Genomic DNA, 115,343 nt, shown 5'->3' on the forward strand with positions numbered 1-115,343 from the left:
CCCGGCGGCGCCCTCGTAGATGGTGACGAAGACCAGGACGCGGCGGAAGTCGCGGGTGTGGTCGAGGTTGACCGTGAGGTTCTCGCCGCCCTCGACGGCACCGGTCCGGTCGTCGCCGTCCAGGTGGATCCACGGGGGCCGGCGCAGGTCGCCGAAGGCGTTGCCGAGCGCCTGGACGACACCCTTGGTGCCGTCGGCCATCTCGTAGAGGGCGCCGAGGTCGAGGTCGAGCGGGGGCCGCGGGACGGCGTTGCGGGCGAACCAGCCGCGCGGCGGTGGCGGTGCCTGCCAGTTCAGGTTGACGTGCAGGGTTCCGGTGGTGGCGCCCTGCTTGGCCAGGGAGACGGAGGGCGCCGCCTTGGTGAGCGTGACGGCGGACGGGCGGGCGGGGGCCGAGGGCGGTGCCGGCCGGGCCGGTGGGGGTGCGGCGGTGGCGGACGGCGCGGGGAGCAGACCGGGCGCCAGCCCGTGGGCGGCGGCCAGGGCTCCGGCGCCGCCCGCGTACCCCTGGCCGACGGCACGGAACTTCCAGCCGCCCTGCCGCCGGTACAGCTCCCCCGCGACGAAGGCGGTCTCCGTGGTGGTGTCCCGGCTCTCGTAGCGGGCCAGTTCGCGGTGGCCGGCGGCATCGGTCACGGTGACGTCGAGGCCGGGGACCGCGCCGAAGGTGCCGCTGCCGGCCAGGGCGACGAGGACGACGCGTTCGACGTGGGCGGGGACGGCGGGCAGGTCGACGTGGACGGACTCGGTGGTCCGGTCACCGCCGGCGCCCCGCCCCTCGTGGCGGACCGCGCCGCCACCGGGGGCCGGCCGGCCGCCGCCGACCACGCCGCCGGGCGCGACCCGGCCGTCCGCCGTCATCAGCAGCGCCGCGGTCCACGCGTCGGGCACCCCGGGGCCGTGCCGCCAGTGCAGGGCCAGACGCACCGGCGTCCGGGGGACCGGGATGTTGGCCCCCTTGGACATCGTCACCGTCATACGGCCCCCTCGCTCCGGCACGCCCCGCGGCGCACGGTCACGCCCACCGTAGGCCCGTCCGGGGCGAGTTGTCCCGATGTCGTCCGGGAGCGAAGAGGACGGAACGCCTCCGGGGCGCCGGAAGGAACCCCTCCGCGGAAAGATCACTGGCAGACGGCGCGCCACCCCGCCCCGGGGGCAGCCCTCCCACCGCAACGAAACCCGGGAGTTGGCACGATTTCTCCGGGTTCACCCCCATCGGTGAGGCCGCGTCGCCCCCGCACCGGAAAACAACCCTCTTACCGGTCTCCCCAATGACCGCGTCGTGGGCTTAACTTAGGTGCCATGACCACCCCCCGCGCCAGCTACGGCAGCGGCTACTATTCCGCGCCATCCTTCCCGGACACCCCGATCTACGACTCGCTCGTGGCGGAGCGGGGCACACCGCAGATCGCCCCGATCCGGGTCCCCTCGATGTACGACTCGAGTTCCGCGCTCCCCGCGCTGCCCTCGGCGCTGCCCGCACTCCCGGCCGCGCCGTCACCGCAGCCTCCCGCGTACGGGTACCCGCATCAGGCGCAGGTTCCGGCACCCGCCTTCCAGCAGGCACCGGCGCCCTACATCCCGCAGCAGCAGACGGCCCCGCGCGGCTACGCGCCCGCACAGCCGTACGCCCAGCCGCAACCGCCCCAGCAGCCGCGCCCCGCGCCGGCGGGGTACGAGGCGATGCGCCCCGCCGCTCCCCGGCCGAACCCGGCCCCGCCGCAGCAGCAGCCGTACGAGGACCCGTACAACCGGCCCTACCGGGGGTACTGACGGAGGTACCGGCCGGCGCTTCGCCGGAACGAGGGGAAGCGGGTGGAGTCGGGGCTCCGGCTCGGCGGGCCGGTGGCAGGATGGCCCCATGCCGAACGCCGAGCTGACCTCGATCCACCTCTACCCCCTGAAGGGGGCCCGCGGCCTCGCCCTGCCGGAGGCCGCGGTCGAGCCCTGGGGGCTGGCCGGCGACCGGCGCTGGATGCTGGTCGACGCGGAGGACCGGTTCATCACCCAGCGCTCTTTCCCCACCCTGGCGCTGGTCTCCGCCACGCCGCTGCCCGGCGGGGGCCTGGCGCTGGCCGTGCCCGGGCAGGACCCGTGGACGGTGCCGGCACCCGGGCCCGGCGCGCCGTCCGCCACGGTGGAGATCTGGAAGGACAAGGTCAGCGCGGTGTCCGGCGACGCCACGGCGAGTGCCCGGCTGAGCGCCTTCCTCGGTGTGGCGGTCCGGCTCGTCCACCTCGCCGACCCCGCCCGGGACCGCCTCGTGGACCAGAGGTTCGCGGACCCCGGCGAGACCGTCAGCCTCGCCGACGGCTACCCCCTGCTGGTGACCACCACCGACTCGCTCGACGCGCTCAACGCACTGATCGCCGAAGGCGACCACGCCGCCGAGGGCCCGCTGCCCATGGAGCGGTTCCGTCCCAGCGTCGTCGTCTCCGGAACCGGCGCCTGGGACGAGGACGGCTGGGCACGCGTCGCCGTCGGCGAGGTCACCTTCAAGGTCGCCAAGATGTGCGGGCGTTGCGTGGTGACCACCACCGACCAGCGCACGGCGGAGCGGGGCAAGGAGCCGCTGCGCACCCTGTCCCGGCACCGCCGTTTCGGTTCCCAGCTGGTCTTCGGGCAGAATCTGATCCCCGAATCGACCGGCACGGTACGCGCGGGCGACCCGTTCACCGTCCTCGCGCGACGGCCCGTGGAAGAGGGAACCCTGCCGCCCGAGCGCGTGTGACGCCCGGCGCGGAGTGATCCGGCGCTCCTCGGGCAGCCGTTCCCGCGTGGCGGGCCGCACGGCCGGACGTGACCGAGAGGGGGTGCGATGCGGACGATCACCGGACTGTGGCGCTGGCGCCGCAATCCGCTCCACCGCCGGACGGACCGCGTCGAGGCATGGTTCGCCGTGCTGTGCGGCGTGCTCCTGCTGGCCGGTGGCCCCTGGGTGGCACTGACCGCCGGCTCGGCCACCGAACGCTCCCTGCTGGCCACGGCCGCCGCCGAGCGAAGCCAGCGCGAGCAGACGGTCGCCACGGTCCGCCGGCCTCTCGGGCAGCCCGCCCACGACGCCGACCCGGAGACGGCGCAGGCCCCCCACACCCGGACCAGGGTGCTGGCCCGCTGGACCGCCCCCGACGGCACGGTCCGCACCGGCGGAATCGTCGCGCCGCCCGGTTCGGACGCCCCCGGCGACCGGTTCCGGATCTGGACGGACCTGCGCGGGGCTCCCGCCCAGCCGCCGATGCCGCCGATGATGGCGCGGACCCACGCCTGGCTCGCCGCGATCGGCGCGACCACCGCGTGGGGCGTCCTCGTCGAGGGCGTGCGCCGGGCGGTGCGATGGCGCATCATCCGCTTCCGGTACGCGTGTTGGGACCGGGAGTGGGAGCGGGTCGGGCCCGACTGGGGCAGAACCGGCACCGGAAGCTGACCATCGCGCTCCCACACACCGGACCGGTCAACTCCCCTGTCCCGCGCGCGCTACGGTGGACCGGCCGGGCTGCTCCGGCGACAGTCCGCAGGACCCGCGTACACGAGGTGGGGGCACAACAACACCATGGCACAGGGCACGGTCCAGGTGACGCACACCGGTACTTCGCGGTGGCGGCGCCGCACAGGCGAGTACGCCTCCCTCACCGCCGCCCTCCAGGCCGCGGCCGACGGTGACATCCTGACCGTCGCCCCGGGCACGTACCGGGAGAACCTCGTGGTGGACCGCGCGGTGACGCTGCTCGGGCAGGAGGGGGCGGCCGGTTCGGTACGGATCGCCCCGCCTGAGGGGGTGCCGCTGGCGGTGCGGGCCTCGGCGCAGGTCCAGGGCCTGCACATCGAGGGGCAGGACGCGGCCGTGCCGGCCGTCCTGGTCGAGGACGGCACACCGGAACTGACCGGCCTGCGGATCGTCACCCGCTCCGCCGCCGGGATCGAGGTCCGCACGGGCGGGCGGCCCACCGTCCGCGGCTGCACCGTCGACAACCCGGCCGGTGTGGGCATCGCCGTGGTCGACGGCGGGGGCGGCATCTTCGAGGAGTGCGAGGTGATCGCGGCGGGCCAGTCCGGGGTCGCGGTGCGCGGCGGCGGGCGGCCCCGGCTGGACCGCTGCCGGGTGCACCACGCGGCGGGCGCGGGCCTGTCGGTCACCGGCGACCACTCCAGCCTGGAGGCGCTCGGCTGCGAGATCTACGAGATCAACGGCTCCGGCGTGCAGATAGCCTCGCGGGCGGCGGCCGTCCTGACCGACTGCGCCGTCCACCGGGTCACGGGCAACGGCGTCACCCTGGACACCGACGCCGTGCTGACCCTGGCCGACTGCCGCGTCCACGACGTACCGGAGAACGCGGTGGACCTGCGGTCGCGCTCGGTGCTGACGCTGACCCGCTCGGAGGTGGCCCGGTTCGGGCGCAACGGCCTGTCGGTGTGGGACCCGGGCACGCGGGTGGACGCCCACCGCTGCGAGATCCACGACGGCACCGGCGACTACCCGGCCGTCTGGGTCAGCGACGGCGCCACCGCCGTGCTGGACGCCTGCCGGGTGCACGACGTGCCGGACGCGCTCTGTGTGCTGGACCGGGGTTCGCGTGCCGACGTGGTCGACAGCGACCTGGCCCAGGTACGCAACATCGCCGTCTCGGTGAGCGGCGGCGCCACCGCCGAACTCGACGACTGCCGGATCAGCGGCGCCGGCCGGGGCGCCTGGTTCCGCGACCACGGCAGCGGCGGCACCCTCGCCAACTGCGCCATCGACGCCGTCCAGACCGGCGTCATCGTGACCAAGGGCGCCGACCCGTTGATCGAACGGACCACCGTCACCTCCCCCACCGAGGCCGGCTTCTACGTCTCGGCGGGCGGCCGGGGCACCTTCCAGGGCTGCCGGGTGACGGGCAGTGAGGGGTACGGCTTCCACATCATCGACGGCTGCCGCAGCACCCTGCGCAAGTGCCGCACCGAGCGGTGTGCCCGGGGCGGCTTCGAGTTCGCCCAGGGCGGCGCCGACGGCGAGGGGGCCGTGGTGGAGGAGTGCTCCAGCGACGAGAGCACCCGGCTGGGCTCCCCCGCGGCCGCCGCTCCCCCGGTGCCCGCCACGCAGACGGTGGGTCTGCTCGGTGGCGTCCCGTCGCCGCGCGCCACCGCCGCCACCGCCCCGGGCACCCCCGAGGCCCTGGCGGAACCGGCGCCCGAGACCCGCCCGGCCGACACCGTCCTCGCCGACCTCGACGCGCTGGTGGGCCTCGCCAGCGTGAAGCGGGAGGTGCGCGCGCTCACCGACATGATCGAGGTCGGCAGACGCCGCCAGGAGGCCGGCCTCAAGGCCGCCTCGGTCCGCCGCCACCTGGTCTTCACCGGCTCCCCCGGCACCGGCAAGACCACCGTCGCCCGGCTCTACGGGGAGATCCTCGCCGCCCTCGGCGTACTGGAGCGGGGCCACCTGGTGGAGGTCTCCCGGGTCGACCTGGTCGGCGAGCACATCGGCTCGACCGCCATCCGCACCCAGGAGGCCTTCGACCGGGCGCGCGGTGGCGTGCTGTTCATCGACGAGGCGTACGCGCTCTCGCCGGAGGACTCCGGCCGGGACTTCGGGCGGGAGGCGATCGACACCCTGGTGAAGCTGATGGAGGACCACCGGGAGGCTGTCGTGGTGATCGTCGCCGGCTACACCACCGAGATGGAGCGGTTCCTCTCCGTCAACCCCGGTGTCGCCTCACGGTTCTCACGGACCATCACCTTCTCCGACTACGACCCGGAGGAGCTGCTGCGCATCGTGGAGCAGCAGGCCGACGAGCACGAGTACCGGCTGGGCCCGGGCACCGGCGAAGCGCTGCTGAAGCACTTCACGGCGGTGCCGAAGGGGCCGGCCTTCGGCAACGGCCGGACCGCCCGGCAGACCTTCGAGGCGATGGTCGAACGGCACGCCGGGCGGGTCGCCCAGCTCGCCGCGCCGAACACCGACGAGCTGACCCTGCTCTACCCGGAGGACCTGCCCGAACTGCCCTGAGCGGGACGCCCGTCGGCGCCGGGGAGCTGCTTGGGCAGCGAGGCGGGCTTCTCCAGCCGGGCCAGCAGGCGGGCCCGCTCCTCGGCGAAGGCGGGGTCGGCCTGGTAGTCGGAGTGGCCGAGGATCGGTGCGGGGAGCGGATGGGCGGCGGTCCGGCCGTGGGCGAGCGGGTCGGCCAGCGGGGCGCGGTCCACCTCCGGCCGTCCCTCGGTGCTGACCCGGACGGGTCCGCCGATGGGGTCGGTGTGCCGCCACAGGTTGCGCCAGCAGTCGACCTCGCCGTGCAGCGTGGTGAGCGCGACGGGGCCGAAGTGGGCGGGGAACCAGCGGCCGTAGAGCCTCTCCAGCGGTGAGCCGTAGGTGAGCAGGGCGACCCGGCGGCGGGCGGAGGGGCGAAGCTGCCAGGCGGCCGCGGCGGCCAGCACGCTGCCCTGGGAGTGGCCGGAGAGGACGACCCGGCCGCCGGTCTCCCGGGTCCAGGAGGCGATCCGCCAGGTGAGGTCGGGGACGGAGCGCTCCGCGTAGCAGGGCGGGGCGAAGGGGTGGGCGGCGCGCGGCCAGAACGTACCGACGTCCCAGAGGATTCCTATGGTGCGGCGGGCGGCCGGGTCGCGGTAGGCGCGGCGCCCCCAGGTGACGAAGAGCAGGAAGCCGAAGCCGATCAGCCAGGAGCCGAGGGCCTGCGCGGTGGCGGCGGCGCCGCTGACGACGGCGGGCAGCTCGCGTGCGGCCTCACCGGGGACACGCCCGGTGGTCCAGGCGCCCACCAGCGCGCCCGCGCCGAGCAGCAGGGTGACCGAGGAGACGACGCCGACGACGACCGGTGCCCGGTCGGTGAGGGCGGCGAGGGCGCGGGCCGAGGCGATCCGTGCGGTGCGGGTGGCGTCGAGGGGCTCGCCCGGGTAGTCGGCGGCGACCCGTGCCTCCTCGCGGCGGGCCCGGCGGTGGGTGCGGACGGCGTACCAGACGAGCACGGCGAGGAGGATGACCAGGAGCGGCGGGAGGACGGACGCCTGCCAGGTGAGCAGGACGGGCGGGCCGGGGATCGGGCCGCCGGGCGCGCCGGGGGTGGAACCGTTGTCGAGCCAGTCGGCGAGGCGCTGGGCGACGCCGCCGGTCATCACGCCACCGAGGGCGCAGGCGAGCATGGCGACGGCGGGGCCGCCGAGCCCCCGGAGGACGGTGCGGCGCTCGGGGGTGGTGGCGTGCAGGCGGCGGGCGGTGGCGGCGAGGACGACGACGAGGGCGCCTTGGGCGAGGACGAGCGTGCCGAAGGTCTCGTCGCCGGGGAGCCGTCCGGCCGACTGCCAGCCGGGCCGGGACCAGCCGGCGTAGCCGAGGCTGAGCAGGCTGAGGGTGAGGGCGGTCAGGGGCAGGGCGCGGACGAGGCGGTCGAGGTGCTCGTCGAGGCGGCTCTCGGCCCGGCCGCGCCGGGAGACCACCCAGACCACGGCGACGGCGGTGACCAGCAGGGCGGCCTGGAGGGCGGAGCCGAGGGCACCGAGCAGCGACGAGCCGCCGGGCAGCCGGTCGTGGCCGGCGGCGGGTCCGGCGACGGCGGCACCGACGGTGAGCAGCCCGGCCGAGGTGTGAGCGGCCCGCAGCCGGGCTCCGAGGCGACGGCCGTACCAGAAGCCGGGGCGGCCGAGGGCGGCGTGCGGAGCCCTCTCCTCGGCCTCCTGCTCGGCCCGGTCGACGGCCGGCAGCGGCTGCTGGGACTCGTAACTGCGCCAGGTGCGGTGGGAGAGGTACCAGAGCAGCGCGGTGAGGGCGCCGGGGACGAGGGCGGCCAGGGCGAGGCGGCGGCCGGGCTGCGACCACCAGCCGCCGTGGCCCTGGGCGTCGGCGGCGAGGAAGCCGAGCCAGGCCCGTCCGCCGGAGCAGCTCTCGGTGCCGGCGCACTGCCAGGCGACGAGGTCGAGGGCGACCTCGCAGGCGGCGGCGGTGAGCAGCACGGTGAGGCTGAGGGCGACGAGGCGGACCAGCAGTCCGTAGAGGCGGACGGCGGTGCGGCGGCCGGTGGTGGAGGGGCGCATCCAGTGGGCGAGGTTGACCACCATGAAGGGCAGCAGGAGCAGCCAGAGGGCACGGCTGCCGTTGCCGCTGGTGAGGTTGGACCAGACGTACGCCTCGGGGACGGGCTTGCCCCGGTAGTCCTCGGGGCGCTGCTCGGCGTCGGCGTCCTGGGCGCGGCGGTGGACGGCGGCGGTCTGGTCGCCGCTGACGCGGACGGTGCACGGGTCGTCGAGCATCTCGGCGGGGGTACTGCCGCCGACGCCGTGGACGAGGAGTTCCAGCGCGGTGTCCTCGGCGATCCCGCCGCCGGGCGGGGGCCCTCCCGGGGCGAGGGGCAGGGCGCCGGGCGCGCCCGGCTGCGGTTCGGCCTGGTCCTGGTGCACTGTGCCCCCGTGAGTCCTGGCGCCGGTGGCCGCGGCGGACGGCCCAGGTCAGGGCAGTCGGAGCCGGGAGTGCGGCAGGTGGTCGCACCGGCGCGGAAGAAGGATCTCCCCGCCGGGCCGTCCTTACACCTCCCGTCACCGAATCTCCTTGTCATGTTCCAGCGGGTGGCGGGGGCGCGCCCGGGGGCCGGAGGGGGTTTCCGGGGCACGTGGGAGGATGAGCGCGCTTGAGGGCGGGCCGTACGGGACAGCGGGCCGCCGGACCGGGAGGACGGAGCGTCACGTGGGCGAGCAGCAGAGTCTCCTCGCGGAGCAGCGCCGGGCGGTGATCGCCGACGAGGTGCGCAGGCGCGGCGGCGTCCGCGTCAACGAGCTGACGCGCCGGCTGGGCGTCTCCGACATGACGGTCCGTCGGGACCTGGACGTGCTGGCCCGGCAGGGGGTGCTGGAGAAGGTGCACGGCGGCGCGGTGCCGCCCGCGGACGCCAGCGCCCACGAACCGGGGTTCGAGGCGAAGTCGGGGCTGGAGCCGGACGCCAAGGAGTCCATCGCGCGGGAGGCGGCCGCACTGGTCTCGCCGGGCACCGCCATCGCCCTGTCCGGCGGCACCACGACGTACGCGCTGGCCAAGCGGCTGACAGGAGTGGCGGACCTGACGGTGGTGACCAACTCGGTGCGGGTCGCCGACGTCTTCCACGCGGCGCAGCCGGGGGCGGAGCGGCAGGCCGCGGTGGTGCTGACGGGCGGGGTACGGACGCCGTCGGACTCGCTGGTGGGGCCGGTCGCGGACCAGGCGATCCGTTCGCTCCACGTCGACGTGCTCTTCATCGGCGTGCACGGCATAGCGCCGGAGGCGGGGCTGTCCACGCCGAACCTGGCGGAGGCCGAGACCAACCGCTGCCTGGTCCGCTCGGCCCGCCGGGTGGTGGTCGTCGCCGACCACACCAAGTGGGGCACGGTCGGCCTGAGTTCCTTCGCGACGCTGGACCAGGTCGACACCCTGGTGACCGACGACGGGCTGGACGAGCAGGCCCGCGCCGAGGTGGCGGAGCGGCTGCGGCAGTTGGTGGTGGCCGGTCCGCAGGGCTGAGGCCCGGTGCCGGGCGGGGTCAGCCGGGCCAGCGTCCGGTGGCGAGGAAGGCGTCGAGAGTGCGGGCGTACGGGGTGATGTCCAGGCCCTGCGAGGTCAGCCAGGTGTCGGAGTAGTACTTGTCGAGGTAGCGGTCACCGGGGTCGCAGAGAAGCGTGACGACGCTGCCCGTGCGCCCCTCGGCGCGCATCTCGGCGACGATGCGCAGCGCGCTCCACAGGCCGGTCCCGGTGGAGCCTCCGGCGCGGCGGCCGATGGCCCGCTCCAGCATCCGCACGGTGGCGACGCTGGCGGCGTCGGGGACCTTCGTCATCCGGTCGATGGCACCGGGCAGGAAGCTCGGTTCCATCCGGGGGCGGCCGATGCCCTCGATGCGTGAGCCGCTGTCGCAGTGCACTTCCGGGTCGCCGAGCCGCCAGCCGTCGAAGAAGCAGGAGTTCTCCGGGTCGGCGACGCAGACGCGGGTGTCGTACTGCATGTAGTGGACGTACCGGGCGATGGTCGCGGAGGTGCCGCCGGTCCCCGCGGTGGCGACCACCCAGGCCGGCTCGGGGTGCCGTTCGCGGCGCATCTGCTGGTAGATGCTCTCGGCGATGTTGTTGTTGCCGCGCCAGTCGGTGGCCCGCTCGGCGTAGGTGAACTGGTCCATGTAGTGGCCGCCGGTCTCCGCCGCGAGGCGGGCGGACTCCTCGTACATGGTGCGCGGGTCGTCCACGAAGTGGCACCGGCCGCCGTGGAATTCGATCAGGCGGCACTTCTCCGGGCTGGTGGTGCGCGGCATCACGGCGATGAAGGGCACGCCGATGAGCTGGGCGAAGTACGCCTCGGAGACGGCGGTGGAACCGCTGGACGCCTCGATGACGGGCCGTGACGGGCGGATCCAGCCGTTGCACAGGCCGTACAGGAAGAGGGAGCGGGCCAGCCGGTGCTTGAGCGAGCCGGTGGGGTGGGTCGACTCGTCCTTGAGGTAGAGGTCGACGCCCCATTCCTCGGGGAGCGGGAAGCGCAGCAGGTGCGTGTCGGCGGAGCGGTTGGCGTCGGCCTGGACCTTGCGGACAGCCTCCTTCAGCCACTGTCGGTAACCGGGATCGCTCCGGTCGACGTCGGCGGTGGGCAGGGGTCGGGCAGGGGCCGGATCGTGCTGGGGGGTGGTCACCGCGGACTCCTCACGCTCGGGGTCCGGCCGTGGAATCCGGCGGACGCCTCGATCATAGACACCAGTCTCACCCTTCTCACCTGCATAAACGTCCCTTTGAGGCGCTCAAAGGGACTCCTGGAGCGGGTGTTTCGCGCGGCGGTGGGGGCGCATGCCTCGCTCGGGGGCGCGCCCCCGTGCTGCCCCCGTGAGAGGTGGTACGCCGCCCCCTGGTTGGGCAGACTGCACTCGGCGGGACAGGGAGTTCCGTCCGGCGCGGTCCCGATGTCCGCGCCGCCGGGGGGCACTGTCGTGGGGCTCCGGGAGTCGGAGGGGTGTGACGTCATGGGCAAGTCGGAGTTCTCGGCCACGGGGGTGGGCATCATGCGGCGGCTGCGTTCCCTGACGCGGGCCGGCCAGGTACGGGTCGTGGACGGCAGGCTCGCGCTGCTCACCAGTTGCGGGCGGGTCATCGACAGCGCTCCGGCCCGTGAAGTGCGCGTGGAGCGACCCTGGTTCGGTTCCGACGACCAGGCCGTCATCGCCTTCAACGACACCCGGTACCGGCTCCGTCTGGGCGGTCCCGCCGCGGCGGCCACGGCGCCTCACGTGTCGCCGGTGCGCAGACTCCGCGAGGCCGTCGGTCAGGCCCAGGCGGTGGGCTGAGCGGGACGCCGGCCGGCCGGCGGCGCGTCCACCGGCGCGGCGGGGACACCGGGCGCCACCGCTGTCCGGGGCCTTGCGAGTTGCAGGCCCGGAACCCCTGCGTCACTCTGGTCACACATCACCCTGGGTTTACCGGCGATCACGCTGAGAACCAGCCCGCCGGCCCCCTGAGCAGGCAGCGGCCGGGTGCGGTCGCCGCCGACATCCGAACGCCGTCTTTGCCGGACTCAATTCGGGGAGTCGCAACCGTGATCAGCCAGCCGAGCAGACATTGCGCGGTGGAGCTCCATGCCCTGCCGCCACGGATCGGCCAGGTACGCAGAATCGTCTCGGCGCAGCTGCGTCACTGGCGGCTCGATCCCCTCGTCGACCGAGCCGCACTCGGTGTCACCGAGTTGCTCACCAACGTCCACCGGCACGCCGGACCCGACAAGCACTGCACGGTGGAGATCGAGCTGCTGCTCGACCGCCTCACCGTCTCCGTCCGCGACCACGACCCGCGTCTGCCGGTGGTCCGGGACGCCGAGTCGTACGCCACCTGCGGGCGCGGCCTCGCCCTGGTGGCCGCGATCAGCGAATGCTGGGGCGTGCGCCCCTGGGGGGAGAACAGCGGGAAGGTGGTGTGGTTCGCCCTGTCCGCTCCCCGCCCCGACCCGGCCGAGCCGGCCGACGCCGCCCTGTACGGCGGGACGACACCCGGCCCGTTGGCGGCCGCCGTGCTGGACGGCGCGCTCCCCGGCCTGGCAGCAGGCCCCTCGGCTCCCGCCCGGTCGGCCTTCGTCGGCTGACCGGGCGGTGAACGGACGGCTCCGCCGGCCCCTTCCCCGAGGGGCCCGCGGGGCCGTTCCTCCGCACGGGCGGCGCTCAGAGGGCGGCCAGGGCCGCCAGCGGGTCGTCCAGCACCGGCTGCCAGGCCAGCTCGGCGGCGCCGACGAGGCTGTTGTGGTCGAGCGTGCAGGAGAGGATCGGCACGCTGCCGCTGCGCCCCCACAGGCTGCGGTCGGCGACGACGGCCCGCAGCCGCTCGGGGGCGGCCTCCAGGAGCGTGCGGTGCAGCCCGCCGAGGATCACCCGGTCCGGGTTGAGGATGTTGACCAGTCCCGCGAGTCCGGAGCCGAGCCGGTCGACGAGGACGGTGACGGCCTCCCGCACCGCCGGGTCGTCGGGGCGGGCCGCGATCAGGTCCCGCGCCTGCTGGAGCAGGGAGCCCTCGGGGCCGGGCCGGTGTCCGGCGGCGGCGAGGAAGGCCAGGGGATCGGTCTCCACGTCGAGGCAGCCGCGCCCGCCGCAGTGGCAGGGGCGGCCGTCCGGCGCGGCGGTGAGGTGGCCGACCTCCAGGGCCAGCCCGGAACTGCCGCTGTGCAGCCGCCCGTCCAGCACCAGCGCGCCGCCGACGCCCCGGTGCCCGGTGGCGACGCAGAGCAGGTCGCGGGCGCCGCGTCCGGCGCCGTGGCGGTGCTCGGCGAGGGCGGCGAGGTTGACGTCGTTGGCGGCGAAGGCGGGGCCCGGCACTCCGGCGCCGGCCACGCACCGGCGGAAGATCTCGCGGACCGGGGCGCCGGGGGGCCAGGCGAGGTGGAGCGGGTTGAGGGCGGTGCCGTCGGGTTCGGCGACGGCCGAGGGCACCGCCAGCCCGGCGCCCACGCACCGCCGCCCGGTCTCGGCGAGCAGCCCCGCCCCGGCGTCCACCACGGCGCCGATCACCTCGGCCGGGTCGGCGCCGACGGTCTCGCAACCGGGGGTGGTGGCGACGATCTGCCCGCCGAGGCCCACCAGCGCGGCGCGGAACCCGTCGGCGTGCACCTGTGCGGCGAGGACGACCGGCCCTTCCGGGTCCACCGAGAGGCGGTGCGAGGGGCGGCCCTGGGAGCCCTCCGCGGTGGGGCGGGCGTCGACGCGGATGAGGCCGAGCGTGGCGAGTTCGGCGGCGACGACGCCTGCGGTGGCACGGGTGACGCCGAGTTCCGAGGTGAGGACGGCCCGGGTGGGGGCCCGGCCGGTGCGGACGAGTTCCAGGGCGGGGCCGAGCGCGCCGCGCCCTCGTTCGAGCCGCGTCCGTGGGGGTGTGCCGCCGGGCGTGCGGGGCGCGGACTTGCCGTTCATGACGGCGAGTCTCCCACGCGCGGCTCCGGTGCCGCCGTCCGCCGCCGGGGTTTCAGCCAGGCAGCCCGGTGACCCTGAGAGTGAGGTTGAGGCGGCCCGCCGCCGGGCCGACGGAGGGCTCGGCGGTGCCCGGGTACACCTTGGGCACGCCGTGGTACGCGAAGCGGGACGGCCCGCCGAACACCAGCAGGTCGCCCGTCTCCAGCCGGATGTCCTGCCACGGCCGGCCACGGTCGCCGGTGTTGCCGAGCCGGAACAGGCAGGCGTCGCCGACGCTGAGCGAGACGACCGGCGCGCTCGACCTCTCGTCCTTGTCCTGGTGCATCCCCATGGTGGCGCCCGGCCCGTAGAAGTTGATCAGCGCCACGTCCGGCCGGTACGCCTCCCCCGCCGCCTCGTCCTGGTAGGCGTCGGCGACCGCCCGCCGCCCCAGCGCCACCAGCCACTGCGGCAGGGGCGCGACCGGTGCGCCGTTCACGTCACCGGCCGTCCGCGTGTACCGGTACGGGCTCCAGTGCCACCCCAGGCACACGCTCCGCACCGACATCACCCCGCCACCCGGCAGCTCGGTGCGGTGCATCGGCACCGGTCCCCGCGCCCACGCGCGGCACGCCTCGACCAGCGTCCGCTGCCGCTCCTCGGGCAGCCACTCCGGTACGTGTACGGCGCCCGGGGCCGGTGTGGCGCGGGGACGGGGGATGAGCGCGGGCATACCGGAATGCTCGCACGGGCGGACGCCCGGCGGCCGGGGCCCCCGCCTGTCCCACAGGGCCGCCCAGCCTGCCTGGACCGGGTTGTCCCGCCGATTGTGCCGAAGCCCGCGGACCCCGTACGCTCATTTTGTGCCGCTCATAAACAAAACCGGGTCCACCGCCCCGCGCAGCGCCCCCTCCCCCTCCTCCCTGTCGGTCCTCCGCCGCGCCCTCACGGTCTTCTTCGCCCTGGACGGCTTCGTCTTCGCCGGGTGGGTCGTCCGCATCCCCGCCATCAAGGAACAGACCCAGGCGTCCGCGAGCGGCCTCGGGATGGCACTGCTCGGTGTCTCGGCGGGCGCCGTGGTGACGATGACCCTGACCGGGCGGCTCTGCCGGCGTCACGGCAGCGGGCCCGTCACGGTCGCCGGAGCGCTGCTGCTGGCCTTCGGGGTGACACTGCCGCCCCTCACCCACTCCGCGCTCACCCTCGGCCTGGTCCTTCTCGTCTTCGGTGCCGCCTACGGCGGGATCAACGTGGCGATGAACAGCGCCGCCGTCGACGTGGTCGCGGCACTCGGACGCCCCGTCATGCCCACCTTCCACGCCGCCTTCAGCCTCGGCGGGATGGTCGGCGCGGGACTCGGCGGGATCGTGGCCGGGCACCTGTCGCCCACCTGGCACCTGCTGCTGCTCGGCGCCGTCACCCTCCTGGTCACCCTCGCCACCGCGCCGGTGCTGCTCCGGCACCCGGTGCCCGCTCCCGTACGGCCCGAACCTGCCGAGGGGGCCGCCACCGCCCCGCTCGCCGGGCGGGCCCGCGCCCTCGTCGCCGTCTTCGGCCTGATCGCCTTCTGCACCGCCTACGGTGAAGGCGCCCTCGCCGACTGGGGCGCCCTCCACCTTCAGCAGGACCTGGCCGCCCGGCCGGGCACCGCTGCCGCCGGATACGCCGTGTTCGCCCTGGCGATGACGGTGGGCAGGCTCAGCGGGACCGCGCTGCTCGAACGTGCCGGGCGTACCGCCACGCTGGTCGGCGGGGGGATCGTCGCGGCGGCGGGCATGCTCGTCGGAGCCCTCGCGCCCTCGTTGTGGGCCGCGCTCCTCGGCTTCGCCGTGACCGGGCTCGGCCTCGCCAACCTCTTCCCCGTGGCCGTCGAACGGGCCGGGGCACTCACCGGGCCCAGCGGCGTGGCCGCCGCCTCGACCCTGGGGTACGGCGGGATGCTGCTGGGGCCGCCCGCCATCGGCTTCATGGCCGACTGGGTCTCGCTCCCCGCCGCCCTGGTCAGCGTGGCCGTCCTCGCCGGACTGGCCGCGGGGGTCGGATGGGGCACGCGGGGGGCTGCCCGCGCTTGAGCCGGCTCGTCCGGGCCTCACCCGCCCGCCCGGCCCGGGCGGGGCCGGCCACGGCGGGGCCGTCTGCCCGCTTCGCCCGTGCCCGTGCGCCGGGCGGCGGCCGGGCGGTCGTGGTGACCGGGCTTCGTCCCGGCTTGCCGCTGTCGACCGCGCCGGTCACCGGTCGGCCCCGACGCCGGCCGGGGCTCTACAGAGTCGCGGGTTGTTCACCGTCAGGGGCCGAGCGGCGGGCGGAGCGGGGTGCCTCCTCAGCGACTGCCGGGTGCGGGTCAGTCGCACCGAGGCGGCCGTGCACGTCAGTTCGCGGCGGGGGCGCCCCGGCCCGTCCCCGCCGCTTGTCCCGCCGGCGGTCACCCGCCGGCGGGAGGAGAGAAGCGAGGACGTGGTCACTGCGGAGGGGCGGCAGGGGGCAACCCCCCTCCACCGGGGGGGGGCACCCCCCTCCACGCTCCGTCGGTCGGCCGCGGACCGGACCGTGGGGTGGCCGGCAGGGGCAGGACGGGGCCGAGCCGTGTGGACAGCCCGGCCGACGCCGGAGGCCGGTGAAGGGGAGCCCCCTCAGTCACGCCCGGCGAGCACGCGCGCCGCCATCGGGTGATTCCGGATCAACTCGCCCAGGGTCGTGGCCCCACGGGTGACCTTGGCGAAGGCGTTCCAGGCCGGCCGTACCCCGGTCAGCGCGGCGTGCAGCATCCCTGGGCGCCGCGCGAAGAGCTGATGGAGCCGCCGTCCCACGGCCATCTCCACACCGAGTCCCGCCTTGACGGCGAAGGCGTAGTTGAGGGCCTGTCGCCGGGCGTCCACGGCGTCGTGCGCCTCGGCGATCCGCAACGCCCACTCCCCCGCGAGCCTGCCCGAGCGCAGCGCGTAGGAGATCCCCTCGCGGGTCCACGGCTCCAGCAGCCCGGCCGCGTCGCCGCAGACGACGACCCGGCCCCGGGAGAGCGGCGAGTCGTCCGTACGGCAGCGCGTCAGGTGCCCGGAGGACAGGGCGGGTTCGAAGCCGGCCAGGCCGAGCCGGGCGATGAAGTCGGTGAGGTAGCGCTTGGTGGCGGCGCCCTCGCCGCGGGCGGAGATCACCCCGACGGTCAGGGTGTCGCCCTTGGGGAAGACCCAGCCGTAACTGCCGGGCATCGGGCCCCAGTCGATGAGCACCCGCCCCTGCCAGTCCTCGGCCACGGTCTCCGGCACCGGGATCTCCGCCTCCAGCCCGAGGTCGACCTGGTCCAGCTTGACCCCGACATGTGCGCCTATGCGGCTGGCGCTGCCGTCCGCCCCGACCACGGCACGGGCCAGCAGCGTCTCCTCCCCGCGCTCGCCGGAGGGGCCGGTGGTCTGCACGAAGACGGCGACCGTCCGCCGGTCGGGTACGGCGGGCCCGTGCTGCTCCACCCGGAGCACGGTGGCCCCGGTTCGCAGCTCCGCCCCCGCCTTCTGCGCCGCCTCGACCAACCGCTGGTCGAACTCGGGGCGGTTGACGAGGCCGAAGAGCATCTGCCGGGACCGGCGCGTACGGGCGAAGCGGCCGTCGAGCGAGAAGGTCACCGCTCGCACGCGGTCCTGGAGCGGCAGGTCGAAACCGGGCGGCAGATTGTCCCGGGACGGGCCGATGATGCCGCCGCCGCAGGTCTTGTAACGGGGCAGTTCCGCCTTCTCCAGCAGCAGGACGCGACGCCCCGCCACGGCCGCCGCGTAGGCCGCCGACGCTCCGGCGGGGCCTGCCCCGACCACGACGACGTCCCACACCTGCCGGTCGTCACCGGCTGAGTTCTCGCTGCTCACGATGGTTTACCGCTCCCGATCCAGCTTCCTGCCGCGCCTGTCCACGGGCATCCTACGACCGCCTGCGTCCACCGACCGCTGTGGGAGGATCGGCCGTGCATTCGACGCGCGCCCATCCGCGCGCCACTCGTTCAACGTCGCACCCACCAGGAGCGTGCCCATGCCGTCCACTCCGATCGCCGAGTCCGTCGCCGCGCTGATGCCGCGCGCGAAGGAGGAGCTCACCGAGCTCGTGGCCTTCCGTTCGGTCGCGGACGAGGAGCAGTTCCCCCGCGCGGAGTGCGAGGCGGCGGCCGACTGGGTGGCCGACGCGCTGCGCGCCGAGGGCTTCCAGGACGTGGACCTGCTCGACACGCCGGACGGCACCCGGTCGGTCTACGGCTACCTGCCCGGCCCCGAGGGCGCGCGCACCGTCCTGCTCTACGCCCACTACGACGTGCAGCCTCCGCTGGACGAGGCGGCCTGGGCCTCCCCGCCCTTCACGCTGACCGAGCGGGACGGCCGCTGGTACGGGCGGGGCGCCGCCGACTGCAAGGGCGGCTTCCTCATGCATCTGCTGGCGCTGCGGGCGCTGAAGGCCGACGGCGGCGTCCCGGTGCACGTCAAGGTCATCGCCGAGGGCTCCGAGGAGCAGGGCACCGGCGGCCTGGAGCGGTACGCCGAGGCCCACCCCGATCTGCTGCGGGCCGACGCGATCGTCATCGGCGACTGCGGCAACTTCCGCGTCGGCATGCCGACCGTCACCGCCACCCTGCGCGGCATGGCCATGGTGCGGCTGACCGTGGACACGCTGGCCGGGAACCTCCACTCGGGCCAGTTCGGCGGTGCCGCCCCCGACGCGCTCGCCGCCCTGATCCGCGTCCTGGACTCGCTGCGGGCCGAGGACGGTTCCACCGCGGTGGACGGTCTGGCCTCCGACGCCGCCTGGCCCGGCCTCCAGTACCCGGAGGAGGAGTTCCGCAAGGACGCGAAGGTGCTCGACGGCGTCGGGCTGACGGGCGCCGGGACGGTCGCCGACCGGATCTGGGCCCGCCCGTCGGCCACCGTCATCGGCATCGACTGTCCGCCGGTCGTCGGGGCGACGCCGTCCGTGCAGGCGAGCGCTCGGGCACTGATCAGCCTGCGGGTGCCGCCGGGGGTGGACGCGGCCGACGCGGCGGAGCTGCTGACGGCCCATCTGGAGCGCCACGTGCCGTGGGGCGCGCGGGCCCGGGTCGAGCAGATCGGCCAGGGCCAGCCCTTCCGTGCCGACACGAGCAGCCCCGCGTACCGGGCGATGGCCGAGGCGATGGCCGCGGCCTACCCCGGGGAGGAGATGCACGAGGCCGGCCAGGGCGGCTCGATCCCCCTCTGCAACACGCTCGGCTCCCTCTACCCGGAGGCCGAGATCCTGCTCATCGGTCTCTCGGAGCCCGAGGCCCAGATCCACGCGCCGAACGAGTCGGTCGACCCGGTCGAGCTGGAGCGGCTGGCGGTGACGGAGGCGTACTTCCTCCAGAACTACGCACGGACGGCCGCCTCCGGCTGACTCTTCCTCAGCCCGGCGGACCGTGACGAACGGGCGCGTCCAGCGCGTCACCCGGTGGGGCGACCGGTCAGCGCCCGGCAGATACCGGCCGAGGTCGCCGCGCCCGCGCGGGTGTGAGGCGGGGGTCGGGGGTCGCCATGGTCAGGATGTACAGGTACACGGTCCCCGCGCGGGTGTGGGGTGGCCGTCTTCGTGTCACGCACCCGAAGACGGCCACCGGCCCGACGCCTCAAGTCCGCCGGACCGACCGGCGCCCGCCCGGCCGCCCCGGCGGCCCGAGAGCTGCCGGACCACGCGACGTCGGCGCTCCGCGCCCCGGAGCCATATCCGGCCGTCGTGACCGAAGCGGCCAGGGCGGCCCGGCGGAGTCGAGGCGTCGGGCCGAGACGGGCCGGATCGCCACCGGCCGCGCCGGCAGCCGCGGTTCTCGCCGAGGAGACGCCCCACCCCGCCGGAGGGCACGCTCGAGAGCGGCGGAGCCGCCCGCTCCCGGCCGACCACCCCCGCCCCTCTACGATCGTCCCCGTGTGCGCAAACGTGATAGTCGCGGAAGACGACGCGAAGCAGGCCGAGCTGGTACGCCGCTACCTCGAACGTGAAGGGCACGCGGTCACGGTGGTGACCGAAGGTCTCGCCGCGCTGGAGCAGGCCCGGCGCGGCGAGCCGGACCTGCTCGTCCTCGACGTGATGATGCCACGGGCCGACGGCCTCGACGTGCTGCGCGTACTGCGCTCGGAGGGGCGGGAGTTGGCGGTCCTCATGCTGACCGCCCGGTCGACGGAGGACGATCTGCTGCTCGGGCTCGACCTGGGTGCCGACGACTACATGACCAAGCCGTACAGCCCCCGGGAGCTGATGGCCCGGGTGCGCACCCTCCTGCGGCGCACCCGACGGGAGGCACACGGCGGGGAGGACCCGGTGGTGCGGGTCGGGGCCCTCGCCGTCGACCCGCGCCGGCACGAGGTGACGGTGGACGGCGTACGGGTCCCGTGCACCCCGGCCGAGTTCCGGCTCCTGGTGACGATGGCGGCCGAGCCCGAACGCGTCTTCACCCGTGAGCAGCTGCTCGCCGAACTGCACGGCTTCGACCGGTACATCAGCAGCCGGACGGTCGACGTGCACATCATGAATCTCCGCAAGAAGATCGAGCGGTCGCCCCGGCGCCCGGACCGGCTGCTCACCGTCTTCGGCGTCGGCTACAAGCTCGTGGACCCGGCGAAGAAGGCGTCGCGTGCGTCGGCGCGCTGAGTACGCGGGCAGCCGGCTGCCGTTGCACAAGAGTCTGCTCGGGCGGCTGCTGGCCGTGTCGGCGCTGGTGGCGTTCTGTTCGGTCGCCGCGACCGCCTGGCTGGCGGTGCAGACGACGTCCGGGGCGATCGAGCAGGAACAGGGCCGCAACCTTGCCGCCGACACCCGGGTCCTCGACGCGCTCCTCGGTTACGCGGCGGAGCACCCCACCTGGGACGGCGTCGGCAGGACCGTACGGGAGCTGGCGGACACCTCCGACCGCAGGATCACCCTGACGACGCAGGACCGGCGCATCCTCGCCGACTCCGCCGCGCCCTCCCCGTCCCCGCCCGCGCTGCCCTCCGAGGCGTCGGCGGTCGTGGACCCGCTGTCCGTGACCGGCACCGGGTCGGCGACGGTCGGCGCCGCGCCTGTGACGGTCGGCACCCCTGAGGCGACCGGGCCGCCGGCCGGCGGAACGCGGCCGTCCGCCGACGCGGTGCCGCCCGAGGCCGGCGCGGCACCCGACGCGCCCGCGACCGACAGGGCATCACCCGGCCCGCCCGGGACGCCGTCCGGCTCCCTCGTGGTGGCCCGTTCGGAGAACGACCGGATCGATCCCCGGGCAGTCGGCCCGTTCCGGCTCCCGGAGACCGAGCGCACATCGCTCCGGCGCACCGCCGAGGAGGCCGTCCAGTGCCTCGGCCGGTCCGGGATCGCCTCGGACCTGGTCGAGAGCCCCAGCGGGCGCCCCCGGATCCAGGTCGTCGGCAACGACCCCGAACGGGTGCGCGAGAGCCGGTGCCGGACGGACACGCTGAACACGCCCACCAGGACCGAGGTCAAGGCGCTGACCGCGCTCAACGAGCTCGTCAACGCCTGTCTGGACCGGCAGGGACGCGACGCCGTGCAGCTCGACCTCGACCTCTCCTGGGACGCGGGCGACGGTGCGCTCCGCGCTCCGCGGTACGAGCCGGACCGCGAGCCCACGTCCGCCCCCGAGTATCCCGAGGAGCGTGTGGCCACTCCCGTCCCCGCTCCCACCGAGGCGGACCGCGACAGTGAGAACGACCGGGACATCGCCTCGTGCGTCGGCATCGCCCGTCAGGAGCAGCTCAGTTCCCACGTCGCCTCGCCTGCTCTGCTGTTCATCGGTGCCCCGGGGGGCGGCACCGTTCCCGGCTTCGACCTGTCGCCCGCCAACACCGCGAAGATCATCGGAGTCGCCGCGCTCGTCCTCGCGCTCACCGTCGGCGCCTCGGTCCTCGCGGGGGTCAAGCTGGTGCGGCCGCTGCACGCGCTCACCGGTGCCGCCCAGCGCCTGCGGGACGGCCAGGACTCGGCGCCCGTGCTCGTCACCACGGACAACGAGGTGGGCCGGCTGGCCACCGCGTTCAACGACATGGCCGAGCACCGGGCCCGGTCCGAGGAGCAGCGCAAGGTGATGGTCAGCGATGTCGCGCACGAGCTCCGCACCCCCCTGAGCAACATCCGGGGCTGGCTGGAGGGCGCGCAGGACGGTGTCGCGGAACCGGACGCGCTGTTCATCTCCTCACTGCTGGAAGAGGCGGTGCAGTTGCAGCACATCATCGACGACCTCCAGGACCTGGCGGCCGCCGACGCGGGCGCCTTGCGCCTGCACCCCGAACCCACGCGGATCGGTGATCTGCTCGCCCACGTCGCCGCGGCCCACCAGGCGCGGGCCGAGGCGGCGGGGGTCCTGCTGACGGTGGCGACGGACACCCGGGAACCGGTCCCCGAGCTCACCGCCGACCCGGTGCGGCTGCGGCAGGCGATCGGGAATCTGGTCTCCAACGCCCTGCGGCACACCCCGGCGGGCGGGCAGGTGACTCTGCGCGCGTATCCCGCCCCGGCCGGGAAGGACCGGGAGCTGGAGGCCACGAAGGGAGCGTGGGGCGTGGACGAGGTGGTGGTGGAGGTCGTCGACACCGGGAGCGGAATCGCCCCCGGGGATCTTTCCCAGGTCTTCGACCGGTTCTGGCGCGCCGAGAAGTCCCGCAGCCGGCGTACCGGGGGCAGCGGCCTGGGGCTGGCGATCGTCCGCAAGCTCGTCGAGGCGCACGGAGGGTCGGCGGCTGTCACCAGCTCCGTGGGAGAGGGCTCGGTCTTCACCTTGCGGCTCCCGTCGGCGGGACCGGGCACGCCGGACGGCTCCGGGCAGTGCCGCGAGGAGCCCCCGGCGTCCTGACGTGCCGGCGGCGGCCGCCGGCCGGTCCCGGCCAACCCTGATGCGATGCACATGGCCGCCTGACAGGTTCCTCACAACTGCGGTCCAGTCTGTGGCCATGCCCGGCCCCGGCGCGCGTCCGCGCGTCGGCTTCACCCACGCCGGGCTGGAATCGGAGTCCTTCATGTCCCTTCGTCCGACCCTGCGCACCGCGGTCCTGACCGCCACCGCCCTGGGCGCGGTCCTGCTGCCGTCCACCGCGGCCGTCGCCGACAGCGGTGCCTCTCCGGTGCCCACCGTCGACAGTGGTGCCGACACCCCCACCCCCGCGCCCGATTCCCGGCGCGCCGAGCGCGCCGAGCGCGCCGAGTCCCCGGACGCTGAGCCCGTGCCGCGCGGCACGGTGCCGCGTGGCGGCGTGGACGCCGGTGAGCGTCCGGCCGAGTCGGCCGGTGCGACCGCGCTGTACGGCTCGGCGGCCGGCGCGGTCCTGCTGGCGGGCGCGGGCACCCTCGTGGTGCGCCGCAGGTCCGCCGCACAGCGCAACGGCTGATCCCTACCGATGGCGCCGCCCCTCGTGGGGCGGCGCCATCCGCGTCTTCGCCCTCCCCACCCTCGTCCCCTCACAGCCCCGGAGTACCCATGTCCTTCACACCGCACATGCCGCGGCGGATCGCCGTGCTCGCGGCGGCGGCCGGCCTGCTGCTCGCACCGCTCACCGGTTGCGGCACGGACGGCACCCCCGAAGCGTCCGCCGGGGCCCCCTCGCCCACCCGTTCCGCGCGGACGGAGCACGCGCCGGACGCTCCAGCGGCGCCGGCCCCCACCCGCGTCGTGGTGCCCTCGGTCGGCGTCGACAGCACGCTGATGCGGCTGGGCCTCAACCAGGACGGGACGGTGGAGGTCCCGCCCGCCGAGAAGGGGATGACGGCCGGCTGGTACGCGGGCGGGGCCGTCCCCGGCGAGCCGGGCGCGGCCGTGCTCATCGGGCACAACAGCACACGATTCGGCAAGGCCGTCTTCCACGACCTGCACGAGATCACCGAGGGGGCGGACATCACGGTGTCCGACGGGGCGGGCGGGGAAGCGCACTTCACGGTCACCGGGAAGGAGACCGTGCGGAAGGACGGCTTCCCCACCGAGAAGGTCTACGGAGCGACCGGGGAGCGCGTGCTCCGCCTGATCACCTGTGACGGCGACTTCGACGCCGAGGGGCACCCCGTCGACAACCTGATCGTGTACGCGACGCTCCGCTGACCGGCCGGCGGCGGCGAAGCGGGGCGACGGACACCGTCGGTGGAGCGCCAAAGGCGCGGCGTCCGCGCCCGTCGTGTCCTCCGGCTCCGGCACGGCCGAGATCCCGCCGTCGGGTACCGGCCTTCGCCCTCACGCCACCTCGGCGCACCCCCGTCACCGGTCCCGCTCCGCCGGGGTGGCCGTCTCCAGCCTGCTCACCGCGCCCACAACCGGGCTCCCGTCCCTCGAAGAGCGGAGAGGCTGTCGAGGAGGGCCGGGTGGGCCGCCGCGGGGCGAGCGGTGTCACACGCGTCGCCGGCCGGGGCAGTCCCGCCTTGACGCGACCGATGCGCCGTCAGTTCCCCCACCGCAGCGGAATCCCCCGCTCCAGGTAGAGCGGCCCTCCGGAACCCCGAGCCGCCACGGCCCACCGCAACCGCTCGAACCGTACCGGCGGCAGCAGCTCCTCCGCCTCGTCGAGGCCGACGAAGCGGCAGGCTCGCAACTCCGGTCCGGGCAGCAGCATCCCGCCGGCCTCGCGGCTGTCCAGCCGCCCTCCGTCGAAGAGCAGCCGCAGGCCGCCGAAGCCGGGAGGTACGGGTGGTTCCCAGTCCATGACCAACAGGCGCAGCACGCCTCGGTCCAGGTGCAGCCCGGTCTCCTCGGCGACCTCGCGCACTCCGGCGGCGGCGGGCGCCTCCCCCGGCTCGACGATGCCCCCGGGGAACTCCCAGCCGGGCTTGTAGGTCGGGTCGACCAGCAGGACCCGGTCCCGTTCGTCGAAGAGCAGGACCCCCGACGCGACGGTCTCGGCCGTCGGCTCGGGCGTCTGGACGATGTCGCAGGCCCGGGCCCCGCCCTCGTGGAGGAGGTCGGCTATGCGACGCGCGGTCTGCGGCGGCGACAGTTCGCGGGTGTCGAGGACGTACGCGTCCGCCGCGAGCCAGGCGAGGAGTACGGCGCCGTACGCGGCGGCGTCGTGCGGGTGGCGGGAAGCGGTGCGGGCCCCGGCGGGCGGCTCGGCGGCCCGGGCCCGCAGGATCGTTTCCCCAGGGTCGACCAGCACGTGGCTCACCGCGATGCGCCGGGCCGCCAGCGCCCCGAAGATCTCGTCCCGGTACTCCTGGCGCAGCAGACTGCCGGGGACGACCACCTCCGACCCGGTCTCCGCGAACAGCGCGGCGGCCGTGTCGACCACGAGCCGCCGCCACATCGGGAGTTCCTGGAGGTCCGCCACCTCGGCCAGCCGCTTCGGCGGCAGCAGCCGCACGAGTTGTTCCTCGACGGTCTCCGGGTCGAAGAGCACGCTCCGCGGGAGCAGCTCGGTCAGTTCCTTCGCCACGGCGGTCTGGTCCGCCCCGAACGCACCGTTGATCCAGATGATCACGGTCCCCCCTCATCCGTAGACGCCAGTGGCCTGCCCGCCCCACAGTGCCACGGAAACCACTCACCTTCAGAGAGGGCCGCCCGCCGCCGAATGCGCCGGTCGTGCGCCCCAGAGAGCGACTGTGCGCCGGTCTTGTGCGACTGGCGCCCCTACCCTGCCCCGCCCTCACCAGGCGCTGCGCACCCGCGGGGGCGTACGCCCGTTCAGGCGGCTGCGCTGCCGCCTCCGGGCCCCGGCCCCGGCCGTCACCCCCGGAGGACCGCGGCGGCCGCGCCGATGAGTCCGGCGTCCGCCCCGGTCCTCGCGGGGACCACGGTCAGGCCACGTACGAAGGCGAGCGTGGCGTACTCGTCGAGCGCCCGGCGCAACGGGTCGAAGAGCACCTCGCCGGCGGCGGCCACCCCTCCACCGATCACCGCGATCCGGACCTCGGTGAGCGTGGCGGTGGCCGCGATCCCGGCGGCCAGCGCCCGGCCCGCCCTGACGAAGGCCGCGCCGGCCACCGGGTCCCCCGCCCGGGCGGAGGCGGCCACCGCCGCCGCCGAGGTGTCGCCGTCGGGTCCGGGACGCCACCCCCGCGCCAGGGCGCGGGAGGCGATGTGCGGGCCGCTGGCGATGCGTTCGACGCAGCCCCGGCCGCCGCACGGGCACAGCTCGCCGTCGAAGTCGACGCTGATGTGGCCGATGTGGCCGGCGTTCCCGCTGGGCCCGGCGTGCAGGCGGCCACCGAGGACCAGCCCGCCGCCGACACCCGTGGAGACGACCATGCAGAGGGCGTCGTCGTAGCCGCGCGCCGCGCCCTGCCAGTGTTCGGCGGCCGCGACGGCGACGCCGTCGCCGATCAGCCGGACCGGCCGCGCCCCCACCACCTCCCGGACCCGCTCGACGAGCGGGAAGTCACGCCAGCCGGGGATGTTCACCGGACTGACCGTGCCGGCGGAGGCGTCGACCGGTCCGGCGCTGCCGATGCCGAGCGCGCCCACCCGCTCCCACTCGGGCCGGGCGGCGAGTTCCCCGAGCGCGGCGTGGACGGCGCCCACCACCCGTTCACCGTCCTGGCCGGCCGGGGTCGGCCGTCGCGCCCGCAGGACGACACGCCCCTCCCGGTCGACCAGGGCGGCGGCGATCTTGGTCCCGCCGATGTCGAGTGCGGCGGTCAGGTCGGTACGGGTCACGGTCGGAGCTCCTGTGCGGGCACCGGCCGTCGCGGGCGCCTCTGAGTACGTCTCTTGGTCCTGATCCATTGTCTCTCCGGCTTGACAACGTTGTCTACACTCTATGCTCGACGCCACGGCCCCGACAGGCCGGGCCAGACCGGCCGTTCGCGCGACCGGGCCGGGCGTCCGCTCCGCGGCAGGCGGGGCCGGCACACCGGCGGCTGGCCATGCCAGGCACCGGACCCGCGTCCGGACCGAGGACAGGACAGCGCACCGTGGCCCAGACCGCCCACCGCCCCGCACCGCGTTACGGCAACCGCCCGACCATGAAGGACGTGGCCGCCCGGGCGGGGGTGGGGCTGAAGACCGTCTCCCGGGTGGTCAACAGCGAGCCCGGGGTGACGGTCGAGACCGAGCGGCGGGTCCGCGAGGCGATCGACGCGCTCGGCTTCCGGCGCAACGACAGCGCACGGGTGCTGCGCAAGGGCCGCACCGCCAGCGTGGGACTGATCCTGGAGGACCTCGCCGACCCGTTCTACGGGCCCCTCAGTCGCGCCGTGGAGGAGGTCGCCCGCGGCCACGGCGCCCTGCTCATCAACGGCTCCAGCGCCGAGGACCCCGACCGGGAGCGGGAGTTGGCCCTCGCCCTGTGCGCCCGCCGGGTGGACGGCCTGGTGGTCATCCCGGCGGGCGAGGACCACCGCTACCTGGAGCCGGAGATCGCCGCCGGGGTCGCCACGGTCTTCGTCGACCGCCCGGCCGGGGGCATCGAGGCCGACGCCGTCCTCTCCGACAACGCGGGCGGCGCCCGTGAGGGCGTCGCCCACCTCCTCGCGCACGGGCACCGCAGGATCGGTTTCATCGGCGACCTGCCGCACATCCACACCGCCGCCGAGCGCCTGCGCGGCTACCGGCAGGCCATGGCGGAGGCGGGCGCGCCGGTCGACGAGCGCTGGGTGTCGATGGGGCCGACCGGCGCGGAGCGGGTGGCGAGGGAGACCGTGCGGATGCTCTCGGGCCCGGAGCCGGTCACCGCCCTGTTCGCGGGGAACAACCGGGTCACCGTCACCGCGCTGCGGGTGCTGGCCGGCCGGGAGTGGCCCGTGGCCCTGGTCGGCTTCGACGACGTCGAACTGGGCGATCTGCTGCGGCCCGGGGTGACCGTCGTGGCGCAGGACGCCGCACTCATCGGGCGGACCGCGGCCGACCTGCTCTTCGGGCGCCTGGAGGGCCGACCGGCCCGGGCCCGCCGGGTGGAGCTGCCGACCCGTCTGATCGTGCGCGGCTCGGGCGAACTGCCGCCGGCCGGGGAGTAGGACGGCAGACTCCCCGTGGAGCGTGCGCCGGGGACGGCCGCGGCGGCGAGCGCGCAGGCACGCGGGTGGCGCGCCAGGCGGCGGACACCGTGGCCGGCCTCGGGAGCGGCGAGCACCCTGGCCCCCGCGCGCGCTTCCGCCGGGCGGGCGGCGGTGGGGCCGCGCCGCCCGGCGGCCGGTCAGGCCCCCCGCCCGCCGCCCAGTTCGGCGCGGCGGGGACGGGCGTACGTCTCCAGATCGGCGCGGGTGAGGCCGCTCAGGCGGGCGACCTCGCCGTTGTCGAGAGCGCCGCACTCCAGGCCGCGCAGGAGGTGGCCGCTGAGGGCCTTGGCGGTGGCGGGCTCGTCCATGACGTCTCCGCCGGTGCGGTTGGCGTAGGCGGCGAGGCGGGCGGCGGCCCGCTCGAAGCTCTCGCGGTAGAAGGCGAAGACGGCGGCGTAACGGGTCGGGATGTGCGCGGGGTGCATGTCCCAGCCCTGGTAGTAGGCGCGGGACAGGGCGCGGCGGGTCAGACCGTAGTGCAGGCGCCAGGCGTCGTGGACCCGCGCGGTGGGGCCGACGGGCAGCACGTTGGTGGAGCCGTCGCTGACCCGCACGCCGGTGCCGGCGGCGGCGACCTGCATGACGGCCTTCGCGTGGTCGGCGGCCGGGTGGTCACTGGCCTGGTGGGCGGCGGCGACGCCGAGGCAGGCGCTGTAGTCGAAGGTGCCGTAGTGCAGGCCGGTGGCGCGGCCCTGGGCGGCGTCGATCATGCGGGCGACGGTGGCGGTGCCGTCGGGGCCGAGGATGGACTGGCTGGTCTCGATCTGGATCTCGAAGCCCAGGCGTCCCGCGTCCAGCCCGTGGGTCCTCTCGAACGCCTCCAGCAGGCGGGCCATCGCGGTGACCTGGGCGGTGTAGGTGACCTTGGGAAGAGTGAGGACCAGGCCCTCGGGGAGCGGGCCGGAGTCGAGGAGGGTGGTGAGGAAGAGGTCGAGGGTACGGATACCGCGGTCGCGGACGGCCGCTTCCATGCACTTCATCCGGATGCCCATGCAGGGAGCGGCGGTGCCGTCGGCGTAGGCCGCGGCGACGGTGCGGGCGGCGCGGACGGCCGCCTCGTCCTCCTCGGCGTCCGGGCGGGGCCCGTAGCCGTCCTCGAAGTCGACGCGCAGATCCTCGACGGGCTCGCGGGCCAGCTTCGCGCGGACGCGGTCGTGGACGGGGACGGCCAGGTCGTCGGCGAGGCCGAGGACGGCGGCGAAGGAGGCGGCGTCGGGGGCGTGCGTGTCGAGGGCGTCGAGAGCCGCGTCGCCCCAGTCGCGCAGAGTGGTGGGGCCGAAGGCGTCGGCGGGGACGTAGACGGTGTGGACGGGCTGGCGGGTGCCGGGGTCGCCTGGGTAGCGGCGCTCCAGCTCCGCGTCGACCGGGGCCAGCAGGGCCCCGATCTCCTCGGTGACGCCGCTGCTGAAACTGGTGGCCGCCTGCTCGTGCTGACCCATGCCCACACTCTCCTCATTTCCGCTTCTCGGAATCAAAGATCCGCAGTGCGAAGTTATCCGGGCCGTCCGCTCCGGTCAACACCGGTCCGGCGCCGGCCGGCGTCCCGCGGGAGGTACGCCGGAGCCCCCGGCACCGGCCGAGGAGGGCCGGGGGCGGGGGCTCAGGGCGTATCGCGCGGGGTCGTCAGCCCTTGCGGGCCTTGACCTCCTCGGTGAGCTGGGGGACGACCTCGAAGAGGTCGCCGACCACGCCGTAGTCGACCAGCTCGAAGATCGGGGCCTCTTCGTCCTTGTTGACGGCCACGATGGTCTTCGAGGTCTGCATGCCCGCGCGGTGCTGGATCGCGCCGGAGATGCCGTTGGCGATGTACAGCTGCGGCGAGACCGACTTGCCGGTCTGGCCGACCTGGCTGGTGTGCGGGTACCAGCCGGCGTCGACGGCGGCACGCGAGGCGCCGACGGCCGCGCCGAGCGAGTCGGCGAGCGCCTCGATGATCGCGAAGTTCTCCGCGCCGTTGACGCCACGGCCGCCGGAGACGACGATCGCGGCCTCGGTCAGCTCCGGACGGCCGGTCGACTCACGCGGGGTGCGCGAGGTGACCTTGGTGCCGGTGGCCTTCTCCGAGAACGAGACGGAGAGCTCCTCGACCGCGCCGGCGGCCGGAGCGGCCTCGACAGCGGCGGAGTTGGGCTTGACGGTGATGACCGGGGTGCCCTTGGAGACGCGGGACTTGGTCGTGAACGCGGCCGCGAAGACGGACTGCGTGGCCACCGGGCCCTCGTCGCCGGCCTCCAGGTCGACGGCGTCGGTGATGATGCCGGAGCCGATCCGCAGCGCCAGGCGGGCGGCGATCTCCTTGGCCTCGGCCGAGGAGGGCAGCAGCACGGCGGCCGGGGAGACGGCCTCGTACGCGGCCTGGAGCGCGTCCACCTTCGGGACGACCAGGTAGTCGGCGAACTCGGAGGCGTCGGCGGTCAGGACCTTCACGGCGCCGTGCTCGGCGAGCGCGGGGGCGGTGTCGGCGGCGCCGGCACCGAGCGCGACGGCGACGGGCTCGCCGATCCGGCGGGCCAGCGTCAGCAGCTCCAGGGTGGGCTTGCGGACGGCGCCGTCCACGTGGTCGACGTAGACGAGAACTTCAGCCATGGGACTTCAATCTCCTGCTTGCGAAGGGTGAGGGGGCGGTGGGGTGGCCGGTCCCGGCGCTGTCGCGCACGCTGCGGCCGGTGAGGCTGCTGCGCCTCAGACGAACTTCCGCTCCGCGAGGAAGGCCGCGAGCTGCTTGCCGCCCTCGCCCTCGTCCTTGACGATCGTGCCGGCCGTGCGGGCCGGGCGCTCCGTCGCGGAGTCGACCTTGGTCCAGGCGTTCTCCAGGCCGACCTCGTCGGCCTCGATGTCGAGGTCCTCCAGGTCCAGGGACTCCACCGGCTTCTTCTTGGCCGCCATGATGCCCTTGAAGGACGGGTAGCGGGCCTCGCCGGACTGGTCGGTGACCGAGACGACCGCCGGGAGGGCGGCCTCCAGCTGCTCGGTGGCGGTGTCGCCGTCGCGGCGGCCCTTGACGGTGCCGCCCTCGACCGAGACCTCGGACAGGAGGGTGACCTGCGGGACGCCCAGGCGCTCGGCCAGGACGGCCGGGAGGACGCCCATGACGCCGTCGGTGGAGGCCATGCCGCAGATGACCAGATCGTAGCCGGTCTTCTCGATCGCCTTGGCCAGCACCAGCGAGGTGCCCATGACGTCGGTGCCGTGCAGGTCGTCGTCCTCGACGTGGACGGCCTTGTCAGCACCCATGGACAGCGCCTTGCGCAGGGCGTCCTTCGCGTCGTCGGGGCCGACGGTCAGCACGGTGATCTCCGCGTCGTCCGCCTCGTCGGCGATCTGAAGCGCCTGCTCGACGGCGTACTCGTCCAGCTCCGACAGCAGACCGTCGACATCGTCACGGTCCAGGGTCAGGTCATCGGCGAAGTGCCGGTCGCCGGTGGCGTCGGGCACGTACTTCACACAGACAACGATCCTCAAGCTCACGCCGGCTCTCCTACTGCATCGTCATTTCTTGGCTGCGTACTGGAACGCAGCATAGGCGCCTGAAGAGGCGAATCCCGATGGGGGCGGACCGCGCTCCGACCGAAATATTACTCGTCAGTACACCCAGCTCCTGCCCGGTAAGCAAGCGCTTTGCACTGTGATCTGGCCTACCCCGGCCGGGGTCTGCCAACCCGGAACGATTCAGTCCCGCAAGGCGTTGTAACGCCCGTCGTGATGGACCAGCGGGCGGCCCGGTCCCGCCGGGTCACCGGCCACCACCTCGGCCACCACCACCCGATGGTCCCCCGCCGGGACCCGGGCCACCACACGGCACACCAGCCACACGGGTACGGATTCCAGCAGGGGCACCCCTTCGGGCCCCTCCCGCCACCGGGTCGGCGGGGCGAACCGGTCGACTCCGCTCCGGGCGAACGTGTCGGCCAGCTCCCGCTGGTGCTCGCCGAGCAGGTGCACGCCGACATGCTCCGTCTCGGCGATCACCGCCCAGCTGCGGGAGGCCGCGCCGACGCCGAAGGAGACCAGCGGTGGTTCCGCCGAGACCGAGGTGAGCGAGGTGGCGGTGAACCCGGCGAGGCGACCGCCGCGCGCGGTGACGACCGCGACGCCTGCCGGGTGGCGCCGGAAGGCGGCCCGCAGCAGGTCCGGCGATCCGCCGAGCGGGGCGCGGGCCCCCGCGCCCCCGCCCGCCCCGTCGTCCGGATTCCCGGGGCCGGGCACCGCGGGCGCCTCCCGCGTTCGGCACTTCGGCCCGGCGGGCGGAGGAAGTCGGGCGGCGGTGCGGCGTTCGGCGGGCATGGCGTCACCCTGACGAGAGGCGGGGCGGATCGTCAAGCGGGCCGGGCCCGCTCCCCCTCGCCGGGGGCGGCCTCCGCGCCGGCCCCACCGTGCGCCTGAAGCGGCGTCCGGCCGCTCGACACCGCCCCCGGTGAGGCGCGGTGGACCCGCGCCGCGGCCGTTTCACCGCACTCCCGGCCGCCGACTCGGCCTCCGCCGAGATCACAGGGCCCGCGCGAGCCCCGCAAGCACGTCGGCCTTGCGGGGCGCGCCCGCGGCACGAAGGGCGACACGGCCCTCCCGGTCGAGGATCAGCACGGTCGGCGTGCGTGCGACGCCGGCGGCGCGGACCAGGTCGAGGCGGGCCTCGGCGTCGATCTCCACATGGCCGACCCCCGGGACCAGGGCGGCGACATCCGCGAGGACGCGCCGGGTCGCCCGGCAGGGCTGGCAGAAGGCGGTGGAGAACTGCACCAGGGTGGCACGCTCCCCCAGCTCCGCCCCGAGCACCCCGGCGTCGAGGCGGGTGAGCGGCGGGGCCTCGCCACGCGCGCCACCGGCCCCGTCGGCCGGCTCGTCGGCCACGACCGCCTCACCCCTCTCCGGAACCGCCCCGCCAGCCGCAGCCCTCGCACTCATCGCTTCCCTCCTGCCCGTACGGGCCGCCGCCCGCGACGACGGCCCTACCACTCGCGGGGCGCCCACTCGTCCCCCTGAGGCGAACCGGCGGCGGGCACTGCCCATTCCCCGCCCGCACCACGCGCCTCAAGCCGTTCGAGCACGGAAGAACCAGGTCAGACGTGACGAAGCTCTCTCGGCGTACCGGAACCGGGGCTGGTCTCCGGCCCGTTCTTGGGGCACGATCTGCGCAACGCCGAAAACCTACGGCTCCGTAACTTCCGCCGGGAGAGCCCTCCCCGGGCACAGAAGGGTCCCCACTTACATGGCAGAACTCGTCTATCGACCGGTCATCGGTGCCGCGCAAACGATGTTCAAGGCACTCGACCTGAAGATCGAGTGCCGGGGCTCCGAGCACATCCCGCGTGTCGGCGGTGCGGTGCTGGTCAGCAACCACATCAGCTACATGGACTTCATCTTCAACGGGCTGGCCGCGCTGCCGCAGAAGCGTCTGGTGCGGTTCATGGCGAAGGACTCGGTCTTCCGCCACAAGATCTCCGGGCCGCTGATGCGCGGCATGAAGCACATCCCGGTCGACCGCAGGAAGGGCGAGGCGGCCTACGCGCACGCGCTCAACTCCCTGCGCTCCGGCGAGATCATCGGCGTCTTCCCCGAGGCCACCATCTCCCAGTCGTTCACGCTGAAGTCCTTCAAGTCCGGCGCGGCCCGCCTCGCCCAGGAGGCCGGGGTCCCGCTGATCCCGATGGCCCTGTGGGGCACCCAGCGGATATGGACGAAGGGGCACCCGCGCAACTTCCGGCGCAGCCACATCCCGATCACCATCCGCGTGGGCGAGCCGCTGGCGGCCCCGGCGGACCAGTACGCCGGGGCGATCACCCGCCGGCTGCGGGAGCGGATGCAGGAGCTGCTGGAGGCGGCACAGCGCGCCTACCCGGTGCGGCCCAAAGGCCCGGAGGACACCTGGTGGATGCCGGCCCACCTGGGCGGCACGGCGCCGACCCCCGAGGCGGTGCGCGAGGCCGAGCAGAAGGACTGACCGCGCGTCGGGGCTTCCCGGCCGGTGGGCGCCTCCCCCGCGTGGGGAGGCGCCCGTTCGCCGTCCCGGGCCCCTCAGGAGGTGCCGGTCAGGTCGGCGGGAAGCAGTGTGCCCAGCTCCTCGCGGTGGCGGGCGCTCCGCAGGGCGGTGAGCACCCGGGGGTGGGCGGCGGCGTGGACGCCGGGGAGGTCGGCCTCTCCGAGTTCGGGGCGTACGGGCCAGGCCAGATGTTCGGCGGCGAGGGAGAAGCGGGCGGCGCGGCCCGGTTCGCCGCCACGCGGGTCCTGCCGGTGCCAGCCGTCGCCGCCGGGGAGGGCGACGGCGATCAGGCCGTGGACGACGGTGGACGGGTCCTCGTCGGTCCGGCGCAGCCGCTGGTAGCAGAGACCGGCCGGGACGCCGGCGGCCCGCAGCAGGGCGGCGAGCGCGTGCGCCTTGGCGTGGCAGATCCCGGTGGACCGGGTCAGTACGTCGGAGGCGCGCCAGGTGACGCGGGGGTCGCCGACGTCGTCGGAGTGGGGAATCCGGTCGCGTACGTACGTGAAGGCCGCTTCCGCATACTCATGCGAGGGGAGCCGGTCGGCGCCGAGAGTCGCGGCCAGGTCGCGAACGGCGGGGTGATGGTGGTCGACGACTTCATCGGCCCGGAGGTGGTCGGGCGAGGTCCATGGGTGCGCGGTACTGGACGACATGCCGGAGAACATAGGCGAGCGGCCACCCGCATGGCAATGCATTTACGAGTGGCCGCATACCTATGCGAGCTATCGAGGTGCGGGGTCAGCGCCCCATCTCCTCCCGCAGGGCCGCCACGAAGGCGTCCACGTCCGCTTCCTGCGTGTCGAAAGAGCACATCCAGCGGACCTCCCCGGCCGACTCGTCCCAGAAGTAGAACCGGAAGCGCTTCTGGAGGCGTTCGCCGACGTCGTGCGGGAGCCGGGCGAAGACGGCGTTGGCCTGCACGGGGTGCACGATCTCCACGCCGTCGATCGTCTCCACGGCTTCGGCGAGGCGGCGGGCCATGGCGTTGGCGTGCCGGGCGTTGCGCAGCCACAGGTCCTTGGCCAGCATCGCCTCCAACTGCACCGAGACGAACCGCATCTTGGAGGCGAGCTGCATCGACAGCTTCCGCAGGTGCTTCATGTGGCGGGCGGTGTCCGGGTCGAGGACGATCACCGCCTCGCCGAAGAGCATGCCGTTCTTGGTGCCGCCGTACGACAGCACGTCGACGCCGACCGCGTTGGTGAAGGCGCGCATGGGAACGTCGAGGGCGGCCGCTGCGTTGGCTATCCGCGCGCCGTCGAGGTGGACCTTCATCCCGCGCTCGTGGGCGTGGTCGCAGATCGCGCGGATCTCGTCGGGGGTGTAGACGGTGCCCAGTTCCGTGTTCTGCGTGATCGAGACGACCTGCGGCATGGCACGGTGCTCGTCGTCCCAGCCGTAGGCCTCACGGTCGATCAGCTCGGGGGTGAGCTTGCCGTGCGGGGTGGGAACGGTGAGCAGCTTCAGCCCGCCGACCCGCTCGGGCGCCCCGCACTCGTCGACGTTGATGTGGGCGCTCTCGGCGCAGATCACCGCGCCCCAGCGGTCGGTCAGCGCCTGCAGGGCGACGACATTGGCGCCCGTGCCGTTGAAGACCGGGAACGCCTGTGCCGAGCCGCCGAAGTGGCTGCGGACGACGCTCTGCAGATGCTCGGTGTAGTCGTCCTCCCCGTACGCCACCTGGTGCCCGCCGTTGGCCAGGGCGAGGGCCGCCATGACCTCGGGGTGGGCTCCGGCGTAGTTGTCGCTGGCGAATCCGCGGGTCTGCGGATCGTGGCGGCGCCGTGCGTCGGTGCGGGGTGGATTCACGGCTTCTCGGTCAGCCACAGACGGTTTCCGTTCACTTCCCTGGTGGGGCGCCCCCACGTCTCGACGATGGCCTGGGCCAGGTCGGTGACGTCGGTGAAGCCCGCGAACTTCGCGTTGGGCCGCTCGGCGCGCATCGCGTCGTGGACCAACGCCTTGACCACCAGGATCGCAGCCGCCGCGCGGGGGCCCTCGTCGCCCCCGGCCTTGCGGAAGGCGTCACCGAGGGCGAGCGTCCACGCCTCGGCGGCGGCCTTGGCGGCGGCGTACGCGGCGTTGCCCGCGGTGGGCCTGCTGGCTCCCGCGGCGCTGATCAGCAGATAGCGGCCGCGGTCGCTGCGCTCCAGGGCGGGGCGGAAGGCCAGCGAGGTGTTCTGGACGGTGCGGATGAGCAGCTTCTCCAGCAGGTCCCAGTCCTGGAGCGCGGCGTCGGTGAGGTCCTTGCCGCCGCGCCAGCCGCCGACCAGGTGGACCAGGCCGTCGATCCGGCCGAAGTCCTTCTGGACGCGGGCGGCCCAGTCCTGGGTGGCGTGCAGGTCGAGGAGGTCGATGGTCTCGCCGATGACGGTGGCACCGCCGTGGGCGTAGCGGGCGGCGTCCACGGCCTCGGCGAGGCGCTCGACGTCGGCGTCGGCGCCGATCACGGTGGCGCCGGCCTCGGCCAGGCGCAGCAGAGTGGCCCGTCCGGCGGGCCCGGCCGCGCCGGCGACCGCGACGACGGCTCCTTCGAGGGACTGAGGGGGCGCGCTGTGCTGTGTGTCGTTCATGGCCGTCACCTTCCCGCCGGGGCGGGGGCGTCCGCACCGGTCTCACTGGCGGACCCGGCCGTTGCGGGGTCCTGGGCAGTGATCCCCTTCGTGGCGGCGATCACACCCTTGAGTTTCTTCTTGAGGGCCTCGTAGAACATGCTCAGGGGGAACTCGTCGGGCAGCACGTCGTCGACGAGCTTGCGCGGCGGGAGGGTGAGGTCGAGGGCGTCGGGGCCCTTGGCCCAGCGGGAGCCGGGGTGCGGCGCGAGGTAGGTGGAGACCAGGTCGTACGCGGCGAACCAGTGGACGAGCTTGGGGCGGTCGATGCCGTCGCGGTAGAGCTTCTCGATCTCGGCGCAGAGCTGGTTGGTGACCTGCGGGGCCCGCTCCCAGTCGATGCTGAGCTTGTTGTCGGTCCAGCGGACGACATCGTGGCGGTGGAGGTACGCGAAGAGGAGCTGGCCACCGAGACCGTCGTAGTTCCGGTTCCGCTCGCCGGTGACCGGGAAGCGGAACATGCGGTCGAAGAGGACCGTGTACTGCACGTCGCGGCCCTGCGGGAAGCCGTCCGCCTCCAGTCGCACGGCCTCCTTGAAGGCGGTGAGGTCGCAGCGCAGCTCTTCCAGGCCGTACATCCAGAACGGCTGGCGCTGCTTGATCATGAACGGGTCGAACGGGAGGTCGCCGTGGCTGTGGGTGCGGTCGTGGACCATGTCCCACAGGACGAACGCCTGCTGGCTGCGGTCCTGGTCGGCGACGAGCGCGCGGATGTCGTCCGGCAGCTCCAGCCCCAGGATGTCCACGGCGGCCTCGGTGACCTTGCGGAAGCGGGCCGCCTCGCGGTCGCAGAAGATGCCGCCCCAGGTGAACCGCTCGGGGGCCTCGCGGACCGCGACGGTCTCCGGGAAGAGCACGGCCGAGTTGGTGTCGTAGCCGGAGGTGAAGTCCTCGAAGGTGATGCCGCAGAACAGCGGGTTGTCGTAACGGGTGCGCTCGAGGTCGGCGAGCCAGTCGGGCCAGACCATGCGCAGCACGACCGCCTCGAAGTTGCGGTCGGGGTTGCCGTTCTGCGTGTACATCGGGAAGAGGACGAGGTGCTGGAGGCCGTCGCTGCGCCCGGCGGCGGGCTGGAAGGCGAGCAGCGCGTCGAGGAAGTCGGGTACGCCGAAGCCCTCGTCGGCCCAGCGGCGGAGGTCCGCGACGAGGGCGCGGTGGTACGCGGCGTCGTGCGGGAGGAACGGGGCGAGGGCCTCGACGCCGGTGATCACGCGTTCGACCAGGGCGCGGACCGCCTCCGGGGCGGGGGCGCCCTCAGCGGTGAGGTCGACGGAGCCGTCGGCCCGCTGGAGGCGGCGCAGTTCCTCGACGGCCTCCTTGAGCAGCGGCCAGGCGGGGTCGTCCACCACTCGGGGAGTCCGGTCGTCGGAAGTCTGCCCCTCCCGCACGGCGTCCTGCACAAGAATTTCCGTCATGCCTCGTACCTCCCAGGAAGAACTTCACGTGCAGCTCACCGTAGGCGGACGCCTCACGTCAGCACAAGAGATCCCGAAAGAAACTGCGGTCTCACACCTCGTTCGCCGATGTTTTTCCTGCCGCTACCCGGCTGCCGGAAGATACAACCCCTCTTCTTGCCTCTTTCCGCACCGTGAGTCCGCAGACCCCGACGGCCCCGGGAGGTAGCTCCAGCGTGGCCCCGCCGTGGCCCCGGCGCACGTCAGGCGGACGTTCCGGGCCGTGCGGGACCCGTTTCGCGGCCCGCCGCCGACCAGGGCCTTAGGCTTCGTGTCGACGCGGCACGGGACGGACGCACGCGGCCGCGGCACAGCCGTCGACGAAACGAGCGGATCTTGAACTTCCTCACCATCGGCCACCGGGGCGCCATGGGCCACGAACCGGAGAACACCCTGCGGTCCTTCGTCCGGGCGGAGCGGTCCGGCGTCGACCTGATCGAACTCGACCTGCACCTGAGCAAGGACGGCGCCCTGGTCGTCATGCACGACGCGGAGGTCGACCGGACCACCGACGGCCGGGGCCCGATCGCCGAGAAGACCCTCGCCGAACTGCGGGAGCTCGACGCCGGAAAGGGCGAGCGCGTCCCCGTCTTCCAGGAGGTGCTGGAGGCCGTCGGCGCCCCGATCCAGGCCGAGATCAAGGACGTGGCGGCGGCCCGCGCGCTCGCCGAGGTCCTCGCCGAGCGCCGGCTCACCGACCGGGTGGAGGTCATCTCCTTCCACGACGAAGCCCTCGCGGAGACGGCCCGGCTGCTGCCCGGCGTCCGCACCGCCCTCGTGGCCAGCCGCTACGGGACGGACGTCGTGGACCGGGCGCAGGCCGTCGGCGCGACCGCCCTGGTGCTCAACCTGCGGCGCCTGACCCTGGAGATCGCCCAGCGGGCCCACAGGTCCGGGCTGAGGTTCTTCACCTGGACGGTCAACACCGAGGAGCAGCTTCGGCTGGCCCTCGCCTTCGGCGCGGACGGCGTGACCACCGACCTCCCCGAGATCAAGGAGGCCGCCGCCCGGTTGCGCGGGGTCAGCCGATCGGCTTGACCAGCAGTTCGAAGGCCAGGTCGTCGCGGAGTGGCAGGCCGAAGCGCTCGTCGCCGTACGGGAACGGCGTGGTCCGGCCGGTGCGCCGGTAGCCGCGCCGCTCGTACCAGGCGATCAGCTCCTCGCGGGCGGAGATCACCGTCATGTGCATCGCGCGCACGCCCCAGCCCTCGACGGCCAGGCGCTCGGCCTCGGCGAGGACCCGTCGGCCCACTCCCCCGCCCTGGAGACCGGGGCGGACGGCGAACATGCCGAAGTAGGCGTGGTCGCCGCGGTGGGCGAGTTGGCAGCAGGCGACCAGTCCGCCGTCCCGCTCGGCCATCAGCAGGCGGCTGCCCTCGGCCCGGATCACGTCCAGGACGTCCTGCGCGTCGGTCCGCTGCCCCGCGAGCAGGTCGGCCTCGGTGGTCCACCCGCCCCGGCTGGACTCGCCCCGGTACGCCGACTCCACCAGCGCCACCAACTGCTCCACGTCGGCCTCGGTGGCGTCGCGGTACAGCAGCTCCCCGGCTGCGGGGGCGGGCACGGTGTCCATGGAACGGCCTTTCGTCGGCAGGCGGGGGCGCACGCCGGAGGCGGGCACGGCCGAGAGTAACGCGCCCCGGCGGCGGCCCGGCGGACGGTCCGGCACGCGATACGGGCGGGGCACTCGGCGGGTCCGTACGTACCCCACGGCATACGCCCCCTCGGCCACCGGGCACCTTCCGCGGCGTTCCCTCGTCGCCCGTTCCCCCCCCTCGCCGGCGCCTCCGATCACCGGCGGGCCTTTCGGACGACCCCGCGTGGCCCCGGCCGGCCTCCGCGAAGGCCGCGCACGCGTCACGCCCCTAGACTCGCCGCATGGTGCATGTGCTGAGCAGCCGGACCCTGTTGCGCCCCGCCGACCCGGAACGGTCGCGGAGCTTCTACGGCGAGACGCTCGGGCTCGCCGTCCACCGCGAGTTCGGCACCGGTCCCGAGCGGGGCACGGTGTACTTCCTCGGCAACGGCTTCCTGGAGGTCTCCGGCCGCGCCGCGGAGCCGGTCACCCCGGGCCTCGTCCTCTGGCTCCAGGTCGCCGACGTGGCCGCTGCCCACCGGGAGCTGGCGGAGCGCGGGGTGGAGGTCCTGCGGGAGCCGCGCCAGGAGCCCTGGGGGCTGGTCGAGATGTGGATCGCGGACCCGGACGGCATCCGGATCGTGCTGGTGGAGATCCCCGCGGAGCACCCCCTGAGATACCGCCCCGGCATCTGACACGGCCCCGGGGCCGTCAGCCCTTCAGTCCGCCGAGCCGCCCCTCGAGCTGGAGGAGCAGGCCGGAGAGCAGGACGGTGAGTTCCTCGTGGCCGTCCTCGTCGAGCCCGGCGAGGACGGCCTTCTCGTACGCGAGCTGCTCGGGGAGGATGCCGTCGACGAGGTCCTGGCCGGCGTCGGTGAGGCGGACCCGGGCGACGCGGCGGTCGCGGGTGTCGGCTCGGCGCTCGACCAGCCTCCGTTCCTGGAGCTGCTTGATCCGCTTGGTCACGGCGGCGCCGGAGGAGAAGGTCTCGCGGGCCAGCTCACCAGGGGTCAGCTCGCCACCCGTCCGGCGCAACGCGCCGAGCAGGTCGAACTCGGCTCTGGTCAGTCCCGCCCGGCGCAGCGGCGCGTCCTCGGCCTGCTGGAGCAGGGCGGCGCAGCGGTTGACCCGTCCGATGATCTCCATGGGGCCGGTGTCGAGACCGGGATGGACGGACCGCCACTGCCGGATCACCCCGGCGACCGTGTCGCCGTCCCGCCGCCCCTGCTCTGCCGTGCCGGTGTTCATGTGCTCGCACCCTTCGGGACGGGGAGCCCCTGTCGTCGTACTGTCGCCGCGAGCGTACGGTGCGCGGCCTGTTCGGCCAGCAGGACCTCCTGCTGGGGCAGGGCCCGCTGCCACCATTCGCCGGAGGCGGCGTCGACCGTGTGCCGCAGCTCCACCAGGGCTCCGGCGAGGCGGCGCCGGCCGCTCTCCAGGGTGGCCCGGTCGGTGCCCGGGGCGGCCAGGGCGGCATCGGCGGCGGCCTGGGCGCGGGCGGTGTCGGCGAGGGCGTCGCCGACGAGGCCGGTGGCCCGCCGGTTGGTGAGGAGGGCGGCGGCGAGGATGCCGACGGCGGCTCCGACCAGCGTGTCGACGATCCGGTCGACGGCGAGTTCCCCGGTGTTCTGGAAGTGGCCGAACTCGGTGATGAGCAGCGCCATCGGAGTGACGCAGACACTGCCGAGCCAGTAGTTGCGGCCGATGAGCGCCTCGGCCCCGAAGTTGAAGGCCAGGCAGCACAGGACGAGGGCGGCCTGGTTGAGGTGGCTCAGCGGGGCGATGGCCACGAAGAGGGCGACGCCGACGAGGTTGCCGACCACCCGCTGGACGCCCCGGGACCAGGTGAGGGTGATGTTGACCTGGAAGATCGAGGCCGCGGTGACGATCGCCCAGTACGGACGGCCGACGCCGAGGGCGTACGACAGGTATCCGGCGAGGGCGCAGCCGACGGCGGTGCGCAGCACGATGGGCAGCAGCGGCGAACCCGGGCCGAGGCCGCGCAGCAGGCGCCGGGCGGGCGTCTCCCGGTAGGCACGTTCGACGGCGACGCCCGCGATCTCGTCGGCGGTGTCCGCCACGTCGGCCGGACGGGGCACCGGGCCCGCGCCGGTGGTGCGGTCCGCCCAGTCGCGCAGCAGCGCGAAGTCGCTCTCGGCCGGGCGGAACAGGGCGGCCTCGGCGTGCACGAGCAGGTGTTCCAGGTCGCGCCGGACCGGCGTGCGGGTCCCGGCTGCGAGCAGCGACTGCCAGGCCGCGTGGGTGGCTCCGGCCGCCTGGGCGCGGGCGCCGGCGGCGTGCTCCGGGCCCGTCTCGCGGGCCTTCGCGACGTAGGCGGCGGTGGCCCGGAGCGCGCGGCTCACCGCGATCCGCTCGGGGCCGTGCCCGCGGACGAGCGCGGGGGCCATGCAGACGGCCCAGGCGAGGACGGCGCCCCCGGCGGCGAGCGCCACCCGGCCCGGCACCTGGCCGAGGGTGGAAGGCGCGAAGAGGGTCGCGGAGGAGATGAAGGTGAGGATGAGCGGGCCGGGCGGCCCGATCCGCACGGTGTCGCAGACGCCCTTCTGCGCGGCGGCCATCAGCGCGCCGACGGCGACGAGCACGTACGGCGAGTCGGTGAGGGCGGCCACGACCAGGGCGAGCGCGAGCCCGGCGACCATGCCGGCGCAGACGCCCGCGAGGGTCCGTGCCCGGGCGGCGTACGGCAGGTTGTGGCAGTACAGGGCGCACAGCGAGCCCGCCATCGTGAACATCGCGAGGTCGATCCTGCCCAGCAGAAGCAGCGTGATGTTGGGCAGCCCGGCCGCCACGACCACGCTGTACGCCCGCTTGTACCAGATGTCGGCGGGCGCTTTGAGGGCGAGGAGCCCGGCGAGGGGGAGGCGGTGGACGCGCCGTGCGGGGGCGGTGAGGGAGGTGGAGGGTGGTGCGCTGCTCATACGAAGACCTTAACAGGTGTTTTACTCGCGAAACATTTCCCGTTACACCTACCCCGCCGCGCGGCGGGACCCCTGCGGGCAGCCGGGCGCACGCCTGGCTCATCGGGCCATCACATGCGCCCCCCTTCGCACATCCGTGCGCCCGGGTGGGCCGGGTGAGGCCCGGGCATGACCATCGCGACACCGCCCGACGGGGGCGGACCACACCACCGGGGAGGACTTCACCGTGCACGGACCCGTCTCCGCCGCCTGGCTGCTGGTCGCGCTCTGCCTGGCGAGCGGGGCGTACTGCCTCCTGCGCATGCGCGCCCGGGGCCCCGGCGGGCAGGAGGCGGCCGGCGAGGCGCTGATGGGGTTCGGGATGGCGGTGATGGCGGTCCCCGCGGCGTTCGTCACGCTGCCGGGGGCGGTGTGGTTCGCCGGCGCGGCCGCCTTCACGGCCACCGGCGTCCACGCGATCCTGGCCGCCCGTCGCAGCCCGCACCACCTGCACCACCTCGTGGGTTCGGCGGCGATGGTCTACATGTCGCTGGTGATGGCGGCCGCCCCCACCTCCCACCACGCCCACCACACGGCCCCGGGCGGGCTGCCCGTCGTCACCGGCGTCCTCCTCGCCTACTTCGCCGGGTACGCCCTGCTCGCCGGCGTGCGCCTCATACCGGCCCCGGTCGCCGCCTCCGGGGGCCCGAGCTCCGCCGCCGGGCCCCCGGGGTGGGGGGAGCGTGCCGAGCTGGCACTCGTCTGCCGCCTCACGATGGCGATAGCCATGGTCTCGATGCTGCTCGCCATGTGAGCGGTGACCGCCTGCCGCCCCGGTGGGCCCGCAGGCGCCCCACCGGGCCCTCCCGGACCAGCAAACGTGTCATGCGTCACTTGGTGCGACGCGGCGGGGTACCACGGCGGACGCCGCTTCTATGCTGTGGCCATGATGCTCCCCGTCGCGCTGCTGCTGCTGGGTGCCCTGACCGCCGTGCTCGCTCCGCGCCTCATCGCGCGGGCGCAGTGGCGGGAGAGGGAGCCCGTCGTCGCGCTCTGGGTGTGGCAGTGCGTCGTCGCCGGGGTGCTGCTCTGCTGCGTGCTCGCGATGGCGCTCACCGGCGCCGCCGCCTGGCACCTGGTCCGCGGACACGTCTTCGCACCCGCCCCGCACGCCGTCGTCGAGGCGTACGCCCTGGGCGCCTACGGCCCCTGGGCGCCGGCGACCTCGGCCGTCCTGGCACTGGGCGGGGTGTGGACGGTGGTCATGCTGGTCCGGGAGGTCGTCCGGGCACGGGCGCGCCGACGGCAGCGCCGCGCCGAACTGCTGGTCCGCTCCCCCCTCCTGCCGGGCGAGGAGCGTGACCAGGAGCGGCTGGTGGTCCTGGAGGGCGACCGGCCCGACGCCTGGTGGCTCCCCGGCCCCTCCCCTCAGCTCGTGATCACCACGGCGGCGCTGCGCAAGCTCGACGGCCGCCAGCTCGACGCCATCGCGGCCCACGAACAGGGCCACGCGAAGATGCGCCACGACTGGCTGCGGCACATCTCCGCAGCGCTCGCTCAGGGGTTCCCGCAGGTGCCGTTCTTCGCGGCGTTCCGCGACGAGATGCACCGGCTGGTGGAGTTGGCCGCCGACGACATGGCCTCGCGTCGCTTCGGCCGCCTCACCACGGCCCTCGCCCTGGTGGAACTGAACGAGGACCGCGGCGTGTTCGGCCCCGGTCCCGCGCCCGAAGCTCATCTCCCCCAGCGGGTGGACCGGTTGCTGGCACCGCAGGCCCGCCTGGCGCCGATCCACCGGCTGCGGCTGACCGCCGCGGCGGCGGTGGTGCCGGCCGTGCCACTGGTACTCGCCTTCGGCCCCGGCATCCTCGCCCTGGGCTGACATCAGCCTGCTCCCCTTCGTGTGGCGAGCATGTCCGCGCTCGATCGGGTAGGTGACCATCGTGACCATGGCACCCCGCTCGCCGCTCCATGACCCGCCCCGCGCTTCGCCACCCCGTGCCGCCCCGACTTGGGCGGCGGCCCTGGCCGGGCTCTCCGCCCTGTTGCTGACGCTGGTGGCCGTGGTCTGGCCGCCCCTGGCGAACTGGGACGCCTCGGTCGCCGTGGCGGCCCACGAGGCGGCCGTCGGCCACCCCGGAGCGACAAGGGTGAACCGGGTGCTCAGCGACTGGGTGTGGGATCCCTGGACGATGCGGGCCGTCGCCGCCGCCGCCGTGCTGTGGCTCTGGTGGCGCGGAACCACGCGACTGGCGGTGGCGGTCGGCGGGGCCTGCCTGGCCGCGGCTCTGGTGCAGCAACTCCTCAAGGCGGCTGTCGGCCGGGAACGCCCCGAGTGGCCCGACCCGGTCGACTCCGCGCACTTCGCCGCGTACCCCTCGGGCCACGCCATGACCGCCACGGTGACGTGCGGCCTGGTCGTCTGGGTGCTGCATCTGTCGAGGGTGGGGCGCCCCGTCCTGGTCAGCGCGTGGACGGTGGCGGCGGTGTCGGTGGCCGGCGTCGGCGCGACCCGGGTGTGGCTGGGCGTCCACTGGCCCACCGACGTACTGGGAGGCTGGCTGCTGGGCGGCCTGACGGTGGCCCTCGCCGCCCTCGTGTACGACCGGGCGGGGACGGCTGACCGAAGTGTTCGCCCGGCTCCCCCGGGCTCGGCGGGCGGGGCGGGGTCCGGCGCGTAGCGCGGTGGGTCCCCGGCCCCGGCCCACTCCACAGCCCTGTTCCTCGCCCGCACCGGAGGTCGCGGCTGGAGGCGAGGACGCCGTTGCATCCCGGGGGGCGGGCGTCTGCGGGACCCGCTCCTGCGCGGCGGCCGGGCCTGGCGGGAGGCGCCCGGACTACGGCCGTCGCTCCCCCAGGCGCCTGGCGCGTACGGCCCGTCCGGGACGGCAGCGGCGCGGAGGACACCCACGGAGGTCGCAGGCGCTGCCCGCCGAAGGTCCGCCGGGCGGAATACTCTGTCGACATGAGCGAACGAGGAATGCAGGAGCTGGCCCTGCTGCTGCTGACGGCGCTGGCGAATTCCCCTCGCCACGGTTATGCCGTCGCCCAGGAGGTCAGGACCATCACCGACGGCCGGGTGGCACCGCGTACCGGTGCGCTCTACGGGGCGCTGGACAGGCTGCTGGCGGAGGGGTTGATCGAGGTGGAGCGTGAGGAGGTGGTGGGCGGCCGGGCCCGTCGCGTCTTCGCTCTCGCTCCCGCGGGCCGCCAGAGGCTGGAGGCCGAGGCGGAGCGGCTGGCCGCGACCGTCCGGGAGGTCAGGCGGCGTCTGGCCGACGGGGCGGCGGCGCCGGCGTGAGCGATCCCCTGGTCCGTCTGTACCCGGCCGCGTACCGGGCTGCTCACGGGCAGGAGATCATCGACGTCCACCGGGAGATGACGGCGGACCTGTCGCGTCCGGCCCGGCTGCGCGCGGACGCCGACCTGGCCGCGCACGCCCTGCGGGTGCGGCTGCGGCTTGACTCGGCATCGCCCGCAGGGCGTTTCTTCGCCCTGGCCGCTCCGTTCGCACTGGCGGCCGGCGCGGTGGACAGCGGGTTGCAACTGGCACGCTGGTACGCCGGGCTCGTTCTCTCGCCGGCCCCGGTACGGGTACAGCTCTCCGCCATGGACGGCCCGTGGGCCCTGTACATGCTGTTCTCCCTGCTGGTGTGCGTCGGCACGGTCACCGCCTTGACCGGCCGGTGGGGGCCGGGCGTGGGGATGGCCGTGTGCGGGCTGCTGGGGTCGGCCCTGCGGTGGGCCGTCGGCGGCCACCTGTACGACGAAGGGGCCACCGCTCCGCTCGCGGCGCTGCTGACCGTCGCCGTCGTGCTCGCCTGCCCTCCGGACCGGCGCGGTGACAGGCGGCTGTCGGCGGCGGCCGGAGTCATGGCTGCCGTGGCGTGGTTCCCCGTCGTCGCCGTGCGCGCGGGAACGTACACGGGGGCCTTCGGCGTGACCACGGACTACGGCGCCTGGCCGATGCTGGTCCTCGCCTTCACGGGGGCCGCCCTCGCCCTTCGCGCGCGTTCCCCGGGTCTGCGCGAGACGGGCGCGATGGCGGTGGCCTCTCCGCCGCTGGTCGCCCACTCCTACGCGACCGCCTGGGGCGATCTCCGGCCCGTCCTCGGCGCCCTTCTCCTGCTGTCGGTCGTGGCCGCGCTCACCGCGTCCCTCCAGGCGGTGCGCCGCCGGCGCTGACCCGGCCTCCGCTTTCGGCAGGCCAGCCCGCCGACGGCGGCCTGCTGCGCGGGGCCGGCCGTGCGTCCCGCCCGACGGCTTCGCGCCGGCCGCGCACCGCGCTCGGCGCATGTTGCCATAGTCCGGCGAGCTGAATACTCTGTCCGAGGTTCTATCGGGGAGGGCTGTCCGGGCCTGCCGCGCGATCTCGGCGCCCCCGACGGAAGGGGCGCCGCAGGGCGAGGCGCAGGACCCCCCTTCCGGCCCGTTCCGAGCAGAGAAGACCATCAAGTGCCGTTCACCTTGTCCCACCCCGCGGCAGTGCTGCCGCTGCTGCGCCGGCCGTTCGTTCCGGCGTCTCTGGTCGCGGGCGCCATGGCACCCGACGTCCCGTACTTCCTGAACACCCTCGGCGTGTCCGAGACCAGCCCCGAGGACTGGTACGGACCGCTCCTCAACGCCACGGAGACCCACTCGCTCAGCACGGGCCTGCTGGTCAGCCTGCCGCTCGCCGTCGGCCTGGTCGCCGTCTGCCGGATGCTGCGGGCGCCGGTCACAGCACTGCTCCCGCCCCGCCTCCACCTACCCGGACCCGAGCGGACGAGCGGCCTGCCCGCCAAGACCCGCCACACCCTGTGGCTGCTGGTCTCCGCCCTGATCGGTGTCGCCTCACACCTCGCCTGGGACTCCCTCACCCACGCCGACGGCTTCCTGCTCACTCACGTGCAGCCGGCGCGCGCGGGCCTGGGAGGCCTGTCGGCCGACCGGCTGCTCCAGTACGCGAGCACCGCCTTCGGCCTGGCGGCCGTCGGCCGGCACCTCTGGCGGCGCCGCGACCGCCTGCGCCCCCGCGGCGGCACCGACACCGTCGTCCGCCTGCGCCCCGCCACGCGGTGGGGCGTGGTGACTCTGCTGGTCGCGGCACCCGTACTGGGCGGCGCCGTCACCGTGCGCGACGACTTCGACGCCTACCGCTACGTGACCGAAGTGGACCACAGCCGACCGGCCACCGTCGTCAGCCTGGGCGACGGCGCGAGCGAGACCGTCCACCCCTCCAAGACGGTCCGGGCTCCGTGGGGGACCCTCGCCGAAGGCGTGCTGACCGGAGCCGCCAAGAGAGCGGGCGCTTCGTTCGCGGTCGCACTGCTGCTCTACTCCGCGACCTGGCAGATCGGCACCGTCGCGCGCCGGCCGGTGACGGCATCCGGCCGCGCCCCCTCGCCGCGACCGGCTCAGGACGGGAAGTGACGGCGCTCGGCGGACTGTTTCCGCGCTCTCACCGCCGAGACGCGAGCCCCGGCGACGGGCGGTCGCGGTCGCGCCGGGCGACCGCGGCGGCCCCGGGGCGCGCCCACCGCCCCGCGGAGCGGACAGCTCTGCCACCGGCCGGGGCCGCCGTGGGCCAGGCCCACGGGCGGGCCGACAGGCCGGAGCGGCGGGCGGACCCCGGCGCCCTGTGGCACGAGCACGGTGTCCGAAAAGCCGGTCCGAGGCCCTTCGCGCTCGCCCGGGAGCGGCTGGGGGCGGTTCCCGTGACCACCCTCATGGGCGGCGGACGCCGACGGGGGTGCCGCGGCGCTCGACCGCGCGGTGCGCTTCGCAGAGCAGCCGCCCGTGCGCGAACGGCCCGACGGGCGACTGCTCCCCGCACGGGGCGGGGGGAGCGCGCGGCGGCCGTGTGACGGGCGGGGGCCATGCGGCGCGGGGCGGGCGTTCAGGACTGGTAGCCCTCGACCTCGTCGGTGGGGCGGGCCGGGCCTCGTCCGGGTTCCCGCCGAACTCGGCCTTGGCGCGGCGCCGGCGGAGCAGGTCCCCGCACCGGTCGAGTGCGCGTGCTGGAGCGGTGAGGCGGGCCTGCTCGGTCGCGGGGCCGGTCTCACCGGCCTCCAGCGAGGCCCGCGGGCGCTTCTCGGCCTCGACCATCGCGGTGGTGTTGCGCAGGATGTCCTGTTGGTCCATGCTCGGCTGCCTCCTCGCCTCCCCCTGCCGGCCCGGGGAAGGGACCCGGGAGCGCGCGATCGGAGCGCGTCCGGCCGGGAAGACCCTCGTCCCCCGGCACGGCCGGGAGCCGTTCCGGGGGACGAGAACCGGGCAGGTGGCGCGTACCCCGGAAGCGGCCGGGGTGGGCGGGGCTCAGTCGAGGTAGTCCGGCTGCGTCTGGACGTTCAGCTCGTCGAGCCGGACCTTCTTGGCCGGGTCGGTGCGCCGGTCGTCCAGCTTCAGGACGTCGAAGCCCTTCGCCATGTCGTTGGAGTAGATGTAGCCGTTGTAGTAGTACGCCGACCAGGAGCCGCCGGCGATGAGGGTGTCGGCGCTCAGCGGGCCGCGTTCGAAGTAGGCGATCTCGCGGGGCTTGGCCGACTCGGTGAAGTCCCAGACGGACACGCCGCCCTGGTACCACGCCTGGACCATGATGTCGCGGCCCTTGACCGGGATGAGCGAGCCGTTGTGGGCGACGCAGTTCTCGGTGTCGGCCTGATGGCGGTCGATCTTGAAGTAGCCGCGGAAGACCAGCTCGGGCTTCTTGTCCCTGCCCTTGCGGACCAGGTCGTAGATGCCGTCGGCACCCCGCTCGGGGCCGGTCTCCTCGTTGCAGGTGGCCGCGCCACCGCCGCCGAGTTCGTCGGTGAAGACGACCTTGTCCGCCTTCTGGTTGAAGGTCGCGGAGTGCCAGAACGCGAAGTTCTCGTTGTCCTGGACCCGGTCGACGACCTTGGGCTTCTCCGGGTTCTCGATGTCGAGGAGGATGCCGTCGCCCATGCAGGCACCGGCGGCGAGGTTCTTGTGCGGCAGCGCGGTGATGTCGTGGCAGCCGGTGGTCTTGGAGACTCCCGGGTGGGTCGGAGCGCCCGGGTTGCCGCCGCCGTCCGGCCCCTCGCCGGGGAACAGCACGGGGAAGTCGATGACCGCGGCCTTCTGCGGCGCCTTGCGAGGCACCTTGACTATGGAGATGCCGTCATGCGGAGGCCGGCAGTCGGGGAACGCGGCGCTGGGCGAGTACGAGGAGACGTACACGTAGACGTTCTCGCGGTCCGGGACCAGGGTGTGGGTGTGCGAACCGCAGGCGGTCTCGACGGCGGCGACGTACCGCGGCTTGCGCTTGTCACTGATGTCGAAGACCTTCATGCCCTCCCAGGAGGACTTCTCGGTGGCGGGCTGGGTGGTGCTCGCACAGGAGTCGTCGCTGCGGGAGGAGTCGGTGGAGAGGAAGAGCAGGTCGCCGGAGACCGAGACGTCGTTCTGGGAACCGGGGCAGAGGACCTGGGCGACGGTCTTGGGCTTCTTCGGGTTGCTGAGGTCGAAGACGCGGAAGCCGTCGTAGTTTCCCGCGAAGGCGTACTCGCCCTGGAAGGCCAGGTCGGAGTTGGTACCGGGGAGGGCGTCCTTGGGGATGTTGGCGAGGTGCTCGATGTTCTGGGAGTGGACGATCTCGTCCGGGGCGGGGATCTCGCCGGCGGCGATGGCCGCCTCGGTGTCGGCGGCTTCGCTCTTGCTGACGCGCTCCGAGACCTCGGGGGTGTCCCCGGGGCCCGGGACGGCCATGGCGGGCCCCACGGTGAGCAGGGACGCGAGCATGCCAACTGCGGCAGCGGCAACGGTGAGGCGTCTACGCCTCGGCCGGGGGGTGTGGGACAGGGTCACTGCGTCCTCCCTGGTCGCCGTTCGCACGAACGGTTCTGTGGATTCCCGCAGTATCGCTTTCATCATGCACAGATCAACAGGTGGCAACATACTTGTCATCAGACTTTCCGGACCCTCGCCCGTGACGTCGCGTCAGGGCAGTGCCCCGCCCTCGCACTTCAGGAGGCAGTCGTGCCGATACCCCGCCCTCTCGCCCCGCGCCGCCGCGTCCCGCACGCCCTGGCAGCCGTCGCCGCGGCGGCCCTGCTCGCCGGGTGCACCGGCTCGACGGAACCGGCGGCGAAGGCCGCGTCCGGACCGGGCCCGTCGGTGATCGCGCCGGGCCGCCCGGGTGAGGAGGCGGAGACCCTGACGGCCGAGGAGGCGGAGCGCCGCAGGCCGGACGACAGCCCGAACTCGGCCGACTTCGCCTACATCGAGATGATGATCGAGCACCACGGGCAGGCACTGGAGATGGCCCGGCTGGTGCCCGGGCGGGTGCACAGCAAGCGCGTCAGGTCGCTGGCCGACCGCATCGAGGCAGGGCAGAAGCCGGAGATCGGCGCCATGAAGGCGTGGCTGAAGAACAACGGCGGACCGCGCGGCAAGGGCCACGACCACGACGCCATGGCCGGGATGGCGACGCCGCGGCAGCTCGAACGACTGGCGGAGGCGGACGGCGAGGAGTTCGACAGGCTGTTCCTGAAGCTGATGACCACTCACCACGCGGGTGCCGTCTCGATGGCCACCGACGTGCTGGGCGCCGGCAACAACGTCCAGGTCGAGGAGATGGCCGACGATGTGATCGCGACCCAGAGCACCGAGATCGACCGGATGCGCGACATGCTCTGAACCGGAACTCCCCCGCCCGCGCCCCCTCCTCCCTCCCGCACCCGTTCTCGGCACGCCCTCCGTGCCTTCGGGGCGCCGGCCGCCTACCGGGCCCACGAGCGGGACACACAGCGGCTACGGGCCGCGACCCGCAAGACGCGCAGGACACCCGGCGCTCCCCGCCCTGCTCGCCCCACCGCTCACGCCCGGCGCGCCGATGACCGCCCGGCCGCCCGCCCGCTTCGTCGACGAGTCCGCCCCGCTGGGCGCCGTCGCCGGCAGTACGCGCTCGCGGCGTAGGCGGGTTCGGTGGCGGCCCCGCTGAGCACCGCGGGGGCCACGCGCCGGTCCGCCGCGGGCCTCGCCCCGCCTGATCACCACCGGCCCGCCGGTGTGGGGCGTCGCCGCCCTCGTCCGGCGCGTCGGCCTCCGGCGGTCCGGCGTCCGGCCGCCGGTCCCACAGGGCCGCGCCTTCACCGCGGTCGTCCGATGGCGATGACCGGCGCCGGCCGGCGGAGCGCCGCGCGCGGTCCCCGACCTGACCGGGGTGACGATCTCGGCGGCCGTCGGCTGCTGCCGGCGGGTCGCCCACGGTGACGGCCAGCCCCCGGCCACCGGCTCCGGACGGTGCCGCGCGGCGCACCGGCGCCCGGGTGCGTCACGCGTACGCGCTCGGTCCGCCCTTCAGCCCTCCGCCGGGCCGGAGCGGGAAAGCGGCGCCCGGGGCGTCAGCCTCCGTGGGCCTGACGGGCGGCCCCGGCGAGGACGCTGTCGAGCAGGCCGGGGAAGAGCAGGTCGAGGTCGTCCCGGCGCAACGCGTTGAGCTTGGCGGTCCCCCGGTAGGTCTGGCGGATGACCCCGCTCTCCCTGAGGACACGGAAGTGGTGCGTGCTGGTCGACTTGGTCACCGGGAGCTGCAACTGCGTACAGGACTGCTCCGTGCCGCCGGCGTCCAGCGCGCACACCACCCGTAGCCGCATCGGGTCCGCGAGGGCGTGCAGGACCTCCTCCAGGCGGATGCGGTCGCGCGTCGGATGGACGAGGGTGCGGGGGCTCTCGGCGGTGGTCATCTCGGTCGCCCTTCCTGACTGGCACGGTGCGCGGCGGTCCCGGCCTGGCGCCACGGACTCCGCATTGTACGAAGAGAGCCGTAGTTTGACATCCGGCGTACTACGACGACTATCGTACCGCCCGTTCGGCCCCCGTGACGCGACGGAGTACACCATGACCTCCCTGTTCGAACCGCTCACCCTGCGGTCCCTCACCATCCCGAACCGCATCTGGATGGCCCCCATGTGCCAGTACTCGGCCCCGGCGACCGGCCCCACGGCCGGCCGCCCCACCGACTGGCACCTCCAGCACTACGGCGCCCGGGCGGCGGGCGGCGCGGGCCTGATCCTGCTGGAGGCGACCGCCGTGGCACCCGAGGGCCGGATCAGCCCGTGGGATCTCGGCCTGTGGAACGACGGGCAGACGGCGGCGCTGCGCCGGATCACCTCGTTCCTCACCTCCCAGGGGACGGTCCCCGGTATCCAGCTCGCCCATGCCGGGCGCAAGGCCTCCTGCGAGGCGCCCTGGCGCGGCGGCAAGGCCATCTCCGCCGCCGACGGCGGCTGGCAGCCGGTGGGCCCGAGCCCGGTGCCGTTCGACGCGGCCAGCCCCGTCCCGCACGAGCTGACGGTGGACGAGATCCAGGGCGTGGTCCGGCAGTTCGCCGAGGCCGCGCGCCGGTCGCTGGAAGCGGGCTTCGAGGTGGTCGAGGTCCACGGCGCCCACGGCTACCTGATCGGCGAGTTCCTCTCGCCGCACAGCAACCACCGCACCGATGCCTACGGCGGGTCGTTCGAGAACCGCGTGCGGTTCGCCCTCGAGGTCGTCGACGCCGTGCGCGCGGTGTGGCCCGAGGAGAAGCCGCTCCTCTTCCGCGTCTCCGCCACCGACTGGCTGGACGAGGGCGGCTGGACCGCCGACGACACCGTACGCCTGGCCCCGCTCCTCCAGGAGCGCGGCGTCGACCTGCTGGACGCCTCCACCGGAGGCAACGCGGCCGGGGTGTCCATCCCGGTCGGCCCCGGCTACCAGGTCCCCTTCGCCGCCCGCGTGCGCAACGAGACCGGGCTGCCCTCGGCCGCCGTGGGCCTGCTCACCGACCCGGAGCAGGCCGCGAAGGTGCTGGCCAACGGCGAGGCGGACGCCGTCCTCCTCGGCCGCGAACTGCTGCGCGACGCCCACTGGCCGCGTCGGGCAGCCCGCGAACTCGGTGGCACGGTCCGCGTGCCGCAGCAGTACGGCCGGAGCTGACACGCCCCGCCGAGGGGACGCCGGACGCCTCAGCGGCTGGTCTCCGCCCGGCGGCAGGCCGCCTTGCGGACCGGCGGGTGCGTGGCCGCCGACCGAGCCGGGGGCCCCGGTACAGGCCGCTGACCGCGCCCCTGCCCGGGGCCGGGGCGGTCCCGCCCGGGCCGGCCCTCCGGCGCCGACGGCTTCGGCCCCGGAGCCGGGCGTGGCGCCGGGGAGTGCGCGGCCTGACCCCGCCGCCCGTCACGTCCGGCCAGTTCGGACAGGAGTCTGGCCTTGAGGGCGCCCCGTACGTCGGAGGTGAGCCGGGCCGGGTCGAGATGGCCCGGCCCGCTCTCGAAGGCGCGGAGCTCCTCGCGGATGCGGGTGTACGCCTCCGGGTGGGCCTCGGCGAGACGGAGCCGGGCGTAGGCACCGGCCTCCCGGCGGGCGGTGTTGACCGGGTCGGCGCGCTCGCGGCGGACGATCTCCGCCATCAGGGTGCGGACGGTCCGGTCGCAGTCCAGGCGGCGCTGCTGGACGGCGCAGAAGAACCGGCGGGCGTTGACGATCTGCATCGCCTCCTGGCGGGGCAGCTCGGCGAGGTCGAGGGGCGCGCGCCCGAGGGCGGTGGCCGAGGAGGCGCGGGCGGGGCCCACCGTCAGGTCGCAGAGCCGGGCGAGTCCCGCGTGCCAGCGGCGCAGGACCAGGGGGTGGCGGAGCAGGACGTTCCTGGCGTTCTGCTCCCGCACGTCGTCGGCGACGGCGGCACGGAAGGTGTCGTCGGGCAGCTCCAGCAGGGCGGTCACCTCGGGGCCGGCTGTGACCCGGAGGCGGCCTTGGGCGACGGCCTGTTCGATGGAGTCGAAGACGTCCCGGGAGGCGGAGCCGCGCCGCAGCGGCGGGATGCCCAGTTCGGCGACGCGGGCGGTGAAGAGCGCCTCGTACTCCTCGGGGAGGGCCTTGCTCAGCCAGCTCAGCGCGGTCGCGCGGGCGGTCAGCAGCCGGCCCCGCTCCAGTCGCTCGCGGTCCTGGCGGCGGTACTCGGCGGCGACGCAGCGGGCTTCGTGGAGACGGACGCGGACCTGGCGGAGCTGCCCTTCGACACGCCGCAGCCGCGGGTCCCCGAGCAGGGCCATCCGCTCGGCGGAGACCTGCAGCTCCCCTTCGGCCCAGACCAGCGCGTCGGCCCAGTCCAGATGCCATTCGAGGCCGTCCAGCAGTCGCCGGACGGGCGCGGGCAGGCGGCGCGTCGCGTCGGCCACGGCCGCGGTGACGAGATTGCCGAAGTCCTCCTCGAACCGCTTCACCAGCACCTCGGCGGGCAGCCGCGCGACATCGCGCAGCCGCAGCATCCGCTCCGTTCCGGTCGACCTCACGACGGCCGCCCCCTCTCCGCACTCGCTCGACTACTCACCGTAGCCGATCAGATGAACGGCTCGGCTTCGACGCGGCGATTCGGCCAGAGGAGGGCTTGATCTCAACCATGCCCGGCCACCGGTCTCCCGCTCCCGCCGGGCCGTGCACCCCGTCCGGGTGGGCGCGGCCGCCGGGCCGGGGCAACTTCCGGGCCGTTGTCAGTGGCCGGGGTCACACTGGGCCGGGCCGGAAGGGCGAACTTCGTGGAGGTGGCGGGATGTCCGAGGTACTGCTGGCGGTCGGGACACGCAAGGGGCTCTTCCTGGGCCGGCGCCGCGCGGGCGCCTGGGAGTTCGAGGGCGCGCACTTCACCGGCGAGGCGGTGTACGCGGTGGGGCTGGACACCCGCGGCCCGGTGCCGCGCGTCCTGGTGGGCGCGGACAGCGCGCACTGGGGCCCCTCGGTCCTCCGCTCCGACGACCTGGGCGCGAGCTGGCAGGAGCCCGCCTCCCTCACGGTGCGGTTCCCCGAAGGGACGGGAGCCTCGCTGGAGCGCCTCTGGCAGCTCCAGCCGGCCGGTCCGGAGGCGCCGGGCGTGGTGTACGCGGGTGCGGAACCCGCCGCGCTCTTCGCCTCCCGGGACGGCGGCGACACGTTCGCACTGGTCCGCTCCCTCTGGGAGCATCCGACGCGATCCCGCTGGCAGCCGGGGGGCGGCGGCGAAGGGCTGCACACGGTGGTGACGGACCCCCGGGACGCGGACGCGCTGACGGTCGCGGTCTCGGCCGCCGGAGTGTTCCGCAGCCGGGACGGAGGTGCGAGCTGGGCCCCTTCCAACAGGGGCATCTCCGCGGACTTCCTCCCGGGCCCCGACCCGGAGTTCGGCCAGTGCGTGCACAAGATCGCCCGGGACGCGGCCGACCCGGACCGCCTCTACCTCCAGAACCACTGGGGGGTCTACCGCAGCGACGACGCGGGCGCCCACTGGTCGGACATCGGCGGGGCCCTCCCCTCGGACTTCGGATTCACCGTGCTCGCCCACCCCTCCCGCGCGGACACCGCCTACGTCTTCCCGATCGCCGCGGACAGCGACCGCGTCCCGGCCGGGCACCGGTGCCGCCTCTTCCGCACCACGGACGGCGGCGCGCACTGGGAGCCCCTGTCCCGCGGCCTCCCCACGGAGGACCACTACGGCACCGTGCTGCGCGACGCCCTGTGCACCGACGGCGCCGACCCCGCGGGGATGTACTTCGGCAACCGCAACGGCGAGCTGTACGCCAGCGCCGACGAGGGCGAGAGCTGGCGGCAGTTGGCCGCCCACCTGCCCGACGTGCTGTGCGTACGGGCGGCGGTGGCGGGGTGAGTCCGCTTTAGGACCCCAGGTACCGCAGCACCGCGAGCACACCGTGTCGGTGAGTTCGGTGGGGAAGAGCCTCCAGTCGGTCTTCGACAAGCTGGAGCTGACGCCGACCTCCGGCACAGCCGGTGAGGGCCTCGCGGGGGCCGAGGCTGTCCGGGGCGGTGGGGTGGACGCGCCAGGCCACTTCACGGAGTTCCGTGAGGAGTTCCCGAGCCTCCCGGTGCGCCTGCTCGGTCATGTGGTCCGTCCGGGTGCCTCCTGGCTCGTGGGGAGGCGGCGCCCGCCCGGTGCCGCGCCGCACCGGGAGGGCCGGAGGTGCGGCGCGACGGCGGTGGGCGGTTCACCGTCGGGCCGGGTGAGGTGTTCCGTGATGTCCCGGGCCCGGGGCGGAGGCGGTACACCCCCGCGTTCCGTCTACGGCAGCCGCCAGTCGACCGGTGCGGCGCCCTGCTGCGCGAGGAAGTCGTTGGTGCGGCTGAAGGGGCGGGAGCCGAAGAAGCCGCGGTCGGCGGAGCGCGGCGACGGGTGGACCGACTCGATGACCGGGTAGTGGCTCAGGAAGCGGCGCAGGCCGCGGGCGTCCGAGCCCCAGAGGATCGACACCAGAGGTCTGCCGCGCCCGGCCAGAGCGCGGATGGCCTGCTCGGTGACCTCTTCCCAGCCCTTGCCGCGGTGCGAGCCGGGCGAGCCCGGACGGGTCGTCAGGGCTCGGTTCAGCAGCAGGACGCCCTGGCCCGTCCAGGGGGTGAGGTCGCCGTTGGAGGGCTGCGGCAGTCCGAGGTCGCTCTGAAGCTCCTGGAAGATGTTGACCAGGCTGGGCGGGAGTCTGCGGACCTCCGGAGCCACCGCGAAGCTCAGCCCGATCGGCATGCCGGGGGTCGGGTAGGGGTCCTGCCCGACGATCAGGACGCGTACCTCGTCGAAGGGCTGCTGGAAGGCGCGCAGGACGTGCGGGCCGGCGGGCAGGTAGGTGCGGCCGGCGCCGATCTCCGCGCGCAGGAACTCCCCCATCGCCCCGACGCGACCGGCCACCGGTTCGAGGGCCTTCGCCCAGCCCGCTTCCACCAATTCATGCAAAGGTCGTGGTGCCACGAGGGGGACTCTAGCGACCCTCCGCCCGTCACCCCACACCGAGCCGTCCCAGCGGGACGCGAACGGTCCGGTGGCGCTACCCTTCGTCCTCGTCGCCGCCGTCCGGCCGGTCCGAGGAGAGGGAGGGGAACCCGTTGCGCCCGGTGAACACCCCATGCACACAGCAGACTTGCCTCCGCGTCGGCACACCGGCCCGGTGGGCGCGATGACGGGCGGCGGCGCGGCAGCCCCTCGCACCCGCTTCGGAGCTGTCCTCGGGGTCGACTCGGGCGGCTCGGGGCTCCGCGCGGCGCTCGCTCCGGTGGGCTCCCCCGAGGACGCGGTGACGGCCACGGGCACACACCCGGTGCGGACCTCGGCGCGCGGCATCGACGCCGGTCACTTCATGGAGCTGCTGCTGCCGCTGGTACGGGATCTGCGGGAGCGCGCGCCCTCCGGCGGCGAACCCCCGGTGGCCGTCGCGGTGGGGGCGGCCGGGATGGCGACCCTCGGCGACGACCTGCGGGCCGGGCTGCCGGACGCGCTGGCGGCGGGCGGCGTGACCGGGCCGCTCGCGCTGGCCGCCGACGCGGTGACCGCGTACACGGGGGCGCTCGGGGTAAGGCCGGGGGCGGTGGTCGCGGTGGGCACCGGGATGATCGCGCTCGGCACGGATCTGCGCGCGTGGCGGCGGGCGGACGGCTGGGGACACCTGCTGGGTGACAGCGGTGGGGGCGCGTGGCTGGGACGGGCGGGCCTGGAGGCGGCGTTCCGGGCGTTCGACGGGCGCGCGGGGGGTTCGAAGGCGCTGCTGACCGCGGCCGAGGAGCGGTTCGGCGCCCTGCCGGGGATTCCGGCCCGGCTCTACCCCCGCCCGGACCGGGCGGCGGTGCTGGCGTCGTTCGCGCCGGACGTGGCCCGGTGCGCGCGGGAGGGCGATGCGACGGCGGCGGCGCTGCTGACCGAGGCGGCGGGTCACATCGTGGACGCCGTCGAGGCCGTGCTGCCCCACCGGGACGGCGGCGAGGTCGCGTGCACGGGAGGACTCCTGCGGCTGGGCGCCCCGCTGACCGTGCCGCTGGGCGAGGAGCTTGCGCGCAGGCTGCCTGGGGCGCGGGTGGCGCCGCCGGCGGGTGATCCGCTGCACGGGGCCGTGGTGCTCGCCTCGGCGCTGGCGACGGGGGCGCAGGACCTGCCCGTGGACGGGCGGCTGCTGTGGTGCTCGACGGGCGCGGAGTCGGGCCGGGACGGAGCCAGACCCTGAGGCGCGCCGGGACACGCCCCGGAGTGGCACTTCCGCGACCTGGAGTTGTCACCCGTGAGCCGGACAACAGGGCCGTGTGACCGCAGAGTTCACCACATCGGTGCACACGACCGCAAAAAGGGCGCCCGAACCGGGCACTTGGAACGGATAAATCCGGACGGATGCCGTACTGCCGCACCCTCCCCGAACAGGGGCGGACCGAAAGCCAGTAGCATGCGGCGCCATGAGCTCCCCCACTGGGCCCGCTTCCGGCCTGCCTGTACGAATGCCGCGACCCCGCCAGTCCGGTCGGCACCGCCGTCCGGAACCGGTGGTGGCTCCCGAGGGCGCGCCCGCCCTCGTCCTCGCCGTGCCCGGGGTCCCCGGCGCACCCACCCGCAGTCTTGCCGAGGAGGTCGTGAGCATCGCCCGCGCCGAGCTTCCCGGCCTCGATGCGCGCATCGGTTTCCTGGAGGGCGACGACGAGGAGTTCCCGACGCTCCAGTCGGTGCTCGCGCACGCCGCCGAGGAGCGGACCGCCCGCGCCGAGCAGGCCCGCGCCGCCGGGGTCGAGGCGGCCGACCCGGACGGCCCGGCCGCCGTGGTCGTGCCGCTGCTGGCCGGTCCGGACAGCGCCCTGACGCGCCGCGTCCGGCAGGCCGTGATCGACAGCCGGGCCCCGGTCGAGCTGACCGACGTGCTCGGCCCGCACCCGCTGCTGGCGGAGGCCCTGCACGTGCGGCTCTCGGAGGCCGGGCTGGCCCGGGCGGACCGGGCGCGGCTGTTCACGGTGGCGACCGCGGCCGACGGCATCATCCTGGCGACGGTCGGCGGCGAGGAGGCCGTGCAGGCGGCCGGGATCACCGGGATGCTGCTGGCCGCGCGGCTGGCGGTGCCGGTGATGGCGGCCGCGCTCGACCAGGAGGGCGCCATCGCGGCCACCGCGGAGCAGCTGCGCTCCTCGGGTTCCACACAGCTCGCCCTGGCGCCGTACCTGATCGGTCCCGAGCTGGGCGACGGTCTGCTGGACGTCGCGGCGAAGGAGGCCGAGTGCGCCTCGGCCGAGGCGCTGGGGGCGTACCCGGCGATCGGCAAGCTCGCGCTCGCGCAGTACACGACGGCGCTCGGCATCACGCCGCAGCCGGCACCGGGGGTCCCCGCTCACTGAGGCGGCCGGCTCATGGTTCGGGCCCGCTCCCCCTCATTGGGGGGGGGCGGGCCCGAGGCCGTTGCCAGGTCAGCCGAAGAGGACGCAGGAGGCGGCCGGAGCGGGCACGGAACCCGCGAAGGCGGGGGTGCCGGAGTCGGGGTCGACGGTGAACCAGGTGACGTCGCCGGAGCGTTCGTTGGCGACGTAGAGCAGGCCCTGCGGGGAGAGGGCGAGGTCGCGGGGCCAGTGGCCGCCGCAGGGCACGGTGGTGAGCAGCCGTGCGGAGTCGGCGGCGTCGAGGGCGAGAACGGAGAGGACGTCCTCACCGCGGGTGGCGGTCCACAGGAAGCGGCCGTCGGGTGAGACGACCACTTCGGAGGGGTAGGCGTCGCCCGCGGGCGCCCCGGAAAGGACGCTCGCCTCACCGACGGGCAGCAGGTCACCGCTGCCGGCGTCCCAGCGGCAGAGGGTGACGGTGGGCGTGAGTTCGTTGAGGACGTAGACGTGGCCGCCGTCGGGGTGGAAGGCGAGGTGGCGGGGGCCGGAACCCGGGCGGAGCGCGATCTCGCGGTGCAGGGTCAGCATGCCGTCGCGCAAGCCGTGCACGCGCACGGAATCCGTGCCGAGGTCGACGGCGACCAGCCAGCGGCCGCTGGGGTCGGGGACGACCTGGTGGACGTGGGGGCCCTGCTGGCGCTGCGGATGGGGGCCCGAGCCGTGGTGGTTGAGGACGTGGGCGGCGGGAGCGGGGGTGGCGTCGGCACGCAGCGGGAGGACGGAGACGCTGCCCGAGCCGTAGTTGGCGGTGAAGACGCGGCCGCCGTGCACGCTGAGCTGGGTCGGGCCCTCCGCGGCGACGGGGGCGGGTGCCGCGAGCAGACGGGCCGTGCCGCCGGCCGGGTCGAAGGCGGCGACGGCGCCGTCGGCGGTCTCGCTGACGGCGTAGAGAACGTCACCGCCCGGCCCGAGCGCGAGGTAGGAGGGGTCGGGGACCTCGGCGGTGGCTCCGAGGACGGTGAGGCCGCCGTCGGCGGCGACGGCGGCGGTGACGACACCCGCGCCTCCCGCCGCCGTGAACGACCCGATGTACGCCCTTCCGGTCTGCGTTCCGCCGTCCACTGGCCGTTCCCCTCTCAGCAGGTGTCGCGCCGGTCGGCGCGCCCGCGACGTTAGCAGGTCTAGACCATGGCGCACCCGGTCCGCGCCGTCCGTGGCACGGACGGTCGCCGCTCGGGACCGTGCCACCTCTCGGCACCGGCCCCTGCCCGGCTCCCGCCGAGAGGAACACCATGGCACAGAACGATGGAATGAGCGGTTGTCGGGCTTTTCGGCCCACGTCGACTCGGTGGCGTCTTCATGGCCTGGGCGGCGGTGCACCTGATGTGCGCCCCCCGTTACGGCTACCCGTACCACCAGGGGCCGGCCGGGCGGCATCGACTTCGGCTCCGAACAGCTCCCGGCGTACCGCGACTTCCTCCACTTCAGCCACCACCTCGGCATGACCTGCCAGCTCTCCGACACCGATGTGACCGACTCCGCCGTCCGCGCCGGGGTGCCGCGGCACTGCCTGCTGTCGTACGTCCTCGGGACGGGCGTCCGGGCCACCGCCCTCAACCGGGTCATCGGCATCGCCGGAGGGTGGGGGCGCCGCCCCTCACCGGGCGGCGAGGGCGGGGCGCCGGGGCCGGCCGCGCAGCGGTTCGGCCAGCTCCGCCAGCGCCCGTTCCAGCCCGTGCAGGTGGGCGAGGGCCGGTTCGTCGGCTGCCGGGCGGGCCGGGTGCCTCGGCGGTCCGGTCACGGTCGTCCCGTTGACGGTGAGGGCGCGCACGGCGGCCTCCACGCGGGCACAGGCCACGGTCAGGCGCTCGGTGCGGGAACCCTCGGGGCCGGCGGCGACGGAGGCGAGGCCGCGCGCCTCCCGGCCGCAGGCGTCGAGCAGCGCGAGCACCCGGCGGGCCCGGGTCCTGCGGTGCCCGAGCGGGCTCAGCGGGTGGACGAGCGGCGCGACGGAGAGGCGTACGCGCCCCAGCAGGACCTCCAGTTCGGCGACGCGGCCGGCGGGATCGGCGGTCGGGGAACCCGCGAGCCGGCCGGCCGCCTCGACGGCGCAGAGGTGGACGCAGTGCAGGGTGCGCCGGATCCAGGCGTCGGTGGTCGCGTGCGTGGTCACGGGCAGGACGAGGAGCACGGCCAGCGCGGCTCCGGCGGCGCCCGCGAGGGTCTCCAGGAGACGCAGCGCCAGCAGGCCGGAGTCGACGGTGCCGAGCGTTCCGTAGAGGACACCGACCAGGACGGTGACGAAGAAGATCATCCAGCTGTAGGAGACGGCGGCCACGTAGAAGATCCCGGCGACGCAGAGGGCCACCAGGACGGCCGCCGCGGCCGGCTCGCCGTGGAGCGGGACGGCGACGCCGAGGCCGGCGACGACGCCCGCGGCGGTCCCGAGGACCCGCCGGAAGCCGCGGACCAGCGTCTCGCCGCGCGAGGCGGTGTTGACGAAGATCCACCAGACGGTCCCGACGGCCCAGTACCAGCGCTCGTGGGACAGCGCCTGGCCTGCGGCGAGCGCCAGCCCGCCCGCCACCGTCGCCTGCACCGCCTGCCGGGTCGTGGGGCGGCGGAGGCGGCGGCCGCCGAGCGGCGCGGGGGCGGGCCGGGGCGCGGGCAGGCGCCGCTCGTAGCACCAGAGGCCGAAGCGGACCGCCGACGAGGTGAGCAGGGCCAGGGCGACAGCGGCGTACAACCCGGGCAGCTGGGCGGGGACGGCGTGCAGGAACTGCGCCAGGAAGAAGCACATGAAGGCGAAGATGCCCAGCGCGTTGCCGCGCGGGCCCCACCGGCGGGCGTACACGCCGAGCCCGACCACGGCGAGGAAGGCCAGGTCGCGCGGGAGCGGCCGGTCGTGGAGCAGCACCGCCAGCGCCAGGACGGGACAGCCGGCCGCGGGCAGCAGCGCGGTGGTGAGAGCCTGGCCGCGCACGGTCGGGTCGGCCACGGTGAACAGGGCGAGGAGCGCGGCGAGTCCCCCGGCGACGGCCATGGTCAGCGACTGCCCGGCCGTCCCGGAGACGGTCGCCGCCAGCCCGATGCCCAGCACCGCCCGCCCCGCGCCGCGCAGCCGCAGCAAGCCCGGGTCGGGGGCGACGAACATCCCGGTCAGTGTCGTGCCGAGCGAACCGGCCACACCGGCTCCCCGGCTCGTCGCCCGGCCCGCACCGCTCTTCGTCCGCTCCACCGTGCGCGTCCACCCCTCTCCGAGACCGGCACCGCGGGCACCGGTCGGCCTTACGGCATCGAAAAGGCGCCGCCGGCCAAGACGGCTTCCTCGCCGCCCGGGCACGCCGCGGCGCCAGTTGGACAACCAGAGAAGCATCCCGCCTGGCAGTGGCTCAACCGGAGTCCGGAGCAGTGGGCCATTGGTACAGTGTGGACGGGAAAGCCTGTACCACGAGGAGGCCAACGGACCATGGCGGTCGACGAGCTGGACACCCGCATCCTCACGCTGCTGCTGGAGCGGCCGCGGACCAGCGTGCGCGAGTACGCGCGCCTGCTCGGCGTGGCCCGGGGCACCCTCCAGGCCCGGCTGGACCGGATGGAACGGGACGGCGTCATCACCGGCACCGGGCCCACCCTCTCCCCGGCGGCGCTCGGCCATCCGGTGCTGGCCTTCGTCCACGTGGAGGTGACACAGGGCCGCCTCGACGAGGTCGGGGACGCGCTGGCCGAGGTGCCGGAGATCATCGAGGCCTTCTCGATCACCGGCGGCGGCGACCTGCTCACCCGGGTCGCCGCGCGGGACAACGCGCACCTGGAGGACGTCATCCAACAGCTCATCAGCCTCCCCGGGGTGGTGCGGACCCGTACCGAGGTGGCGCTGCGGGAGAGGGTGGCGCACCGGGTGCTGCCGCTGGTCGCCTCCGTCGGCCGGAGGTGACCCGGACGGCGGGACCGCCTTCTGCCATGCTGGGGCCATGGCGAACGTGACCGAGGCCGCGCTCCCGGCGGTCGTCCTCGATCTGGACGGCACACTGGTGGACAGCGAACCCAACTACTTCGAGGCGGGCCGGGCCCTGCTGGAGGAGCACGGGGTCCCCGGCTTCACCTGGGCCGACCATGAGCGGTACATCGGTGTCAGCACCCACGAGACGCTCGCCGACTGGCGGCGCCGGTACGGGCTCAGTGCCGCCCTGGACACCCTGGTGGCGGAGTTGGACGACCGCTACCTCGCACTGGCCCGGGCCCACACGCCCGTCTTCGAGCAGATGACGCTGCTGGTGGAGCGGCTGCACCGGGCCGGGGTGCCGATGGCTGTCGCCTCCGGCTCCTCCGGTTCCGCGATCACGGCCGTCCTCGCCGCCACCGGCCTCGACGGCCTGGTGGGCCCGGCGGTCTCCGCCGAGGAGGTGCCCCGGGGCAAGCCCGCCCCGGACGTCTTCCTGGAGGCGGCCCGGCGACTGGGCGCGGCCCCCGTGGACTGCGTGGTGATCGAGGACGCCGAGCCGGGCGTGGCGGCGGCGCTGGCCGCACGGATGCGCTGCGTCGCGGTGCCCTCGGTCCCGGTCGCCCCCGACGACCCGGTCTTCTCCGCGGCGGGGCTGCTCTTCCCGGAGGGACAGGCGTCGTTCCGCGCGGCGGAGACGTACGACTGGATCATGCGCGTCCCGGCTGTCTGAGACCCCACCGCCGGCCCGGCCGTCGTCAGCTCACCGCTCGGGCGCCGGCGTGGCGTCGCCGTCGGCTGCCGCACCCTGATTCGCGGGCAGTTCCGCCTCCCTCCCGGCGTGCGGCAGGTGCGGCGGGGCTTCGGGGGCGGGCGGGGTCCGTCCGTCGTACCGGTAAGGGCCGAGCCCCCGGAAGAGGGCGGCGCAGAGCAGGCAGGCGGCGGCCAGGGCCAGCATCGCCGGGGTGTAGGAGCCGTGGCTCTCGCGGCTCACACCGATGGCGGTGGCGGCCACCGCCCCGCCGATCTGGAAGACGGAGAACGCGACGCCGTAGATCCGGCCGAAGGCCCGCCGCCCGAAGTAGCGGGGCACCAGATAGCTGAGCACGTCGAACTCGGCGCCGATCAGCATTCCGGCGAGTGCCGCCGCGAGCAGGGCCGCGGGGACGTTCGGCCCCGCCGCGAAGAGCAGCACGGCGCCGACACCGCCGAGCAGATGGACCGTCATGACCCGCGCCGCCGTGAACCGGTCCAGCAGCCAGCCGGTCACGATCCTGGCCACCACGAGCGCGAGCCCGAGCGCGACGGGCACCAGGTTGGCGGTCCGCGGGGCGATCCCGGCGTCCAGCAGGAGCGGGATCTGGTGGACGACGACCCCCGTGCCGACCGCGCCGAGCAGCAGGAACGCGCCCAGGACGAGCCAGAACGGCCGCCGGGTCGCCGCCGCGCCCAGCGTGTCGCCGACTGCCTCGGCGCGTGCGGCGCGCGGGCTCGGCTCGACGAGGAGGAAGCAGGCAGCCGGGAGGGCCACGAGCGCGGTCGCGCCGAGACCGAGGAAGGCCGCCCGCCAGCCGAACGCGCCGATCAGCGCCGCCGCCAGGACGGGGACGAGCACGGTCCCCACGCCGATGCCGCAGTTGGCGACGCCCAGGGCGAGGCCCAGCCCGCGGTCGAACCAGCCGGCGGTGACGCGGAGGTAGGAGACCGGCCACAGCCCCGTGCCGCAGAGCGGGATGAGCACCCAGGCCGCGTAGAACACGGGCAGGCTGTCGGGCAGCAGGGACATCGCCGCCAGGGCGAGCGCGAAGAACGGCGCGCTGCACAGGACCACCCGGCGGCCGCCGAACCGGTCGACCAGCACGCCCTGCACGGGGGAGACCACGACGACGGTGAGGCTCAGGAGGGAGGCGCCCAGGCCGATGGCGGGGACGCCCCAGCCGAACTCCTGGTGCAGCGGGGCGATGAACATCCCGAAGGTCATCACCGCGAGCACGCTGGGGCCGCAGGCGAGACCGAGCGCCGAGCCCACCGCCGTACGCCACCCCGCCGCCGGTCCGCCAGGAGGTGCGTCGGCCGTTCCGGCGCACACCGCCGCTTCCTCCGTCCGCTTCCGCTTCTCCGTCCGCAAGGGCCGCCCTCCTCGGTTCCGCGTGGCGGGGTTCCGGCCCGCGCGACGCCCGTCGGGTCGTCCCGCCGTGCGGCGGGCGGGCGCCGCGACGATCCTGGCGCGGGGCGGCGCGGCGCACCGGCGAACACGCCGCCCGTCACCCGGACGTGGCACGCGCGCCCGTCAGGACCCGCGACGGCGCCGCCGCGCCGTCACGGGCGGCCGAGCACCACGGCACCGTGGAAGGGGTCCGAGGAGACGGCCGACATCTCCTCCAGCGCGGCATCGGCGACGGGCAGCAGGTGGGCGTCGACCCAGCTCTCCCCCCGGTCCGCCCCGGCCCACGGGTCGTCGACCACCAGGGCGCCGGGCACGGCGCCGTGGACGAGCACCCAGTGGGGCACGTCCCAGCCCTGCATCGCGGTGAGTGAAACGAGGAGCAGCACCTGCTCCCCCCGCCCGACGGCGCGTCGGATCTCGTCACTGGAGAGCGGCCGGGCGTCGACCGGGACGCCGGTCTCCGCCGCTTCCGTCCGGGACACGCGCTGGAGGTCGGCGCGCCACTCCCGTTCGTCCTCCGTGAGGTGGTCGAGCAGAACGGGCCGGTCGGTGTCGAGGTGGACGCGGACCGGGCTGCCCGGCCAGGTGCGCCGCACCGCCACGCCCAGCCCGACCGGCTCGCAGACGGGGAAGTTGGTCGCGCCGCGCCACAGGGTCAGCTCGGCCCGCCGGCCGAGCGCCGCCTCCGGCAGGGTCCCCCTGTGGGCGTGGGCGACCAGGGCCGTGACGGCGCCGCACGTGAAGTGCGTGGTCTGGCCGTAGTACGGGGGGCCGGTGACGGTGGCCCCGGCCAGCCAGCGGACGTACCCGGTCTCCGGTCCGGCCCCGTCGGCCACAGGCGGCGGGCGCAGTGGTGTGAATCCGGCGGCAGCGGCGTCCTCGGGGCGCGTCGTCCATCCCTCCCACTTGACCTGGGCGAGTCCGCGGTGCCGGGCGTGGGCGACGACGGCCTCGACGGCGGCCGGCACGTCGCCGACGGCGTCGACGATCTTCAGGTAGGAGGTGTGGGGGCGGGCCGTCACCAGCGCGGCAGCCCTCCACCGGCCGTCGTCGTCCGGTACGGCGACGAGGTGCGGTGCGTGGGCGGAGCGGTCGAGGGCGCGCCAGCGCTCCGGCACCTCTCCCCCGAGCGGCGCCAGCGCCGCCGGCGGGGCGTCGGACTGGAAGGGGACGACGACGCTCCGGGCGGTCGTTTCCCGAGGGGGCGGCATTGCGGTGCTCCTGACGGGTCGAGGCGGGCGCAAGGAAGGGGTGGCGCACGGCGTCACGCGCGGGACCTGCGCAGCACTTGGACGAAGTACGGGGCTCCGACCAGGGCGATCATCAGGCCGGCCGGAAGCTGGGCGGGGGCCACGAGGGTGCGGCCGAGGGTGTCGGCGACGCACACCAGGACACCCCCGAGCAGCATCGCCACCGGGATCGCGCGACCGTGCCGGGCGCCCACCAGGGACCGGGCGAGGTGCGGGGCGACCAGCCCCACGAAGCCGACGACCCCGACGGCGACCACGCTGACCGCCGCCAGCACCGCGGCGACGGCCAGGGCGGCGACGCGAGTGCGCTGCACCTTGACGCCGACGATGCGCGGGGTGTCCTCGTCCACGGCGAGCAGGTCGAGCCGGCCCCGGATCGCGTACAGCGCGGGCAGCGCGAGCGCCAGGGCGACGGCGACCGGGACGACGTCGGGCAGAGTGCGGCCGTAGGTGGTGCCGGAGAGCCAGGTGAAGATCCGCGGTGTGTTGTACGGGTCGGCGCGCAGCAGCAGGAAGGTGGTGACGGAGGTGAGGGCGTAGCCGCAGCCGATGCCGATCAGCACGAACCGGTCCGGCGCGAAACCGCCGCGCCAGGCAAGCAGGGCGATGACCGCGAAGGTGGCGAGTCCCGCCGCGACCGCGACCAGGATGAGCACCGGGCGTCCGCCGGGCAGCCCCGAGGTGACGACGGCCGCCGCGCCCAGTCCGGCGCCCGCCGTGATGCCGAGGACGCCCGGCTCGGCCAGCGGATTGCGGACCACGCCCTGCACGACGCATCCGGCCAGTCCGAGCGCGGCCCCGGCGAGGACGGCGGCGACCACGCGTGGCACCCGGTCGTCGAGCGCCTGCCCGATCAGCTCGGGGGCCGTCCCGCTGATCCAGAGCCCGAGGTCGCCGGTGCGCAGCCACAGGCTTCCCGCCAGCACGGCGACGAGGACCGCCCCGGCCAGGAGCAGCACCCCGCCGGAGACGACCAGGAGGAAGCCGCGGCGGGAGCGGGCGGCCACCTTCGCCACCGGGGGCTGCCGGACCGGGCCGGTGTCCCGCAGGCGCAGCGCGAGCACGACGATCACCACGGCGCCGAGCAGCGCCGTGGGTACGCCGGTGGGGATGGCGGCGGCTCCGTCCGCGCCCTGGATCGCGCGCAGCAACGCGTCGGCGAGCAGGATCAGGAGCGCGCCGAGGAGTCCGGCCGCGGGCACCAGCAGGACGTGGCGGCCGAGCGCGCTGACCCGCCCGGCGATCAGCCGGGCCAGGACGGGGGCACCGAGGCCGACGAAGGAGATCGGGCCGGCCAGGGTCACCGCGGTGCCGGTCAGCACGACCGCGCAGACCACCGCGGTGACCCGGGTGGCTCGGACCGGCACGCCGAGGGTGGACGCGGCGTCGTCCCCGAGGTTCATCACGTCCAGCCGCCAGGACAGGGCCAGGGCGACCCCCAGCACCAGCGCCACCAAGGGCAGGGCGCGCGTCGAGGCGTCGATGTTCAGCTGCGCGAGCGAACCGCTGCCCCAGGCGAAGAGCCCGGTGGTGTTCTGGCCGAACAGGACGAGGAGCATCCCGGTCGCCGCGTCGAGGGCCATCGCCGTCGCTGATCCGGCCAGCACCAGGCGGGTTCCGGTGGTCCCCGCGGCCCGGCCGGCGAGGAGCAGGACGAGGGCGGCGGCGACCAGGCCGCCGGCGAGGGCCGCGGCGCCCGACGCCCACAGGGGGACGGTGAGGCCGAGGGCGGCGACCAGCGTCAGCGTGAAGTGGGCCCCGGCGGTGACCGCGAGCGTGTCGGGGGAGGCGAGCGCGTTGCGCGTGACGGACTGCAGGAGGGCCCCCGCGCAGCCGAGGGCGAAGCCCACCGCGACGCCCGCGAGCAGGCGCGGCAGCCGTGAGCCGGTGAGGATCTCCCCGACGGGCGCCCCGCCGGTCCGCTGTTCGCCGAGGAGGTGGCCCACCAGGTCGCCGAAGCCGACGCCCGAGGTGCCCTGCGTCAGGTGCCACAGGCCGGCCAGGACGGTGGCGAGGAGAAGGACGGCCAGGACGGCCACCCCGGCGGGCCCGCCGCCGCGCCCGGTGCGCGGCAGCGGGTCCGTCAGGGGGGCCGTGGTCCGGGTTGCACTCACTTCTTGTCGAGGACGTCGACGTACGCGTCGATCGCCTGGGCGCAGGAGCGGGGCCCGCCGGCGCCCCAGACCCGGGCCGGGAAGGAGTGCGCGCGGCCTTCCTTGACGGCCGGGATGCTCTTCCAGACCGGGTTCTTGCCGAGCGCCTCGACGTATCCGCCGGCGCCTTCGTCGTTGGCGTGGAAGAGGTTGGCGTCACCGACCGCGGCGAGGCCCTCCACGTCGGTCTGGGCGAGGCCGTAGGAGGGGTCGACGCCGCCGTCGCCGTGGTCCTTGTCGACCTTCGCGTTCCAGGCGGGCTTCATGCCGAGTTCCTTGCCTATCTCGGTGAACAGGGCGCCGTCGCTGTAGGGGCGGATGGTGAGGTTGCCGCCCTGGAGCCAGCCGTCGAAGAAGAGGAAGTCCTTGGTCGGCAGCTCGGCGTCGGCGACCTTCTGCTTCGCCGTCGCGAGGTGCTCGTCGAACTCCTTCAGCACCTGCTCGGCGCGCTCGGTGCGCCCGGTGGCCTCGCCGATCATGCGGAACACCTCACGCATGTTCCCGATCGGGTCCTTCGGGTCCGCCCCGCGGGTGGCCATCACGGGGACGCCGCGCTTCTCCAGCTTGGCGATCATCTCGTCGTCGGCGTCGAACGCCTCCACGACGATGAGGTCGGGCTCGGCCGCGTAGAGGGTGTCGAGGTCGGGCTCCTCGCGGGTGCCGATGTCGGTGACCCCGTCGGGCAGCTTCTCCGCGCTGACCCAGGTGCTGTACCCCTTGGCGTCGGAGACCGCGGTGGGGGTGACGCAGAGGGTCAGCGCGTCCTCGACCTGCTGCCATTCGAGGACGGCGATCCGCTCGGCGGGCCTGTCGAGTTCGACCGTGCGGCCGACGCCGTCCTCGAAGGAGACCGGCTTCGTCGAGGTGGCCGTGGTGTCGTCGGCGCAGCTCTCGGAGGCGGGGGCCGCGTCGGCGCTCGCGCCGGCCTTGTCGACCTCGGTCGTGCCGCAGGCCGTGGCCAGCAGGAGGGCGAGCCCGGTGGTGGCTGACGCCGCCAGGCGACGGGCACGGTTCATGGAAGGATCCTCTTTCTGTTCGATGCGGGGGGGCGGGGCACTGGGCGGCGGCGGGGCGCCGCGTCAGGAGGGGTGCCGCCCGACGGGGTCGATGCGGAGGCGGCCGGTGCGCGGGTCGGCGCTGACCTCGACGCGGATGTCGTAGACCTCGGCGATGTTGCCGGCGGTGAGGACCTCGGCGGGCGCGCCGGCCGCGTGGACGCGTCCGGCGCGCAGCAGGACGAGGGTGTCGGCGACGCGGGAGGCGTGGTCGAGGTCGTGCAGGACGACACCGACCGCGATGCCGTGCTCCGTCACCAGGTCGCGCACCAGGTCGAGCGTCTCGATCTGGTAGCGGAGGTCCAGGTGGTTGGTCGGCTCGTCCAGGAGGACGACGCCGGTGTCCTGGGCGAGGCAGGCGGCGAGCCAGACGCGCTGCATCTCGCCGCCGCTGAGCTCCCCCACCTGGCGGTCGGCCATGTCGTGTACGCCGGTGACGCCCATGGCATGGCGGACGGCGGCCCGGTCCTCGGCGGTGGCGCCGGCGAAGCCGCGCCGGTACGGATGGCGTCCGAACGCGACGACCTCGCGGACGGTCAGGCCCTGCGGCGCGGGCCGGGACTGGGAGAACAGCGTGACCTCGCGGGCGAACTCGCGAGAGCTGAGCAGGGCCGTGTCGCGCTCGGCGGGCTCGCCGGGGGCGCCGAGCGCCACCCGGCCGCCGTCCAGGCGGTGCAGCCGGGCGAGCGCCCGCAGCAGCGTGGACTTGCCGCTGCCGTTCGGCCCCACCAGAGCGGTGGCGCGGCCCGGCTCCAGGGACAGGGAGACGCCGTGCACGACCGGGGTTCCGCCGTACCGCAGCAGCAGGTCGTGTCCGTGGAGGGCCGCCGGAGCGGCGGGGCCGGCGCCGGGGCGGCCGGCGCGCGGGAAGGGGGTGGTGAACATGGCGGGGTCCGGAGGGTTCGGAGGGTCGGGACTGCGGCACCCTCCGTCCAGCCGTCACCGGCCGGGCCGCGCACGGGAGCACCCGTGCGCGGCGAGCAACAACTAAGGGTCACCTAACTCCGAGAAGGTTAAATTCCGCTCGCCGTGTCGACAATCAGGAGTTCTGGACACCCGGTACGGGATTCCGGACATGCCCCACTGTGCCGTCGGCGGCCGGGAAGAAGGCGCCCGGGGTGGTGCCCATGACCCGCCGGAAGGCGGCGATGAAGGAACTGGGCTGCGCGTAGCCGAGCACCTCGGAGACCGTCGCCACGTCGTGGCCCCCGGAGAGGAGGATCAGGGCGCGGTGGGCTCGCAGGAGTTGCCGCCACTGCGCGAAGGAGAGACCCGTCGTGTGACGGAAGGCGCGCGTGACGGTGCGCTCGCTGGTCCCCAGCTCGCGGGCCCACTCCTCCAGCGAACGGCCGTCGCCGGGGTCGTCCAGGAGCGCCCCGGCGATCGGGTCGATGCGCGGGTCGCCGGGCAGCTGCAAGGCGAACTGGCGGTCCGAGGGCTCGAGCACGTCGAAGACGACGGCCTCCGCCCGTGCTCTGGCCGCCGCCCGGAGATCCGTTCGGGCCAGATGGGCGAGGAGCGACTCCAGCAGCGGCGTCATGGTGATCGCCACCGGCTCCCGGAAGGCGAACGGCGTGCGCTCCGGGGCGAAGAAGGCGTCGTGGAACTCCGCGCCCGCCGTCGCCTGGCCGCCGTGCACCGTTCCGGCGGGCATCCACAGCCCGTGCCCCTCGGAGACGGTGAAGATGCGGTCCGCCACACGGGAGGTCAGCGTTCCCCCGCGGACCCAGACGAGTTCGTGCAGGGGATGCGCGTGCGGCGACCACTCCGTGGGGACACGGGGAATCCGGGACTCGGAGAGGATCGCGAAAGGGCCGGGCGCCTGCACCGGGAGCGCGACCGCCCGGCGCACCTCGGTGCCCTCCTCGCGCCGCCACATCCCGGGGCTCGCCTCGCCAGGGGACGGACGGACCATACGGCCGAGTCTAGCGGCCCCGCACCGGCGCCAGGCCGCTGGCCTGCGACGACCCCGGCGGAGTTCGGCGCCTCACCGCGCGGCCGGCACCGAAGCCCGGGCGCGTTAGCCCGTTACGGCCACCGGACTTTCCCCGTCGGTGCTTCTGTGGACAGGATGCTTCCCGGGGGAAACGGCCGGACGACTCGAGGGACGGACATGGCACAGGGCTTCTCCCGGGAACCCGGTACCCAAGGACCGCTCACGGACGTCCCCGAGCCCGCCGCGCGGAAGATCACCCTGTGGGCGGGCGCCATCGCCCTGGGCGGGTTCCTCTTCGGCTTCGACACCGGGGTCATCTCCGGCGCCCTGCTCTACATCAGGGACGACTTCGCGCTCAGCTCCTTCCAGCAGAGCAGCGTCGTCAGCGTCCTGCTGATCGGGGCGGTCGTCGGCGCCATGCTGATCGGGGCACTGTCCGACCGGATCGGCCGGCGCCGGACCCTCGGCCTGATCGCCGTGGTGTTCCTGGGAGGGACAGCGCTCGTCACCTTCGCCGACGGCTTCCTCGTGCTGCTGGCCGGCCGCATCGTGCTCGGACTGTCGGTCGGGGCGGCGTCGGCGACGGTGCCGGTCTACCTCTCGGAGATCTCTCCCCCGGCCGTCCGCGGGCGACTGCTCACCCTCAACCAGCTGATGATCACCGTGGGCATCCTGGTCGCGTACCTCGTGAACCTCGCCTTCGCCGCCGGCGAGCAGTGGCGGGCGATGTTCGCGGTCGGCGCCGTGCCCTCCGCCCTGCTGCTCGCCTCCACGCTCTGGCTGCTGCCCGAGTCGCCGCAGTGGCTCATCACCCACGGCCGCGCCGAGGCGGCCCACCGGGGCATCACCGCGCTCCTCGGCAAGGCGGCGGCCGAGGAGGTGGTCGCCCGGGCCGAGCGGCGGATGGCGGAGGACCGGGAGGCGAAGAAGGACGGGCAGGTGGAGCAGGGAGCCAGGCGGCTGCTCGCGCCGGACGTGCGGCCCGCCCTGGTGATCGGCCTGACCCTCGCGGCGGTCCAGCAGTTCGGGGGCATCAACACGATCATCTACTACGCGCCCACCATCATCGAGCAGACCGGGCTCACCGCCTCGAACTCGATCCTGTACTCGGTCTGCATCGGCGTCATCAACCTGGTCATGACCGTGGTGGCGGTCCGCCTGGTCGACCGTGTCGGGCGGCGCCCGATGGTGCTGGTGTCGCTCGCCCTGATGGCCGTCTCCGTCTTCCTGCTGGGCCTGTCGTTCGTCATCGAGCTGGGCTCGGGGCTGACGCTGCTGTTCATGGTGGTGTACATCGCCGCCTACGCCGGCGGTCTGGGCCCGGTGTTCTGGACCCTGATCGGCGAGGTGTTCCCGCCCGCCGTCCGCGCCGAGGGCTCCAGCGTCTCCACCGCCGTCAACTGGGTGTCCAACTTCGCCGTCAGCCTCACCTTCCTCCCCCTCGCCTCCGCGCTCGGCCAGGGCGAGACCTTCTGGATCTTCGCCGCCATCTGCCTGGCCGCCCTCGCCTTCGTCGCCAAGTACCTCCCGGAGACGAAGGGCCGCGACGCCGATCAGATCGACCGGGCCCTCCACCGGCGCTTCGGCTCTCCCGAGCCGCGCCCGTGAGGTCAGGACACCGCCCGCCCGCCGGACCCCGGAAGGACGAGACCCGTTGAGAGAAGACATGCAGTACACGCCCTTCGACCTGGAACCGGCCGACGCGCTGGTGCTGTTCGGCATCTCCGGCGACCTGGCGCACAAGATGCTCCTGCCCGCCCTCTACCACCTCACGGCGCGCGGTGACCTCACCGTGCCCGTCATCGGGGTCTCCACCGCCGACTGGGACGACCAGGCGCTACGGGCGCACGCGCGGCAGGCCGTGACGGAGACGGTCCCGGACGCCGACGAGGAGGTCCTCGACCGGATGGCGGGGCGGCTCTCCATGGTCAGCGGGGACTTCACGGAGGACGACACCTTCGCCAAGCTCCGTGAGGCGGTGGAGGGGTTCGGCTTCGTGACGTACTACCTGGCCACTCCGCCGGCCCTGTTCACCACCGTGGCCGCCGCGCTGGCGGGAGCCGGCCTGAACCACCACGCCCGCCTCGTCGTGGAGAAGCCGTTCGGGCACGACACGGCCTCCGCGGAGCGGCTCCAGGAGGAGCTGAGCCAGTACTTCGACAGCGCCCACCTGCTACGGGTGGACCACTTCCTCGGTTCCGAGGCCGTGGAGGGTTTGATGGTGGCCCGTTTCGCCAACACGCTGCTGGCCCCCATCTGGCACCGCGCCTACGTGGACAACGTGCAGATCACCCTGGCCGAGGACTTCGGGGTCGCCGACCGGGGCCCGTTCTACGACGCGGTCGGCTGTGTCCGCGACGTCGTGCAGAACCATCTGCTGGAGATCATGACCTACCTGGCGATGGAGCCGCCGAGCGTCACCGACCCGTCCGCGCTCGGCCTGGAGAAGTGGCGAGTGCTGAGCGCCACCCGCACCATGGACCTCGCCGACACGGTGCGCGGGCAGTACGACGGGTACCAGGGCGTGCCGGGTGTCGCACCGGACTCCACCACGGAGACGTACTTCGCGACACGCCTGTTCATCGACAACTGGCGCTGGGCGGACGTCCCCTTCTACCTGCGCAGCGGGAAGTCGCTGGCCGTCACCGCCACCGAGGTCGTCGTCGAACTGCGCAAGCCGCCGCTGGAACTCTTCGGCGCGAAGAGCGGGGGCACACCCGCCGACATCATCCGCTTCCGCGTCGACGGCGACACCGGGATCCGCGCGGAGCTGATGCTCCGCAAGCCGGACGCCGACGGCACACCGGTGACCGTGCCCGTCGGCGTCGACTTCGAACAGGTGCTGGGCCGACAGCAGTTGCCCTACGAGACCGTCCTGCTCGGTGCGACGGCGGGCGACGCCGAGTACTTCGCCTTCTTCCCCACCATCATGGAGTCCTGGCGGATCGTCGGCCCCGTCCTCGACCCGGCCCGGCCTCCGCTCCCCTACCCGCCCGGGAGCTGGGGCCCGCCCGAGGCCGGCCACCTCCCGGGCCTGAAGCGCTGGCACCAGCCGTCGGCACGCCTCTTCGACGACGGGTGACCCTGGGCGAGGGCGCCCGCCCGGCGGCCGGGTCGTCTATCGTGGGCGACGCCGATCCCCTTGCCCAGAGGAAGCGTTCATCCTGGTGACAGCGCACCTGGCCCTCGTCCGCCCACTGCCGGAGCTGCTCCGGGAGAACGCGAGGCGCCACGGCGCCAAGACCGCCTTCCGGGACGGCCGTTCCCGCCTGACGTACCGGGAGCTGGAGCAGCGCACCGGCCGGCTCGCGGGCCACCTCGCCGCCCTGGGCCTGCGGCACGGGGAGCGGGCGGCGATCCTGCTGGGAAGCCGGGTGGAGGCGGTGGAGAGTCTCCTCGCCGTCGTCCGGGCGGGCGGAGTCGGGGTGCCGCTGGACCCACGGAGCACCACCGCCGAACTGTCGTACCTGCTGGACGACAGCGGGGCCCGCGTCGTCCTCACCGACCGGTCGGGCCTCGACCGGCTGGCGCCGCTGTCGGCGGAGCGCTCCGCGCCGAAGGTGGTGCTCGTCCCCGACTCCGGTACGGGGGCCTCGGCGCCAGAGGCGTGCGACGGCACGGCCGGCCCCCTGCCCTACGACGTGCTGGCCGCCACCGAGCCGCCCGCACCGGCCCCGGACGATCTCGGGCTCGACGAGGTCGCCTGGCTCCTCTACACCTCGGGATCGACCGGGCTGCCCAAGGGCGTGCTGTCCACCCAGCGCAACCGGCTATCGTCGGTGGCCGCCGGCTTCGCGGGCGTCCTCGGGCTGTCGGCCGACGACCGCCTGCTCTGGCCGCTCCCCCTCCACCACGCCCTGGGCCAGGTTTTGTGCGTGCTCGGGGTGACCGCGACCGGGGCCTCGGCCGTGCTCCTGCCGCGCTTCTCGGCGGCCGGCGTCCTGACGGAACTGCGGCGCACCGAGGAGCCCTGCACGCTGCTGGCCGGGGTACCCGCGACGTACCGGCAGCTCCTGGAGGCCGTGGGCGAGGACGGGCTCGGCGCCCCGGCGCTGCGCGGCTGCGTCAGCGGGGGCACGGCCGCCTCCCCGGCCTTCCAGCGGACCTTCGAGGAGGTGTGCCGGGTCCCCTTCCTCGATCATTACGGGAGCACCGAGGCCGGGCCCGTCACCATGACCGCGCCGGGGGCCGCCAGGGCGCCCGGCTCGTCCGGCCGCCCCCTGCCGGGCATGGTCGCCCGGATCGGCGACGGGAGCGGCCACCGAACGTCCGGCGAGGGCGAGTTGTGGGTCTCGGGCCCGGGAGTCATGGCCGGGTACCACGGGCGGCCCGAGGAGACCGCCGAGGCGCTGCGCGACGGCTGGTACCGCACCGGGGACCTGGCCCGGATCGGTGCCGGCGGCGAGATCACCCTGACCGGCCGGGTCAGCGAGGTGATCGTCCGGGCCGGGCAGAAGGTCCACCCCGCCGAGGTGGAGGCGGTACTCCTCTCCCTGGACGGAGTCCGGGACGCCGCGGTGGCGGGTGTCCCGGACGAGGTGCAGGGGGAGGTCCCGGCCGCCTACCTGGTCCCGGCCGAGGGCGGGGCGCTGGACCGGGGCGCGGTGCTCGCCGCCTGCCGGGAGCACCTGACGCCGTTCAAGGTGCCCGCCGCCTTCCACGAGGTGGCCGACATCCCGCGCACCGCCTCGGGCAAGGTGCGGCGGTTCGCCCTCGCCGGGCTGCCCGCGCGGCCCCTGCCCACCGGAGCCCGCCCGTCCACGGAGACGGGCACGGCGGAGCTGACGGACCTGGTGCGGACCGAGGCCGCCGCCGTGCTCGGCTGCACGGCGCCCGAGGTGGAGGCGACCACCGCCTTCCGCGATCTGGGGCTGGACTCGCTGACCTCCACGGTGCTGTGCGACCGCCTGTCGGCGGCGACCGGGGTGCCGCTCTCCGAGGCCGCGCCCTTCGACTTCCCCACCGCGGCCGCCCTGGCAGTGCATCTGCGGGCGCGGCTGTCCGGCGGGGCGGCGCCGGCGGCGGCGGGCGGCCCCCAGGAGTCCGGCGCGGACGACGACCCGGTGGTCGTCATCGGTATGGCGTGCCGCTTCCCCGGCGGCGTGGAGAACCCCGAGGAGCTGTGGCGCCTCGTCGACGAGGGCACCGACGCCATCACCCCCTTCCCCACCGACCGGCAGTGGGACCTGGACGAGCTGTACGACCCGGACCCGGACCGGACGGGACGCTCCTACGTGCGCGAGGGCGGTTTCCTGTCCGGCGTGGACCGCTTCGACCCGGCCTTCTTCGGGATCTCGCCGCGCGAGGCGCTGGCCATGGACCCCCAGCACCGGCTGCTGCTGGAGGTCGCGTGGGAGGCCTTCGAGCACGCGGGGATCGATCCGGGCACCGTGCGCTCCACCCCCACCGGTGTGTACGCCGGACTGATGTACAGCGACTACGCCAACCGTCTGACCCGCACCCCGCGGCAGGTGGAGGGCTACCTCGGCATCGGCAACGCGGGCAGCGTCGCCTCCGGCCGTATCGCCTACCTCCTGGGCCTGGAGGGTCCCGCGGTCACCGTGGACACGGCGTGCTCGTCGTCCCTGGTGGCGCTGCACCTGGCCGTCCAGGCCGTGCGCCGGGGCGAGTGCGCGATGGCTCTCGCCGGGGGCGCCACGGTGATGTCGGCGCCCCACGCGTTCGTCGAGTTCAGCAGGCAGCGCGCGCTCGCCCCGGACGGCCGCTGCAAGGCGTTCGGCGCGGGGGCGGACGGCACCGGGTGGGCCGAGGGCGCGGGGATGGTACTGGTGACGCGGCTGTCGCGGGCCCGACGGGACGGGCACCGCGTGCTGGCCGTGGTGCGGGGGTCCGCGGTGAACCAGGACGGCGCGAGCAACGGCCTGACGGCGCCGCACGGGCCGGCCCAGCAGCGGGTGATCCGGCAGGCGCTGGCGGACGCACGGCTGTCGCCCGCGGAGATCGACGCGGTGGAGGCGCACGGCACGGGCACCCGGCTCGGCGACGTCATCGAGGCGGAGGCGTTCCTGGCGGCGTACGGCCGGGCCGGTGCGCGCGAACACCCGCTGTGGCTGGGCTCGGTGAAGTCGAACATCGGGCACACGCAGGCGGCTGCGGGGATGGCGGCCGTGATGAAGATGGTCCAGGCGATGCGGCACGGTGTCCTGCCGCGCACGCTCCACGCGGAGGAACCCAACCCCGGCGTCGACTGGTCCTCCGGCGCGGTGTCGCTGCTGACCCGTGCGACGCCCTGGCCCCGGACCGGACGGCCCCGGCGGGCGGGGGTGTCGTCCTTCGGGATCAGCGGGACCAACGCGCACGTGGTGCTGGAACAGCCGCCCGCCGAGGATGCGGGGGCGCCGGACCGTGCGGCGGGAGCGGCGACCGTGCGGGTGGGAGCGGAGCGCGCGCGGCCCGTGCCCTTCCCCGTGTCGGCGCGGAGCGCCGAGGGGCTGCGGGCACAGGCCCGGCGGCTCCGCGCCCACGTGGCGGAGCATCCGGGCGTCGACCTGCTGGACCTCGGCTTCTCGCTGGCCACCACGCGCGCCGCCTTCGAGCACCGCGCCGGGCTGGTCGCCGGTGACCGGGACGAACTCCTCGCCCGGCTCGGTGCGCTGGAGCGGGGCCGCTCCCAACCGGGCCTGACCACGAGCGGGCCCCGCCCCCCGGGCCCGGTCGCCTTCCTCTTCACCGGCCAGGGCAGCCAGCGGGCGCGCATGGGCCGCGAGTTGTACGAGGCCCACCCGGCCTACGCCCGTGCCTTCGACGAGCTCTGCGCGCTGCTGGACCCGCTGCTGCCCGAGCCGCTGCGGGAGGTGGTCTTCGCCTCCGAGGAGACCGGCTCCGACGAAGGCCGGCGGGCGGCGCTGCTCCACACGACGCGTTTCGCGCAGCCGGCCCTCTTCGCCGTGGAGGTATCCCTCTTCCGGCTGCTGGAGTCCTGGGGTGTCCGCCCCGGCCTGGTGGCCGGGCACTCGGTCGGCGAACTGGCGGCGGCGCACGTCGCCGGGGTGCTGTCCCTGGCGGACGCCTGCACCCTGGTCGCGGCGCGCGGCCGGCTGATGGACACGCTGCCCGCCGGCGGGGCGATGGCCTCGGTGCGGGCCGAGGAGAGCGAGGTCGCCGCGTACCTGGCGACCCGGCCGGGTGTGCTGGACATCGCGGCCGTGAACGGCGGTTCGGTGGTCGTCTCCGGGGACGGCGCCGAGGTGCGGGCCGCAGTGGAGCACTGGCGGGACCAGGGGCGCGAGACCCGTCGCCTGCGGGTGAGTCACGCCTTCCACTCGGCCCACATGGAGCCCGTGCTCGACGCCTTCGCCGAGGTCGCGCGGGGCATCGGCTACGCGCCGCCGACGCTGCCCCTGGTGACGGCGGTGGGCGGCCGGCCCGCGACCGACGAGGAGCTGTGCTCGCCCCGGCACTGGGTGGACCACGTGCGCCGGCCGGTCCGTTTCGCCGACACCGTGCGGTACCTGCGCGAGCGGGGAGCCACGCGTTTCGTGGAGCTCGGCCCGGACACGGCGCTCGCCGGTCTGGCCCGTGACTGCCTCTCCTCCGAGGCCGGCGCGACGGACGACTCCGCGCCCCTGATCGTCCCGGCCCTGCGTGGCGGGCGGCCCGAGGCGGCGACGCTGCTGAGCGCGGTCGCGGCCCTGCACGCCCACGGCCTGGCGGTGGACTGGCCCGCCGTCCTCGCCGGGCGCGGCGCACGGCGTACGGCGCTGCCCACCTACGCGTTCCGGCGCGCGCGGTACTGGCTGGAGGCGGACCCGGCCGGCCCGGCGGCGGAACCCGGCACCGCAGGGCACCCGTTCATGCGCACGGTGACACCGACGGCGGCCGACGGCGGGCTGTTGCTCGGCGGGCTGCTGTCACCGCGCGAGCACCCGTGGCTCGCCGACCACGCGGTGCTGGACACGGTGCTCCTGCCCGCGACGGCCTTCGTCGACCTGGCGCTGCACGCGGGCGAACGGGTGGGGGCGAGCGTGCTGGCGGAGCTGACACTGACGGCCCCGCTCCCGCTGCCCGCCGGCGAGACGGTGGAGCTCCAGGTGAAGGTGGCGGGGGCGGAACCGGACGGCCGCCGGGCCGTGGTGTTCCACGCCCGGCCGCACACCCCGGGCGGCGAGGGCGGCCCGTGGACCCGCCATGCCTCCGGCGTCCTCGCCCCCGCCGGAGCGGGCCCGGCACGGAGGCCTGAGCCCACGGCCGCGTCGTCGCCCTGGCCTCCGCCGGACGCGGTCCCGCTGCCTCTCGGCGACGAGGCGGGCGGTGGCCTCTACGCACGGCTCGCGGAGAGCGGACTCCGTTACGGGCCGGTCTTCCAGGGCCTGCGGGCGGCCTGGCGGCTCGGGGACGAACTGCTCGCCGAGGTCGCCCTTCCGCGGGAGGCGGACGGGCACGCGTTCGCCCTGCACCCGGCGCTGCTCGACGCGGCCCTGCACATCCTGCCCGTGGACCGGGCCGCTCCCGGCGGTGGGGCCGGGGCGACGCTGTCGCTGCCGTTCACCTGGAGCGGTGTACGGGTGCACGCCTCCGGCGCCCGTTCGCTGCGGGTGCGGGTCCTGCGGGAGGAGGGGGACAGGGCCCGCCTGGAGCTGACGGACGACACCGGCGCGCCCGTGGCCACGGTGGACTCCCTCGCCCTGCGGCCGCTGACCCCCGGCCAGTTGAACGGCGTACGGGCGCCCGTCGAGGGCCTGTTCCGGCTGGAGTGGACGCCGGCACCGGACTCCCCTGCGCCGGCGTCGGCGCGGCCTCCCGCGTACGGGCTGCTGGGCGAGCCCGGTCCGCGGCTGAGCGAGGCCCTCCGGCAGGCGGGCGTCCGGCCCGTCGCGTACCCGGACCCGGCCTCGGCGGCGCCGGACGCGCCGGCCGTCGTGATCGCCTGCCCTCCACCCGGCGGCGCGGACGGCAAGGACCAGGCGTCGGCCGCGCACCGGGCGGCCGCGTGGGCCCTGCGGCTGGTGCAGGAGTGGCTCGCCGAGGAACGGCTCGCCGGTTCCCGCCTCGTCGTCCTCACCTCGGGTGCCGTCACCACCGGCGCCGACCCCGGGCCGGGCCTTCCGGGCGACGACAGCGCGCTCGTCCACGCCCCCGTGTGGGGGCTGCTCCGCTCGGCGCAGACCGAGAACCCGGCCCGGTTCACCCTGGTCGACACCGACGACGACCCGGCCTCCGCCGGGACCTTGGCGCGGGCTCTGACCGGCACCGAGCCCCAGACAGCCGTACGCCGCGGTGTCGCGTACGTGCCGAGCCTGGTCCGGGCCTCGCGCGCGAGGACGGGCACGAGCACCCCGCGCCGGCTGGACCCGGACGGCACCGTGCTGGTCACCGGGGGCTCCGGTTCGCTGGGCGCGGCGTTCGCCCGTCATCTGGTGGTGGCGCACGGGGTGCGCAACCTGCTGCTGGCCGGGCGGCGCGGGGAGGCCGCGCCCGGCACGGCCGCCCTGTGCGCGGAGCTGGCAGGACTGGGCGCGCGGGTGCGGGTGGCCGCCTGCGACGTCGCCGACCGTGCCGCGCTCTCCGCGCTGCTGGCGACCGTCGCGCCGGAGCACCCGCTGACCGGTGTGGTGCACACCGCCGGGGTCCTGGACGACGGGGTGGTCCCGGCCCTGACTCCGGAGCGGCTGGCGCGTGTCCTGCGGCCGAAGGTGGACGCGGCCCTCGCCCTGCACGAGCTGACACGCGGCCAGGATCTGGCGGTGTTCGCGCTGTTCTCCTCGGTCGCCGGGGTCTTCGGCTCCGGCGGGCAGGCCAACTACGCGGCGGCCAACGCGTTCCTGGACGCGCTGGCGCGGCGCCGGCGGTTGCTCGGGCTGCCCGGCACCTCCCTCGCGTGGGGGCCGTGGGAGCAGAGCGGCGGGATGACGGCCGGCCTCCGGAAGGCGGACCTGCGCCGGATGACGCGGTCCGGTTTCGTCCCGCTGCGGACCGAGGAGGGCCTGGCCCTCTTCGACACCGCCGTCGAGGGACCGGAGGCGGCCCTGGTGGCGGCCCGTCTCGCGCCCTCGAGGGCCGCGGCGCCGCCCGGCGCGCCGCTCACCCGTCTGCCGGGCCTGGTGCCCGCACGGCGGGTGGCCGCCTCGCCCACGGGCCCCGGGGACGAGGACGACGCCTCCGTGCGCCGGCTGCTGACCGCCGCCGCCCCGGGTGAACGGGGCGCCCTGCTCCTCGCGCGGGTCCGGGCGGAGGCCGCCCTGGTCCTCGGCCACGGCTCGGAGCCGGCCGCGGTCGAGCCGGACCGTGCCCTGTCGGAGCTGGGGCTCGACTCCCTGGCCGCGGTCGAGCTGCGCAACCGGCTCGCCACGCTGAGCGGCCTGCGCCTGCCCGCCACCCTCCTGTTCGACCACCCGACGCCGCGTGGGGTCGCCGGCCACCTCGCGGAACACTGGACCGGGGACGCCCCCGTTCCCCCCGGCCGCGCGGCGGCGGAGTCCGGCCCGGCGGCTCCTCGCCCGGCCGGCTCCGCCGGGAGCGTCGTCTCTCCACGCCGGCAGGAGGACGCGGCGGCTCCGGCCGTGCGGAGCGGAGCCGAGGACTCCGTGCCGGCGCTCTTCCGCACGGCGTGCGCCCGGGGCAGGGCGTGGGAGGGCATGGTGCTGCTGACGGTCGCGGCACGCTTCCGTGAGGTGTTCGACGACACCGGGGCGCCGGGCGCACGGCCCGCGGCCGTCACCCTCGCGACCGGGGGCCGGGGGCCGCGCCTGATCTGCTTCCCGGCCGTCAGCGCGCTCTCCGGACCGCACGAGTACGCGCGTTTCGGCCCGGCCCTCCAGGGCCGGCGTCCGGTGGCGGTCCTGCCGAACCCGGGGTTCCTTCCGGGCGAGCGGCTGCCCGCCGATCTGGCCGTCTCCGTCGCGGCGCAGGCCGCCGCCGTCCGTGCCTGCGCGGGCGACGAACCGTACGTCCTGGTGGGGCGTTCGGCCGGCGGATGGGTGGCGCACGCCGTCGCCGAGGAACTGGAGCGTGCGGGAGGAGCGCCGTCCGCGGTCGTCCTGATCGACACCTATCCCGCCGAGGACGGCGGCCCCGGCCTGGCCGGCGCGGAGGGGACCGCGCTCTCGGCGATGACCGCGGGCATGCTGGACAACGCCGCCCAGTTCGCCTCGGCCGGGACCGACCGGCTCACCGCGATGGCCGGCTACCTGGAGCTCTACGCCGGGTGGCGTCCCAGGGCCCTCGCCGCGCCCACCCTGTTCGTGCGGGCGGCGGACCGGCTGCCCGGCATCGGGCCCGCCGAGCCGTGGCACCTGCCGCACGCCGAGATCACCGTGCCCGGCGACCACTTCACGATGCTGGAGGAGCACTCCCGGACGACCGCCCTCGCCGTCGACACCTGGCTCTCCGCCCACCTCGGCGCGGGCACCCGCGACCCCGGTGGAACCGCTCCCCTGCGCTGACACACCGGTACGGCGGGGCCGGCCGGCACGGCGTGCGGGCGGGCGCCGCTCCCGGTGCCACGGGCGGCGTGCGGGATGCTCCGGACGCCCGCCGGGGCCGGGTCAGCCGGACTTCGGCGGGTTCTTCGCGTCGAAGGCGAAGAGGGTGTTCTTGTCGGCGGCCACGACCACCGCGCGCCCGGCGAGGGTGACCCGCGGGCTCGCCTCGACCTCGCCCGTCAGCCCTTCCGCCCGCGGGTCGGTCGACCACAGGGCCCTTCCGTCCTCCGGCGCCAGCGCGACCACCCGGCCGGTGGCCGAGCTGAAGTACAGCGCCCCGCCCCCGGCGACAGGGCCGGAGGCACCCTCCACGCTGGTCTGGCGCGACCACTTCCTGCGGCCGGTCGCCGGGTCGAGCGCGCTGACCAGTCCGGTCTGCCCGCTCACGTAGACGACCCCGTCCGCCATCCCGGGCGTTCCCCCGTACGTCCGGTCCAGCCGGGAGTACGTGGCCTTCCCGGCGGCCATGTCGACCAGCGCGATCCCGTCGTAGCCGGTGAACGCCGGTCCCTCCATGTGCTCCTGGAGGAGGACGAGCTTCCCGTCCGCCTCGCCGGCGAACACGGCCGGGCCGTCGACCGCCACGGGCTCGCCCAGCTTCCCCGAGGCGCGGTCGAGGGGGTGCAGGGCGGGGTGTCGTACCTCGGTGGTGTCCAGTTCAGCGTCGGACGCGCACATCGCGAGGAGCCGCCGGCCCTCCTGGACGGGCACGCACCGCCTGCCCTCGGGGAACGGCGTCGCCCAGACGATCTCGCCGCTGCGCGCGTCCCGCGCCTCCAGACGTGAGTTGGCGCCGTCGACCATGACGACGGCGGAGCCGGACACGACGGCGTCCTGGGAGCGGCCGGAGACGGCCTTCGACTGGGCCCCGGTCGCCGCGGACCACAGCTTCCGGCCGTCGTCCGCGGCGAGGGCCACCACCTCGACGGGCGGGTCCTGCGGGACGTCCTGGTCGGCGATGCGGTAGCCGAACACCGCGTCCTCGGCGGCGCCGACCAGGTGCATCCCCTGAACGGGTACGCCCGGGCTCTTCACCGTCCACTCCCGTGAACCGTCGCGGGCGTTGACGCGGGTCGCGATCACACCGCCGCCGCCGCAGAACAGCGCGTCGCCGCGTGCGACGCAGCGCAGCTCGTCGGGGATGTCCTCGCGGCCGCCCGCCACGGTCCTGCGCCACGGCTCGAAGCCGTCCGGCAGCGAGCCGCTCGGCGCGGCGACGCCGGCGCCCTTGTCCGCGCCCTCGTCCCCGTCCGGACCGCCAGGGTCGAGCGCGGCCACTCCTCCGGCGATCGCCGCCACGGCTACCGCGGCCGCGAGCACGGGCCGCCACCGGTCGCGCAGCCGCCGGCCGGCAAAGGTGCCCGCCGCCGCGCCGGGCCCGGCCGGAACGGCGGCCGGTACCGGGGTGGAGTGCATCGCGTCGTGCTGCTCGGTGAGCACGTCGCGGGTGCGCCCCGCGCCGGGCCCGGCTGCGTCCCTGCCGCCGAGGTCGGCCGGCAGGTCGCGCAGCAGTACGAGCAGTTCGTCGGCGGAGGGACGGCCTTCCGGCTCCTTGTCCAGGCAGGTTCCGACGACCACGCGCAGCGCCTCGGGCACCGCGCCGAGCGAGGGCTCCTCGTGCACCACCTGGTACGCCGTCATGTACGGGCTGTCCGCGTCGAAGGGCCCGCTGCCCGTCGCCGCGTACACCAGCAGGGTCCCCAGCGAGAAGACGTCGGAGGCGGGCCCCACCCCACGGGGCGCCTGCAACTGCTCCGGCGACATGAAGGGCGGCGTGCCGATGACCCGCCCCGTCATCGTCAGGGTCTGCTGGTCGGCGGCGCGTGAGATGCCGAAGTCGATGACGCGGGGGCCCTCGGGCGAGAGCACCACGTTGGAGGGCTTCAGGTCGCGGTGGACGACACCGACCCGGTGGATGTCGCGCAGCGCCTCGGCCAGTCCGATGGCCAGCCGCCGCAGTTCGGCCCCGTCGAGCGGGCCGGCGGCGGCGATGTGCTGGGCGAGGGTCTCCCCCTCGATGTACGTGGTCGCCATCCACGGCTGCTCGGCCTCGGGTGCGGCGTCGACCACGGCGGCGGTGAACGCGCCGCTGACCCGCCGCGCCGCCGCCACCTCCTGCCGGAAGCGGATGCGGAACTCCTCGTCCGCCGCGAACTGCTGGTGGATCAGCTTGATCGCGACAGGCCGCCCCGAACTCGTCCGGGCCAGGAAGACCGTGCCCATCCCGCCCGACCCGAGCCGTGCCTCCAGCGGATAGCCGCCGATCTCGGCCGGGTCACCTCCCCGCAGCGACACTCTTCCGGCTCTCCCATCCCCCGTGCACCTCTGCCACCACGGGCCCGCGTACTGTCCGGGACCCAAACTATCGGGAGCGCGGCAGGTGGTGGCAACGCGGGTGGCGCACACCAGGGCCGCCGATGCTCCCCGCCCCCGGTCGCACACCGGGCCGAAAGCCGGGCAGGAACCGGGCCTTCCGCGCACACGGTGACGGTCACGGCTCCTTCGCCTCCGAGGCAACCACCAGCCTGGTCACCGCCGCCGTCCACGCCCTGTCCGACGCTCCCCGCCGACGGGCGAGGGCGCGGGGGCGTGGGGGCGCGGCCGGCGTCGAACGGCCGCCGTCAGGGCCCGGACCGCGCGGTCGCCCCGCCCGGCGGGCGACGGGCCCCGGCCGGCGCCACCTGGTGGAGGAACCACTCCAGGACAGCCCGGACGGCCTCGCCCTGGCCGGCGAGGACCTCCAGGGGGAAGGAGGGGCGCAGGTCGAGTTTGGCCTCCGCCAGGTCGACGCCTTCCACCGCGTTGAACCGCTCCAACAGCGCACGGCGTGTCGGCTCGTCGTCGAAGGGCGGCCGCCGCTTGAGGTGCTGGAACACCACCTCGACGGTGCCGCTCACCGGGTAGAGCGCGACCGGCCACAGGGCACGCGGCCCGTGCGGTCCCCGGCCCTCCACCATCGGGAGGCAACTGGTCTCGTTGCCCTTGCCGTAGACGTGGTGGCCGCCCGACTCCTCCCAGGACCGGAGCACGGCCAGCACACCCTCGACGACCTCGGGCGGCTGGTGGTCCCGGAGGAGCGCCTGGAAGCGGGCGGCCGCGCCCGGCCCACCCTGCTCCGCGCTTCGGGCCGCCGGCACGGGGACACTCTCCTCGGACGCCTCACGGCCCACCAGCACGGCGAGGTCGGCGGCGGTCAGGCGGTGCGCTCTGCTCGCCCGCCCGTTGCCGTCGAAGGGAACCCCTTCCGCCTCCAGTATTTTCACGGGGTCGCCGGAGTACCGGTCGTCGCCCCAGCGGAAACCGCCCGCGATCCGTCCGCCCGCGGTCAGCACCCGGTAGGGGCAGTGCAGACCGGTCCTGGCGGCCAGGTGGTTCCCGACGGCGACGGCGCTGGTGCCGATGGCCGCGGCCAGGTCGCCGTACGACGTCCACGTGCCGGCCGGCACGGCCGACAGGATGTCGCGCAGCTCCCGCCATCCCGCCCACTCGTCGTCGGCCCGGGCGATCCCCTCCAGCGGTCCCGGCCACAGCCGCACGGCGCGATCCGCCAGTTCCTCGGCCCGGGCGGCGATCTCCGCGCGCCCCCACCGCTCCTCGGCGGCGATCCGCTGGTTCATCCGCAGGGCACTGGCGTCCAGCAGTTCCTGCTTCCGGCGGAACGGGTGGTTGGACAGCTTCGCGTTCTCCCCTGTGAGGGTCAGGTTCCCGAGCGTGTGCACGAGCAGGCCGTGGAGTTCCTCGGGGCTCTCGCCGTCGCCGGCCTCCTCGGCCAGCAGGTCGAACCACTGCTGGGCCGGGCGCTGCGGCAGGACGTGCTCGACGGTGAGGTTCGCCAGGGCGTAGTCGACCGGCTCGCTCGACCCGTAGCTCTCCTCCAGCCTGCGCAGGATCTGGAAGCGCTGGCCGGCACGGCCGCTCTTGTAGAATGGGCGGGTGCGGATCGCCTCCCGGACGGTGTCATCACCGGGCCAGGCCCGTGGGCCGGTGCGGTGGCGGGACAGCAGGCGCCGCACCGCCTCGGCCGGGGAGCCGTCCTCGCCGAGTTCCCTGGGGAGTTCCATGAACACCCGGTTGCTGCCCGTCGTGGAGAGGCCCGCGAGGAGCCGGCGCACCATGTAGCTCTCGGCGTAGGCGAGCGCGGCCGCCGCGTCCTCGGCCGTGGCGCGGCCCTCGTCCATCAGGTCGAGGAGGTGCAGGGCGAGCGGATAGTGCACCTGGCCACCCCACCGAGCCAGGCGTTCCAGCACGGTACGCATCCGCGGGTGCGGCTCCCGTGCGGGTTCCACGACGCGCATCAGCCGCTCGGCGCGGACGGCGAGGCGGACGATCTCGCCCGCCAGCGCCTCCTCGTCGTCGACCAGCGGTTCCAGGCGCTTCTTCTGGTCCCGGTAGATGTCGCCCTGGCGGGCCCGGCTGTTGCCGGCGACGACCAGGTCGAGCCAGACCAGCAGTTCGAGGTTGTCCGGGCCGAGCAGCTCCTGCATGGGCAGCCACCACTTGCGGTGGACCTCCTCCCCCTTGGCGGGCAGGTACATGAAGAGGTAGTTGCGCAGCAGGTCGCTCTGGCTCAGTCCCACACCCGTGTTGTTGATCGACTCGAAGATCCGGTAGACGTTGTCGCCCTCCGCCGCGGTGATCGCGACGATGGACAGGCAGCCGCCCAGCACGGATTCCACGGCGTCCAGCCAGACCGCCCCGCCGCTCTCCGCGCCGTCGGCCAGCACCGCGCCGAAGAAGCGGTACGCGGCACCCACGTTCCCCGCGCCACCGGCCTTGGGCAGGGTGTCCAGGCAGGCGGTGAACGCCTCCCGGTCGGCCTGGGTCGGCAGCAGCCGGTAACGGTCCAGGCCGTCCTGATAGGCGTTGACCAGGAGCAGGTCGTTGATCTTCGCCGCCCTCCGCTCCTCCCCGCGGCCACGGAACTGGTCGCGCAGAGCGGTGAAGGCGAGCATGAGTGTGGTCATCCGCTGCTGGCCGTCGACCACGAGCCAGCGCCGCATGCCCCCGGCCGCGACCCGCTCGGGAGCCAGCACCACCGACCCGAGGAAGTGCCCGCCGGCAGCGCCGCCCTGCTGCCGGTCCTCGACGGTCTCGAGCACGTCGGCCCACAACTGTCGCAGCTCTTCCCGCTGCCAGCTGTACGTGCGCTGGTACAGGGGGACCTGGAACTGCTGCTCCCCCTGGACGAGCTTGCTGAACGTGGTTTCCTGAGCGTGCACGCGCGTACCCTCCCCGACCGATGCGCCGAGGCGCCATTCTCGCCCACGGCGCGAGGTGATCGACCGGAACGCCCGCACGCGTCACCTCTCCGGTGCGCCCCTCGCCAGGACGCAGTCGCCGCACGGGGAGCCGTTCGGCGCGAGGTGGTAGAGGCAGCAACTGCGGCGGCGGAAGGCGAAGCCGGGGGTGGTGAGCGTGCCGGTTCCCGCCAGGTGTCCGGTAACCAGGAGCCTGGTCGTGAGGGCGGTGAGCGGGCCGTGCGCTCCGGGGCGGGCCGTCAGCACGGCGCGGGCTGCTTCGGCGAGCGCCGAGGCGGAGTTGCCGTCCAGCAGGCGCGGAGCGATCTTGACGCGCAGACCGTCGGCCAGGCCCAGCAGGTGCGACGCCGCCTGCGCGTACAGGGCGTCGGCGGCGGTGGCGTCCAGGCTGTCGACGCGCCAGCCGGCCGGACGCGGCAGCCGCAGCGCGGGGCCCTCGTCGGCCCGCTGGAGTTCCGTGAGGTCCAGCACGATGCCGTGCAGCACGGCGGTGGCCAGGAGTGGCGACCAGAGGCGGGCCGCGTGGCCGAGCTGGGCGATGGAGACGCCGACGCGCGGCTCCCGGGTGCGGTGGCGGCGCGCCACGGCAGCGACGAGGTCGGTGCATCCGGCGGCGTGGGAACGGGCGAGCGGATGCCAGCCCTCGTTCGGACCGCCGGCCCGCAGGACGAAGAAGCCGCCGAGCCCGGCCACTTCGGCCAGTGCGGCGGTGACAGCGCCGGCCGGGGCCCGGGCGTCGGCGGGCAGGCCCGACGCGAGCGGGTACGCGCCGGGCCGCCCGCCCTGGCCTGTCAACGGGCCGTTCGCCGTCGCGGTGGCGTGACGGTGTGGAGGTCGAGGATGTCCGGCAGGGGAGCCACGCCGGGGCCGCCGGCGCGTGCCCAGGCGGCGATGTCCTCGGTGGCCTCAGGGTCGTTGACCAGTCCCAGCCAGACGGGCCGGGCGCCGTTCGCCCGGCCCTGCGCGGAAGGCTGGACCACGACGACGTTGGCCTGCTCGCACACGTCGAGGCAGTCGGAGACCCGTACCGGCACCTGGGCACGCAGCCGCGCGGTCTGGGCGGCGTGGTCGATTCCGGGCACCTTCGCGGTACCGCAGCAGCAGTCGCGGCAGACCACGACCCGGCAGGGGGCCGGTTCCCGGCTGGGCGGGACGGTGGCGGCGGGCATACGGCATCGTTCCTCTCTCCGGGGAGATCCGCCCCGGGGTGGTGTCGAGGAGGCGACCGCGTGAGTCTCCTGGCTCTCGGGTCGTCGCCCACCCCGCGCCTTCCCACCCGGTCAGGGCAGTGGTCGTGTGCGGGGCTCGCTCGCCGATCACAGTGGCGGGACCGCGCCGGATTTCCACCGGCTTCCTCGTTCCGCCGTCGCCTTTCTGCGCCTCATCCTTCCATCCCGGCCGGTCCGCCGTCCGCCGGGGGACGTAGGTGAGTGCGCGGCCGCCGGGGTACACGCCGGAGCGGTGCGAGGACGCCTCGCCGGAAACAGCCAGGGGCTGCGCGGACGGGCTCTCCCGGACCACTCGCTCCCGGGTGGTTCATGGCGACATGTCAACCGACCATGATCCCTCACCCGAGGTCGGTCGAGGACAACTCCCTGGCGGCCTCACACACGGCACCGGCGGTCACCGGACGGCCCCCGAGCGGAACGCGCGAGCGCTGACAGCCGTCCCGCGCGACGACGACGGGCGAAGGGGCGGGCGGACTCCCTTACGCTCTGACCGGAGGTGGGAATGTGGATGCCGGAACGGTGGCTTTACGGGTGGGGTCGGCTGCGATCACCCCGTTGGTCAGGAAACTCTTCCGGAAGGAGCAGCCAGGCGCGGGCCTGGTGGCCGAACCGGTGCGGATCGGTTCGCTGGTCTCCTTCCGGGGTGAGAAGCGCGCACTGACCGTCGACGATCTCGAGAAGCTGGTGTGGCGGCTGCTGGAGCGAGCGGTGGCAGCGGCTGGACCTCATGACACTCCCGCGCCCGGCGAACACGAGGCCGTGGTCCGGTCCCTGGCGCTCTCCCTGTACCGGCTCGGTGACCTGGAGATGGACGACGTCCAGGCCGTGGCGCTCGGGCCTGAGAAGCTGGCGGCCACTCTGAGCGCGAGGCCACACGACCTTCTGTCCGAGGATGCCGATCAGCTCCACGACCAGTTGCTCCAGGTGGCCTGCCTGCACATCATCGACTTCTTCACCAGGCGTTCCACGTTCGTGGCCCGCACTTTGGTGGAGGAGGCCCGACAGACCCGGCGCCTGGTCGAGGCCATCGACTCACTCACGCAACGTCTCCCCACCCGGTACACCGAGGACGCCGGCTTCGAGGAGCGCTATCGGCGGCACCTGGTCCAGCGGCACGGGCGCCTCACCGTCTTCGGCATCGAGGTGGACGACGACTGGCCCTTGGACGACGCCTACTTGAGCCTGGAGGCGGTGGACGGCAAGACGCAGCGGACGGATACCGAAGCCTCAGCCGATCACGGCCGGCCGGCCGACCGGCCAGAGCGGGCCGAGCAGGCTCTCGCGGGCAGGGAGAGGGTGTTGCTGCGCGGTGTCGCCGGTGCCGGCAAGACCACTCTTGTGCAGTGGCTGGCCGTCACCACCGCTGAACGCCGCCCCAGCAGAGACCTGGCCCACCTCTTCGGACGCGTGCCGTTCGTCCTGCCCTTGCGCTCTCTCACCCGTGCGGGGCGGGAACTCCCCACTCCCTCCGACTTCCTGACAGCGGTCGGGTGTCCGCACACGGCGCCGTCCGGGTGGGCGGAGCGCGTCCTCACCGCCGGGCGCGCCCTGCTTCTGGTGGACGGCATCGACGAGGTACCGGAATCGCAGCGGGACGGCACGCGCCGATGGCTGCGCGACCTGCTCCGCGAGTTCCCCGGCAACGTCTGGCTGGTGACCGCACGGCCCTCGGCGGTCCGCGAGAACTGGCTGGGCGCCGACGAGTTCCACGAACTCTCCCTGACGCCGATGAACGGTGAGGACGTCACCACCTTCATCAACCGCTGGCATGCCGCAGCCGGAAACGCTCAGGAGGAGGCCGACCGCCTGATCGCGACCGTCCGCAGCAGGCAGGACCTCTCAAGGCTGGCGACCAACCCCCTGATGTGCGCCCTGATCTGCGCCCTGCACCGGACCAGCCGAGGCTTTCTGCCCCGAGGACGCGAGGAGTTGTACGAGGCGGGTCTACGCATGCTGCTGGAACGGCGCGACCTGCAGCGGAGCATCGACGACGGCGTGCAGATGGATTACAGGTCCCAGGTTCTGCTTCTGGAAAGGCTGGCCTACTGGCTGATCCGCAACGGCCACTCCCAGATGGACCGGGAGGACGCCATCGCTCTCATCGACCAGACCCTGCCCGCCATGAACCGCGCGGTGGTCACCGCGTCCTCCGCCGAGGAGGTGTACCGGCGTCTGCTGACCCGCTCCGGCCTGCTCCGTGAGCCCGCCGAGGGTGTGGTCGACTTCGTGCACCGCACCTTCCAGGACTATCTCGCTGCCAGGGCCGTCATCGAACACCGCGACTTCTCCCTCCTCGTACGCAACGCCCACCTGGACCAGTGGGAGGACGTCGTCCGCATGGCCGTCGCACACGGCAGGCCCCACGAACGCGGGCGCCTGCTCACCCAGTTGCTCAGGCGCGGTGACAAGGTGGGCCGACACCGTGTCCGGCTGCATCTTCTCGCCGCCGCCTGCCTGGAACACGCCACCGAACTGGATCCAGAAGTGCGCCAGGAGGTGGAACTGCGCGCGGCAGCTCTTTTGCCGCCCAGGACCTACAGCGAGGCGAAGGCGCTGGCCGAGGTGGGGCATGTGACCCTGGAACTCCTCCCGGGCCCGGAGGGGCTGACCGAGCACGAGGCGGCGGCCGTCGTCTGCGCGGCCGCCCTGGTGGGAACCGACACGGCTCTGCCGAAACTTGCCGAGTACCGGGACCATCCCTCCCCGAACGTCAGGAACGTCATACTCAGCGAATGGGGCGAATTCGACCACGCGAGGTACCAGAAGGCCATTCTGTCCGGCCTTTCATTGGAAGGAAGACCACACCTCCTGGTGCGCACGCACACCGAACTCGCGGCCTTCTCGCATTTCCCTCCCCACCCCTACGTGGCACTGTTCGGACCCTTCACGGGCCCTGAGATCACGCGGGCGCTGTGCGACAAGAACATCGAGGAGCTCTCACTGAGCTGTGAGCGCCTCACCCACCTCGACTTTCTCCAGGCGTACCGCCACCTGGGCCGTCTCTCTCTCATCGACGGCCCCATGGTCGCCGATCTCTCCCCCGTCGTGGAGTTACCCCTCCGCGAGCTGCTCCTGCGGCAACTCCCCCGGATGAGCGACTACCACTGCCTGAACGCGCTCACCGGTCTCCGGAAACTCTTCGTGGGTGACGGAATGACCTGCCGTGACCTCGACGCGCTGCCCACCACGGCGCCGCTCGAGGACCTGGGCGTTCCCAGCACCGTCACCGACCTCACGCCACTTCGCGAGTTCTGGCCGGCATTGACCACCCTGCGCCTCAACGATCCTGACGAAGCACCCCTCCCGCCGCCGCCCAGCGGGCTGAGGACACTGGCCGACATGCCGTCGTTGTCCACGCTGGCGTTCAGCGCGCGCCTGGTGGGTGCCTTCGCCACCGCGGGCGCCGCGTTTCCTCGTATCGAGTCGCTCCGGCTCGTGGATGTCGAGGACGGTCACGACCTGGCGGAGGTGGTCGCCGCCTTCCCCGGGCTCAGAGAACTGGCTCTCGCGGCCGGCGAACGGCCGGCGACGGTGGACGCCGCTCCGCTTCACGGAATCGGCACCCTCCGTTCCGTGGAGGCCCTGGGCACGGTGCGACTGGTGAACACAGCGCGTGTCTCCCAGGCGTCGGTGCGTCAGCCACCTGAGTCCCGGTACTGAGGGGCGCGGCCGAAGGAGAGGACCGGGCCGGACGGTGCCGTGGCCGCGTCCACCGTCCGGCCCGGAGTTCAGACGCCCGCCGCCGGTGCGACCGTTCGCGCGTGCTCGTACTCACAGGCGCCGTCGATCCCGTAGGCGGCCCACTCGGGGAAGGGATCAGACTCCGGCCACGGCTCCTCATCGCGCATCAGGCAGGCGGTCAGCGCCGTGACGAGCGACTCCTCGACCAGCTCGGTGCCGATGAAGACGAGTTCCTGGCCGTGCTGTGCGGTGGCGCCGGCACGGGCGCCGGAGGGTTCGAACCTGGCGACCGCGCCCGCCTGCGACCAGAGACCGGTCACGCCCGGGCGGCTCGACAGCCAGAAGAACCCCTTGGACCGCAGCACCTTGCCGTACCTGCCGCTCTCGAGCTCCTCGGTGACGAACACCCACAGCCGCTCCGGATGGAAGGGGCGGCTCGCACGGAACACGACACTCGAGATCCCGTACTCCTCGGTCTCGGGCACGTGATCGCCGTTGAGTTCCCGGACCCAGCCGGGAGCCTGCTGGGCCTTCTCCAGGTCGAAGAGGCCGGCGCCGAGGAGTTCGGAGGGAGCCACCCGCCCGTAGCGCGAGGAAACGATCCGGGCACCCGGGTTCAGCCTGCTGAGCGTGGCCTGCAGCCGCTCCCGCTCCCACGCGTCCACGAGGTCCAGCTTGTTCAGGACGAGGACGTCGGCGAACTCGACCTGGTCCATCAGCAGGTCGCTGACGGTGCGTTCGTCGCCCTCGTACTGATCGAGCCCGCGCTCGGTGAGCTCGTCACCCAAGGCCAGCTCGGGGAGGAAGTTGGCCGCGTCGACCACCGTGACCATGGTGTCGAGCCGGGCGAGGTCGCTGAGCATCGCCCCGTCGTCGCGCGGGAAGGAGAAGGTCGCCGCCACGGGCATCGGTTCGGAGATACCGCTGGACTCGATCAGCAGGTGGTCGAAGCGTCCCTCCCGCGCGAGCCGGTCCACCTCCTCCAGCAGGTCGTCGCGCAGGGTGCAGCAGATGCACCCGTTGGTCATCTCGACCAGCCGCTCCTCCGTACGCGACAGCGCGGCCTCACCTCCGCGCACGAGTGCCGCGTCGATGTTGACCTCGCTCATGTCGTTGACGATCACCGCCACCCTCAGGCCCTCCCGATTGGTGAGGACATGGTTCAGCAGAGTGGTCTTGCCCGCCCCCAGGAATCCCGAGAGCACGGTGACGGGGAGAAGATCTCGTGCCACGGCAATCAGCCTCCGGGCCTCAGCAGGCCACGCTCGTACGCCTTGACCAGCCGCTGCGGCACCTGGTGGGTGACCCCGTCCACGACCACCGGCACGAGCTGGGGCGTGGTCGCCCTCCACTGCGCGCGACGGTGTCGGGTGTTGCTGCGGGACATCTTCCGCTTCGGTACTGCCATGAGGAACCTCCTGTGCGTCTGCGTCGAGGAAGGACGCTACATGAAAATGATAGTCACCACCAAAATGGCTGCCGCCCGTCGCGCAGGGTGACAGAGCGACAGGGCGACAGGCGGGCGACTTCATGCATCCCGCCGTCGGGACACCAGGCGAGCGAGTTCGAATGCGCCGGCCCGCCCCACCTCCGCAGCACGGAAGCCCCGGCGCGGCACCGCCACCCGACTGTCGGCGCGGAGCACGGACGAGACGGCCGCGATCACACACGTGAGCCTCAGACGACCCGACTGACAGCCCCACTCGCCCCCCTCCCCCGGCGCCCGGTTCACAGACCCCGCGTGCGCGGGTGACACACGCCTGCAGGACTCCCCGCCACCGCTTGCGCAGATCACCTCAAGCCCCCCCCGACCTCCGCTTTCACCTCTGCTTCTGCTTCCGCTTCCGGTATGACCCGGCACACCTCGCGAGGCCGATACACCCCCTCCGCGCGACATCAGGGAGCGGAGATCCCGAACGGCCGGGAAGCCTCCGCCCCACCGAAGGGCACCCAGCACCTCGGGGCGCCGGTCCGCGACAGGGGGTCGAACCCGCCCGCCTCGGCGGCGACTGACGAAGCCGGGGCCCCTCCCCCTTCGGAGCAGGAGCACCGGCGGCCGGTGGCGGCGGGCGGTCGGCCGACCGCCCGGCGGCCTGGATCACACCCGGACAGGTATCCGCCAGACCCGCTCGACCGCCTCCCCGGTCAGCACCTCCGCCGGAGGACCCTCCCCTCGCACCGCTCCACCCTGGAGCAGCAGGAGGTGGCCTGCCGACCTGGCGGCCTCAAGATCGTGAGTCGCCTGGACGACCGTGCCCCCTCGCGCCGTCACCTCGGCGAGGACGTCCGCGATCAGTCGCTGGGCTGTGGCGTCGAGACCCGTCGTGGGCTCGTCGAGCAGAAGCAGATCCGCCTCCTGGGCGAGCCCCTGGGCGACGAGCGCGCGCTGACGCTGCCCGCCGGAGAGTTCCCCCAGCTGACGGTCGGCGAGAGAGGCGATGTCCAGCCGGTCCATGCACTCCTCCACCACCGCCCGGTCCTCCCGGGACAGCCGCCGCCACAGCCCGAGCCGCCCCCACCTGCCCATGGCCACGGCCTCCCGGACGGTCAGCGGGAGGGCGTCGGTCGCCGCACTGCGCTGAACCACGAAGGCGGGACGCTTCCCCGTGCGGTGCCGCACCGATCCCGATGTCACCCGGATCACGCCGGCCATCACGCCGAGCAGCGTGGACTTCCCCGAGCCGTTCGGGCCGACCACGGCAGTCGTGGTGAACGCCGGTATGCGCGCGCCCAGTTGCTTCAGGACATCACGACCCGCGTAGCCGGCCGACACCTCGTCGAGCCTCACCTGATGCCGCATCCCCGGACTCCTTCCCACCACCCCACTCTGGAGTGATAATCATTTTCATTGTAGTGTCCTGCCCCATGGAATGGTTGGTGGGTCCCTTTGAAGTGACCTTTGTTCAGCGGGCCCTGTGGGGCGGCGTCCTCGTGTCGTTGATCTGCGCCCTCGCCGGCACCTGGGTGGTGCTGCGCGGGATGGCGTTCTTCGGGGACGCGATGTCGCACGGCATGCTTCCCGGCATCGCGGTGGCGTCCCTGCTGGGAGGCAACCTGCTGCTGGGGGCCGCGGCGAGCGCGGCGGTCATGGCGCTGGGCGTCAGCGCGGTGGGCCGGTCCCCTCGCCTGTCGCAGGACACCAGCATCGGACTGTTGTTCGTGGGGATGCTGTCGCTGGGCGTGATCATCGTCAGTCGGTCGCAGTCCTTCGCCGTCGACCTGACGGGGTTCCTCTTCGGGGACGTACTCGCCGTCCGCACCACCGATCTCGCTTACCTGGGCGGCGCGCTGGGTGTCGCCCTGGCGATCTCCGTGCTCGGCCACCGGCCCTTCGTCGCGCTGGCCTTCGACGAACGCAAGGCGCACACGCTGGGCCTCCGGCCACGCCTCGCCCACGTGGCGTTGCTGACGCTCCTCACCCTGGCGATCGTCGCGTCGTTCCACATCGTGGGCACACTGCTGGTCTTCGGTCTGCTGATCGCGCCGCCGGCGACCGTGCTGCCCTGGGCCCGGCGCGTCCCGACGATCATGGCCGGAGCCGCCCTCCTCGGCATCAGCGCGACCTTCGTCGGCCTGCTGCTCTCCTGGCACCTCGACACGGCGGCCGGAGCGACCATCGCCGGGACCGCGGTGCTCCAGTTCCTCCTCTCCACGCTCGCCGCCGGCCTCGGCAACCGCCGGGCGCGTTCGGCTCCCCGCCCCACCACGACAGACCGCTCACACATGGAATACGGGCACGCGTCATGAACTTCAGGAAGAAATCCCTCACCGCGGCTCTCACCTGCGCCACCCTCGCGGGCACCGCCTTGCTCGTCGGCTGTCAGAGCCGGAGTGACGCGAAGACCGACGACAGGCCCACCGCCACCGAGAAACCCCACGGCTACGTGGCAGGCGCCGAGGAAACCTCCGAACAGCAGTCCCGTCTCGTACTCGCCGACGAAGAGACGGGCGAGGTCCGGGTCCTGGACCTGATCACGGAGGACGTCACTCCGCTGAAAAGGGTCAGCGGGGTGGGGAGTCTGCGCACCGACGGCCGGTTCGCCTATCTCGGCAGCGGCGACTCGACGCACATCGTCGACACCGGGGCCTGGATGGTGGACCACGGTGACCACGTCCACTACTACCGGGCCGAGATCCGCGACGTCGGCACCGTCGAGGGGAAGGAGATCACTCACGTCAGCAGCGATCCGGCGGTCACCGCGATGTCCTCCTCGGACGGCGGCCATCTGCTGTTCGACCGTAAGGAGCTGGAGGGCGGCGCCCTTGCGAAGGCGGACGCGCTGACCGGCGCCGCCGACGGTTCGGTCGTCCCCTACAAGGAGCATCTGCTGGTCACGGCGGCGGGCTCCGGCCAGGACGCCGTCGAGGTCCGCGACCGGGAGGGCGGGTCCGCGACGACGCTGGAGGAGTCGTGTGCCGAGGTGAGCGGCGAGGCCGTCACCCGCCGCGGGGTGGTCTTCGGGTGTGCCGACGGCGCGCTGCTGGTCAGCGAGGAGAAGGGCGGGTTCACCGCCGAGAAGATCCCCTACGGCACGAAGGTGGACGCCCAGGAACGGGCCGCCGGCTTCCACCACCGCGCCGGGAGCACCACGCTGACGGCCACCTCGGGTGACGACGCCGTCTGGGTCCTCGATGTCACCGAGCGCGCCTGGACGCGCATCGAGACGGGGCCGGTGACCGCCGTCAACACCGCCGGGGAGGGGGCACCGTTGCTCGCGCTCGGCGAGGACGGCCGGCTCACGGCGTACGACATCGAGACGAAGAAGGCCACCGACCACAAGAAGCTGATGTCCGAGAGCGGCACCTCGGCCTCGATCGAGGTCGACACCACCCGCGCCTACGTCAACGACGCCGCGGCGCGAAAGGTCCACGAGATCGACTACAACGACCACCTCCGGGTGGCCCGCACCTTCCCCCTCGACTTCGCTCCGACGCACATGGTGGAGACCGGACGATGAGCACCAGCCCCCCGCGCACGCGCTCGTCGGCGGCCCTCGCGTTCCTCGCCGGCCTGCTGGGCGTGCTGGCCTTGGCTGTCGGCGGGTGCGCGGCAGACGAGGAGGACCGGCCCTCCGTGGTCGTCACGACCAACATCCTCGGCGACATCACCCGCAACGTCGTGGGTGACGAGGCCGACGTGACGGTGCTGATGCGGGCCGGCGCCGATCCGCACTCCTTCGGCGTCTCGGCTCCTCAGGCCGCCGCCATGGAACAGGCCGACCTGGTCGTGTACAACGGCCTGGGCCTGGAGGAGAACGTCCTGCGCCATGTGGAAGCCGCCGGTGAGGCAGGCGTGTCCACGGTGGCGGTGGGCGATGGCGTCGACCCGATCACCTACACGTCCGGGGAGAGCGCCGGAACGTCCGACCCCCACTTCTGGACCGACCCGGAGCGGGTCCGCGAGGCCGTCGATCTCATCGCCGACCAGGTGACGGAGCACGTAGGAGGGGTCGACAAGGCCGCCGTCGCGAAGAACGCGTCCGCCTACGGCAGGCAGGTGGACGATCTCACCGCATGGATGCGGGACACGTTCGACGCCATACCCGCGAAGAGGCGTCAGCTCGTCACGAACCACCATGTGTTCGGCTACCTCGCCGAGCGGTTCGGGTTCCGCGTCGTGGGCGCGGTCATCCCGAGCGGCACCACCCTCGCCTCCCCGAGCGCATCGGACCTGAAATCGCTCTCCACCTCGATCGAGAAGGCGGGCGTACGGGCGATCTTCGTGGATTCCTCGCAGCCCGACCGACTGGCCCAGGTGCTGAAGCGCGAGACCGACACCGAGGTCGACGTCGTGCCCCTGTTCTCCGAGTCCCTTACCGAGAAGGGCAAGGGCGCCGCGACCTACCTGGAAATGATGCGGTCCAACACCGCATCCATCGCAACGGGCCTGAGTACCCGATAGCCACCCACCGTCATCCTCGATGAATGACGGCCATGGAGAGGAAAGAACAGAGAATGAAGCACATGGCCCGCCCCCGGACGGCTGCCGCACTGACCGTCCTCCTCGCGACCTCCGTCGCCCTCACCGCTTGCGGCGGTGGGAAGGAGGAGGCCGTCGGCGCCGGCGGGAAGAGCGACAAGGCGAACTCTTCGGCCACGGCGGTCAAGGACCCGATCGTCACCACCTACGACGGCGGCCTCTACGTCCTGGACGGCACGTCCCTCGAGGTCGCCGAGGACATATCCCTGGAAGGGTTCAACCGCGTCAACCCGGCCGGCGACGACCGCCACGTGATGGTCTCCACCTCGACCGGCTTCCGCGTCATGGACGCGGTGGGCGGCGAGCTGACCGACGTGGAGTTCAAGGGCAGCAAGCCCGGCCACGTCGTGCGCCACGCGGGCAAGACCATCCTCTTCTCGGACGGCACCGGCGAGGTCACCATCTTCGACCCGGCCGAACTCGGTAGTTCGACGCCGAAGAGCGAGACGTACTCCTCCGACGCGCCGCACCACGGAGTCGCCATCCAGCTCGCCGACGGGAAACTGGTGACGACCCTCGGCACGGAGGAGAAGCGCACCGGCATCAAGGTCCTGGACGAGGACCGCAAGGAGATCACGCGCAACGAGAAGTGCCCCGAGGTCCACGGGGAGGCCGCCGCGAAGGGCGAAGCGGTCGTCATCGGTTGCGAGGACGGCGTCCTCGTCTACAAGGACGGCGCCATCAAGAAGGTGCAGAGCCCGACCGAGTACGGGCGGATCGGCAACCAGGCCGGTTCCGAGGAGTCGGCCGTCGTCCTCGGCGACTACAAGCAGGACCCCGACGCCGAGCTGGAGCGCCCCGAGAAGATCTCCCTGATCAACACGGAGACCGGCAAGATGCGCCTGGTCGACCTGGGGACCAGCTACACCTTCCGCTCGCTGGCCCGCGGTCCGCACGGCGAAGCCCTCGTGCTCGGCACGGACGGGAAGATCCACGTCATCGACCCGGACACGGGCAAGGTCGAGAAGAAGATCTCGGTGCTCGACTCCTGGAAGGAGCCGCTGGACTGGCAGCAGCCCCGTCCGGCCCTGTTCGTCCGCGACCACACCGCGTACGTCTCCGACCCGGCCGGCAAGAAGCTCGTGGCCATCGACATCGAGAGCGGCGAGCAGCTGGCCGCCACCGAACTCGACCAGGCCCCCAACGAGGTGAGCGGCGTCACCGCACACTGATCACCACGAAAGGGCCGGCGAGGGTCCTGTCCTGAGCGCTGAGCGCGTCCCCTTCGGGGGGGCGCGCTCAACGCGATTCCCGGCTGGTCCGAGCACCTGCAGCACCTGCTCGTCGGCATCCGTGACGCGCCCGCCCGTCATCCCCCGTGAACGCGGGACGGGTGGTGGCGCGGCCCGCCGACCGCGCCACCACCCGTCAACCACGCCTCACCAGGAGGACTTCGTCACCCCGGGAAGGAACCCGGCGTGCGCCTGCTCCCTCATCCGGACCCGGGAGAGTCCGAACTTCCGCAGGTGGCCACGGGGACGGCCGTCCACGCTGTCCCGGTTGCGCACCCGGGTCGCGCTGGCGTTGCGCGGCTGGCGCCGGAGCTCCTGCACCGCGGCTGTCCGCTCGGCCTCCGGGGTGCCGGGACGGCGGATGATCTCCTTCAGCTCCGCACGCCGGGCGGCGTACCGCTCGACGACCGCCTTGTGCTTCTCGTTCTGCGCGATCTTGCTCTTCTTGGCCATCAGACCTTCCCTCCCCGTGCACGAACGCGTGCGACAGCCGCTTCGATGCCGATCGCGTCGATCGTCTTGATCGCCCTGGCGCTGAGCGTCAGGCGCACGTACCGGCCCTCACTGGGGAGCCAGTAGCGCTTGCGCTGGATGTTCGGGTCGAACCGGCGCGAGGTGCGGCGGTGCGAGTGGGAGATGTTGTTGCCGAAGCCCGGCTGTGCGCCGGTCAGCTGGCAGTGGGCGGACACGGGATTCCCTGCCTCTCGTCGATCCGGCTCCATTCTTGAACATGGAAACCATTGCCACATAGTACCGTCACGCCCACTCCGGGCGCGTCCGGCCCGCAAGCCCCGGCCCACCGCTGGAGCCGACCGCGGCAGGGCGCGCCCACGGATTTACCGGGCGCCCGCCCGGACATGGCGACGCACGCCGCGACGGAACAGGCATAGAGGGAATCCACCATGGACATGATGGATACGACAATCACATCCATCAGTCCCGCGTAGCCTGCGGAGGCACCGCCAGACCGACGGTGCTGCCGCCGGTGCCTCCGTGAAAGGGAAGTACCGCTGTTGGCCGTCCCCCTGTACCTGGATCCCAAGCTGGAGCCACCGCTCACTTCCCTGCTGGCATCGCCTGTCCTGCACGGCCTCGTGGACGGGCTCGGGTCTCCGCTCAACGTGGTCGTTCCCGACCGGATCGCCGACAACGTCGCGCGGTTCCAGTCCGTCTACCGTCGCCACCACTTGAACGGGAAGATCTACTTCGCCCACAAGGCCAACAGGTCCACGGCGCTGGCGCGCCGCCTGACCACCACCGGCGCCGGCATGGACGTGGCCTCACTCAACGAACTGCAGCACGCCCTGGCCTGCGGGTTCACCCCGGACCGCATCGGCGCCACCGGACCGAAGGAACCGGAGTTCTTGTGGCTGGCCGCCCGCGCCGGAGTGACGGTGAACATCGAGGGGCCCGCCGAGCTGGAGGACCTCGCCGCCCTCGTACGCCGTCACGGCCTCACGCCCGTCCACGTGCTGCTACGACTTTCGGACTTCTCCGGCCCCGGGGTGCGAGTCCTCAGCCGCCGGAGCAGGTTCGGCTCACCGGCCTCGGAGTTCACCGGCCTGCTGGACGCCGCCGAGCGACACCGGGACGCACTGGAGGTGGCCGGCGTCTCGTACCACCTCGACACCACCAGCGTCGAGGAGAAGGCGCTCGCGCTGGAGGGCTGCATCCGGGCCATGGACGAGTGCCGGGCCCGTGGGATGCGGCCGCGGCTGATCGACATGGGGGGCGGTTTCGGCGTCAGCTACCTGGCGGACGGCGCGCAGTGGGAGCGCTACACCACTCAGCTCACTCTCGCGGCCATGGGCCAAGGGCAGCCCATGGCATGGCGTGACCACTCCTACGGGCTGCGCCGCGAAGGCAATGCCTTACGCGGGAGCCTGGAGCTCTACCCCTCCTACCGTCCCACCGCCGGCGCCGGGTACCTGGACGAACTCCTGCGCTGCCCCGCGCCCACACTGGGTCGCCCGCTGGCGACCCTCCTCCTGGAGAATCTCTACGACCTGTGCGTCGAGCCCGGCCGCGCACTCCTCGACCAGTGCGGGCTGACGCTGGCCCGTGTCCTGGAGACGCGCACCGAGGCGGACGGCCCGCACTCCCTGCGTCTGGCCATGAACGCCGACGACTGCGCCTTGGAGGAGCACGGCATCCTCATGGACCCGGTGTTGCTCCGCCGTGACACGAGCCGGCGGAAGAAGGCGAAGCCCCCTGAAGAAGGGGGTGGCTTCTATCTCCACGGGAATCTCTGCCTCGAATCCGACCTGATCACGCGGAGAATCGTCCACCTGCCCGAGCGGCCGATGCCAGGTGACCTCCTGGCCTTCCCCAACACCGCCGGCTACTGCATGGACTTCAACGCCCATCATGCCCAGCAGCAGCCCGTCGCCCGAAAGGTGGCGGTGTACGAAGGCGCGGACGGTTGGGAATGGCGCCTCGACGACCAGTACTGGCCGATTCATTCCACAGGAGACGCGCATGAGGTATGACAGCATCATCGAGACGATCGGCGACACGCCCCTGGTTCGCATCGCACCGCAGGTGCACAACATTCCCAACATGGACCTTTACGCGAAACTCGAGTCGTTCAACCCCTTCGGTTCGTTGAAGGACCGGGCCGCGTGGAACATGGTGCGCCCCGGCCTCCAGGAGGCCGTCGAGCAGGAAAGCCAGATAGTCGAACTGTCCAGCGGGAACACAGCGAAAGCGCTGGCCGCCATCGCCGGTATTCACGGCGTCGGCTTCAAGAGCGTGACCAACCGGATGAAGATACCGGAGATCAAGGAACTGCTCCTGCTGCTCGGAGCCGAGATCCAGGAACTTCCCGGCCGGACCGAGTGCCTCGACCCCACGGACTCGGAGGACCCGCTGACGCTCTTCCACCGCAGCCTCCACGAGCCGGGCAGCACCCACCTGCACACCGATCAGTACTTCAACGAACGCAACCCCGAGGCCCACGAGCACGGCACGGGCCCCGAGATCATCAAGGACCTGGACGGCCGGGCACCGGACTGGTTCATCTCGGGTGTCGGCACCGCCGGCTCGTCCACAGGGGTGGCACGGGCATTACGCGAGAGAGATCCCAAGGTTTCCGTGGTGGGCCTCGTCGCCGAGAAATCGGACTTCATTCCCGGCATCAGGAACATCGACGAGGTGCAGGAAGTCGGGATCTTCGACCCGGACACCTACGGAACCATCGAGAAGGTGAGCTCCGACGAAGCCATCGACGGCATGCTCCAACTCATCCGGAGATGCGGAATACTGGCGGGCCCCACGGGCGGAGCCGCCTACTTCGGCGCGGTCCGCCATCTGAGGGAGATCGGTCCGCGGCTCACCGAGCCCGCGACCGCCGTCTTCCTCGTCTGCGACCGGGTCGAGAGCTACCTGAGTTACATCCGCAAGCGGCGCCCGGAACTCCTCGGCCGGCGCCCCGCGAACGACCCCGCCCCGGACGTGGCCCCCGCCGCTGACGCCGGCGAGGCCACCACCATCAGCGTCGCCGACTCCCGGACGTGGATATCCGAGTGCAGACCCGTCATCGTGGACATGCGCAGCCCCTACGCGTACGCGGCGCTGCACATCGAAGGCTCCCTCAACATCGTCGACGAACTGTTCGAGGAACTCGTACGCGCGGGACTTCCCTTCAGCAAGACGCAACCCGTACTGCTGGCGTGTCCGGTCGGTGAGAAATCCCTGAAGTACGCGGCCCGGCTGACCCGCATGGGCCATCCGGACGTGCGCAGCCTGGAAGGCGGCATCATCGCCTGGCGCGACGCGGGCGCACCGCTGGTGAGGGAGTGACGCCCGTGGAAGGCGAAACGGGCCGCGTGGAGCGGCTGGCCGCATGGCACAGCGGTCTGCGCGCGGAGTTCCCGATCATCACTCGCCACCCCGAACTGGCGTACCTGGACAGCGCCGCGACGGCTCAGAAGCCCCGAGCGGTCCTGGACGCGGTCCAGGAGTACCTCACCACCTCCAACGCCAACGCGGGGCGCGGCACGTACCCGTGGGCCAACAGGACGACGGCGATCATCGAGGGGACCAGGAACCGGGTCAAGGCGTTCCTCGACGACCCCTCCCCCGACACCTCCGAGGTGCACTTCACCAGCGGCACGACCGAGGGGCTGCGCCTGGTGGCGCTGGACTGGCTCGTCCATCAGCTCCGCGACGGGGACGAGATCATCGTGCCCTCAGCCGACCACCAGGCCAACATCTCGCCCTGGCACGAGGCCGTCGAGGTCCTGGCCCGCCAGGGAACGGGTGTCACCGTCCGCGCCATGCCGTACCAGCTGTCGTCGGGCGACTACGACACCGAGGCGCTCGCCGGACTCGTCTCCTCGCGGACCCGGTTCGTGGCCGCCACCCATGTGCATCACGTGTACGGCGGGGACATGAACGTGCACCGGATACGCCGGACGGTGGGGCCCGACGTGACGATCTGCCTGGACGCGGCGCAGAGCGTCGGCCATCTGCCGGTCTCCATGAAGGCGCTCGATGTCGACTTCGTCGCCTTCTCCGGGCACAAGGCCCTGGCCCTGCCCGGGTCCGGGGCACTCTGGTCCCGCAATGCCCGGGGGACGCCTTTCACTCCGCGCGGCTGGAACGGCACACCCAACACGGTAGGCGTCGCCAGTCTGGACGCCGCCCTGGAGTGGCTCGAACGGGCCGGCCTGCAGCGTGTCGAGGAATGGACCGTACGCCTGGCCGCGCGGCTGACCGACGGGCTGCGGGCCCTGCCGCCCTACGAAGTGCTCGGCTGCCAGCGGAGCCTGGCAGCCGACTCCCCCGTGCAGCAACGGCACGGCATCGTGACGTTCAGGCACCGCGCCATCGACTCGGTCGATCTGGGATTCATCCTGTTCAGCCACGGTTTCATGGTGCGCACGGACGGGCTTTGCCAGGGCGGGGCGGGTGGGAGTCGCAGCTCCGTCCGGGTCAGTCTGCACGTCTACAACAGCCGGGAGGAGGTGGACCGGCTGCTGGGCGTACTCGCCGACCTCGCGTAATGCAATGACATCCATTTTCACCTGTAGATTCGGAGGCACACGCAGCACGGACACCGCAGAGGTGGTAACGGGAAATGAACGTGAGTATGCCGACGGCCCAGATGTGGGTGGACCGCTGGGAACGCCAGCAGCAGCGGTACGCCTTCGACCGCGAGGAGCGCTTCACCGTCGTCGCGGACGTCGTCGAACACGTGACGGCCGGCCGCAGCGCCCCTCGCGTACTGGATCTCGGCTGCGGGCCCGGCTCACTGCCGGCGCGACTGGCCGAGCGTCTGCCCGGGGCGGAGATCGTCGCCGTCGACATGGACCCGCTGCTGCTGGCGCTCGCCCGGGCCCGCCACCCGGACGCGGCCCGCTACGTCGAGGCGGTGATCGGCGAGCCGGGGTGGACCAGCACTCTCGGCCTGGAAGAACCGGTCGACGCCGTCGTCTCCACCACCGCTCTCCACTGCCTCCCCGAACACCTACTGCACTCCACCTACGCCGAACTGACCACTCTGCTCCGGCCGGGCGGGGTGCTGGTCAACGCGGACCACCTGGCGCAGGAGGGCTCGGGCTTCGCGGAGATCACCGAGTTCGTGGGGACCCGCCGGGCAGAGCGCCGGCGCGCCTTCGACCATGAGGACTGGGAGGCGTGGTGGGCGGCGGTCGAGAACGAGCCCGAGCTGATGGCTCTGTGCGCCGAGCGCCGGAAGCGGAAGACGACGCACTCCGGATGCGCCATCACGCTCGGCCGGCACGTCGAGCTGCTGGCCGAGGCGGGCTTCGGACCGGCCAGTCCGGTCTGGCAGGTGGGAGACAGCTACGTCCTCGTGGCCATCCGCCCGTAGGACCGGTCACCCGCACGAGGTGGCCGCCGGGCGGTGCGGTGCGGAGACGGGGGCTCCGTGGTCAGGCTCTTCGCCGGCGACGGCGAGCCTGGTCAGCCGAGGCGCGAACGACCCGCGCCGTCCTCCGCTCAGCGGCCGAGCCTGGCCGGGTCGTCGGCCACCGCTCCGGCGAGGGCGCGGATCCGCGCGTTCTACCGCGCACCGTGCCAGACCAGGCCGAGCGCGGACTCGGGAGCCCGAGGGCCGTACCGGGTGGCCGGGTGACAGAGCGACGTCACGCCCCGGTCCGCCGCCACCAGGGACAGCCCCTCCTGGAGGGTGCCGGCCGGCGGGCCGCGCGACACCGGGGCACCGGAAGGGGTGCGGGTCGGCGTCTGCGCGGCGTGCCAGTGGTCCGGTGCCGGAGCGGCCACCTCGACGAGGGGCGGACCGGCCGGTTCCTCGGTCTCCAGGGCCTCCGGCCGGCGAAGGCGTGCCGCTGGGAGGTCGCGAGGTACTGCGGCCGGCGGGAGAGGACGGGGCCCAGCTCGAGACGTGGTTCACGGAACGGCGGGAGGACCACCGCGAGGTCCGCCTCGTCCCGGAACAGCGAGCGAACGGGGCAGAGAGCGGCAACCCGGTGAGAGCGGTCCGGCGCTCGGGTGCCGGACACCGAACTCCCGGACCGGGTCCATGAATCCGAAGCCCGTCACCCCCCGGAAGCCGATGTCAGCGGGCCGATGTCAGCGGGCCGCTGTCGCCGAGGGCCGCCGTGACGCTCAGGGCTCGCGGTGGACTTCGCTCCACACGTCCCCTTCTTCAGCATCGAGCCCCGAGCCGGGCGTTGCTTCCCCGCTGGAGGCGGGCCGGAGATCACTTCCACCGGTACCGGTCACCGCGCCCCAGCCCGCCGGGGGTGTCTGTGCCCGCCACGACGCGAGCACATCCCCGACGCCCTGGAGTCCTCGCCGCGAGCGGTCCGCTTCACCGGGCTGCCCCCCAAATATGCGGTGGCGGACCCAGCCGCCCGTGGCGAAGATCGCGGCATGTGTGTCTTCCTGGAAACCCGACAGCTCACGTTGCGTCCTTTCACCCACGCCGACGCCGACAACCTGTTCGCACTGGACAACGACCCCGCCGTCATGCGCTTCATCAACGGCGGGCGGCCGACGAGCCACGAGGCGATCCGTACCCGGGTCCTCCCACGGCTCCTCCACGACTATCCGTGCTTCGGCACCCGTGGCTACTGGGCCGCGGAGGAGAAGGCGACGGGGACCTTCCTGGGCTGGTTCGAGTTCCGTCCCCTTGAGGACCACAGCCCCGCCGTGGCCGAACTCGGCTATCGGCTGAACAAGGCAGCCTGGGGCAGGGGCTTGGCCACGGAGGGCTCGCGTGCCCTGATCAGCAAAGGTTTCACCGACCTCGGGGTGGAGCGGGTCACCGCGAACACGATGGCGGTGAACACCCGGTCCCGGCGCGTGATGGAGAAGGCAGGGCTGGCGTTCCTGCGGGACTTCGCCGGGGACTGGCCGGAGCCGATCGCGGGGTCCGAGCATGGCGAAGTCGAGTACGGCCTCCTCCGGGCCGACTGGGAGCAGCGCCGGTAGCCGGCAGGTGGCGCAGGCAGTGCCTGGTGTCCGGCACCGCCGACTCCACCGGCCTCACCGGCCTCACCGCCCGGGGCACCTCGCTCACCGGAGTGCCGACGGAGCTCGCCTCCGGCCACGGCCGCGCTGTTCTGGCCCCTGCGGTGCGTCGGTGCAGCCCTCCGTTGCGACGCTGGTCCGCGCCGCCGGGTGTCTTCCTCGCCCCCGACGGCTCCTGAACCCGCGCCACATCGGCCGTACACCCGCCCGTCAGCCTGTTCCGCCGCCACGGTCCCGCACTTGACCGACCCCGCCCGGCCCGGCGGACCGCCTCGCCTCCGAGCGGCCCGACTTCCCCGACGCGAGGCCGGGCCGAGCGCCGGGCGGACCTCTGACACGCAGCGACAGTTCGCCTTGCGGCGTGTAGGCGGAACCGCTGGCAGGGGCAGGTTGAGGTAGCCGCTGCCGGGGCTCTTGGCGTGGTCGAGGAATTCGCGGTCCCTGTTCTCGTTGCAGACCAGGGCGCCCGGGCGCAGCTTCGGCTCGACGAGTTTCAGGACGTCGAGCGAGACCTCCGGCGCCCATCCGTCGATGAGAGCGAAGTCGCCCCCTCCGGAACGGACGCGAGGGACTCCCGAGCGTCGCCCTCGAAGAAGGTCACGTACTCCTCCAGCCCGGCGCGGGCGATGTTCTCCCGCGCCTGCCGTACCTTCTCCGGCACGATCTCAGCGGTGTACACCTGCCCCTGGCCGCTGTCACGCACCGCCGCGGCGAGGAAGATCGTGGAGAAGCCGAGGGACGTCGCGAACTCCACGACCGAGCGTGCCTGCCCGTAGCGGACCAGCAGGTAGAGCTGGTCTCCCTGCTCCGGGCTGAGGGAGAACCCGGTGCCGGTGTGGTGGTGCGGGTCGGGGTGGTGCGCGTAGGCCCCCCAGTCGATGTGCCGCTCACGCTGGTACATCTCGTCGAGCACGTCCAGGACGCGCCGGTCCTGGATGAGCGCACTACGAAACGGCGGCCTCGGCTCACTCATCGGGTCCTGCGGCCGGCCCCCGGCGGGGGGTGCACTCATCGCCATCACACTTCCCCTCTCGTAATCAGGTGAGCCTGACCCAGCTTCTCCAGGTCCCCTGATGGCCCGGCAACGGACCGCGCATCCGCCGTCAGGATGAGCGGAGGAGGCGACGGATCGCAGTCGGCTGCCCGTCAAGCGCCCCCTGCTCCGCCGGGCGTTGCGAGGCGGGATCCCGCGGCGGGCAGCAACACCTGGTAGCTCGCACGCGGTCAGCCGGACGTCGGCTCGCGCTGTACGGCGTCCGGCCCCTGGGCCACGGCGCCTGGGCGCCACCCCTGGGCGCCGTACGGGCATGGTGCCGACGGGCCCTGCGTCCCGGAGCGTGCCGCCCGGCCTCGACGCGGACCAGGGTGAACCGGGCTCGGCGCAGCCCGCTGACCGGGCGACGTCAGAACGGGAGGGACGGCCGGGCACACCGGGCCGTCCCTCCCCTGTGTCCCCCCTGCGTTCTCCCGGCGGCAAGCCGGGCCATGCCGCCGGGGGAACCGGCCGGGCCCGACCGGTCAGGCGCCCGCGGTGAGGCGGCCGGAGCGCAGGGCGGCGACGACGCCACCGTCGACCAGCAGGTCGTTGCCGGTGACGAAGGAGGCGTCCGGCCCGAGGAGGAAGGCCGCGGCGGCCGCGATGTCGTCGGGGGTGCCGAGCCGGCCCGTACCGGAGGCCTCCACCATGGCCTTCATGTGCCGACCGCTCTCACCGGCGAGTTCCTGCCGGCCCATCGGCGTGGAGATGACGCCGGGACTGATGCTGTTCACGCGAGCGCCGCGCTCACCCCACCGCGTGGACGCGGCCTGGACGCGGAGCCGGTTGGCGTACTTGGAGAGCGGATAGGCGCCCCGCGCGCCGAGCTCCTCGGGGTCGAGGAAGGGCAGGGCGAGCAGGTCGTCGGCAGGGGTGTGCGCCAGGGCCTGCTCCCTCTCGGGGCTGAGCGTGGCGGGCCCCGGCATGTGCCCGGCCATGCTGGCGATGACCACGCCGGCACCGCCCGGTGCGATCACCCTGCCGAACTCCTCCAGGACCAGGGCGGTCCCCAGCAGGTCGACCGCGAGGATCGCCTTCCCGGGCGCCTGCACCGGGGAGAGGCCCGCCGTGTGCACGACCTGGATGACGGGGCCCAGTTTCGCGGCGGTGTCCGCCAGCGCGGCCACCGAGGCGCGCTCCGAGACGTCGACGGCCTCGGTGACCACCGTGTGGCCCTGGCCGCGCAGCTCCTCGGCCACGATCCCGAGAAGCCTTTCGTCGAAGTCCGCGAGCAGCAAGGTCCCGCCGGCGCCCTGCCGGCGGGCGATGGCCTTCCCCATACCTCCGACGCCGATGACGACGATCACGCTGGTGCTTCTCATGGGCATCTCCATTAACGTTACGTGCCGTATCGTTAATCATTCTACGCACTCGTAGAATGCCCCCTATGGCACAGGCAAGGCGGCGCGGCAGACCCCGTGAGACGGGGACGGACGAGGCGATCCTGGACGCGGCCCGAGACCTGCTGCTGCGCGAGGGCTACGCCAGGCTGTCGATGGAGAAGGTCGCCGTGGCGGCGGGTGTCGGGAAGCCGACCGTCTACCGCCGCTGGCCGTCGAAGGCGGCACTGGTCGCTGACGTCGCCCGCCGGGCCTCGACGGCGGCCACCCCGGACGGGGAGATCCCCGAACCCCGCCCGGGAGAGGTCGTGCGCACCCTGGTCTCCTGGTTCAGGTCGCACGCGCAGTCGGTCACCGCCCCCGACAATGCCGCGCTGGTCCTCGCCCTCACGGCGGCGGCAGCGGCGAGCCCCCAGGACGCCGAGTCCCTGTACCTCGGCAGTACCCGCGAACAGCACACCACCCTCGTCGAGTTGCTCCGGGCCGGCATCGCGACCGGGGAGCTGCGCGCCGACACCGACGTCGACGCCGTGGTGGGTGCCCTGATCGGATCGAGCCTCTACCTGCTCCTCACCGGGAGAACCGCCGAGGCACCCGAGCGGGCGGAAGGTTCCGTCCGGGCCCTGCTGGACGGCATCCGCTCACCGGAAGCCGGAGCGCCTGGCTAGTGTTCCCCCGCCGGGAACTCCGTTCAGATACGCGGGCTGCCCTATCGCGCGTGCGGGGCGGCCGAAGGCCGAGTTGGCACTGCCGGACGAGGAACGGGCCGCGCTGGAGGAATCGAGGGCGGCACCGTCGCGCGCCGCGGTCACGGGCGTTGCGGTGCTGATCGCCCGGGACTGCGCAACCGGCCGGTCGAACCGCTCAGCGACAGCTACGCCACCCGCCCGATCCCTACGACGAAGAAGTGGCTGTCGGCCCACCCCCGGCCCCCTCTGCGCTGCATACTGGCCGGCCGGTCCTGGCCCTGGGGAAGGGCATCCGCAGCTGGAGCGCCGCTTGGCGCACGGCCCCCATTACCTTTCTCGTGACTCCGCAGTGGGGCTACCGGCCCTCGGGTCCGGTGTGACTCCCCCATGTTGTTCATGATCCGGAGAGCGGTGTCACCAGGCCCCGGAGGCATGGACGGACCGCTGATGAGGGGCTTCAGCGCCGGCTTGGCCCGAGCCGGAAGAGCTCTCCGTCACGCGGATGTGACAGCTCGGCGCCCTGGCAAGGCCGGACGAATGCGTGCTGGAGGGGCCTGCACGTGATCGACACCGGCGACATCGACGTCTTCCTCGGTCTGGATGTCGGTAAGGGCGAACACCACGCCGCCGCCGTCACACCGACCGGGACGAACGCGCTCGACAAGCGCCTGCCCAACACCGAACCCAAGCTCCGCGAGTTCTTCGCGAAACTCCAAGCACGCACGGAACAGTGCTCGTCGTGGTTGACCAGCCGGCCTCGATCTGCGCCCTTGCCGCTGGCGGTCGCGTGCCACATGCGCAGTCCCGTCACCCAACTGCCCGGCCTGACGATGCGGCGGATCACCGACCTCCACCCCGGCGAGGCGAAGACGGACGCGAAGGACGGGTTCTTCATCGCCGACGCCGGCCGCGCGATGCCCTACAGGCTGCGGACGATCGACGGCGAGGACGAGACGGTCGCCGAGCTGGAGGTGATCGTGGGCTTCGACGACGGCCTGGCCGACGAGGCCACCCGGGTGGCGAACCAGCCGCGCGGCCTGCTGCTCAGGACCATCCGTCGCTGAAACGGGTGCCGGGACCGCCGTGGCGGCACCCGGCCGTCCCCACCCTGCTGGAACGGTTCGGGGAGATCGCCGAGGAAAGCCCAAAAGAGGCCATGGGATAATCAGACAGCTCTGATGCCCCGCAGGCGACGAACACGCGACCGAGAAGGTCGGGCCGCTGGACGCTCTCACGCTGAGCGTCGATCCCCGTTTCGGTGATCTCCGGGTGCCGGTCGAATCAATGAACCGAGCCAGGCATGGCAGGGCAAACGGCGCGCCGGTCGGGTCCGGTCTACATTTGCGCCTCCCTATTTCGCCCCCTTACCGTCGCGATCCGGCACCGCAGGAAGGACAAAGAGGGGCACGGGGCATGACGGGCCGTCTGCACCTGCGGCACTCCACCGACAAGCAGACCAACGCCCGCCGACTCCATGCTCTGGATGATCTACCCAAGTCCGGCTCCCTCAGGTACGAGAATCCGGCGACGTCGTCCCGCATGCACGCGGTCAACCGGTCCGGGTTCCGCAAGCTGCTCGACGAGGCGGCGGTCGGTGACACCATCCGCAACGCGGGTGCCGCGCGGCTGTTCCGCTCGACCAAGGACGTCATCCAGATCCGGGAGGGCCTCCAGTGGCGCGGGCTGCACCGCGCATTGCGACCGGCGCCTGGTCCGGCTTCGGTCTCGCGGCCGACGACCCGCAAACCAAGCTCTTCGTCACACTGCTCGCCGGGGTTCTGGAGTTCCAGCGCGACATGCTTCAGGAGAACACCAAGGAAGGCGTCGCCGCCGAGGCGGGGGGCGAGACGCTGGGGCGCCCGGCCGCGCTCGATGAGGACCAGGCGGCCGACATCGTCGACGCCTACGCCAAGGGCGCCTCGGTGAAGACTCTCGCCCGGCAGTACGACATCGCCCCCCCACACGGTCCGCCGGATGCTGGACGTGGTCGGCGTCCGCGATACCGACGTCCCGGAGTCGCTCGACGGCGCGAGCACCGATGTCGCCACCGAGGTGCTGGAGCAGGAGCCCGAGCTGCTGCACACCATCGACGTGCCCGGCCTGCTCGCCGCGCACCTCAAGGCCACCCAGGACGCCGAGATCCTCGACGCACTGCGCGCTGTCCGGACCATCCGCGCGGGCAGGGCTGCTCGGTACGAGTCACCGCCCCGCTCGCGTTCCACAAGACCGTGCTGAAGCAGTGCGCCGCCTTCGTCGGCGACGGCTCCACCCGGCCGGGCGCAAGGCCTTCCGCACGTATGCCGACCGGATCGCCTCGGTGACGTGGAAGCACGGCAGCGGCAGGACTGTCGGGGATGGCAGGGCAGCGGGCGGCGATGCTGACCAGACCGTCGGCGAGGCGGGATCTTCAGGTCTCTGGGCCCCTGCCCGGAACCGCGTGGGCCTGGCCCGGATGGAACCATCCCGGGCCAGGCCGTGATTGGTCCGCGCTCAGTTCGACAGGCCGGCGAACATGCCGGGGTCGTAGGAGCCTCCCTGCATGCGCGTGATCACACCGAGCCGGTTGGCGGCATTGATCATGGCGACCAGGGAGACCAGCGCCGCGGTCTGGTCGGCGTCGTAGTGCTTGCGTACCTGGTCCCAGGTTTCGTCGGACACACCCTGGTGAGCGTCGGCAAGCCGGGTGCCCTCCTCGGCGAGTGCCAGCGCGGCCCGCTCGGCTTCGGTGAACACGGTGGACTCGCGCCAGGCGGCGACCAGGTTGATCCGGAGCGCGCTCACACCGGCGCCTGCGGCCTCCTTGGTGTGGACGTCGACGCACCAGCCGCAGCCGTTGATCTGGCTGACCCTCAACTCAACCAACTCCATGAGGGACTTGGACAGCGACGCCTCCTGGATCGCCAGGTTGACGTTGTAGATCCGCTTGCTGACCTTGGCGCCGAGCTTGTTGGTCATCAGGTTGATACGGGGTTCCATCGCTTCGTCCTCGCTCCTGGATCGCATGCCGCGCTGCGTGTTGGCGCGGCATCGTGACGACCATGAAGAAGCCGCCCGCCCGGCCCTTGTGACAGTGCGGCGATGTGACGTAGATCACCGGATTCGACTGTCACAAAGGGATCGGGGGCGGCATCTTGTGTGCGTTCCCGCGTTCCCAGGCCTGCTCGGCGCGGGTCCCGTGCCGCATGGGTACACAACCTCGCTCTTGACCTCAACCGCACTTGGAGTCGCAGGGTGAGGCCCGTCCAGTCGGCCACCGGGAGGGTGGGCGTCCACAGTGAGGAGATTTCCATGACTGACGCGAAGTGCATCCTGGTCATCGGCGGTACCGGCAACCAGGGCGGCGCGGCCGCAAGGGAGTTGCTCTCCCGCGGCCGGGACGTGTCGTGCCCTGGTCCGCAGCCCGGACAAGCCCGAGGCCCAGGCACTGCAGAAGCGGGGGGCAGTGCTCGTCCAGGGCGACATGGACGACGAAGCATCTCTGCACCGCGCCATGACCGGTGTCCATGGTGTGTTCAGTGTGCAGGCGCTGGCGTACGAGCCGGAATCACTGGCCGCCGAGGTCCGCCAGGGCAAGGCGGTGGCGGATGCCGCCAAGGCGGCCGGAGTCGGGCACTTCGTGTACAGCTCGGCAGGTGGTGCCGAACGGCAGACCGGCATCGACCACTTCGAGAGCAAAGCCGAAATCGAGCGGCACATCCTCGCCCTCGGCCTGCCCGCCACCCTCCTGCGGCCCGCGTTCTTCATGAACAACCTGCTGCACTACGCCGACGCCCAGGGCGAGCGCCTCATGTCACTGCCCGTCAAGCCGGACAAGCCCATGCAGATGATCGCCGCCGACGACATCGGGTTCTTTGCCGCCACCGCCTTCGACGCCCCGCACACCTACATCGGCCGTCATCTTGAGCTGGCCGGCGATGAGATCACCTTCCCCGACGTTGCCGAGATCTACGAACGCGTCACCGGGACCCCCACCCGCTTCGAGGCGCAGCCCATCGAAGAGCGCATGTTCGAGTGGTTCGCAGAGGCGGGCTACCGAGCGGACATCCCCGCCCTGCGTGGTCTGCACCCGGCGCTCATGACCTTTGAGGAATTCCTCTCCCGACGGCTGCGGGCAGCCACTGTCTGATCCCCGCCCTGAGAATCGGGTGAACCCCGACAAGAGCGAACAGACAGGAGCAGGGAATGGACGAGCACGGCGAGCGAACCACCGATACTGTCGAGCATCTTGCTCGCGAGGCACCCATGGATCCTGCCACCGAGGTGTTCGTCACCCACCGCAATCTGCTGTTCACCGTCGCCTACGAGATGCTCGGCTCGGCCGCCGATGCCGAGGATGTCCTGCAGGAGACCTGGCTGCGCTGGGCACGTGTCGACCTCGGCACGGTGCGTGACCGGCGTGCCTTCCTGGTGCGGATCACCACGCGCGAAGCGCTGACCCGGCTACGTACACTCCGTCGGCGCAAGGAGTCTTACGTCGGCCCCTGGCTGCCGGAGCCGCTACTGACCGCGCCCGACGTGGCCGAGGACGTCGAACTGGCCGACAGCGTGTCGATGGCGATGATGCTGGTGCTGGAGACGCTCGCACCGGT

At 73.7% G+C, this 115,343-nt stretch carries 95 protein-coding genes, 1 pseudogene and 1 riboswitch (2 of these 97 cut by a window edge); of the genes and pseudogenes, 51 read left to right on the forward strand and 45 right to left on the reverse strand.

The genetic code is table 11. From position 1 onward, the window contains the following. On the reverse strand, positions 1–966 hold the 5' portion of the coding sequence (locus Sdia_RS19665) for a TerD family protein (RefSeq protein ID WP_100454402.1). 243 nt of this gene lie to the left of the window's left edge; the window shows 966 of its 1,209 coding nt (coding positions 1–966); its start codon is at positions 964–966; its stop codon lies off the left edge, out of view. Positions 967–1,302: 336 nt separating this feature from the next. Between Sdia_RS19665 and Sdia_RS19670 the strand changes: the two genes are divergently transcribed. The 4 genes from Sdia_RS19670 (at position 1,303) to Sdia_RS19685 (ending at position 5,986) form a co-directional block, all read left to right on the forward strand. Beyond that, positions 1,303–1,773 (forward strand): DUF6643 family protein, encoded by a 471-nt coding sequence (locus Sdia_RS19670; RefSeq protein WP_189499923.1) that lies wholly within the window; start codon positions 1,303–1,305, stop codon positions 1,771–1,773. Between the two features lie 88 nt (positions 1,774–1,861). Beyond that, positions 1,862–2,731 carry an MOSC domain-containing protein gene (locus tag Sdia_RS19675; RefSeq protein ID WP_100453891.1) on the forward strand — a complete coding sequence of 290 codons (870 nt, stop codon included), beginning with the start codon at positions 1,862–1,864 and terminating at the stop codon, positions 2,729–2,731. 87 nt (positions 2,732–2,818) lie between these two features. After that, complete coding sequence (locus tag Sdia_RS19680) at positions 2,819–3,424, forward strand: Rv1733c family protein (RefSeq protein ID WP_189499922.1); 606 nt, start codon at positions 2,819–2,821, stop codon at positions 3,422–3,424. A 126-nt stretch (positions 3,425–3,550) separates the two neighbouring features. Beyond that, entirely contained in the window at positions 3,551–5,986 is a 2,436-nt protein-coding gene (locus tag Sdia_RS19685; protein ID WP_100453887.1) for a right-handed parallel beta-helix repeat-containing protein, read from the forward strand. Here the strand turns inward: Sdia_RS19685 and Sdia_RS19690 are convergent. After that, on the reverse strand, positions 5,956–8,385 hold the full coding sequence (locus tag Sdia_RS19690) for a hypothetical protein (RefSeq protein WP_189499921.1): 2,430 nt from the start codon (positions 8,383–8,385) through the stop codon (positions 5,956–5,958). The two genes, Sdia_RS19685 and Sdia_RS19690, sit on opposite strands and share 31 nt — an antisense overlap. A gap of 283 nt (positions 8,386–8,668) precedes the next feature. Between Sdia_RS19690 and Sdia_RS19695 the strand changes: the two genes are divergently transcribed. Beyond that, entirely contained in the window at positions 8,669–9,475 is an 807-nt protein-coding gene (locus tag Sdia_RS19695; protein WP_100453884.1) for a DeoR/GlpR family DNA-binding transcription regulator, read from the forward strand. A 19-nt stretch (positions 9,476–9,494) separates the two neighbouring features. On the opposite strand, the gene cds1 is transcribed toward Sdia_RS19695, so the two are convergent. Then, complete coding sequence (cds1, locus tag Sdia_RS19700; RefSeq protein ID WP_100453882.1) at positions 9,495–10,631, reverse strand: L-cysteine desulfhydrase Cds1; 1,137 nt, start codon at positions 10,629–10,631, stop codon at positions 9,495–9,497. Positions 10,632–10,955: 324 nt separating this feature from the next. On the opposite strand from cds1, the gene Sdia_RS19705 reads away from it, so the two are divergent. After that, complete coding sequence (locus Sdia_RS19705; RefSeq protein WP_100453880.1) at positions 10,956–11,276, forward strand: hypothetical protein; 321 nt, start codon at positions 10,956–10,958, stop codon at positions 11,274–11,276. Positions 11,277–11,524: 248 nt separating this feature from the next. Further along, the gene (locus Sdia_RS19710; protein WP_100453878.1) at positions 11,525–12,064 is read left to right on the forward strand and encodes an ATP-binding protein; all 540 of its coding nucleotides are present in this window, start codon (positions 11,525–11,527) and stop codon (positions 12,062–12,064) included. 76 nt (positions 12,065–12,140) lie between these two features. Here Sdia_RS19710 and Sdia_RS19715 read toward each other — a convergent pair whose 3' ends face one another. Next, on the reverse strand, positions 12,141–13,379 hold the full coding sequence (locus Sdia_RS19715) for an ROK family protein (RefSeq protein WP_189499920.1): 1,239 nt from the start codon (positions 13,377–13,379) through the stop codon (positions 12,141–12,143). Between the two features lie 52 nt (positions 13,380–13,431). Then, complete coding sequence (locus Sdia_RS19720) at positions 13,432–14,091, reverse strand: alpha-ketoglutarate-dependent dioxygenase AlkB family protein (RefSeq protein WP_100453874.1); 660 nt, start codon at positions 14,089–14,091, stop codon at positions 13,432–13,434. A gap of 130 nt (positions 14,092–14,221) precedes the next feature. Here Sdia_RS19720 and Sdia_RS19725 point away from each other — a divergent pair, with 130 nt between their 5' ends. Continuing rightward, complete coding sequence (locus Sdia_RS19725) at positions 14,222–15,430, forward strand: MFS transporter (RefSeq protein WP_115069354.1); 1,209 nt, start codon at positions 14,222–14,224, stop codon at positions 15,428–15,430. A gap of 558 nt (positions 15,431–15,988) precedes the next feature. Here the strand turns inward: Sdia_RS19725 and Sdia_RS19730 are convergent. Next, entirely contained in the window at positions 15,989–17,212 is a 1,224-nt protein-coding gene (locus tag Sdia_RS19730) for a geranylgeranyl reductase family protein (protein WP_115069353.1), read from the reverse strand. A 160-nt stretch (positions 17,213–17,372) separates the two neighbouring features. Here Sdia_RS19730 and Sdia_RS19735 point away from each other — a divergent pair, with 160 nt between their 5' ends. From Sdia_RS19735 to Sdia_RS19755, 5 genes are all read left to right on the forward strand, one after another. Beyond that, positions 17,373–18,740 (forward strand): dipeptidase, encoded by a 1,368-nt coding sequence (locus Sdia_RS19735; RefSeq protein WP_100453868.1) that lies wholly within the window; start codon positions 17,373–17,375, stop codon positions 18,738–18,740. 525 nt (positions 18,741–19,265) lie between these two features. After that, positions 19,266–19,988: a response regulator transcription factor gene (locus Sdia_RS19740; RefSeq protein WP_181844091.1), complete on the forward strand. Its 723-nt coding sequence runs from the start codon at positions 19,266–19,268 to the stop codon at positions 19,986–19,988. Next, positions 19,972–22,176 carry an ATP-binding protein gene (locus Sdia_RS19745; RefSeq protein ID WP_115069351.1) on the forward strand — a complete coding sequence of 735 codons (2,205 nt, stop codon included), beginning with the start codon at positions 19,972–19,974 and terminating at the stop codon, positions 22,174–22,176. Before Sdia_RS19740 ends, Sdia_RS19745 begins: the two co-directional genes overlap by 17 nt. A gap of 163 nt (positions 22,177–22,339) precedes the next feature. Continuing rightward, positions 22,340–22,708 carry a hypothetical protein gene (locus Sdia_RS19750; RefSeq protein ID WP_115069518.1) on the forward strand — a complete coding sequence of 123 codons (369 nt, stop codon included), beginning with the start codon at positions 22,340–22,342 and terminating at the stop codon, positions 22,706–22,708. An 89-nt stretch (positions 22,709–22,797) separates the two neighbouring features. Continuing rightward, complete coding sequence (locus Sdia_RS19755; protein ID WP_189499919.1) at positions 22,798–23,412, forward strand: class F sortase; 615 nt, start codon at positions 22,798–22,800, stop codon at positions 23,410–23,412. 334 nt (positions 23,413–23,746) lie between these two features. Here the strand turns inward: Sdia_RS19755 and Sdia_RS19760 are convergent, their stop codons facing one another. Further along, the gene (locus Sdia_RS19760; RefSeq protein ID WP_100453860.1) at positions 23,747–24,778 is read right to left on the reverse strand and encodes an NUDIX hydrolase; all 1,032 of its coding nucleotides are present in this window, start codon (positions 24,776–24,778) and stop codon (positions 23,747–23,749) included. A 245-nt stretch (positions 24,779–25,023) separates the two neighbouring features. Beyond that, the gene (locus tag Sdia_RS19765) at positions 25,024–25,953 is read right to left on the reverse strand and encodes an ROK family protein (RefSeq protein WP_100453858.1); all 930 of its coding nucleotides are present in this window, start codon (positions 25,951–25,953) and stop codon (positions 25,024–25,026) included. Between the two features lie 257 nt (positions 25,954–26,210). Between Sdia_RS19765 and Sdia_RS19770 the strand changes: the two genes are divergently transcribed. Next, positions 26,211–27,251, forward strand: coding sequence for a LacI family DNA-binding transcriptional regulator (locus Sdia_RS19770; protein ID WP_100453855.1), 1,041 nt, complete (start codon positions 26,211–26,213; stop codon positions 27,249–27,251). A gap of 179 nt (positions 27,252–27,430) precedes the next feature. Here Sdia_RS19770 and Sdia_RS19775 read toward each other — a convergent pair whose 3' ends face one another. The 5 genes from Sdia_RS19775 to Sdia_RS19795 all read right to left on the reverse strand — a co-directional run bounded on the left by Sdia_RS19775 (position 27,431) and on the right by Sdia_RS19795 (position 32,141). After that, the gene (locus Sdia_RS19775) at positions 27,431–28,732 is read right to left on the reverse strand and encodes a DUF6986 family protein (RefSeq protein ID WP_100453853.1); all 1,302 of its coding nucleotides are present in this window, start codon (positions 28,730–28,732) and stop codon (positions 27,431–27,433) included. A gap of 184 nt (positions 28,733–28,916) precedes the next feature. Continuing rightward, the gene (locus tag Sdia_RS19780; protein ID WP_189499918.1) at positions 28,917–29,879 is read right to left on the reverse strand and encodes an electron transfer flavoprotein subunit alpha/FixB family protein; all 963 of its coding nucleotides are present in this window, start codon (positions 29,877–29,879) and stop codon (positions 28,917–28,919) included. 96 nt (positions 29,880–29,975) lie between these two features. Further along, the gene (locus Sdia_RS19785; protein ID WP_023415802.1) at positions 29,976–30,761 is read right to left on the reverse strand and encodes an electron transfer flavoprotein subunit beta/FixA family protein; all 786 of its coding nucleotides are present in this window, start codon (positions 30,759–30,761) and stop codon (positions 29,976–29,978) included. A gap of 201 nt (positions 30,762–30,962) precedes the next feature. Next, positions 30,963–31,577 (reverse strand): flavin reductase family protein, encoded by a 615-nt coding sequence (locus Sdia_RS19790; protein WP_189499917.1) that lies wholly within the window; start codon positions 31,575–31,577, stop codon positions 30,963–30,965. Between the two features lie 201 nt (positions 31,578–31,778). Further along, on the reverse strand, positions 31,779–32,141 hold the full coding sequence (locus Sdia_RS19795; RefSeq protein WP_371874279.1) for a TlpA family protein disulfide reductase: 363 nt from the start codon (positions 32,139–32,141) through the stop codon (positions 31,779–31,781). A gap of 358 nt (positions 32,142–32,499) precedes the next feature. Here Sdia_RS19795 and Sdia_RS19800 point away from each other — a divergent pair, with 358 nt between their 5' ends. Then, positions 32,500–33,231 carry a lysophospholipid acyltransferase family protein gene (locus Sdia_RS19800; RefSeq protein WP_115069345.1) on the forward strand — a complete coding sequence of 244 codons (732 nt, stop codon included), beginning with the start codon at positions 32,500–32,502 and terminating at the stop codon, positions 33,229–33,231. Positions 33,232–33,305: 74 nt separating this feature from the next. Here Sdia_RS19800 and Sdia_RS19805 read toward each other — a convergent pair whose 3' ends face one another. The 4 genes from Sdia_RS19805 to Sdia_RS19820 form a co-directional block, all read right to left on the reverse strand. After that, the gene (locus Sdia_RS19805) at positions 33,306–33,923 is read right to left on the reverse strand and encodes a transglutaminase domain-containing protein (protein WP_189499916.1); all 618 of its coding nucleotides are present in this window, start codon (positions 33,921–33,923) and stop codon (positions 33,306–33,308) included. Positions 33,924–34,008: 85 nt separating this feature from the next. Further along, the gene (locus Sdia_RS19810) at positions 34,009–35,079 is read right to left on the reverse strand and encodes a threonine aldolase family protein (protein WP_115069344.1); all 1,071 of its coding nucleotides are present in this window, start codon (positions 35,077–35,079) and stop codon (positions 34,009–34,011) included. Next, entirely contained in the window at positions 35,076–35,843 is a 768-nt protein-coding gene (locus Sdia_RS19815) for an SDR family oxidoreductase (RefSeq protein WP_100453842.1), read from the reverse strand. Before Sdia_RS19815 ends, Sdia_RS19810 begins: the two co-directional genes overlap by 4 nt. A 5-nt stretch (positions 35,844–35,848) precedes the next feature. Then, entirely contained in the window at positions 35,849–37,297 is a 1,449-nt protein-coding gene (locus tag Sdia_RS19820) for a DUF6421 family protein (protein ID WP_100453840.1), read from the reverse strand. 375 nt (positions 37,298–37,672) lie between these two features. On the opposite strand from Sdia_RS19820, the gene Sdia_RS19825 reads away from it, so the two are divergent. After that, the gene (locus Sdia_RS19825) at positions 37,673–38,374 is read left to right on the forward strand and encodes a glycerophosphodiester phosphodiesterase (RefSeq protein WP_100453838.1); all 702 of its coding nucleotides are present in this window, start codon (positions 37,673–37,675) and stop codon (positions 38,372–38,374) included. On the opposite strand, the gene Sdia_RS19830 is transcribed toward Sdia_RS19825, so the two are convergent. Then, positions 38,358–38,909 (reverse strand): GNAT family N-acetyltransferase, encoded by a 552-nt coding sequence (locus tag Sdia_RS19830; protein WP_100453837.1) that lies wholly within the window; start codon positions 38,907–38,909, stop codon positions 38,358–38,360. The genes Sdia_RS19825 and Sdia_RS19830 overlap by 17 nt on opposite strands. A gap of 305 nt (positions 38,910–39,214) precedes the next feature. Between Sdia_RS19830 and Sdia_RS19835 the strand changes: the two genes are divergently transcribed. Further along, on the forward strand, positions 39,215–39,607 hold the full coding sequence (locus Sdia_RS19835) for a VOC family protein (protein WP_100453835.1): 393 nt from the start codon (positions 39,215–39,217) through the stop codon (positions 39,605–39,607). A gap of 16 nt (positions 39,608–39,623) precedes the next feature. Here Sdia_RS19835 and Sdia_RS19840 read toward each other — a convergent pair whose 3' ends face one another. Both Sdia_RS19840 and Sdia_RS19845 read right to left on the reverse strand, forming a co-directional pair. Then, positions 39,624–40,160, reverse strand: a complete 537-nt coding sequence (locus Sdia_RS19840) for a MarR family winged helix-turn-helix transcriptional regulator (RefSeq protein ID WP_164380376.1) — start codon at positions 40,158–40,160, stop codon at positions 39,624–39,626. Then, the gene (locus tag Sdia_RS19845; protein WP_185393615.1) at positions 40,157–41,851 is read right to left on the reverse strand and encodes an FUSC family protein; all 1,695 of its coding nucleotides are present in this window, start codon (positions 41,849–41,851) and stop codon (positions 40,157–40,159) included. Before Sdia_RS19845 ends, Sdia_RS19840 begins: the two co-directional genes overlap by 4 nt. A 226-nt stretch (positions 41,852–42,077) precedes the next feature. Between Sdia_RS19845 and Sdia_RS19850 the strand changes: the two genes are divergently transcribed. The 6 genes from Sdia_RS19850 to Sdia_RS19875 all read left to right on the forward strand — a co-directional run bounded on the left by Sdia_RS19850 (position 42,078) and on the right by Sdia_RS19875 (position 47,242). Beyond that, positions 42,078–42,644: a DUF5134 domain-containing protein gene (locus Sdia_RS19850; protein WP_185393614.1), complete on the forward strand. Its 567-nt coding sequence runs from the start codon at positions 42,078–42,080 to the stop codon at positions 42,642–42,644. 132 nt (positions 42,645–42,776) lie between these two features. Then, entirely contained in the window at positions 42,777–43,712 is a 936-nt protein-coding gene (locus tag Sdia_RS19855; protein ID WP_100454396.1) for a M56 family metallopeptidase, read from the forward strand. A gap of 67 nt (positions 43,713–43,779) precedes the next feature. Further along, on the forward strand, positions 43,780–44,511 hold the full coding sequence (locus tag Sdia_RS19860; protein WP_181844090.1) for a phosphatase PAP2 family protein: 732 nt from the start codon (positions 43,780–43,782) through the stop codon (positions 44,509–44,511). 284 nt (positions 44,512–44,795) lie between these two features. Continuing rightward, positions 44,796–45,131 carry a PadR family transcriptional regulator gene (locus Sdia_RS19865; RefSeq protein WP_100453827.1) on the forward strand — a complete coding sequence of 112 codons (336 nt, stop codon included), beginning with the start codon at positions 44,796–44,798 and terminating at the stop codon, positions 45,129–45,131. Beyond that, positions 45,128–46,015: a hypothetical protein gene (locus Sdia_RS19870; protein ID WP_189499915.1), complete on the forward strand. Its 888-nt coding sequence runs from the start codon at positions 45,128–45,130 to the stop codon at positions 46,013–46,015. Before Sdia_RS19865 ends, Sdia_RS19870 begins: the two co-directional genes overlap by 4 nt. A 270-nt stretch (positions 46,016–46,285) precedes the next feature. Then, positions 46,286–47,242 carry a DUF4184 family protein gene (locus Sdia_RS19875; protein WP_202854047.1) on the forward strand — a complete coding sequence of 319 codons (957 nt, stop codon included), beginning with the start codon at positions 46,286–46,288 and terminating at the stop codon, positions 47,240–47,242. Positions 47,243–47,536: 294 nt separating this feature from the next. On the opposite strand, the gene Sdia_RS19880 is transcribed toward Sdia_RS19875, so the two are convergent. Then, positions 47,537–47,953: a DUF2630 family protein gene (locus tag Sdia_RS19880; protein ID WP_189499914.1), complete on the reverse strand. Its 417-nt coding sequence runs from the start codon at positions 47,951–47,953 to the stop codon at positions 47,537–47,539. A 174-nt stretch (positions 47,954–48,127) separates the two neighbouring features. After that, a complete protein-coding gene (locus Sdia_RS19885) occupies positions 48,128–49,570 on the reverse strand; it encodes an LVIVD repeat-containing protein (RefSeq protein ID WP_229830374.1) in 1,443 nt (480 codons plus the stop codon). A gap of 237 nt (positions 49,571–49,807) precedes the next feature. Here Sdia_RS19885 and Sdia_RS19890 point away from each other — a divergent pair, with 237 nt between their 5' ends. Continuing rightward, complete coding sequence (locus Sdia_RS19890; RefSeq protein WP_100453823.1) at positions 49,808–50,467, forward strand: DUF305 domain-containing protein; 660 nt, start codon at positions 49,808–49,810, stop codon at positions 50,465–50,467. A gap of 707 nt (positions 50,468–51,174) precedes the next feature. On the opposite strand, the gene Sdia_RS19895 is transcribed toward Sdia_RS19890, so the two are convergent. After that, positions 51,175–51,516: an ArsR/SmtB family transcription factor gene (locus tag Sdia_RS19895; RefSeq protein ID WP_100453822.1), complete on the reverse strand. Its 342-nt coding sequence runs from the start codon at positions 51,514–51,516 to the stop codon at positions 51,175–51,177. 154 nt (positions 51,517–51,670) lie between these two features. On the opposite strand from Sdia_RS19895, the gene Sdia_RS19900 reads away from it, so the two are divergent. Next, a complete protein-coding gene (locus tag Sdia_RS19900) occupies positions 51,671–52,747 on the forward strand; it encodes an NADH:flavin oxidoreductase/NADH oxidase (RefSeq protein ID WP_100453821.1) in 1,077 nt (358 codons plus the stop codon). A gap of 29 nt (positions 52,748–52,776) precedes the next feature. On the opposite strand, the gene Sdia_RS19905 is transcribed toward Sdia_RS19900, so the two are convergent. Continuing rightward, positions 52,777–54,102 carry a hypothetical protein gene (locus Sdia_RS19905; protein WP_229830372.1) on the reverse strand — a complete coding sequence of 442 codons (1,326 nt, stop codon included), beginning with the start codon at positions 54,100–54,102 and terminating at the stop codon, positions 52,777–52,779. 257 nt (positions 54,103–54,359) lie between these two features. Between Sdia_RS19905 and Sdia_RS19910 the strand changes: the two genes are divergently transcribed. Continuing rightward, a complete protein-coding gene (locus tag Sdia_RS19910) occupies positions 54,360–55,445 on the forward strand; it encodes a WD40/YVTN/BNR-like repeat-containing protein (protein WP_189499913.1) in 1,086 nt (361 codons plus the stop codon). A gap of 411 nt (positions 55,446–55,856) precedes the next feature. Here Sdia_RS19910 and Sdia_RS19915 read toward each other — a convergent pair whose 3' ends face one another. After that, complete coding sequence (locus Sdia_RS19915) at positions 55,857–56,534, reverse strand: uracil-DNA glycosylase (protein WP_100453818.1); 678 nt, start codon at positions 56,532–56,534, stop codon at positions 55,857–55,859. A 205-nt stretch (positions 56,535–56,739) separates the two neighbouring features. On the opposite strand from Sdia_RS19915, the gene Sdia_RS19920 reads away from it, so the two are divergent. Next, a complete protein-coding gene (locus Sdia_RS19920) occupies positions 56,740–57,777 on the forward strand; it encodes an N-acetylglucosamine kinase (RefSeq protein WP_115069335.1) in 1,038 nt (345 codons plus the stop codon). Between the two features lie 223 nt (positions 57,778–58,000). Further along, positions 58,001–58,924 (forward strand): sirohydrochlorin chelatase, encoded by a 924-nt coding sequence (locus tag Sdia_RS19925; RefSeq protein ID WP_100453816.1) that lies wholly within the window; start codon positions 58,001–58,003, stop codon positions 58,922–58,924. 69 nt (positions 58,925–58,993) lie between these two features. Here the strand turns inward: Sdia_RS19925 and Sdia_RS19930 are convergent, their stop codons facing one another. Next, the gene (locus Sdia_RS19930; protein WP_115069334.1) at positions 58,994–60,025 is read right to left on the reverse strand and encodes a lactonase family protein; all 1,032 of its coding nucleotides are present in this window, start codon (positions 60,023–60,025) and stop codon (positions 58,994–58,996) included. Between the two features lie 313 nt (positions 60,026–60,338). On the opposite strand from Sdia_RS19930, the pseudogene Sdia_RS30290 reads away from it, so the two are divergent. Further along, positions 60,339–60,449 (forward strand): annotated as a pseudogene (locus Sdia_RS30290) (DUF1345 domain-containing protein); the annotation flags it as partial. 111 nt (positions 60,450–60,560) lie between these two features. Here the strand turns inward: Sdia_RS30290 and Sdia_RS19940 are convergent. Then, positions 60,561–62,057 (reverse strand): FUSC family protein, encoded by a 1,497-nt coding sequence (locus tag Sdia_RS19940; protein ID WP_164495037.1) that lies wholly within the window; start codon positions 62,055–62,057, stop codon positions 60,561–60,563. Positions 62,058–62,372: 315 nt separating this feature from the next. Here Sdia_RS19940 and Sdia_RS19945 point away from each other — a divergent pair, with 315 nt between their 5' ends. Together Sdia_RS19945 and Sdia_RS19950 are read left to right on the forward strand one after the other, a co-directional pair. Continuing rightward, positions 62,373–62,840 (forward strand): Lrp/AsnC family transcriptional regulator, encoded by a 468-nt coding sequence (locus tag Sdia_RS19945; RefSeq protein WP_100454389.1) that lies wholly within the window; start codon positions 62,373–62,375, stop codon positions 62,838–62,840. A 37-nt stretch (positions 62,841–62,877) separates the two neighbouring features. Further along, complete coding sequence (locus Sdia_RS19950; RefSeq protein ID WP_100453814.1) at positions 62,878–63,579, forward strand: HAD family hydrolase; 702 nt, start codon at positions 62,878–62,880, stop codon at positions 63,577–63,579. 30 nt (positions 63,580–63,609) lie between these two features. On the opposite strand, the gene Sdia_RS19955 is transcribed toward Sdia_RS19950, so the two are convergent. From Sdia_RS19955 to Sdia_RS19980, 6 genes are all read right to left on the reverse strand, one after another. Continuing rightward, complete coding sequence (locus Sdia_RS19955) at positions 63,610–64,974, reverse strand: MFS transporter (RefSeq protein ID WP_189499912.1); 1,365 nt, start codon at positions 64,972–64,974, stop codon at positions 63,610–63,612. A 191-nt stretch (positions 64,975–65,165) separates the two neighbouring features. Further along, complete coding sequence (locus Sdia_RS19960; RefSeq protein ID WP_100453813.1) at positions 65,166–66,224, reverse strand: peptidase C39 family protein; 1,059 nt, start codon at positions 66,222–66,224, stop codon at positions 65,166–65,168. A 53-nt stretch (positions 66,225–66,277) separates the two neighbouring features. Further along, positions 66,278–68,350 (reverse strand): iron ABC transporter permease, encoded by a 2,073-nt coding sequence (locus tag Sdia_RS19965; protein ID WP_229830422.1) that lies wholly within the window; start codon positions 68,348–68,350, stop codon positions 66,278–66,280. Positions 68,351–68,373: 23 nt separating this feature from the next. Next, entirely contained in the window at positions 68,374–69,432 is a 1,059-nt protein-coding gene (locus tag Sdia_RS19970; RefSeq protein ID WP_115069331.1) for an iron-siderophore ABC transporter substrate-binding protein, read from the reverse strand. 63 nt (positions 69,433–69,495) lie between these two features. After that, positions 69,496–70,356 (reverse strand): ABC transporter ATP-binding protein, encoded by an 861-nt coding sequence (locus Sdia_RS19975; protein WP_115069330.1) that lies wholly within the window; start codon positions 70,354–70,356, stop codon positions 69,496–69,498. Between the two features lie 154 nt (positions 70,357–70,510). Continuing rightward, the gene (locus Sdia_RS19980) at positions 70,511–71,350 is read right to left on the reverse strand and encodes a helix-turn-helix domain-containing protein (RefSeq protein WP_115069329.1); all 840 of its coding nucleotides are present in this window, start codon (positions 71,348–71,350) and stop codon (positions 70,511–70,513) included. A gap of 234 nt (positions 71,351–71,584) precedes the next feature. Between Sdia_RS19980 and Sdia_RS19985 the strand changes: the two genes are divergently transcribed. The 3 genes from Sdia_RS19985 (at position 71,585) to Sdia_RS19995 (ending at position 82,809) form a co-directional block, all read left to right on the forward strand. Further along, positions 71,585–73,015 (forward strand): sugar porter family MFS transporter, encoded by a 1,431-nt coding sequence (locus Sdia_RS19985; RefSeq protein WP_115069328.1) that lies wholly within the window; start codon positions 71,585–71,587, stop codon positions 73,013–73,015. A 46-nt stretch (positions 73,016–73,061) separates the two neighbouring features. Continuing rightward, positions 73,062–74,489 carry a glucose-6-phosphate dehydrogenase gene (gene zwf, locus Sdia_RS19990; protein ID WP_189499910.1) on the forward strand — a complete coding sequence of 476 codons (1,428 nt, stop codon included), beginning with the start codon at positions 73,062–73,064 and terminating at the stop codon, positions 74,487–74,489. Between the two features lie 85 nt (positions 74,490–74,574). Beyond that, entirely contained in the window at positions 74,575–82,809 is an 8,235-nt protein-coding gene (locus tag Sdia_RS19995; RefSeq protein WP_229830369.1) for a type I polyketide synthase, read from the forward strand. A gap of 102 nt (positions 82,810–82,911) precedes the next feature. On the opposite strand, the gene Sdia_RS20000 is transcribed toward Sdia_RS19995, so the two are convergent. The 4 genes from Sdia_RS20000 to Sdia_RS20015 form a co-directional block, all read right to left on the reverse strand. Next, entirely contained in the window at positions 82,912–85,143 is a 2,232-nt protein-coding gene (locus tag Sdia_RS20000; RefSeq protein ID WP_100453810.1) for a serine/threonine-protein kinase, read from the reverse strand. A 326-nt stretch (positions 85,144–85,469) separates the two neighbouring features. Further along, positions 85,470–88,067, reverse strand: coding sequence for a GmrSD restriction endonuclease domain-containing protein (locus tag Sdia_RS20005; protein WP_189499909.1), 2,598 nt, complete (start codon positions 88,065–88,067; stop codon positions 85,470–85,472). A gap of 81 nt (positions 88,068–88,148) precedes the next feature. Continuing rightward, the gene (locus Sdia_RS20010; protein WP_100454383.1) at positions 88,149–88,853 is read right to left on the reverse strand and encodes a (2Fe-2S)-binding protein; all 705 of its coding nucleotides are present in this window, start codon (positions 88,851–88,853) and stop codon (positions 88,149–88,151) included. Between the two features lie 44 nt (positions 88,854–88,897). After that, a complete protein-coding gene (locus Sdia_RS20015) occupies positions 88,898–89,275 on the reverse strand; it encodes a hypothetical protein (RefSeq protein ID WP_100453808.1) in 378 nt (125 codons plus the stop codon). Between the two features lie 63 nt (positions 89,276–89,338). After that, a riboswitch (cobalamin riboswitch) is annotated at positions 89,339–89,462 on the reverse strand. Between the two features lie 404 nt (positions 89,463–89,866). Here Sdia_RS20015 and Sdia_RS20020 point away from each other — a divergent pair. Continuing rightward, entirely contained in the window at positions 89,867–92,995 is a 3,129-nt protein-coding gene (locus tag Sdia_RS20020; protein WP_371874280.1) for an NACHT domain-containing protein, read from the forward strand. 68 nt (positions 92,996–93,063) lie between these two features. On the opposite strand, the gene Sdia_RS20025 is transcribed toward Sdia_RS20020, so the two are convergent. The 3 genes from Sdia_RS20025 to aztA form a co-directional block, all read right to left on the reverse strand. Next, positions 93,064–94,248 (reverse strand): GTP-binding protein, encoded by a 1,185-nt coding sequence (locus Sdia_RS20025; protein ID WP_100453806.1) that lies wholly within the window; start codon positions 94,246–94,248, stop codon positions 93,064–93,066. A gap of 5 nt (positions 94,249–94,253) precedes the next feature. Further along, entirely contained in the window at positions 94,254–94,424 is a 171-nt protein-coding gene (gene rpmF / locus Sdia_RS20030; RefSeq protein WP_100453805.1) for a 50S ribosomal protein L32, read from the reverse strand. 690 nt (positions 94,425–95,114) lie between these two features. Then, positions 95,115–95,816, reverse strand: coding sequence for a zinc ABC transporter ATP-binding protein AztA (aztA, locus tag Sdia_RS20035; protein ID WP_189499908.1), 702 nt, complete (start codon positions 95,814–95,816; stop codon positions 95,115–95,117). A 65-nt stretch (positions 95,817–95,881) separates the two neighbouring features. Between aztA and aztB the strand changes: the two genes are divergently transcribed. Genes aztB through aztD form a run of 4 tightly spaced genes read left to right on the forward strand, consistent with a single transcriptional unit; the run spans position 95,882 to position 100,168 of the window. Beyond that, entirely contained in the window at positions 95,882–96,763 is an 882-nt protein-coding gene (gene aztB / locus Sdia_RS20040) for a zinc ABC transporter permease AztB (RefSeq protein ID WP_100453803.1), read from the forward strand. Further along, positions 96,760–97,974 (forward strand): hypothetical protein, encoded by a 1,215-nt coding sequence (locus Sdia_RS20045; protein WP_189499907.1) that lies wholly within the window; start codon positions 96,760–96,762, stop codon positions 97,972–97,974. The genes aztB and Sdia_RS20045 overlap by 4 nt, the downstream gene beginning before the upstream one ends. Next, positions 97,971–98,918 (forward strand): zinc ABC transporter substrate-binding protein AztC, encoded by a 948-nt coding sequence (gene aztC / locus Sdia_RS20050; RefSeq protein ID WP_100453801.1) that lies wholly within the window; start codon positions 97,971–97,973, stop codon positions 98,916–98,918. The genes Sdia_RS20045 and aztC overlap by 4 nt, the downstream gene beginning before the upstream one ends. Before the next feature lie 53 nt (positions 98,919–98,971). Next, a complete protein-coding gene (aztD, locus tag Sdia_RS20055; protein WP_115069324.1) occupies positions 98,972–100,168 on the forward strand; it encodes a zinc metallochaperone AztD in 1,197 nt (398 codons plus the stop codon). Between the two features lie 207 nt (positions 100,169–100,375). Here aztD and rpsN read toward each other — a convergent pair whose 3' ends face one another. Next, positions 100,376–100,681 carry a 30S ribosomal protein S14 gene (gene rpsN / locus Sdia_RS20060; protein ID WP_100453799.1) on the reverse strand — a complete coding sequence of 102 codons (306 nt, stop codon included), beginning with the start codon at positions 100,679–100,681 and terminating at the stop codon, positions 100,376–100,378. Then, positions 100,681–100,917 carry a 50S ribosomal protein L28 gene (gene rpmB, locus Sdia_RS20065; RefSeq protein ID WP_100453798.1) on the reverse strand — a complete coding sequence of 79 codons (237 nt, stop codon included), beginning with the start codon at positions 100,915–100,917 and terminating at the stop codon, positions 100,681–100,683. Before rpmB ends, rpsN begins: the two co-directional genes overlap by 1 nt. A 324-nt stretch (positions 100,918–101,241) precedes the next feature. Here rpmB and Sdia_RS20070 point away from each other — a divergent pair, with 324 nt between their 5' ends. From Sdia_RS20070 to Sdia_RS20095, 6 genes are all read left to right on the forward strand, one after another. Further along, positions 101,242–102,717, forward strand: coding sequence for a Y4yA family PLP-dependent enzyme (locus tag Sdia_RS20070; RefSeq protein WP_370464529.1), 1,476 nt, complete (start codon positions 101,242–101,244; stop codon positions 102,715–102,717). Further along, positions 102,707–104,029, forward strand: a complete 1,323-nt coding sequence (locus Sdia_RS20075; protein WP_189499906.1) for a pyridoxal-phosphate dependent enzyme — start codon at positions 102,707–102,709, stop codon at positions 104,027–104,029. The genes Sdia_RS20070 and Sdia_RS20075 overlap by 11 nt, the downstream gene beginning before the upstream one ends. Positions 104,030–104,034: 5 nt before the next feature. Next, positions 104,035–105,234 carry an aminotransferase class V-fold PLP-dependent enzyme gene (locus Sdia_RS20080; protein ID WP_229830366.1) on the forward strand — a complete coding sequence of 400 codons (1,200 nt, stop codon included), beginning with the start codon at positions 104,035–104,037 and terminating at the stop codon, positions 105,232–105,234. An 86-nt stretch (positions 105,235–105,320) separates the two neighbouring features. Continuing rightward, entirely contained in the window at positions 105,321–106,064 is a 744-nt protein-coding gene (locus Sdia_RS20085) for a class I SAM-dependent methyltransferase (protein ID WP_308693557.1), read from the forward strand. A gap of 1,025 nt (positions 106,065–107,089) precedes the next feature. Then, a complete protein-coding gene (locus Sdia_RS20090) occupies positions 107,090–107,650 on the forward strand; it encodes a GNAT family N-acetyltransferase (protein WP_185393604.1) in 561 nt (186 codons plus the stop codon). A 26-nt stretch (positions 107,651–107,676) separates the two neighbouring features. Then, complete coding sequence (locus Sdia_RS20095; RefSeq protein ID WP_185393603.1) at positions 107,677–107,868, forward strand: hypothetical protein; 192 nt, start codon at positions 107,677–107,679, stop codon at positions 107,866–107,868. A 314-nt stretch (positions 107,869–108,182) separates the two neighbouring features. Here Sdia_RS20095 and Sdia_RS30295 read toward each other — a convergent pair whose 3' ends face one another. Next, positions 108,183–108,701, reverse strand: coding sequence for an O-methyltransferase (locus tag Sdia_RS30295; RefSeq protein WP_229830364.1), 519 nt, complete (start codon positions 108,699–108,701; stop codon positions 108,183–108,185). Positions 108,702–109,207: 506 nt separating this feature from the next. Next, positions 109,208–110,047: an SDR family oxidoreductase gene (locus tag Sdia_RS20105; RefSeq protein WP_223123498.1), complete on the reverse strand. Its 840-nt coding sequence runs from the start codon at positions 110,045–110,047 to the stop codon at positions 109,208–109,210. A 65-nt stretch (positions 110,048–110,112) separates the two neighbouring features. Between Sdia_RS20105 and Sdia_RS20110 the strand changes: the two genes are divergently transcribed. The 4 genes from Sdia_RS20110 to Sdia_RS20125 all read left to right on the forward strand — a co-directional run bounded on the left by Sdia_RS20110 (position 110,113) and on the right by Sdia_RS20125 (position 112,989). Next, the gene (locus Sdia_RS20110) at positions 110,113–110,733 is read left to right on the forward strand and encodes a TetR/AcrR family transcriptional regulator (RefSeq protein WP_100453790.1); all 621 of its coding nucleotides are present in this window, start codon (positions 110,113–110,115) and stop codon (positions 110,731–110,733) included. Between the two features lie 581 nt (positions 110,734–111,314). Beyond that, complete coding sequence (locus tag Sdia_RS20115) at positions 111,315–111,818, forward strand: IS110 family transposase (protein ID WP_161499797.1); 504 nt, start codon at positions 111,315–111,317, stop codon at positions 111,816–111,818. A 349-nt stretch (positions 111,819–112,167) separates the two neighbouring features. Beyond that, positions 112,168–112,680 (forward strand): recombinase family protein, encoded by a 513-nt coding sequence (locus Sdia_RS30800; RefSeq protein ID WP_206432862.1) that lies wholly within the window; start codon positions 112,168–112,170, stop codon positions 112,678–112,680. A 48-nt stretch (positions 112,681–112,728) separates the two neighbouring features. Beyond that, positions 112,729–112,989, forward strand: a complete 261-nt coding sequence (locus Sdia_RS20125) for a hypothetical protein (RefSeq protein ID WP_164494999.1) — start codon at positions 112,729–112,731, stop codon at positions 112,987–112,989. Positions 112,990–113,244: 255 nt separating this feature from the next. Here the strand turns inward: Sdia_RS20125 and Sdia_RS20130 are convergent, their stop codons facing one another. Beyond that, the gene (locus tag Sdia_RS20130) at positions 113,245–113,730 is read right to left on the reverse strand and encodes a carboxymuconolactone decarboxylase family protein (RefSeq protein WP_100453788.1); all 486 of its coding nucleotides are present in this window, start codon (positions 113,728–113,730) and stop codon (positions 113,245–113,247) included. A gap of 448 nt (positions 113,731–114,178) precedes the next feature. Between Sdia_RS20130 and Sdia_RS20135 the strand changes: the two genes are divergently transcribed. Beyond that, positions 114,179–114,880 carry an NmrA family NAD(P)-binding protein gene (locus Sdia_RS20135; RefSeq protein WP_308693558.1) on the forward strand — a complete coding sequence of 234 codons (702 nt, stop codon included), beginning with the start codon at positions 114,179–114,181 and terminating at the stop codon, positions 114,878–114,880. A 56-nt stretch (positions 114,881–114,936) separates the two neighbouring features. After that, positions 114,937–115,343 carry the 5' end (the start) of an RNA polymerase sigma-70 factor gene (locus tag Sdia_RS20140; protein WP_371874281.1) on the forward strand. Its footprint extends 538 nt past the window's final position, so the window shows 407 of its 945 coding nt (coding positions 1–407); the start codon lies at positions 114,937–114,939; its stop codon lies off the right edge, out of view.

The sequence above is a fragment of the Streptomyces diastaticus subsp. diastaticus genome (genome assembly GCF_011170125.1).
Lineage (GTDB): Bacteria > Actinomycetota > Actinomycetes > Streptomycetales > Streptomycetaceae > Streptomyces > Streptomyces diastaticus.

What these genes read in the sequence shown, in the direction of transcription:
- Sdia_RS19670 (WP_189499923.1), top strand. Translation starts at nt 1,303, where the DNA reads ATGACCACCCCCCGCGCCAGCTACGGCAGCGGCTACTATTCCGCGCCA.
- Sdia_RS19675 (WP_100453891.1), top strand. Translation starts at nt 1,862, where the DNA reads ATGCCGAACGCCGAGCTGACCTCGATCCACCTCTACCCCCTGAAGGGG.
- Sdia_RS19680 (WP_189499922.1), top strand. Translation starts at nt 2,819, where the DNA reads ATGCGGACGATCACCGGACTGTGGCGCTGGCGCCGCAATCCGCTCCAC.
- Sdia_RS19685 (WP_100453887.1), top strand. Translation starts at nt 3,551, where the DNA reads ATGGCACAGGGCACGGTCCAGGTGACGCACACCGGTACTTCGCGGTGG.
- Sdia_RS19705 (WP_100453880.1), top strand. Translation starts at nt 10,956, where the DNA reads ATGGGCAAGTCGGAGTTCTCGGCCACGGGGGTGGGCATCATGCGGCGG.
- Sdia_RS19715 (WP_189499920.1), bottom strand. Translation starts at nt 13,379, where the DNA reads ATGAACGGCAAGTCCGCGCCCCGCACGCCCGGCGGCACACCCCCACGG.
- Sdia_RS19720 (WP_100453874.1), bottom strand. Translation starts at nt 14,091, where the DNA reads ATGCCCGCGCTCATCCCCCGTCCCCGCGCCACACCGGCCCCGGGCGCC.
- Sdia_RS19735 (WP_100453868.1), top strand. Translation starts at nt 17,373, where the DNA reads ATGCCGTCCACTCCGATCGCCGAGTCCGTCGCCGCGCTGATGCCGCGC.
- Sdia_RS19750 (WP_115069518.1), top strand. Translation starts at nt 22,340, where the DNA reads ATGTCCCTTCGTCCGACCCTGCGCACCGCGGTCCTGACCGCCACCGCC.
- Sdia_RS19755 (WP_189499919.1), top strand. Translation starts at nt 22,798, where the DNA reads ATGTCCTTCACACCGCACATGCCGCGGCGGATCGCCGTGCTCGCGGCG.
- Sdia_RS19775 (WP_100453853.1), bottom strand. Translation starts at nt 28,732, where the DNA reads ATGGGTCAGCACGAGCAGGCGGCCACCAGTTTCAGCAGCGGCGTCACC.
- Sdia_RS19780 (WP_189499918.1), bottom strand. Translation starts at nt 29,879, where the DNA reads ATGGCTGAAGTTCTCGTCTACGTCGACCACGTGGACGGCGCCGTCCGC.
- Sdia_RS19790 (WP_189499917.1), bottom strand. Translation starts at nt 31,577, where the DNA reads ATGCCCGCCGAACGCCGCACCGCCGCCCGACTTCCTCCGCCCGCCGGG.
- Sdia_RS19800 (WP_115069345.1), top strand. Translation starts at nt 32,500, where the DNA reads ATGGCAGAACTCGTCTATCGACCGGTCATCGGTGCCGCGCAAACGATG.
- Sdia_RS19805 (WP_189499916.1), bottom strand. Translation starts at nt 33,923, where the DNA reads ATGTCGTCCAGTACCGCGCACCCATGGACCTCGCCCGACCACCTCCGG.
- Sdia_RS19815 (WP_100453842.1), bottom strand. Translation starts at nt 35,843, where the DNA reads ATGAACGACACACAGCACAGCGCGCCCCCTCAGTCCCTCGAAGGAGCC.
- Sdia_RS19820 (WP_100453840.1), bottom strand. Translation starts at nt 37,297, where the DNA reads ATGACGGAAATTCTTGTGCAGGACGCCGTGCGGGAGGGGCAGACTTCC.
- Sdia_RS19830 (WP_100453837.1), bottom strand. Translation starts at nt 38,909, where the DNA reads ATGGACACCGTGCCCGCCCCCGCAGCCGGGGAGCTGCTGTACCGCGAC.
- Sdia_RS19835 (WP_100453835.1), top strand. Translation starts at nt 39,215, where the DNA reads ATGGTGCATGTGCTGAGCAGCCGGACCCTGTTGCGCCCCGCCGACCCG.
- Sdia_RS19840 (WP_164380376.1), bottom strand. Translation starts at nt 40,160, where the DNA reads ATGAACACCGGCACGGCAGAGCAGGGGCGGCGGGACGGCGACACGGTC.
- Sdia_RS19845 (WP_185393615.1), bottom strand. Translation starts at nt 41,851, where the DNA reads ATGAGCAGCGCACCACCCTCCACCTCCCTCACCGCCCCCGCACGGCGC.
- Sdia_RS19855 (WP_100454396.1), top strand. Translation starts at nt 42,777, where the DNA reads ATGATGCTCCCCGTCGCGCTGCTGCTGCTGGGTGCCCTGACCGCCGTG.
- Sdia_RS19860 (WP_181844090.1), top strand. Translation starts at nt 43,780, where the DNA reads ATGGCACCCCGCTCGCCGCTCCATGACCCGCCCCGCGCTTCGCCACCC.
- Sdia_RS19865 (WP_100453827.1), top strand. Translation starts at nt 44,796, where the DNA reads ATGAGCGAACGAGGAATGCAGGAGCTGGCCCTGCTGCTGCTGACGGCG.
- Sdia_RS19880 (WP_189499914.1), bottom strand. Translation starts at nt 47,953, where the DNA reads ATGGACCAACAGGACATCCTGCGCAACACCACCGCGATGGTCGAGGCC.
- Sdia_RS19885 (WP_229830374.1), bottom strand. Translation starts at nt 49,570, where the DNA reads ATGCTCGCGTCCCTGCTCACCGTGGGGCCCGCCATGGCCGTCCCGGGC.
- Sdia_RS19895 (WP_100453822.1), bottom strand. Translation starts at nt 51,516, where the DNA reads ATGACCACCGCCGAGAGCCCCCGCACCCTCGTCCATCCGACGCGCGAC.
- Sdia_RS19900 (WP_100453821.1), top strand. Translation starts at nt 51,671, where the DNA reads ATGACCTCCCTGTTCGAACCGCTCACCCTGCGGTCCCTCACCATCCCG.
- Sdia_RS19910 (WP_189499913.1), top strand. Translation starts at nt 54,360, where the DNA reads ATGTCCGAGGTACTGCTGGCGGTCGGGACACGCAAGGGGCTCTTCCTG.
- Sdia_RS19920 (WP_115069335.1), top strand. Translation starts at nt 56,740, where the DNA reads ATGACGGGCGGCGGCGCGGCAGCCCCTCGCACCCGCTTCGGAGCTGTC.
- Sdia_RS19925 (WP_100453816.1), top strand. Translation starts at nt 58,001, where the DNA reads ATGAGCTCCCCCACTGGGCCCGCTTCCGGCCTGCCTGTACGAATGCCG.
- Sdia_RS19940 (WP_164495037.1), bottom strand. Translation starts at nt 62,057, where the DNA reads ATGTTCGTCGCCCCCGACCCGGGCTTGCTGCGGCTGCGCGGCGCGGGG.
- Sdia_RS19945 (WP_100454389.1), top strand. Translation starts at nt 62,373, where the DNA reads ATGGCGGTCGACGAGCTGGACACCCGCATCCTCACGCTGCTGCTGGAG.
- Sdia_RS19950 (WP_100453814.1), top strand. Translation starts at nt 62,878, where the DNA reads ATGGCGAACGTGACCGAGGCCGCGCTCCCGGCGGTCGTCCTCGATCTG.
- Sdia_RS19960 (WP_100453813.1), bottom strand. Translation starts at nt 66,224, where the DNA reads ATGCCGCCCCCTCGGGAAACGACCGCCCGGAGCGTCGTCGTCCCCTTC.
- Sdia_RS19970 (WP_115069331.1), bottom strand. Translation starts at nt 69,432, where the DNA reads ATGAACCGTGCCCGTCGCCTGGCGGCGTCAGCCACCACCGGGCTCGCC.
- Sdia_RS19975 (WP_115069330.1), bottom strand. Translation starts at nt 70,356, where the DNA reads ATGTTCACCACCCCCTTCCCGCGCGCCGGCCGCCCCGGCGCCGGCCCC.
- Sdia_RS19980 (WP_115069329.1), bottom strand. Translation starts at nt 71,350, where the DNA reads ATGTGGCGGCGCGAGGAGGGCACCGAGGTGCGCCGGGCGGTCGCGCTC.
- Sdia_RS19985 (WP_115069328.1), top strand. Translation starts at nt 71,585, where the DNA reads ATGGCACAGGGCTTCTCCCGGGAACCCGGTACCCAAGGACCGCTCACG.
- Sdia_RS20015 (WP_100453808.1), bottom strand. Translation starts at nt 89,275, where the DNA reads ATGCCCGCCGCCACCGTCCCGCCCAGCCGGGAACCGGCCCCCTGCCGG.
- rpmF (WP_100453805.1), bottom strand. Translation starts at nt 94,424, where the DNA reads ATGGCAGTACCGAAGCGGAAGATGTCCCGCAGCAACACCCGACACCGT.
- aztA (WP_189499908.1), bottom strand. Translation starts at nt 95,816, where the DNA reads ATGCGGCATCAGGTGAGGCTCGACGAGGTGTCGGCCGGCTACGCGGGT.
- aztB (WP_100453803.1), top strand. Translation starts at nt 95,882, where the DNA reads ATGGAATGGTTGGTGGGTCCCTTTGAAGTGACCTTTGTTCAGCGGGCC.
- Sdia_RS20045 (WP_189499907.1), top strand. Translation starts at nt 96,760, where the DNA reads ATGAACTTCAGGAAGAAATCCCTCACCGCGGCTCTCACCTGCGCCACC.
- aztC (WP_100453801.1), top strand. Translation starts at nt 97,971, where the DNA reads ATGAGCACCAGCCCCCCGCGCACGCGCTCGTCGGCGGCCCTCGCGTTC.
- aztD (WP_115069324.1), top strand. Translation starts at nt 98,972, where the DNA reads ATGAAGCACATGGCCCGCCCCCGGACGGCTGCCGCACTGACCGTCCTC.
- rpsN (WP_100453799.1), bottom strand. Translation starts at nt 100,681, where the DNA reads ATGGCCAAGAAGAGCAAGATCGCGCAGAACGAGAAGCACAAGGCGGTC.
- Sdia_RS20075 (WP_189499906.1), top strand. Translation starts at nt 102,707, where the DNA reads ATGAGGTATGACAGCATCATCGAGACGATCGGCGACACGCCCCTGGTT.
- Sdia_RS20085 (WP_308693557.1), top strand. Translation starts at nt 105,321, where the DNA reads ATGCCGACGGCCCAGATGTGGGTGGACCGCTGGGAACGCCAGCAGCAG.
- Sdia_RS20090 (WP_185393604.1), top strand. Translation starts at nt 107,090, where the DNA reads ATGTGTGTCTTCCTGGAAACCCGACAGCTCACGTTGCGTCCTTTCACC.
- Sdia_RS30295 (WP_229830364.1), bottom strand. Translation starts at nt 108,701, where the DNA reads ATGAGTGCACCCCCCGCCGGGGGCCGGCCGCAGGACCCGATGAGTGAG.
- Sdia_RS20105 (WP_223123498.1), bottom strand. Translation starts at nt 110,047, where the DNA reads ATGAGAAGCACCAGCGTGATCGTCGTCATCGGCGTCGGAGGTATGGGG.
- Sdia_RS20110 (WP_100453790.1), top strand. Translation starts at nt 110,113, where the DNA reads ATGGCACAGGCAAGGCGGCGCGGCAGACCCCGTGAGACGGGGACGGAC.
- Sdia_RS30800 (WP_206432862.1), top strand. Translation starts at nt 112,168, where the DNA reads ATGACGGGCCGTCTGCACCTGCGGCACTCCACCGACAAGCAGACCAAC.
- Sdia_RS20125 (WP_164494999.1), top strand. Translation starts at nt 112,729, where the DNA reads ATGCTGGACGTGGTCGGCGTCCGCGATACCGACGTCCCGGAGTCGCTC.
- Sdia_RS20130 (WP_100453788.1), bottom strand. Translation starts at nt 113,730, where the DNA reads ATGGAACCCCGTATCAACCTGATGACCAACAAGCTCGGCGCCAAGGTC.